Source organism: Streptomyces sp. NPDC046308 (assembly GCF_055588065.1).
Map to the genome: position 1 here is coordinate 65,377 of NZ_JBVJFB010000010.1, position 110,914 is coordinate 176,290.

Consider the following 110,914-nt stretch of genomic DNA (forward strand, 5'->3'; position numbering starts at 1 on the left):
ACGTCACCTCGCCGCCGGAGAACGTCGCGTCGCGGAACGTTACCGGGCCCCTGGTGAACGCCGCACCAAAGAACGTCACCCTGGCGCCGGCGAACGCCGCCTTGCGGAAATTGACATCACCCCCGGAGAACGCGCACGAGAAACTCACCTTTCCGCCGGAGAACGTCGCCTCGTCGAAGGTCACCGAACCGCCGGAGACCTGCGCTTCGCCAAACGTTACCGTGGCCCCAGAGAATTCCGCCCTGCTGAAGGCAACCAGGCTATTGGAGAACGTCGCCTCACTGAAGGCCACCATACCCCCGGTGAATTTTGTGTCGCGGAAGTCGACATCAGCCCCGGAGAACTTTGCGCCGCGGAAGTTAACCACGCCGCGGGAGAACGTCGCGCCGCGGAAGGACACTGTGCCTGCGGAGAAGTCAGCGTCAGAGAAGTCGGCGTCGTCGAAGACGGCGCCCGTGAAGTCGAAGTCGTAGCCCTGCCATGACCCCGCGGTATTCGGCAGCAGATGCGCGCAGATACATCTGATGACGGTTTGACGCACCTCCCAGTGGGCCTTCCAGGTCAGATCTGGAGCAGGTGTTGCGCCAGGCGCGGGGGCGTAAGGGATACGGAGTGTCGCGCACAGGACGCTGATGCACGTCTGACGGTGCTCTTTCCAGTCGTCAGCCAGCCCGGCCATCGCGTATACCCCAGCCAGCCGTACGGCGGCCTCATCATGTCCGAGCTGTCCGGCGGCAGTGGCGAACCGCTCGTTAAGCACCCGGGTTCGTTCTCTCTCCTCCCTGGTGTGTTCCCTTTCCGCCCTGGCGTGTTCCCGCTGCCCGCTCTCCTTCGCCAGCACGTTCTGTGCCTCGGCGACACGCTGCCGGCGGTAGCCCATCACCAACGCCACCAGAGCGCCGGAACCCGCCACTACCGCGAAAACCAGCTTCAATACGTTCAGCAGGGTGTCCACCGGCACAGTGTCCTGGTGTTCGATGCCGGGAAAGCCCAAGATCGCGAATGCTAGCGCTGTCAAGCCACTGAGGAGGACCAGCGCCGCGACGGAGGTGACCCACATCGCCCGCTTGATCGGCCATAGGGCGGACTTCCGTTCAAGATCTGCGAGATCCAGTACCGGTCTCGCTTCGTCGTCACCGCTCGACGTTTCCGTCGCGTTCACAGGTCCACCCAGTGGCCTAGTTCTTGCATCCGTCGCGGCCAGGCTGTCAGACCGGAAGCGATCGGGCATGCCCACATCCGCCACCTGGGCGGCGGGCTTGCGCTGGTCCCGCCCGGCTGGGCTGGATCGTGCACCATCACGTACGGATCCCGTGCTCAGCCGTCTGTTCGCTCCGGCGGGAGTCGGGATGGTGGCCAAGCGGCTGCTGTTCTGCGCCGCGCCAACCGCCGGGTGCATGAGGTTCACGAGGTTCCGGATCAACTTGCACCCGGGAGCATCCCTGCTGGCGTCGGGGCGACCATGAACTGCCTTTGGCAGCTAGGCAGGTTGACCACGCTGGGGCACAGAGCTTGGACAGAATTTCCGCATGTGTGTTCGGATCGATGCATTCGGAGCGGCACTGTGTGAACCCTTGCTGAGGCAGTTGTCGTAGTCCACGCCATGAGCCCTCGGCGCCGCGCCAGCAACGGCGGCGCCCTGCGGAGCACCCAGGGCGATCCACGGCAGTGAACTCACCCCGAACTCGCCCTCATCTCTCTTCTCTTCCCGCGCACAGGGGTAAATCGGCCCAGTCACCACCCGCCTGGCGGATGGTGACCTGCAAGAACGGTCAGTCGCCCGCGGCTGACCTTCCCCCTCAGTCTCCCCTGCAGGTTCCCCCCGAGTTTCCCCCCCAGCTTCCCCGTCAGGATCCCCCGCCACGGTACGAGGCTTCGGCCCCCACGAGATGGCCACTACACCTTGCACTCACCCATACAGCTGGGTCTCGAAGGTCTCCACCATCCCGCCCGAGGGATTCCCCGCACCCGCCGAATGGGGCGACCCCGAAAACCGCCGCCGCCCCAAATGGCGCCGGGCCGACGCCCAGCACTACATCGACACCCGCACCACCAGCATGCCGCCCGCCGGTGCGGGCAAACGGGCCGGCTCCCGCCCCGGCACCGCCTACACCGGCGACTCCCGCCTCACCCTCGCCCGCCAAATCCTCGCCCAGCACCCCCGAGCGCCCCGCCCGGCACATCGAACGCCTCCACCAGCTCATGCCCGGCTCCTCCGCCAGCACCTGGTCCAAAATGCTCCAAGCCGCCCGCCAAACCGAACAGGAATAGCCACCGCCGCCGCGACCGCCACCACCGACTGCCCCCGCTGCGGCCAGCCCTTCGCCACCAGCACCGCCTCGCCCCTGTAGATGGGGCGGCCGGTGCCCCGCATGGGCCGCACGGGCTGACGGGGCACCGACTGCCACGCGTGGTCCCGGCCGGTGCACCGCCCCCTCATCGTCGGGGCGGGGGCTGTGGTGCGGACCGTGTGCCGCCGCAGGGGCGGGCAGTGGACCGCCGCCGCAGGAGGTGCTGAGAGGTGGCTGATGCTGACGCGGACCCGGCCGGGCCCATTTCGCACCCTGTGAGTGATACCGAAGCATGCTGGTGATGTTGCACATCCCGGTGAGCCAAACCCGCACAAGGCTGTGACCTGCGATGGGGAGGTCCTGGGGAGTCACCAACGTGACCTGTTCCCACCCGTGATGCGGCAGGGGTGGCCGTGGTGAGCCAGCCGGTGAGGACACCGCCGTTCCGTGAGGGCAGAACACAACTCCTCACCCAGAAGGGCATCCCATGGCTCCCGCGCCTCCTGTTCCAAGCCGCCGTACGACCCGGCCTATCCCCGATCAGCCGGCCTGGCCCTCCCTGCGCAAGATCCGCCCTGACACCGTTCCGGTGCGGACAGTCCCTCGCGGACCCCGGTTGGTACGCCTCGCGATGTGGAGCGCCCTCGGCGCCGGCCCCCTCGCCTTGGCCGCCACGATCTACGCCCCGCCGACCACCGTGGTCCAGGCCGCACCCGCCCCGAGCCCCACAGAATCTCGGCCTCCGACCGACCCCCGCGGTGTGGCGGAGATGTTCGTGGACCTGTGGCTACGCGCCGACGCCGCCGCCCCCAACAGCAGCATCGCGGCCGCCGTTCGATCACTGGCTCCCCAGGCGGACCTGCCCAAGCGTCCGCGATCCACCGATGCAGCGCCGACCGCCGCACGCGTGGTCGCCGTCCGCACGTCGATCGGACCGAACACATGGACGGTGGTGGCCGCAGCCATCCACGACCAGACCGAGCCGGCCGCAGCCGCAACCGCAGCCAATCCCAACGCCGGGAGCCCACTCGTCCGGTATTACGCCGTCTCCGGGTACGGCGGCACGGACGGTAGTCCGGCCACGGTCAGCGGAGCACCGGCCGAAGTCGCCGCGCCCGACGCCCCGCCGGTACCCGCCTCGCAGTTCATCCACCGGGTCCCTGCCGGCGGCGCGCTGGAGACGTCCGTGGGCGAGTTCGTGCGTGCCTACCTCGGCGGCGGTCAGAACGGAGGCCTGGAGCGCTACCTCTCCCCTGGTCTGCGCGTGTCCGCACCGAAGGTAGCCCCGTACGCGCGGATCGACCTCGAGAACGTCCTCGCGGACGCCGAGATCGCCACCGGCGCGGCAGTGCCGGCGGACGGGTCGAAGGCGCAGGTCCATATCCACGTGACAGGAGAGGACCGGCAGGGGGTGCGCTGGCCCCTGGTCTACCGGGCGGAGGTGACCGCCCGTGCCGGGCGGTGGGAGGTCAGCACCCTGGAGGCCGGCGTCACCGAGCCGCCCGCCAGCACGGTCTCTTCCTCCCCTGCGGCTGTCTCGGGTGGTGCGCGATGAACACGCTGCATTCTGTGGTGCTGGCCGGCCAGCTGGACACGTTGGGCGACTCCCTGATCGGAACCCTGGCCGACTGGGCAGACAAGGGCCTCAAAGCCGCTCTGACGCTGGTCGTCGTGCTTACCGTCGCCCGGAAGTTCTCCCTGAAGGCCGGAATCGGCGCTCTCATCGCGCTGGTCATCGCTCTCGGCATCTACAACTCGCGCGATTCCCTCGCGTCGATCTTCTCCAACGAGATCAGCAACCCTGCCAAGGGCGCTGGACAGGTCACCGTGGTGATCACCCCGGATACCGCTTCGAACGGCGGAGTGTTGTGAGCGGGGCGGGGCGGCCGCGTGTCGCACGGGTCTACACGAGCGCGCGCCGGCATCCATGGGTGCTGGGCAAGCTCGGTGACTGGACGGTGCCGTTCGGCCCGTACACGCCGGCGCAGCTGGTGGTTCTCGGCGGTGGGGCCTTCGCCCTGATCAAGACGTATGCGTTCTGGTCGTGGGCGGGGCCGATTCCGCTGGTGTTGTGGATCGCTTCCGTGTGGGCCGTTCGCGGGGCGCAGATTGCGGGGCAGAACCCGTTCACGGCGCTGGTGGGTGTACTGGTTCTGATGGCCCGCCATCCGGCCGGGCGGATCGGGGGCCGGATCGCCAAGGACCGGCAGCCGTCTCATCTGCGGTGCCGGTTCATCATCTCCTGCGCGTCCGAGCCGGGTGCCACTTCGGCGCCTTCCCAGGCGCGGGCCGTGGTGCCCGTGTCGGTCCTGGCTGCCGGGGCGGCGGGTTCGGGCCTGTCGCGGCTGGTGGCTGGTGCGGGGCGGGGGGCGGTGTGATGAGGACGCCGTTTCGGCACATCCACGGTCATCTGCTGTGGTCGACGTCGGCTCGGGTGTGGGCGGTGTGGCGCGTCGCGCCTCTGCCCGCTGGTTACCTGCCTGCGCGAGTCCACCAGGAGCTGCTGGGCCGGATCACCTCCCTGGTGAGGTCGATGCCCGGCATGGAGCCGCGCCTGTTCGTGCTGGCGGCTGCGACCGACCCGGGCGAGATCGCCGAGCGCATGGTCGCTGGCGTCGATTGGCAGCGCCTGCCCGCGTGGGCGCGGAGGTGCGGCGCGGCGGTGGATCTGCTGACCGGTCAGGAGATGCACGAGCGGACGCTGTGGCTTGCCATCCCCCTCGCGTCCAAGGGGTCGGCGGCCGGCGCCTCGGTACGCGCCCTGTACGCGGAGCTGTCTGCCGCCCTGGAACTGGCGCCGGTCCCGGTGACCGAGCCAGAGGTGCGGGCAGCGCTGGAGGAGGCCGAGCGCCTCCAGTCCTCCCTGGGCGGTGGGCTCGGCCTGCGCCCGGCGGGCCCGGCCGAGATCGTGTGGATGCTCCAGCACGCCGTCCACCGTGGCCTGCCGGACGAGCCCCTGTTGGGCGACGCGGAGCACAGCCCCCTGTTCGGCAGCCGCGTCCGCGACGGAAAGCTGTCCTCCCCCGCATACGCCGACCTGGGGCAGATCCGACTCGCCGAAGGCGGGCGGGACCGCGGCGAGGAACCGAAGGCGGACAAGACGCCGTGGTGGCGGTCGGGTACCTCCTCCCCCATGGGCCGTAAGTGGCTGCAGGTCGAATCGGAGACCGGCATCGGCTACCAGGCACACCTCGTCCTCGCCGAGCTCCCGCCGGCGGTGTCGGTGCAGAGCGCGGATGTCCTGGCTCAGCTGGAGGGACTGCCGTTCCCTGTCGACGTCGCCGTGGACCTGCACGTGGTGCCCGCGAAGAAGGCACGTGCGCAGGTGCAGCGCAAGAAGCGCGAGCTCCTGGACCAGGCCGAGCAGTACGGGGCGCAGCCCACGGGGATGCCGCACTCGCTGCCGGACGCGGCCGGTGACCTCGCCGAGCAGGACGCCCGGATGGCACGTACCTCGGTCGAGGTCGAGGTGCAGTCCGTCACGGTGCTCAGCGTGTGGGGGCCGGATGCGGTGACGTGCGATGCGCGGGCGCGGGAGCTGTCGGCGGCCCTGTCGGGCGGGGACTACCGGGTGGAGCGCCCGTACGGGATGCAGGAGGAGCTGTTCGCCCTGGGGCTCCCCGGTGCGGTGCGGGCTCCGAAGCTGGGGCAGTTCACCCAGCACCAGCTCTCCGAGGACTGGGCCGCCGGCGGTGCGCTGACCTTGTCGCGTGTGGGGGACCCGACGGGAATGATGATCGGGCACGATCTCGACAGTGGCACCATCCGCCCCGTCCTGCTCAACCCGGCCGACGCCCCCCAGGTCAACGCCTCCGCCTCCAGCGCGGTGATCGGGGACCTGGGCAGCGGCAAGAGCGTGCTGGAGAAGCTGGTCACCGCGGCGGTCGCGGACCGCGGCGGTAGGGGCATCGTCATCGACCGGACCCCGATCCGTGAGTGGGCCCGCTTCGCCCGCGCCTCGATGGGAGAGCGCTGCCAGGTCATCGACGCCGCCCAAGCCCGGATCTCCATTGATCCGCTGCGGGTGTTCGGTGGACCTGTCGGCGCCCACTACGCCCTGTCCTACCTGACCCTGCAGTTGGGCGTCGGGGCGATGACCGCCGCCGGCGCCGTCCTGCACCACGCGGTCGAGGAGGTTTCCGGCGGGCCGGAGCCCTCCATGGGCAAGGTCCTGGACGTCCTGACCGCGCTGGCCGCAACCCCGAGCGGCGCCAGCCGTGCGGACGCGGCGGCGACCATGGCCGACCTGCTGCGGATCGTGCGCGGCAACCCGCTCGCCGCGATGGTGTTCGACCCCGGTCTGCCGCCGGTCACCCTGGACGGGGACCTGGGAGCCGACATGGTGGTGGTGACCACCACCGGCCTCACCCTCCCCCCGCGCGAGGCGTTCGCCGACGTCGAGGTCCTGCGCCAGCAGCCGCTGGAGGCGCTGATCGGCCGGGCCGTGCTGTATCTGATCGCGGCCATCGCCCGACAGGCCGCTTTCACCGACCCCGGCAGGTTCTGCCTCGTCGCGCTGGACGAGTGCTACTGGCTGACCTCCTCTGCCGAAGGCGCGGCGCTGGTCCACGAGATCCTCCACGACGGCCGCAAGCACGGCGCCGGGGTGTTCCTCGGCGCCCACGACGAGACGGAACTGGGCAAGGACGCCGGCTTGATCGCCTACCGGTTCCTCGCCCGCACCACCGACAGCGCCCGCGCGGCCAGAGGCCTGCGCTTCCTCGGCCTGGACGCCGAGGACGAGGACCTGATCCGGCTGGTGACCACCGGGCTCTCCCCGGTAGGGCAGCCGGGCCGGGACGGCGAGATGCTGCTGCGCGATCCGCGCATGCAGGTCGGCCGGATCAAGGTCGTCGTCCCACCCGTGCCACGCCTACAGGAAGCCATCTTCACCACCCCCGGCCGCACCCCCGCCTCGAACCGTGAGGGCAAACGATGACGCGCCTGCTGGGCAGATTCGAGGTCGACCGGGGAACCCTGCGCTCCGCAGCGTTCGTCACCCTGCTGACCGTGGTGTTCCTGGTGACCAACACCGCCGTGGCATCAGCCGCCGACGGATCCGCGGCGGGCGGAGGCCTGCTGGGACCCCTGGACATCACCACCCGCGAAGGCGTCCCTCTCAGCGGCTACCAGCTCGACAGCTCCACCGCATCCGTATCCGTCGGGGAACGCGTCGAGAACGCCGTCGTGGGAAACAAGCTGCCGTTCGACGTCATCGGGGAAACCCAGCGACTCCTGCTGAGCGGCCTGTTCACCCTGGTGCGGCTGCTGGTGGGCCTGTGCTGCTGGCTGATTCGCTTCGTATTCGACTTCCCGCTGCTGAACCTTCTCACCGACCCCGCGCAGCGCCTCGCCGACGCCTACCAGCGGCACGTCGTGGGCGCCCTCGGCCTCGAAGGCCTCCTGCTCGCATGGGCATTCGTCTTCGGACTGGTCATGTTCGTGCGCGGCAAAGTCGGTACAGGTCTCGGTGAGATCGCCATGACCCTGGTCATCGCGGGCCTCGCCGCCAGCGCATTCGTCCGGCCCGACTACCTGTTGGGCAAAGACGGGCCGCTGCAGCAGACCCACCAGGCAGCCATCGAGGTCGCCTCCATCACCACCTCCTCCTACTTCGACACCCCGGCCCGCGGCGGCCGGCCCTGCGACACCGCCGTCGGCCCAGCCCACGACGCCTGCATCAGAGAGCAAGCCGACGCCAAGACGGTCACCACCCCGATCCAGGCCGCACTGACCGACGCCCTGGTCGTCAAGCCGTACATGCTCCTGCAGTACGGGCGCGTACTGGACCCCAAGAAGCCCGGCGACGAATCCGCATACAAGGCCCACCTGAAATGGATCAAGGGCAACGTGCCCGCGTCGGCGGCCACACAAATGTCGGGGGACAAGAAAGACCCCTGCGGACTGCTCGACGGCCCCTCCAAGACGTACTGCGAGGACGCGCAGAAGCGGCGGGAACAGGCCAAGAAGTGCGAATACCTCGACGATCTCAGCGAGAAGCGGTGCCGTGAGGCGGTCCTCGGCAAGGCCGGCTTTCCGGGGCTGATCCGGGACTTGGAGGATGCCGGCCCCGTGGGCAAGTCCGCGGCCGCGTACGCGAAGACGCCGACATGGGATCGGGTGTGGTCGGTCCTGGCGCTGCTGGTCGCCGTCCTCGTCGTGGCGCTCATGGTCGTTTCGATGGCAGTGGTGATGCTCGGCGCCCAGGGCGCGGACGCGGCCGCTGCGGCCGGCGGGCCGATCGCATGGGTGTGGGCGATGCTGCCCGGCCCGTCCCGGATGCTGCTGTGGCGGTGGCTGGGCGTGTTCGTCGTCTCCGCCCTGGTGGCGTTCGTGGCCGCGATGGCGCTGCCCCTCTTCGGGATCGCCGTGGACGCGCTGCTCGCCGACAGCGGCCCTGATCAGATGATGGAACGCCTGCTACTGGTGGACGCCCTGGCCGTGGCCTTCCTCATCATGCACCGCAGGGTCTTAAGGGCGACGGCCGGATTCGGGCAGCGCATGGCAACCCGCATGCGCTACTCAAAAATCGGCGGAAGCCACCTGCGCGGCGACACTTCCGAACTGGGCGCGGCCCTCGCCATGAACGGCTCGGCTGGAGGCAACCGCCCCAGCTCGCTGGGAGGTGGATTCTCCGCTGCGCACGGGGCGTTCGGGGCCCGGCTGCGGTCCCTGGGCAGTCTGGCGGCGCTCAGCGACGGGACGGGGATGCCGATGTCTCCCGGCCGGCTCATCGGCGACGCGGTGGCCGAAGGACGGCGCGGGATCGCGCCGCTGGCTGTCGCGCTGCGCGGCGCACACGCCGCGCTGGTGGGACCGAAGCCCGGAGGCCATCCGGCAGCCGCGCGGCTGCGGGCGTACGCCAACGGCACGGCCGCCGGCTGGCCGGGTGCCGGTACCGGCGGCGCGATGGTGGTGGACAAGTGGTCGGGCAAGATCCTGCACGACCCGGCCAGTGACCGGCCACTGCTCGGATCCCGGATCCACGCCCGTGCCAGCAGGCTCCGCGGCTACCGTGTCGCGTCCCGCGCCGCCCGCCTCACCTACGGCGCGACCCTGGGGCTCCCCCGCAACCTGGAAGCGACGGGAGCCGCAGCCTCGGAGTTCACCAACGACGCCCGAACCCAACTGCGGGTCTCGTGGCTTCAGGTCCGCGAGGACGCAGGCCAGTGGGCAGATATCGGCCGCACCATCCGGGACGACGTCGACCACACTGGACAGGTCCTGGCCACCACGTGGCAGGTACACGACCCGGTGGGAGCCGTTCGTGACACCGCGATCGCGGCGGCCATCCATACGGCGCCGCTGGACGGCACACCGCGGTCCGGCCTGAGGACCACGGTCAGCCGCCAGCGTGCGGACACCGCAGTGTCAGCACCGCCCGTCGCAGGCGCGAGCGGCACCTCCCGGCGCCGTAGTCAGGTGGCCCGGAGACGCACAGAGGCGAGCACCGTTCAGCCCCAGCCCCAGGCTCAGGGCCAAGGCCAAGGCCAAGGCCAGGGCCAGGGCCAGGGCCAGGCGGACCCTGCACAGGCTGAGACCGAGGCGAACGCGGTGCGGCTGCGTCGGATCTTCGAGGCCCGCGCGGCAGAGCGCCGTCGCCGCGAGGAGGGGGAGCGGTGAAGCGGTGGAAGAAGCTGGGCTGTCTCGGCGTGCTGCTCCTGGCGGCGGCGGTGTGCTGCACCGGTCCCGTCCTGCTGGCGGCGGCCGCCCGCAGCCAGGACAGTCCCACCGGGGGCGCAGGCATCGACGCGGCGGCGGCCGGGATCCCCCCGAGGATGCTGTCTGCCTACCTCACCGGCGCCTCCCAGATCGGCGCGCACGTGCCCGCGTGCAAGGGGATGCGCTGGCAGATCCTCGCCGGGATCGCCCGGGTGGAGTCCGACCACGCGTCGGGCCGCACCGTCAGCGCGGGCGGCGACATCACCCCGCCCATCACCGGCCCCCGGCTGGACGGTTCCGGAGCCGGCGGCAACACCACCGCCATCCGCGACACCGACGGCGGCCAGTGGGACGGCGACACCGAGTTCGAACGGGCGGTGGGACCCTTCCAGTTCCTCCCCGAAACCTTCCGCGCCTACGGCAAGGACGGCAACGGCGACGGCATCCGCAACCCGCACAACGCCGACGACGCCGCCACCTCCGCCGCGGTCTACCTGTGCGGAGGCGGCCGCAACCTGGACGACCGCGACCAGCTCCGTGCCGCCATCCACACCTACAACCGGTCTTGGGCCTATGTCGACGACGTACTCTCCGGCATCGACCGCTACGACGCCCTGGGCAGCACCCCACAGATCCCCAGCGGGAACGCCGGTGCCATCATCCAGGCCGCCCTCGCCCAGCAGGGCATCCCCTACTCCTGGGGTGGTGGCGACGCCGACGGGCCCTCCACCGGGATCTGCTGCTCACCGGGCGGGCAGGACGGGCGCACCGTGACCGGCTTCGACTGCTCGGGCCTGACGCTCTACGCGTACGCGCAGGCCGGGATCAACCTCCCGCGCACCGCCGCCGCCCAAGCCAGTGCGGGCCGGCGCATCCCTGCCTCGGCCGGCTTCACCGCACTGGTGCCGGGCGACCTCGTTTTCTACGGCTACAGCCCCACCAACGACTCCACCATCCACCACGTCGGGATCTACCTCGGAGACGGGCAGATGATCAACGCACCCCGGCCTGGGAAACCCGTGCGGATCGACCCCGTCACCGCACTGCCCGACTACGCGGGAGGGACACGGCTTCTGTGAAGGGCACCCTCTGGTGGACCGGTGACCGTCTGGTGGCTGCGGCCGTCTTCCTCGCCTGCGCCGGATCCTGGTTGCTGTCCACGGGGATCACTCGTCCCGCGGAGGGCGCGCGACCCGTCGCACCGGCCGCCGTCGCACCCAGGGCTCCAGCCGAGGCCGCATCCGCATCCGGCACGTCCCAGCCCGCACCGTCTGGCGAGGGAGCCGTATCGGCGCCGCCGTCCGCGGTACCGAACGCCTCGCCCCGCCCAAGCGGCACGCGACCGATCGGTGCCGCCGAGCCCGGCGGACCGGCTGCGGCGAGCGTGCTGCCACCGCCCGGATCAGGTCCGGCCGCGGACGCGCTCATCCAGCAGGCACTCGATCAGGCCAGCCACCCAGATCTTCCGCCCGCAACCGAACAGCAGTTGGTTTCCGCAGGCCGTACGGCCTGGCTGGCGGAGACGGCCGGCTACACACAGGTCCGCATCCAGGCCGCGACCGCCCGCCGCGACACCGCGGCGCCCGTCGGCCAGGAGAGCGCGGTGGTGCGCCTGGTATGGGCCGGCGCCAACCCTGCCGGGACGTTCCTGGACGGCCGCACTGCCGCCGTCCGCTTCACCCACAACGGAAAAGGATCATGGGACCGAACGCTGTGACATCGGCCGGAGCACTCGGCACGGCCACAGACGTCATCGACGCCCTCGGTACAGTCGCCGATTGGGTGCTCGCCAACGCCTGGTGGCTCGCCCTTCCCGCCGGCGCACTGGTGCTCGGATGGGAGGCCCTGCAACAGCATCTGGCCGCAAAAGCACTCGCTGAGCGCACCCATGTCGAGCTGGTGCCGAGCACCGAATTCGGCCCGAGCCCGGAGCAGATCTGGCGCCAGGGGATGCAGCTCATCCGCGCCGCCGGTTCCGGCCCATGGTGGGTGCCCCGCCGGGCCCGGACCGTGCGGCTACGGCTGCGCGCCGACGGAACCCGGCCCCTGACCTACCGCCTTGAGGCCCCCGCCACAGCGCACGCCCTGTTGACCACCACCCCCTATGGCGCCCGCGTCCAGTCCAAGCCCGCCGCCCCCATCGCCGACAAGCGCCGTGACCACGTGGTGCGCGCGGTCCTCACCTTGCACGGTGTGCCCGGCTCCCGACTGCGGGACGTCCCCCTGGACCCGGACCCGCTGCAACCGCTGATCGACGCGGTCGCCGGCCTCGACGCCAGCCTTGGGGAACTCGCCGAGGTGTGCGTCGACCTGTCCCCCGCCTCCCGCCGGCACCTCGCGGTGCGCCGCACGCAGAGCATGCGCGCGGCACGGAAGAAGGCGCGCCGCGAGGCCCAGGACGAGGCCCGGTGGCTCACTCAGGATTCCGCCGACAGCGTGCCCGTTGCCCTGGGGCGGCTGCTGGACCCGGCCAAGTGGCGCAGCCACCGCGGTCAGATGGTGATGTCGCCGCAGCCGCGCCGTGTCGAGCGGGACATCGTGCTGGGCAAGTTGGCCCAGGACACCGGCCTGGTCCGCGTTCAGATCCTGGTGCGGTGCGCCTCCAATGCGGCGGGCCGCGCGGAGCAGCGTCTGGCGCGCATCAGCGCCGCCATGGACGTGTACGCGGGGGCCTCCCGCCTCTCGTCCCTCGGCTGGTCCTTGGGGCCGCTGCGGATCGGGCCGGACTGGTGGCCGTGGCGGCGTCGGTTCGATGAGCGGTGGACGCACGCGCTGATGCGGCCGGCTCGCGGCGGGTGGGCCCACCTGGAGGAAATCGCCGGGCTGCTCAAGCCCCCCACTGTCACGGCGCACCTTCCGCTGCTGGAGAGCGACGTGCCGACCTACGCGCCGGGGCAGGATTTGGTACCGCAGGGCTGGCACCGGGGCCCGGACGGCCGGGAGCGGCTGCTGGCCACCCGTGAGGGCGACACCCTGTTCGAAGTGCAGTCGGGCAAGGGCGGCTGGGGCAAGACCATGCGGGCCCAGGTCCAGGCCGTTGCCAGTGCCCACAACGGGCGCGGGCTGGCGTTCGTCGACCCGCACGGCGACTCCTTCACCGACGTCGCCCGCTACCTGGCGCATGACGAGATCATGGAACGGATCGCCCTGTTCGACCTCACCGTCCGAGACGGCGATGATCTGCTGGCCTGCTGGAATCTGCTCGACATGTCCGCCGGACAACGCCCGTACGAAGTGTCCGCCGCCGTGATCGACGCGATCTCCACCGCCCTGGGATGGGGTGACGTGAGCGCGCCTCGCGCGCTCACCATCCTGACCAAGGCCGTCGAGGCCCTGGTCGCGGTCAACGCTCACGCTGTCGCAGCCGGAGCGGCCGAACAGCAGGCCACCGTGTTCCAGATCCGACCGCTGCTGACCGACCCGACATTCCGGTACCTGACCTTGAGCACCCTCGATCCGGAGGCACAGCGCTGGTGGACCGCCAGCTTCCCCGACCTCCCCCGCGACGGTCTGGCCACCGTCCTCAACCCGCTGGAACGCCTCGGTGCCAACCCCGCCATCCGAGCCTTCCTGGGGTGCCCCGTCAGCGGCTACAACATCCGCCGTGCCATGGACGAGGGTCACGTCGTATGGATCTGCCCGCCCGGCACCGGGCCGACCGATCGCCTGCTGATCTCCCTCATCGTCCGCGACTTCCTGCGCGCCAGCCTGTCCCGCCGCGACCTGCCCATGGCCAAACGGCGCCCCTTCCGCTTCTACCTGGACGAGCTGATCTCCCTGGACGGGGGCGCCTCCACCGTCCTGGCCGAGATCACCGAACAGCTGCGTAAGTTCGGCGGGCGCCTCCACGGCATGACCCAGCTCCTGGACCGCCTCAGTGCCACCACCCGCGCGGCCCTGCTGCAGAACGCATCCTGCCTGTCCACCACCGCCGGCTCCGTCGAGGCGATCGCGCCGATCACCCACCAGTGGAACGGCAACGTCACCCCCCAGGACGTGGCCGGCCTGGACCGGTGGTGGCACTACGCCTCGCTCACCGTCGCCGGCAAGCGCATCGGACCCCTGCGAATCCGCGGACCCGAGCTCGAGGAGGTCTTCGGCCCCCTCGCACGCCCGGCCCGGACGGGGGCCCTGCTGCGGGCCGCTCACGAGAACACGGGCGCCCGCACCCTGTCACAGCTGACGGCGCTCGCCCTCGCCCAGGAGCAGCAGGTACGCGAGTTCCTCACCAGCCTCACTCCCCCACCCCCCGACAACCACGTTGAGGAGCACTACGCATGACCAGCCCCACCATGATCCAGCCCGACACAGCCGACACCTACGCCCACCGGGCCCTCGCCCTGATCGCCCAGCACCGCCTGCTGACCACCACACAGCTCCACAAGATGCTCATGCCACACACCCCGCCACGGAAGATCCACAAGATCCTCGGCCCGCTGCGCGCAGAGGGGCTGATCACCCACACCGCGCTGGGTGTCCGAAGTGGCCTGCAGGCGCATTTCCTGACCGCCGCCGGAGCGCAGGCCGTTAGCGACTGGCCGGAGCTCCGCGGCCGCGCGGCCACCCTCATCGCCAGCCCCACCACGGCCCGCATGCGGGCGGCCCACACCCTCGCCGGCGTCCGCGCCCACCTCACGTTCCTCGAGGAAGCCCGCGAACGCGACGACGAGTACCAGCCCCTGGACTGGATCCCCGAGGTCACCCACCGCCTGCCCGACACCGGCGGGGAGGACCGGCTCATCGCCGACGCTGTCCTCCACTACACCGCCGTCCAGCCCCGACGGCGGCAGTACCGGGCGTTCGTGGAAATCGACCGCACGACCATGAGCAGCGAGCGCCTCGCCCGCAAGCTCATCACCTACGCCCGCTTCCACGACTACACCCCCCAGACCGCCGGACGACGCCGGATCGTGGCCGACCGGGCATCGTCACTCGCCTGGCAGCGCTTCTACCCGCGCTTCCCGCGCATCCTGTTCGTCCTGACCGGCGCGCCCCGCGCCACCCTCACCAACCGCATCGCGGACCTGCGGCGCATGACCGCCGACCACGACCTCGTCACCAGATTCGCCGCACACGTCCCGCTCGGGGCCGCCATCCTGGAGGACCTCGAAGCCCTCGGCCCCTCCCGCCCAGTGTGGACACCCCTGGCAGGCGCCGCCGAGCCCCGCGGTTGGACGCGGCTTTGAGCTGCCAGAACGGGGACACCCACGGACCGTCACAGACGCAAAGAACAAGCCATCTGGCTGGTTCACAGCCAAGGTGCGTTTCCCGACGCGACCAAACGGTCCCGCCAGCCGGGACTCCCGGGCACCAAAGAGAGGTGAATCGGCATATGACTGCACGGCATTGAGGGCAAACCGTGGTGATTGGACCCCTGCGCCCCAAGAACCCCATAGGCACTAAGCCGTTGACGTCATAGGGTGCGCTTTACCAACACTGCGCGACGATGCAAACACGTTGCAACAGCGACTATGGGGCCTGCTCGGGCGGTCCGATGTACCCAACCGGCAAGGCGACATTGGGGGTTCCCACGTGACAACGGCACGCCAGCACCACAACCGCAGCACACGGTTGCGCATGCTCCTCGCCGCCGCCATCACCACAGCAGTTGCGGCCGTCACCATCGGCTGCACGAAGGAGAACAAGGCCGCACCACCGCCGCCCAGCCCGACCGCCTCCCCCACCCCGTCGGCCGATCCGCAGGCAGCAGAGAAGACCGCGCTCCTCGGCGTGTACCGCCAGTTCTGGGACGCCCAGCTGAAGGTGTACGCCAGCGGTTCAATGAAGGACACCGGCATCGAGAAGGTCGCCGGCGACAAGGCCTACTCAAAGGTGCAGACGACCCGCGCTTACTACGTGGACCTCGGATACAACGTGCAGGGGGCTCCCACTCACTCGCCCGAGGTCACGGCTCTGAACACGACAGCTACCCCTCCCAGCGCCACGGTTACCGACTGCCTGGATACGACTGACTATTACAAGGTCGAGAAGGCCACCGGTAAGAAGGTGGAGACAGCGGACAGCAACCGTCGGCATGTGGCTACGTACGAGGCCCTACGAATCGCAGGCGCGTGGCAGATCCGCGATTTCGACATCTCTCGGGATCGCCTGTGCTGACCCTCAGACCCCGACTTGGAGCAGCTGCATCGCTGGCGCTCGCCCTCATGCTCGCCGCCGCGCCTCTGGCTATGGCAGATCCTGGCCCGGGCGCTGGCTGCCCCCCGGGCGAGACGGACTGCGAAGTCCACTCCGGCGGAAACAAGCCGCCGACTTCCGGCAAGCCCGGTGACGGTGGAGGAGGCGGGGGCGGCGGCGGCGGGCCCACAACGTGCATGGCGCGCGACGGTTCCGGTGGGCAGTTTGAGGTGCCGTGCTACGACGAACAGTCAGGCTGGTTCGACGCCTCGAGCTCCTGCTACTGGCAACTGCTGGAGCCGCAGCCGCCCGCCGAGGATCCGGTGTGGTCCGGGCATACGCCGGGGGACGGGGCCGTCTATAACGGGCAGTGCCCGAGTCAGCCGCTGGCAGGCGGTTTCCGGTGGTTCCAGAACCCTCCGCCCGGTTACGGAGGCGGTCCGAACCTCGAGGCTCTGGCGCAGGAGGCGGTCACGAAGATGCGGCTGCTCGGCGCTGATGTCGGTATCGCTCCCAAGCAGGGCGGCCTCGGGACGGTCGGGGTGCCGGTATGGGTGTGGAACGGGCCGAGCCCGCAGACGACGGGGCCGACGTCGGCGAGCGCGACCGCCCTCGGGGTGACGGTGACCGCCACGGCGACTGTGGCGGACGTCGTGTGGAACTTCGGCAACGGCTCCACCGTGTCCTGCCCGTTCCCCGGAACCCCCTACAGCCCGTCATTCGGGCTGACACCGCCGAGTGCCGCCAGCGGCCAGTGCGGCATTCCGGGCTACTCCCGTGTCGGCGACTACACGGTGACCGCGACGACGACTTGGGCTGTGCACTGGGTCGGTGGGGGCCAGCAGGGCGATTTGGCCACGACCCGCAGTTCGCAGGTTCCGGTGCGCATCGGAGAACTCCAGGTCGTCGGCCAGTAACTGGCCGGGCGACTGAACTTCCTTTCGTGTCCAGGAGGCAGAGCACGTGAGTACCACCACCACGCCCTCGACACCGGGCCGGGAGACCGTACCCGGCCCCGGCGGCGAGCCGGCGGCCGCACCCCGCGTTGTGCGTCAGCGACGTCGCCGCCCGGGGCTGATCGCCCTGTCCGTCGCACTGATCGCGGCTGGCGGCCTGTCCGGGGCGCTGCTGTTCACTGCGTCCGGGCAGCGTTCTGCCGTGCTGGTGGTGGCCCGCGATGTGCCGGTGGGGGCGGCGATCTCCGATGCGGATCTGGCGCCCGCGTCGCTGGCCCTGGACCCGGCCGTCAAGGCGGTCCCTGTCGCGAAGAAGCACGCCATGGTCGGCCAGCGCGCCGCGGTGGCGCTGAAGGCGGGTTCGCTGTTGTCACCTGGGCAGGTCACCTCTGTGTCCCTGGTCAAGGGCGGTGAGCAGCTGGTGGGTGTGGCGTTGAAGCCGGCGCAGCTGCCCGCGAGCCGTCTCGCGCCTGGTCAGAAGGTGCTGATCGTCTCCACCCCGGACGCTGCCCAGGCGGTCGGTGGCGGGAGCAAGCCTGCCGAGCCTGCCGCACCCCCGAAGACGCTGGCGGCGACGGTGGTGGCGGTTGGGGTGGCTGCGCCGGCCACGGGGGTTGTGGTGGTGGATGTGGCGGTGCCGGCTGCGGATGGGCCGGTGTTGGCCGCGCGGGTGGCCACGGGCGCGATTGCGTTGATCCTCGCACCGCAGGAGGGCAGCTGATGGCGGTCATCGCGCTGGCGGGGGGGCTCGGGGCTCCGGGGGTGACGACGGCCGCGATGGCGCTGCTGATGACGTGGCCGCTCGTGGAGGGTCACCGGGTGGTGCTGGCCGAGGCCGATCCGGACGGTGGGGCGATCCTGCCGGGTGCGCTCCAGGGCACCCTGGGCAATACCCACGGGCTGCGGAATTTGGCGATCGCGGCCCGTCAGGGGCAGCTCGGTGAGGCGTTCTGGCGTCAGCTGGTGGACGTCACCGACGAGGGGACCCGTGACCGTCTGGTGTTGCCCGGTCTCTACGATCCCGCGCACGCCTCGGCGATGGAGCCGGTGTGGAAGCCGCTGGCCCGCCTGTTCGCTGGGATCGAGGAGCACGGGCACGACGTCCTGGTGGACCTGGGCCGGCGCGGTGCGTTCGGGGCGTCCGCCGTGCTGGCGAAGCAGGCGGATGTCGTGCTGATGGTGGCGCGCAACACGCTGCGGAGTCTGCAGAGTGCCCAGGTGCGCCTGGAGGCTCTGCGCGAGCTCTTGGGCGGGAGTGCCGAGCTGGGCATGCTCCTGGTCGAGGAGGGGCCGTTCTCCAAGGAGGAGGTCCGCAAGACCCTGGGGGTCCCGGTCACGGCGGTGATGCCGTGGCAGCCCAAGCAGGCCAAGGTGCTGTCCGACGGGGCGGAGCAGCCCCGCCGGTTCGAGTCCGGTGAGCTGATGCGCTCCGCGCGGTCGACCGCGGTCCGTGTGCAGGAGCTGGTAGCGATCCGCCGCTCCCGGCTTGCCCCGCCTCCGCCCGGATCTGCTGCAGGGCGGGTGGTCGGGAATGCGCGCTAGCCCCTTACACGGTGAACCGCAGGTCACTGCCGGTTCACTGCAGGCACGTCTGGCCTCGCCGCGGTCGGCGCCGGCTGGCGCTGGTTCGGGGCCCGCCGATCCGCGGGCTCTGCCGGTTGCGCCCGCGCTGTCCGCTGCGCGGGTGGTGGACTACGCGGCGGTGCGGCTGATCAAGAAGGAGGTGGGGGAGCGCCTCACCGACCTGCTGCGGGCCCGTCCGGGAATGAGCGTGGCCGCGCAGGAGCAGCAGGGCCGGCACCTGATCAACGAGCAGGTGGCGGTGTGGTCGGATGCCGAGGCCGTCAAGCGCGGCGCGGCCACTCGTCCGGGTGAGGATGCGGCGATCTCTCAGGCCGTGTTCGACCTGCAGTTCCGGGCCGGCCGGCTCCAGCAGCACCTGGACAACACGCTGGTGGAGAACATCTTCATCAACGGCTACCAGGACGTGTGGCTGGACTTCACCGACGGCCGCCGCGTGCGGGTGGCGCCGGTGGCCGACTCCGACGAGGAGTTGCGCGAGCTCCTGCGGGATCTCGCGCGCCGTACAACAGGCCAGGCGGAGCGGAGCCTTTCGACCGCCGACCCGTTCCTTGCGTTGCGGCTGTCGGACGGGTCCCGTCTGCAGGCTGTCATCGACGTCACCCCGGGCACGTACGTCACGATCCGCCGGCACAGCATGCGTCACGCGGACCTACCCGAGCTCGTCAATCGCGGAATGCTCGATTCGACTCTGGAGTCGTTCCTGCGTGCCTGCGTGCGGGCGGAGAAGAACGTCATGGTGGTGGGCGCGCAGGCGGCAGGCAAGACCACCCTGCTGCGCGCCCTGCTGAAGGAGATCGACCCCGACGAGCGGTTCGCCACCCTGGAGACCGAGTACGAGCTGTTCGCCCACGAGAACGGGCACCATCGCCAGGTCGTGCCGATGGAGGCCCGCGAGTCCAACGGCGAGATGGTCGGCGGCCAGGCCGCCGGTGAGATCACGCTCATGGACCTCATGTACCGGGCGCTGCGCATGACGCTGACCCGGATCGTGGTCGGTGAGGTCCGCGGGCCGGAGATCGTGGCGATGCTCCAGGCCATGACGAACGGGGCCGGCGGGAATCTGTGCACCCTGCACGCCATCCATCCGTCGGTGGTGTTCGACCGGATCGCCGAGCTGTACCTCCTGGCCCAGGCCAACATGTCCGAGGCTCTCGCCTACCGGCAGGCCGCGAACGGGCTGCACTTCATCGTGTTCGTCTCCTCCATCGACGAGACGAAGATCGGCGGACACCGCCACCGGTTCGTCTCCCACGTCCTGGAGGTCACCGGGATCGGAGAGGGCGGACGGCCGGAGACGAACGCCGTCTTCGGGCCACGCCCCGAGTGGGGCGAGCACCGGGCGGTGCCGCTCATGCACCCGCGGTGCATCAACGACCTGCGCCGCGCCGGCTTCGACGCCGGCCTGCTGAACGTGCCGAGCGGGGCCTGGAGTACCGCCCTGCCGCTGCTCGTCGACGAGGAGGCAGGCCTGTGACCGCGCTGCTGATGTGGGTACTGGCCGGACTCGCCCTCGCCGGCGGACTGGTGGGGCTGGTGGTCGGAATCGTCGGCACCACCGCCCCAAAGGGTCCGCCCGTCGCTGCCCGCATCCGGGCCGGCCGGCGCCTCGCCGGCCGGGACGAGCGCATGGCCCGCCGCACCCGCCTGGCCGGCGGCGCGCTGGCCGGAGTGGTGCTGTGGCTGGTGACCGGGGTGTTCGTGGCCGGGGCGCTGGTGTTCCTGGCCGTGGTCGGGGTGCCGTGGCTGCTGGCGCCCACAAAGTCGGCCACGACCCGGATCGGGAAGCTCGAGGCACTCGGCGACTGGACCCAGCGCCTGGCCAACGTGCTCCGCCTGGGGCGCGGTCTGGACGAGGCGCTGCAAATCTCCCGCAAGGGCTGCCCCGACGACATCGCCGGCGAGGTCGGGGATCTCGTCGACCGGCTCCAGGTCGGCTGGCGCCCCACGGATGCGCTGCGCCTGTTCGGTGACGCCCTCGACGATGTGACGGCCGACAAGGTCGTGGCCGCCCTCGTGCTGTCCGCCGCCGACAGGGGCCCGGGCCTCGCGCAGGCGTTGGACGACCTGGCGGAGTCGGTACACGAGGAAGTCGCCCGCAGGCGGGCGATCGAGGCGGACCGCGCCAAGCCCCGCACAACGATGCGGTGGATGACCATCATCACCCTCGGCGTCATCGGCACCGGCTTCCTCATCCCCTCCTACACCGCCCCCTACGGCACGCTGCTGGGCCAGCTGGTCCTAGCCGTCCTCGCGGCCGGGTTCGTGGGCGTTCTGGCGTTGATGCGGCAGATCGCCGACACCAAGCCGGTCCCCCGCTTCCTGATCGCCGACCCCCGCAGCGCCGTCACCCCCGCCCCGCTGGCCGAAGGCGGCGCCGAGCACGAGAGCACGGAGGTGACGGCATGATGCCCGTGGCCGCGATTCTGGCCGGCGCGACGATCGGCGCCGGCGCCGCCCTCCTGGTCCGTGAAGTCCTGCGCCCCGCCCCCGCCCTCGGGCCCGCCTTGCGTCGCCTCAACCAGCCCGCACCGCCCCGCACCGACGAGGCTGCCGACCGTGACGAACGGTGGGGGCAGTGGCTGGTGGAGCACCTCACCGACGTGCCGGGTGTGCGCATCCCCCACAAGGACCTCGCGCTGACCGGCACCACCCCGGCCCGGTTCGTACTCACGAAGGTGGCCCTGGCGGCCGGCGGCCTGCTGCTGCCGCCCCTGTCCACAATCCCTCTGCTCATGCTGGGCCTGCCGCTGTATCTGCCCGCCATCGTCGGCATCGTGGCCGGGGCTCTGCTGTGGTTCACGCCCGACCTGGCCCTGCGGGACAAGGCCAAGCGTGCCCGAGGCGAGTTCGCGCACGCCATGGCCGCCTATCTCGACCTGGTCGCACTGCGCCGGGCCGGGAACGTATCGGCCGAACAGGCCATGGAACAGGCCGCGCAGACCGGCCAGGGCTGGGCATTCGTCCGCATCCAGCAGGCGCTGGCCCGCTCCCGGGTGGACAAGGTGCCGCACTGGGAATCGTTGGCCCGCCTCACAGCCGAACTCGACCTGCCCGTCCTGGACGACCTCGCCGCGATCATGCGGCAGTCCGCCGACGACGGCGCATCCGTCTACGCCACCCTGCGCTCCCGCGCGAAGAACCTCCGCACCGAACTCCTCACCGCGCAGGCCACCGAAGCGAACGCCGACAGCGAGAAGATGACCGCCCCCGGCGCCCTCCTCGCCGTCCTGGTGATGCTCCTGATCGCCTTCCCCGCCATCATCCGCATGCTCAACACCTGACCCCCGAAGGAGTCACCGTCATGACGAAGTACGCAATCCGCCTGGCCCAGTGGTACAAGTCCCGCCTCGAGCAGGGCGGCGCATCCGACCGGGGCGACATCTCCATCACCACGATCATCATCTGGGTCGCGGCGGTAGCCGGAGCCATCGCCATCGCCGGGACCATCGCCGTGGTCATCGGCCGCTACAACACCACCCTCTCCGGCATCTGACCACGAGCAGAACGAAGAAACGGGACGGGCAGGGGAGGGAGGAACGTGCCGCACGACCAGGGCCGGCCTGAGCCGGAGCAGGACACGAGCGAAGGCCTGAGCGAGCAGCGCGCGGGGAAGGGAGATCGGGGCGAGTCGTCCATCCAGATGGCGATCGTGTTCCCGTTCGTCATCCTGATCACGGTGGCCGTGGTGCAGGCCTCCATGTGGGTCCACGCCCGCAACGTCGCGCTGACGGCGGCCCGCGAAGGCGTCGCCGCAGCACGCACCTACCAGTCCCCCGAGGGCGCGGGGGCGGCCCGCGCCCGCGAGACGCTCGACCGTATCGCGGGTGACAGCCTGCGCGGGCCCACGGTCAGCACGGCCGGCAGCACAGCCACCGACGTGCGCGTGACCGTGACCGGAAGCGCTCCGTCGATGCTGCCGGGCCTCTCCGGCCTGTCCGTCTCACAGTCCGCGTCAGCGCCCCGCGAACGGTGGACCACACCATGACCACGGCCACGCCCACGACGGCGGGCGGTTGGCGTGCGCGGCTGCGCGAGGACCGGGGCAGCGAGGCGATCGCCACCGCGATCGTCACCCCGCTGCTGCTGATGCTGCTGTGCACGGCGATCGCCGGCGGGCGGATCGTCACCTCCGGCGCGAAAGTCGACGCCGCAGCCGAGGACGCCGCCCGCGCAGCCTCCATCTCCCGCACCTACTCAGGTGCCCAGGCCGAAGCCGGCGAGGCCGCAGCGCGCTCCCTGAACGATCAGGGCATCCGCTGTGCCTCCAGCAGTACCAGCGTCGACACCTCCGGACTGGCCGTACCGCTCGGCGAGGTCGCAACCGTCACCGTGACCATCTCCTGCACGGTGCCGCTGTCCGACCTGCTGCTGCCCGGCGTGCCCGGCTCCAAGACCATGACCAGCACGTTCACCTCCGTCGTGGACGCCTACCGCTCCCGGGAGGGATGACCCGTGCCCCATCCGGTGCCCACCCCGATCCGTCGGCGGTTTCAAGGGGACGACGGCGGAATCGCCGTCTACACCGCGATCGTCACCATCGCCCTGCTGGGCATCATCGGCCTCGCCATCGACGGCGGCGGCAAACTGCGCGCCACCGAGCGCGCCGACGCCGTCGCGATGGAAGCCGCCCGCGCCGCCGGACAGGCCATCGACCCCGCCGCCGCCGTCACCGGTGAGCAGGTACGCGTGGACCCCGAAGCGGCCCAGGCCGCCGCGTACACCTACCTCGCCCGTACTGGCACCCAGGGCACCGTCGGCCTCTCCGCCGACCGCACCCAGCTGACCGTCACGGTGAACGGGTCGTACGCCACCAAGTTCCTTTCCGTCGTCGGGATCGGCTCGATGAGAGTGAACGGACACGGCAGCGCCCGGCTCCTGCACGGCGTGACCCAACCCGAGTAACCGCCGGACCACCAGAAGGACCTCGCTCATGACGAAGCCCACCCCCAAGCTGACGCGTCCGCCGCGCGGCGGCGCGCAGACGGCGGCCGCCGTGGCCCGCGGCCTGCTCAGCCTCACCGTCCTGGCCGGGCTCCTCGCCGGCCTGCCGATCCTGCTGTGGTGGGCCACTACGATCGTCGGGCCTCCCGGAGTGGCAGCCCTCGGCTCGCTGTTCTCCACCAACGACTCCGGCCAGGTCTTCCTCCTCGCCCTCGCCGTCGCCGGATGGGCCGGCTGGTTGCTGTTCGCGTGCGCGGTGCTGCTGGAGATCCCCGCCCAACTCCGCGGCCGCGCCGCCCCGCAGATCCGCGGACTGGTCGGACAGCGGGCCGCCGCCACACTCGTAGGCGCGGTTCTGCTGGCCCTGCCGACCACCACCGCCCTCGCCGCGCCCGCTACCGCAAGCCCCGCAGCCCCGGTGAGCATGAGCGCGTCCGCCGTCCCTGGTGCCACGGCCGAGAGCGGCACCATCACGGGAACCGCGGCGGCCGTCGACCCCGGAACTACGCCTGTGGCGTACACCGTGAGGGACGTGAAGCCGGCCGAGAGCCTGTGGTCGATCGCGGAGCAGACCCTCGGCGACGGCCAGCGATGGGAAGAGATCGCGGCGCTCAACGAGGGGCACAACATGCTGGACGGTGGCGTCTTCCATGCCGAGCACCCCATCCACCCCGGATGGATCCTCGCCCTCCCCGCATCGGCCGAGAACACAGCGGGAACGCGGGCCCAGGGCGCTGCCACGAGCCCAGTCGGCAATGCAGGCGTCGAGTACGGCGTGCGGGAGGGCGAGAATCTGTCCTCGATCGCCGCCGACCAGCTGGGCGACTCCGGCCTGTACACGGAGATCTTCGAACTCAACCAGGGCGAAGCCCTCCCCAACGGAGCAGGAACTTTCACCGACCCGGATCTCATCTACCCCGGCCAGCAGCTCACTCTCCCCCAGGCCGGCGCCCCCGCATCACCCGCGCCCGCCCCCGCCCCGGACAAGGCCGACGGCGGGGCAGCCACGACGCCGTCGGCCGCCACGACGCCAACAGCGACGCCGCCCGCGACCTCCTCCCCCGGCCCCGGCACCTCCACACCCGCGGCCCAGACCCCCGCTCCGGCCACAACCACGCCTGCCGCGCAGCTCCCGCAGCCCACCCCGCAAGCCACCGGCACCTCCGATGCCCCGGCCACACCGACGCTGAAGAGCCAGACTGCCGGCATCAACTGGGTGCTGATCGCGGGTATCGGAACGCTGCTGGCCGCCTCCCTCGCCGGCGCGCTGGGCGTGCGACGCATCCTGCAACAGCGCCGGCGCCGCGCCGGGCAGACCATCGCCCAGGACACCGAGCCCACGAACATGGAGCAGACCCTCGCTGCTACGTCGGAGCCTGCCGGTGTCGAGCTCCTCGACCATGTCCTGCGTACCCTCGCCCACCGGGCGGCCGACAGCGGCCGTGATCTGCCCACGCTGCGCGGGGCCCACCTCACGGAGACCGAAGGCGTCACGCTCCTCCTGGACGAACCGGCCGAACCTCTCCCCCCGTTCGTCTCCGGCCCCGATGCGCGGACCTGGGTCCTGGACCGCCAGGCATCCCCGGCCACCGCCGAGGAGCTCCGGGACATCGAGGCGCCCTATCCCGGACTGGTCACGCTGGGAGCCGACGAAACGGGACTGCTTCTCGCCGACCTCACCACCTGCCGTGTCCTGCTGCTGGACGGCACCCCCGACGAGGTCCTCGAAGTGGCCCGAGCCATCGCCCTGGAACTGGGCACCTGCGCGTGGACCGACTACAGCGAAATCCTCACCACCGGACTCGGGACCCGCCTCGCCGGCCTCCTGCCGCAGGGCCGCATCCGTACGATGCCGCACCTGCCCGCCGTCGCCGCCGACCTCGGGGAACTCCTCCTCGAAGCGCACCAGAGCGGGGAACAGGTCCTGCCGTGGCTGCTCATCGGTGCCGGGGACCACGCCGAGGACAACGTCATGCAGCTCGCGGACGCCCTGTCCGCCGCCCGCGACCTGCAGACCGCCGTGGTCCTGCCCGCCACCGCCACCACCCGCCGCGCGTTCCCCCACGCCGAGACCCTCGACAGCACCCGTGACCACAGGGCGCTCCTGACCCCGCTGGAGACCCCGGTCACCCTGCAACGTGTCACGGACGAGCAGTACCGGGAGTACATCCACGCCCTCCAGGTCTCCACCGAGGAACCGGCGGCCGCGACCGGGCCCTGGGAGTTCGCAGAGGACCACGGCCAGACGGCCGCTGCCGGAGTGCCCTTGACCGTCCGGGTCACCAGTGCCGACGCCGCACAGGACCCCGGCAACCCCTTCCCCGCACTCCTCGCCCAGTCCGCCCCCACCCCGACCCCCACGCCTCAGGAACCGGCTCCCCAGGCCACCGGCACCTCAGGCGACACCGACCAGACCCAGGAAGCCGACCAGGACCCGGCCGAACCGGCCCAGCTGGTGCCCCAGCAGATGACCGCCCCGGCCCCCGATCCCGTCGCACGGCTAGGAAAGGCATCCGCCGACGAGAGCGTCGGCGTGCGCATCGACATGCTCGGGCCGCTCCGCATCACCGGCGGCACCGGATCCACCAACGCCCACACCCCCCGCGCCATCGCCATCGCCGCCCTCATCCACCTCCGCCCCGGACGCACCGCCGAATACCTGTGCCGGGCCATGGACCCGGTCAGCCCTTGGAACACCCGCACCCTGCACTCCCGCCTCTCCGAGCTCCGCAACGAGATCGGCCTCACCGAAGACGGAAGCCCGCGGCTGCCCCGGCCCAAGAACGGCACCGGATACACCTTCCACCGCGACGTCAGCTCCGACTGGGACCTCTTCCAGCACCTGGCCACCCGCGGCCTGGCCGCCGGACCCCAAGAAGGAATCGCCGACCTGGAGCGCGCCATCGCGCTGGTACGGGGCAAGCCGTTCGACGGCCGGAGCCTGCCGTGGGCAGACCCGGTGATCCAGGAAATGCTGTCCCGGATCACCGACACCGCCCACACCCTCGCCCGCTGGCACACCGACGGCGACACCCCCGACCTCGACGCCGCCCGCCGGACCGTCCTTCACGCACTCGACATCGAGGAGACGTCCGAAGTCCTGTACCGGGACCTCCTGCACATTGAGTGGGCCGCCGACAATCCGGCAGCCGTCCGCAGGACAGTCGCCCGCGTCCAGCAGATGGCACGGACCTACGACATCACCCTGGACGCCCTCACCGAGGACACCATCAACCTGGTGTTGTCCGGGCGCACCTCCCCCTCCGCCGCCCGCTGATTCACCGGATGCGGGTGTGGGGCCTGCCCCGTCTGTGAACAGGCACGTCCATGGCAGCCGGCCATCTTCGGGATCGGCGCCCGACGGCAGCGGCTTGCTCACCTCGTGACAGCCACGATCACTACAGCTGGGCAGCGCAAGCAGGGACACCCTCCCGTCCCGGCTGACACCCATCCGGCGCCACCGCCGCGCCCATTCACAGGATTGACGGCCGTTCCGATCTTTACGAGGGGGCTTCCTCCATTTCGTCATCCGCGGGGAATGGGCAGGCGGGCAGGGGCCGAGCACGTCTCGTCGCCGTCTGAGCTTCGGACCGACGCTCGTCGAAGGGCGATATGGCCTGGAATCCGGAAAGTTCCGCCGCCACACCGCCGCCGTACTTCATGCTGTCCGCATGGGTGGGTGGCGATTCAACCAGACGGTCATCATCCTTGGCGTCGGCGCCATGGTTGCGCTCGCCGGCTACTTCGCGTTGCACTCCCTGCAAGAGAACGACCAGATGGCCAGTGTCGTAGCCTCCTTCGTCGGCGTCATCGCGCTCGTACTGGCGCTTCTCCAGTGCCGCCAGCAGGGGGGCCAGCTTCCCTCGGTTCCTGACTCTGCGCAGGTCGCGGACGTTCTGGCCGTCAGGGTGGCGAAGCAGCGGGACGAGGAGTGGCAGGTACGTGAGCTCGAGCACCCCTACCTCCTGCCCGTCGCCTGGCAAGATGTCGAGGCTGACTTGGTTGAGGAGTGGGGCCGGTTGGTTTCCGTCCCCGCAGGGTGGCCGGGCGGGCCTCCCGGGGATCCCTCGCTGTGGCCGACGGCTGCCACGGGCTTGTGCGGCGGGGATGGTGAGATCGGTGAGGTTTTCCTCCGGCGTGTGCCCACCCGCCGTCTTGTGGTGCTCGGGGAACCCGGGGCCGGTAAGAGCGTGTTGTTGACACGGCTCCAGGGGGCGTTGCTGAGCGAACGCGCGAACGGCGGACGTGTGGCGGTCGTCTTTCCGCTCGCGTCATGGGACGTGAGTCGGCAGACGTTTCGGGCGTGGATGACGGAACAGCTGGTGCAAGATCACGGACCTGCCTTGCTCTCCGCCTCGACCTCCGTAGTGAGCCGCCGGGAGATGAATACCCGGGCGAGGGTCATCGCCGAGAAGTTGATCGACGAGAAGCGCGTCTTGCCGCTGCTGGATGGGTTCGATGAGTTGCCTCGATCGTTGCGGCCCCGAGCACTCGCCGGTATCAACGCCTTGTTGCCGTCCCAATGGCCGCTGGTCCTGACGAGCCGGACGGCGGAGTACCGCGAGGCGCTCAGGAGCGAGGGCGAGACAACGGGTCCCCTGCTGGCGGCGGGTGGTATACGACTGCTTCCGATGACCCGGCAGATTGCCCTGGAGTACCTGCGGTCCGACGCTGGCGCGGCCCGTGCACGGTGGGACGAGATCAGCTCGGTGCCTGATGGCTCGCCTGTGGCCGAGGTTTTGGCGACACCGCTGGGTGTGTTCCTGGCGAAGACGGTCTTCAATCCCCGCAGGGGCGAGCCCCTCGACTCGGTGCCCCACCCGAGGAGCATGCTGAACCATGCGAGCAGGGAAGACCTTCTGGCCTTCCTGTTCCGATCGTTCCTACCGGCCGCCTACCGCAGCGATCCCCAGAGACCATGCCGTTGGACGCGAGAGCGCGTGGAACGGACCCTGCGTTTCCTGGCCGGCCACCTCGAACGAACACCGAACGACGACCAGCTGCGCTGGTGGCAACTGCGGCGACTCTATCCGCACGTGGCGATCCGGTCCTTGGTGGGAGCACTCGCCGGTCTCCTCGCTGGCGGCATCGTGTTCGTCGGGTCCCTGCTGCTGATCGGAATCGGGTTCGCGCTGTACTTCTTCGTCACCGCGCTCGCTCTGCCCGGCGAGCAGAAGATCGGCCGCGTCACATGGGCCGCTTTCCGCTACGCCGCGGAGATGTCCGCCCTCCTCGCAGTTCCCAAGGCCACGGCCTGGGGTGTGCTGGCCGCGGTGATCGTCGGTATCGCCGGGTGGATCAGTACTAAACGGTGGGAGGAAGATCTGCCCGCGGTCGGCGTCCGCTGGTCCTGGCAGCAGCTCAGGGTGGATGGCACGGGGCACGTTTTTCTGGCGATGGCAGGGGGTGCAGTCGTGACCAGCGGTGTGATGACCGCGATCTCTGATGAACCCGCCGCCTGGTTTTCCGACGTCGCCTTCATCGCCTTGCTCTTTGTGCCCCTCGTGGCCGCGAGCGCCCTGGCGCCTCGCGTGGCACCGGACCAAGCCGCTGGTCCCGCGCCGCTCGTAAGGCTGCACCGCCGAACGCTGCGTGCCACTGCGCTCCGGATGGGGCTTGCCACAGCCATGGCCACAGGACTCCTGGTCGGGGTCACAGTGGGTGTGACCGAGGGATATCCGCTGTCCCTCCTCTTCGGAGTGTTCACGGCCCTCGCGGTCGGTGCGATTGCGGGGCTCACGACCGGGCTGGCCTCCACGTCATGGGCGCCCTACGCCGCGGCCACCTCACTGCTCGCGCTCAGGGGCCACGTGCCCTGGCATCTGCAGGCATTTTTGGCCGATGCCCACCGCCGGGGAGTGTTGCGCCAGGCCGGTACGGCGTACCAGTTCCGCCACCGTGAACTGCAACGCCATCTGGCGGGGCGCTCCTGAAAGGAGCGACTCTGCCACTGGGCCTACGCACTTCAAAAGAACTGTCATTTGATGGGCCGAGTCGGAGGCGCGGTCCTGGGTGGCGCCCGGCAGGCCGCCACTCGGGGGTGGGTGCTGCGTCAACTGCCGCCTCCGGTGCCGGTGCCGGTGCCGGTGCCGGTGCCGGCCAGGATGCGCGGTGCGTCATCGATGTCGACGGCGATCGCCGTGCCGTCGGTGCCGATGCCCATGAGTGCCGCCGAGGCGGGCAGGGCCTCCAGCTGCTCGCGCAGGCCGGGGTCGATAAAGCGCAGCATCGTCGGGAGTGCGGTGGTGTTCGTCATGGTGCGGTGTTCCTTTTCCGCGCTGTGCCTGGTGGACCGGGTGTTCTCCAGGCGAGGGGGATCGTGTCGGCTGAACCGGACAGGGCCGTTTCACGGCGTCGGCGGCCCCGGGGCGGTCAGTCGAGGTCGGTGGTGCCGGAGGCGGCGCGGGGCCTGTTGCGGGCCCACTTCTTGAGGCGACGCGGTAGAGGAAGGCGGAGCCGCGCTTGGCGACGTACTTCGGGAAGGTGGGGTCGGTGTGGCGGGCGGTGCGCAGGGCGTCGAGGCTGGCGATGCCCGGCAGGTGGTTCTCGAACGCCTCGCGGAGCCCTACCACCTGGTCGTCGTCGACCGGGGTCGGGCGGCGCAGCTGTTCGCCGTCGAGTCGATGTGCCTCCAGCGCCAGAGCGCGAGATCACTTTCGTGGGCAGCCGCTTGCGGATCCTGATCACGTCCGAGCGGACGTCCGACCTGATCGCCGAGATCACCCCGCAGGCCACCGCGGACCCCGCCCTCGCGGACGGCTCCGACATCTGAACCAGCCTCAGGGCCGCCGAGGTCACGCTCGTCGAACTCCGAACGGCCGAAACGGCCCGCCGGATGAACCGACGGGCCGTCACGAAATGCCAACTCGACTTACGGAGTCGTTGTTTCCTTGGTCCGGGTGAACCGGTCGCTGAAGGTGCAAACTTCATCGAAGTCTATCGAGACGCAGAGTTCGCCGCTCTTGAGCACGCTCAGCATGATACTGCAGTCACCTTGGGGGATTTCGGTGAAACTCACTGCGATTGTATCGCCGGCCGTTGCTTCCTTGGACATCACCACGTACCCGGCCGGGGACTCTTTCTCTACATAGAAGCCCCAGCTCCCGCGCCCCGTTCCGGTGGGGCAGCCCTTCACGAGCGAAGGGTCGAACTTCAGCCCCTGCGAGGTGAAGGTGTGGTCCGCCGCAAAATACAGGTGGACGCCGGCTGCCGTTGACCAGTCCCCTTCGATGTCGCCCACCTCCGCCGTGCCTTTGCTCTCTCCTGAACCGCCGCACGCCGAGAGAAGCAGAACGAATGCCAGGAGGAATAGTCGACGGCCGCGCATGTGGTCTCCAGGCTTCTGAGTTGGCGATGTGAGTGAGCTTCTACCTTACGGAGCATCCGCACATGTTGAGCGGGACTCTCTCCTGCCATGAGAAGTCCTGCGTAGTGGCGGCGCCGAAGGTCTTGGTGAAGAAAGGATTCCAGGATCTGGGGATCTGTCTGCGAAGACGTCCGCGTGAGCGCGCCCGCGCCGCTGCTGCGGCGGGCGACGGTCGAGGGGCTGGGGACGGCCGCGCTGGTCGCGGTGGTGGTCGGCTCCGGCATCCAGGCCACCGAACTGATCCACGACGTCGCCACGCAGCTGCTGGCCAACTCCCTCGCCACCGTCTTCGGTCTCGGCGTACTCATCGCCTTCCTGGGCCCGGTGTCCGGAGCGCACTTCAACCCTGCTGTCACCCTCGCGGCCTGGTGCACCGGCCGGCGCACCGGCGAGGGTCCCGGTCTGCGTGACGTCGCCGCTTATCTGCCCGCCCAGGTGGTGGGGGCGGTCGGCGGCGCGGTGCTGGCCGACGCCATGTTCGGCAAGCCGCTGGCCGCCTTCTCCACGCAGGAGCGGTGGGCCGGGCACCTGTGGCCAGCGGAGGTCGTGGCCACCGCGGGGCTGGTCTGGCTCATCTTCGGGCTGGCCCGCGCCGGCCGCGCGCAGCTGACGCCGCTGCTGGTTGCCGCGTACATCGGGGCGGCGTACTGGTTCACCTCCTCCACGTCCTTCGCCAACCCGGCCGTGACCATAGGCCGGGCGTTCACCGACACCTTCGCCGGCATCGCTCCCGCATCCGTACTGCCCTTCCTCGGCGCCCAGCTGCTCGGCGCCGCCGCCGGACTGGCCCTGGTCGTCGTCTGCTTCGGCCGCCCGGCCGCCCCGGGCCAGGACGAGGTCGTCGTACCCCGCGCCGAGCAGCAGCCCGCCGCCCCCGCCCGTTCCAATGAAGAAAGCGCCCTGACCCGATGAGCACCCCTGCCGTTCCGTCCGTGTTGTTCGTCTGCGTGCACAACGCCGGCCGGTCCCAGATGGCTGCCGCCTTCCTCACCCACCTCGGCGGCGACCGGGTCCAGGTCCGCTCGGCCGGCTCCGCCCCCGCTAGCGCCGTGAATCCGGCCGTGGTGGAGGCCTTGTCCGAGGTCGGCATCGACATCTCGACCGAGACCCCGAAGATCCTCACCACCGAGGCGGTGCAGGCCTCGGACGTGGTGATCACCATGGGCTGCGGTGACGCCTGCCCGTACTTCCCCGGCAAGCGCTACCTCGACTGGCAGCTGAAGGACCCCGCCGGGCAGGGCGTCGAGGCGGTCCGGCCGATCCGCGACGAGATCGAACGCCGCATCCGCGGCCTGCTCGCCGAACTCGGCATCGAGGCCGCAGCATGACGGCCGCCGAGACCGGCGTGCGCGTCGCGGCCATGCGGCCCGAGCACGCCGAGCAGGTCCTGGCGATCTACCGGCTCGGCATCGACGAGGGGAATGCCACCTTCGAGACTACCGCCCCGACCTGGGAGGCGTTCGACGCCGCCAAGCTGCCCGACCACCGCCTGGTCGCTCTCGAGGAGGGCGACCGGGTGCTGGGGTGGGCGGCCGTGGTGCCGGTCTCCGACCGGTGCGCGTACGCCGGAGTGGTCGAGCACTCCGGCTACGTCCACCCCGACGCCCGCCGCCGCGGCATCGGCCTGGCCCTGCTGACCGCGCTACTGGACTCGACCGACGCCGCCGGGATCTGGACCGTGCAGTCCGGCATCTTCCCCGAGAACACCGCCAGCCTCACCCTCCACCAACACGCCGGATTCCGCATCATCGGCACCCGCGAACGCATCGGCCGACACCACGGGGCATGGCGCGACGTCACCCTCATAGAACGCCGCAGCCCCCTCATCAACTGACCGTCCTGCTTTCGCGGCCGGCGGCGCTGTCGAGGTAGCGCAGGCGGGCGGTGAGGCCGCGGGCCGCGGCGGGTGGTGACGGGCGAGACGACGGAGGAGTGCACGATCCGGTTCAGCTCGATGATGAGGGCCTCGCCGCCCTTCATGCCGCGGGCGTCGTGCTTGCCCCCAGCGCGTTCCGGGCGTTGTACTGCGCCACCCACTCGGCAAGGACGGGGCAGTCCGTTGGCGGGAAGGCGACATCCGGCACGACCCGCAGCGATCCGGGGACGCTCGCGCCGGGGTGTGCCTCGCGACCGTGGGTCCGTCCCCCCGGCAAGCGCCAGGTCCAGCCGCTCATCCTTGAGGACAAGCTCACCGAGCCCTCGCCCTGGACCTGACGGCCGTCACCTTCATCGACTCTTGCGGGCTCAACGTCCTCTTGGCCCTGCGCCACCGTGTCGGCCTGGCGGGCGGAACGCCGGAACTCATCGGTCTGTGCGAGCAGGCCCTGCACCTGCCGGACCTCACCGGCACCCGCGACCTCTTCACCCTCCGCACCGGACCCTGACCGACTTCCTGGGCTGGGTACCGGGGCGTGAGAGGCATCCATTACCGTCACGGAGTGCCCATCCGCTCGTATCTCCGGGAGGACGCGTGAAGGCGCCCCAGGTGACCGTCAGGACCGAGGCCGACGGTGTGCGCGTGGTCGTATGCTCCGGCGAGTTCGACCTGGATACCGCTGGACTGCTGACGGAGGCCTGCGACACCCCGCCGGTGCCGGCCGGCCTCCTGGTCGTCGACGTGCGGCAGGTGACGTTCGGCGACTCCAGCTTCCTCAACGCCCTCATCCGCCTCCGCAACACCCGCCCCCTCGCACTGCAGGGCCCCCTCCCCTCACAGCTGCGCCGGATGATGGACATGACCGGCGCTCTGGCCCTCTTCGACATCCGGGACACCCCCCACCATGCCGGCTGAACCCCTCACCGCCGGCAGCGGGAATCTCTGGCGGCGCCTGGGGCAGGCGATCCGTATGAGGCCTCGATCCGGCAGAACAGGTCTCCCGGCCACGATGAACTGCGCGCAGGCCCGGGAGACCGCCCGCCACGTCCTCGCCCAACACCATGCTTCGGATGCCCTGGTCGCCGACGTGCTGACCGTGGTCAGCGAACTCGTCTCCAACGCCATCCGCCACGGCGAAGGCCTCACCGGCTTCCACATCACCATCCAGGCCAAGCAGGTCGTCATCGAGGTATCCGACCGCTCGACCCTCCGACCACACCTGCGCCCGCCCTCCCCCAACACCCCCGGCGGCTTCGGATGGCGCGTGGTGAAAACCCTCGCACCCGGCACCTTCATCCGCTACCACCGCACCGGCAAAACCATCACCGCCCCCCTCCCCCTGCGCCCCCACTGACCGGGGCCGGTGACGGTCTACGGGTCTACGGCAGGCGGGGGTGGGGGCTGCCCAGGGGTGCTGCAGCCCTCAGAGCGTCACCCCTGGGCTGCTTCTCGGCCTGTTGAGCAGCGGCTGTGCAGGTCAGCGGCGGCCGATCCACGCGAGGACGTCCTGGAGTCGGCGGACGGCATCCTCCGCCTCCATGTACTCATCAGCGCTCGCGAGGACAGTGCCGAAGCTGCCCCCACGGTCAGCAGGCAGGGCACGCCAGCGCAGGACCGGTTCGAGCGCGTTCAGAGCACCGGAGAGAAACCAGGCCATGCGGCCATGAGTACGCGCGAGGGAGATCGCCAGGACAGCGAGCGTTTCCCGCCGATGTTCGAGCCGCTTGATCGGCGGCAGCACCTCCTGGACATCCGGCGGACCAACAACGTCACGCAGGCCGGCCTCAACCTCACGAGCGAGTGCGCACTCACTCGGCCCCAGCTCCCACACCTGGTCAAGGATCTGCTGCTCAGCTTCCTCGGCCAGCACCGCAACAATCCTTCGCATGTCCATGCGAGGCACTCTAAGCACACCGATCCCACAGCCCGACACCGCCTCGTTCCATGCCCGAGCCGGCCTGACGATCGCCCCGGAACGTCACCAACCTGCGCCCACAGGCACCGCATTGAGCCCTCCTCGGGAACGCACCGGTACCCGAAAGTTGAGCTCGCAGGCCCGCGAGCGGCCTGTCGATCAGCGGGGCAGGATGCGCAGTACTGCCTCGCGTTCGCCGCTGAGCCGCAGGCCTTGCTGTACTGCGGCGTTCAGATCGAGGTCGCCGAGCAAGGTGGCGGCCAGCAGGTGCGGCGGTCCGGTCAGTGACGCGGTGGGGTGGTCAACCCGGCCGGCGTGTGTGTGCACCGAGCCGTCCTTGACCTCGATAACCAGGTCTTCGTTGCCGTCGGCGTGCAGTTGCAGGGCGATTGCCGGCTGGTCGGGGTGGTGGTCGGTCAATGCCCGGGCGGGCACGTCCAGCCAGTGGGTGCGGAAGGTGTCGTTGCCGCCCGGCTCACGCAGCAGCGGCACGCCCCACCGGCTCAGTTCCTGCAGCACCGGCTCGAGCTCGCGGCCACGCTCGGTGAGGGAGAACAGGGTGGTGGCCACCGGCGGCGGGGCGGCCTCGCGGTGGATCAGGCCGGCTTCCTCGAGTTCGCGGAGCCTGTCGACCAGCAGGTTGCTGGCGATCCCGGGCAGCCCGTTGCGCAGGTCGGTGTGCCGGCAAGGACCCAGGGCGAGCAGTTCGCGGACGATCAGCAGGGTCCATCGGTCGCCGACGGTGTCCAGTGCTTTCGCGATGCCGCAGTACTGCCCGTAAGTGCGCATGCCACCACCTTACATCGTGGTGTTGAGATTCAAAACTTCCTTGTTGACTTTCTCAACAAGATCGGTCTAGCGTCCCTGCCCATGACCCCCACCCTTTCCGTGCGTCGGCTGGCCTGGGCCGGCGTCGAGATCCGTCTCGGCGCCACCCGCCTGCTGATCGACCCGCTCGAGAACGTCGCTCCGCTGGCGCCGGTGATGGGACCGCCGCACCGGCCGGTCGACCCGGTCGATACCCCGCCCGGCACCCACGCCCTCATCACCCACCTGCACCCCGACCACTACGACCACGACCTGATCGCCCGGATCGCGGCCACCGGCACGATCGGCTGCCACACCCCCAGCGCGGCGGCGCTGCACGAGGCGGGCATCACCCCCGTCGCCCAGGACCTGGGCCAGTCACGGCGCATCGGAGAGCTGACCGTCACCCCGGTGACCTCGCTGGACTGGCGCGGCAACGACTGTGACCAGGTCGCCTGGGTCGTCGAAGGCGCCGGCCGGCGGGTCATCCACTGCGGCGACACCCAGTGGCACGGCAGCTGGTGGCAGATCGCCCGCGACCACGGCCCGTTCGACGTCGCGTTCGTCCCGGTCAACGGCGTCATCGCCCACTTCGAGGGCTACGCGGCCAACGTCCCGGCGACCATGACCCCCGAGCAGGGCGTCGAGGCCGCCGTCGCACTCGGCGCCGACACCGTCTGCGCCATGCACTACGGCCTGTTCCACAACCCGCCGTTCTACACCGAACAACCCGACATCGAGCAGCGCTTCCAGCACGCCGCCGACGAGCGCGGCATCACCGCGGCCATCGTCGCCGACGGCCAGCCCGTCCTGTGACCATCAGAAACAAGGAGCAACACATGAAGATCGTCCTGTTCGGTGCCAGCGGCAACATCGGCCGGCCCACCACCGAGGAACTACTGCGTCGCGGCCACACCGTCACCGCGGTCACCCGAGCCGGCCACATCGACGGACTGGGGCACAAGGCCCTGACCGTGACCACCGGTGACGTCACCGACGCCGCCGCGGTCGCCGGCCTCGCCGCCTCCCACGACGCCGTACTGTCGGCCGTCGGCCCCCGGATCGGCCAGGAGAACGACCGCGCCACGATCGTCGGTGCCGCCCGTGCGCTGATCGACGGACTCCGCCGAGCCGGTGTCACCCGCCTGGTCACCATCGGCGGTGCCGGTAGCCTACGTACGCCGACCGGCGCCCGGGTCATGGACGACCCGGACTTCCCCGCGCTGTGGAAGGCCAACGCCGAGGCCCAGTCCGAAGCGCTCGACCTCTACCGCGGCGTGCACGACCTCGACTGGACGTACGTCTCGCCCGCCGCAGTCATCGGAGCGGGCGAGCGGACCGGGGCCTACCGCAGCGCCGGGGACACCCTGCTCACCGACGACGACGGCAACAGCCGCATCTCGTACGCCGACTACGCGATCGCCTTGGCCGACACGATCGAGAGCGGCACCGCGATCCGCCGCCGCATCACCGTGGCGTACTGAGCCATGAGCACCGACGCCGCCGGCCGGCACACCCGATTCATCGTCCTGCTCGCAGCGCTCGTGGCCCTGGGACCACTGTCCATCGACAGCTACCTGCCCGCACTGCCGGACCTCGCCGGCGACCTGCGCGCCGGCGCCGCGGCCACCCAGCTCACCATCACCGCCTGCCTGGCCGGGCTGGCCATCGGGCAGCTGATCGCCGGGCCGCTGAGCGACACCTACGGCCGGCGGCGTCCGTTGCTGGCGGGCCTCGCCCTCTACACGATCGCCAGCGCGCTCTGCGCGGTGGCGCCCGACGTCCGGACCTTCGTCGGCCTACGCCTGGTCCAGGGCATCGGCGGGGCGTTCGGCATCGTCATCGCCAACGCCATGGTCCGCGACCGCACCTGCGGAACCCGCACCGCACGTCTCTTCTCCGCACTGACCTTGATCACCGGCCTGGCGCCGGTGTTCGCGCCGGTCCTCGGCGGCCAGCTACTGCGCGTCACGGCCTGGCCGGGGATCTTCGTGGGCCTGGCCCTACTCGGCGCCGTGATGCTGGCGGCCTCCGCCGCGGGACTGCCGGAGACCCGGTCCTCCGCGTCACGCCAGCCGCTGCCGGCTGTCGTCGGGCAGCTGCTCAGCGACCGGGTCTTCACCGGGTACGTCCTGGCCAACGGCCTGGTCTTCGCGGCGATGTTCGCCTACATCTCCGCCTCGCCGTTCGTCCTGCAGGAAATCCACGGCCTGTCACCGCAGCAGTACAGCGCCGTGTTCGCCGTCAACGCCGCCGGACTCATTGCGGCCGCCCAGATCAGCGGCCGGCTGGTGGCCCGGGCCGGCGCCCGCGTGCTGCTGCTCGCCGGTCTGCTGGGCGCGACAGCCGGTGGCACCACGGTCCTGGGCGCGGTGCTGACACGGGCACCCCTGCCCGCGCTCCTGATCGGCCTGTTCGTCCTGGTCTCCAGCGTGGGCCTCGTCATGCCGAACGCCGCGGCCCAGGCCCTGGCCGACCACGGCGGACACGCGGGGTCGGCCGCCGCTCTGCTCGGCTTCAGCCAGTTCATGTTCGGCGGGGCACTCGCTCCGCTGGCCGGCGCGGGCGGCGCCACCGACGCCTTGCCGATGGGAATCATCGTCGCCGTGCTGCCGGCGCTCGCTCTGCTCACACTCGGCGTCCTCACCCGGTCGACGCCCGGTGAGCGCACTCGCAGGCCGGCTCGCCAAGGACCTGCCGGGCACCGGCGACCGCGCCGGCACATCGATCGCAGACGCGGCAAGGTCCACTAGCAGCTGAAGGGTCAGTGGCCCAACCGTCGCGAACCACGCCTACCTGGCACACCCTCCGCCAGGCCGAAGTTTGACGCGCGGTGGATAGAACACCACCGGCATTCGGACTGACACTACTGAAGAACGGTGTCGTCGGCGCTGAAGATCAGATGTCGTTCAACAGAAACGAGCCCCCAGGACCCTCAACAACTCTGCCAAAAAACCCGCCTCTTCAAGAACCTCGCAACACCCTTTGACGAGGAAATCCCGGGACAATCGGGCCGCAAGGCGTGACCGAACGTCACCTCAGTTCCAGAGCGCTGCTTGTCACTTCGCCGTAGCTTCGGGAGGACAGGGCCGAGACCGCAAGAGGAGACGACGAGCGCCTTCGCGTCCTCGACAGCGGGCAGCGTCGTCAAAGCGGTGACAGCCGCTCCCCCGTGACACGGCTGCCACCGGCCTGCCATCACCAACGCCGCCCGGCCCACCGGGACACCGTCAGGCTGACCGGTGTGAGCAGGAGGAGCTTGGGACGGTTCGGACTTCGTCAGTCCTGCTCGGGCAGGCCGCCGGGCCGTGGCGGACACAGCAGAGCCCGGCCGAGTGGGGTCCGGGCGCCGGCCGGGCGCTGCATGCGCGGGCAGCCGTCATAAGCGCACCAGCACTGCATCCCCGGCCCCCCGCGGCGCCGACGCGTCGGACCGCCCAGAGCCGGCCCGGTCCTTCTGCCGCTGCTGCGCCAGCGCACCCGCCGCCGGAATGCCGATCATCACGGCCGCCGCTGCCGCCTTCGCCGGCTCCTCGGCCGCCCACGCCCCCCGTACACCCGCACTCCTCCCGTATCCGGGCACACGTGCCTGCACCGGGTTGCACGAGAGGAGACGGCATGAGAAACCCCCGTACGGGCACGGCGTGCGGGGGTCGGGAGGGGACGCAGGTCAAGCAGCCCTCGCAGCCAAAGATCCGCTTCAGCACAGGACAGTGCCCATCGGTGCCAGCAGCGATCCCCGCGCCGGCCAGGGCCTCGACGTCGTGTAAACCCACCCTCGGCCGCCAGGGCGGGCTCGCTGGGAGCAGGAATTATCCGCGGACGGCGGCTGCGCCTGAGATCTCTACTGGACCTCACCCGCAGCGCCGCGGCGGACACCCCAGGGAAGGGACTACGCGATCAAACCGATCACGGCGGTGACGAGGTTCGCGATCGGGGCGCCTACGTCGCCGACGAAGTCGGCCGCCTTCTGGAGCGAATCGCCGAAGACCTGGAGCACGTTCCTGCGCGGTGTGCCGGACAGCGCTTCGTCTTGGAAGGCGGTGAGGTCCCTGCTCACTTGCTCGGCCTCTTCGGTCGGCAATCTGCTTGCCGTCAGCGCGATGGCTTCCGTGAGCTGCTTCAGCAAGGCCTTGGCTTCGTCGGGCAAGGTCGAACTGTCTATCCGGTTGAAACTGCTCGTCACGATGTTTCCGCTGCCGATGACGCCGTGGATGTCCCCACCTGCGCGTGTGTGGAACTCGTTCACGGTCCCGCCTCTCCCTGCCACCACGATCCGGTCCGCGATGTAGACCGGCTGCGAACCGCCATCTGCGGCGGTGTCGCTGTCCAAGCGGGTCCATCCGTAGGTGGCATTGTCGATCCGTGCTAGCTCGTGCGCCCGTTTCTCGCTCAGAAGGTGCACCGCGGTTTGCCATTCGTCCGCGGTCACGAGCTGCTCTGCCTCGTAAGCGGCAGCCAGGATCGGATCCTGGTCGAACCCGTACTTCCGCGGGCTGGACAGCAGGTCGAGTCCTCGATTCAGGAAACGTGTCACGGCCTCAGTGTTCCTGCCGTCCTGCGCCTGTCTCGTCAGGAAGCGGAGTACGAGCCGCACGCACTCGTACTCCGTGTGGAGACGGAGCAGATGGATCCGGAGCCGGCGCAGGGCGTCCTTGTCCGGTCTCGGGCTCGTCCGCTCGATCAGCCAGACGCCGACCAGCGTCCCCCGGAAGCTGATCCGACAGTGCGCCAGGCGCACCCCGATGTCCTGCCCCAGGTCCACGACCATGGCGTCGAGCGGTAGCTCGGCTTCCTGGGGCGAGTAGTCGACCAGCAGCAGCGGCCGACCGGGCCGGAGCCAGAAGCGGTCGACCGCAGAGGCGGAGTTGGGGCACCTGGTCGTCGCCCGGAGGAGATGCGCCGCGAGGGGCGCTCCTGCTTGTCCGAGGCAACAGCCGTTCCGGCGGTCGCCATCACCGCAGGACGTGACGGTGACAGGAAGATCGAGCCAGTTGATCAGGAGTGCAACGAAATCCTGGCTGCGGAGTCCCGCCCGCCCCCGTCTTCCTGATCTTCCACCCGCGACGGCCAGCTCGAACCGGGTGCTGACGAACCCGTCGGTGACCAGCCGCCGGTAGGCGCACGCGAAACCGGAGGTGCGCTCGTCCCCAGGCAGGAGGGGAAGTGCCGAGAAACTCGGTGGAAACCGGAACACGCTTGCGGCGTCGCAAAAGACACCCTCGCCGAACCAAGGCACCAAGCCGCCCAATTTCCTGGGGCGTACCGGCCCTGTCGATCTGACGAACTCGCCCGACTGCGCCAGCGGCCAGCACGGAACGTCGAGTCGGCGGGTTTCTCGGGCCAGGAGAGGGCGCAGGTCGGCGATCGGGAATTGTGTCACCAGGAACACCCGCGATCACCTCTTGTGAAGGTCGCTGGGCTTCCCTCGTTGCCGAACGCGGAAGGAAGCCCGCCGACGGCGTCCTATCGGATTTGAACCGATGACACCCGCGTTAACAGCACGGTGCTCTGGCCTGCCTGAGCTAAGAACGCTTTCGGCCGGAGGGCGTAACCCTTGCCCGTTGAGGGGAAGGATTCCGATTTCTCCTGTGAATCAACCGTAGCCCCTGAGCAGAGCTCCCGGCGACCTCGCGCCAGGTTTCAACCGCGCCCTCCGCGTCGGCGGGTGGCGGGCCGCCGACCAACCCAAAAGCCCGCCTGCGCCTCGCTGAGCCCTTCAGCTCGGCGACCTTCGCCGGCGCCGCTCGGTCAAGGTCGTGGTCGCCGGATCGTAAGCAGCGTTGTGGCTCACCTGGCCGGGCCCCGGTACGGACTGCTGGTTCCGCCTCCAGCAGGTGCTCCAGCCGTAGCCTGAGCCGCTCACACTCACCCTCGCGCAGGTCCTCCAGCCCGAGACCCCGCCCACTCACCATTGAGCAGTCCGGCAGGGCCCCACGCTGTTCGGTGAGGGGCGGACAACGGTGACCGATAGATCACGCCTCGTTCTTCCTGCGGCACGAGAAGTGTTCGGGCAGCCCTTCGGGGCCTGGAAGGCTTGCCGGCTGGCCGCAGCCGAAGCGGCAGAGCGGGATCGCTTGACCCGACCCTTGGGCCGGAACCCTGGCGGCCTCGGTTTCCTTAGGGCGGGACTCAAGGATCATCGTCCGGCTACCCCGTCTCTGCTTCGGTTCAGCCCGCACCTCCGAAGCCGGACGGTCCTCGGTGCACCTGTCACGCCGGTCCCCGTGTCGTACGGATGGCTGGCGCTCATTGTCGTCCAGGGCGGGCCCGTTCGCCTCGAGGTACTGCTGCCACTGTTGTGCGGGGAGCCAACCGTGGTGGCCGCCCCGCTGGAACGGGATCCGCTCACCGGCCGCAGCTTCCACAATGAACCGGGTGAGGGTCAGGGCGCCTTCCCCTGTGTAGGTGCTCGACTGATGGGCTGGCACGAGGACACGGTGCCAGCCCCCGCAGTACCCGGCGTCGGTGGGGTTCTCCGGGTCGTAGGGCATTTCCGGGCACCGGGTGAGCGCGCCACTTTGGTTGCACTTGCCCTCCTCCAGGACGAAGTTGCCGTCCTGGACCGCGATGGGGTTCTTCTGCACACGGATGACGGAGGCCGGCAGGTTGGGCGTGCGGACGTATGGGACGGTGCCGATGCATGCGTGGTCGGGGTCGGCGAAGTCCCAGACCGACTGGATACCGTCGCGGCGCCGGAACCCCTCCCGTGCACGCATTCCGCGGGCTGTCTGGGGGCTCAGCTGAGGCTCGTAGCCCAGGACGATGCCGTTGGCGCCGCGGATGCGCACATCGAGGCGCGCGTGCCCGTCGGCGGCCGACGACTCGATGTCTGCGTGGAAGCCGTGATCTTCGGAGTCCTTCGCGACGCGTTCCTTGCGGGCGAGATGCTCGTCGGACTCATGGCTGATGGGCTTCTCCCCGGGTTTCCGGTAGTGGGAGGCAAGCAGTACGCCGTCACGCTGGACGAGGTACATGGGGACGCGCCGGCCCCGGAGGTCCCGGCAGTCAGGGCAGATGAGCCCGCGCTTTGCGACGGGGACTCGTCCTCGCATCCGTAGAAGCACGTTCAGGAGGTCTTGGCCTTGCGGGACGCCGAGGTCGGGACGGTCAAGGTCGAGGTTGCGGCCGGCCGGTTCGTAGTAGACGGGGTTACGGAAGAGGTCTTCGTCGCTGTCGATCTGAAGGTCGTCGTCCATTGGTACTCCCCGCAGCCGCCACGAGTAGGACTCACAACGCTACGGGGAGGGTCTGACAATCGGGGCTGAACTGCGGAAACAGGGGGCAGCGGGGCAGCGGGGCAGGCTCAAACGTCCCCGAACGGCATGAGAAACCCCCTGCAGCGGTACGCAGGGGGCCGGATGGTTCGTGTGGGGCTGTGGCGTCACCACCCGTGAATGAAAGCGGCGGCCCCGGCGGCGTTGTCGGCGACTCCGACGGGCAGCCACTCGCCGGACTCGTCGTCGAGCTCGAAGAGGACGCGGGGGGCGTCAGGGGCGAGGTGTGCGGCTCGACCGCGGGCCGCCGGGTCCAGGGGTACGGCTCGGCGGCGGCCGGTGATCTGCCTGTCGGACTCTCGTCGGCGGTCGCGGCGCTCAGCCCACGCGGCGAGCGGTTCCCTGTCGGCGTCCACGTCGCCTCTCCTATCGCCAGCGGGCCCCGGGCAGCAGGTTCCCGGGGGCATCCAGCCATGGTGTCTCACCGTTGTGGCCCACGGTAAGGACGGGGCTGCCTTGGGCCTCCCACCCCGCAGCCCCCCACCCCGAGCTCCGCCCCTGCAGCTGCGGTACCAGGGCAAGCGGAATCCGCGGCTGCGGAATCCGGCCTCTCCTGGCAGGGGCCGGCACTCGGCCTCTTCGTCGCCGTGATCCTCGGCCTTGGCGCCACGGCGATCGTCAAACGCCGTCGCCGTTGCCCCCTCCGCCCCCCGGCCAGTGGTGCGCGCGCTGCACGACGAGCAGGAACCGCGTGTGCCGCTGGTCCGTAAGGTTGCAGCCATGCGCATCGGCGTGCGGGTACGGCGTCGCGTCAGATGTCGAGGAGGCCCAGTTCGCTGTCGGGCCGGCACAGCGGGCACGCCACCACGCCGGAGGCCGTCAGCAGGATCTCCCGGACGTTCTGCGCGGTCGCGGGCCGGCCGCGGCTGCTCATCGGGCAGTCGCCGGTGTGCACCCGCTCCGGGGTGCGGCGGACGCCGATGCCGTACTCGATCCACCACTGCGGCGGCTCCGGCGTCGGCCGGCGCCGGGCCTTCTCTGCGCCGGCCGCGCGGACCGCGGCGATCCTCTCGTCGACCCGGGCCAGGGTCAGCTCCAGCCAGCGGCGTATCACCAGCAGCTGCTCCAGCGCGGGCGGCAGCGGCAGGAGGGGATCGGGGCCGGACACGCGCCTACGCCGCCTCGGGCCCGGCAGGCTCCTCCGCGGGGCGGGCCTGCTTCTTCAGCTCCATGCGCGCGGAGACGACCTCCTCCCGTGCCACGGTCGCCCAGTGGGGGTGGTCGACGACGGAGATCGCCAGCTGCCGGATCTCGGCCCACATCCGGTCGACGGTCTCCTTCTCCTCCTGCGACCAGCCGGGGCTGTTGGGGACGTCCCCGCGGTGGGAGAAGCGCTCCCCGCGCGCCCACCCCGGCATCGGCTCCACGCTCCACGGCAGCCGGGCCAGGAAGGCGCGGTGCTCGGCGTTGGCGCGGTGCAGCTGCTCCTGGAGCTTGAGCAGGTCGTCGGGGAAGGAGCGCGCGTCGGATGAGGTCACCCTTCAATCGTAAACCTGTTCGATTTAAGTTGGGGAACGCGCCGCTCCGCTCCATCCCCCGGACGGCCGCACCCCCGCAGGCCCCGCCCCGTACGGACCCACACTCCACGCGGCCAGACCGGCGCGGTGCCACGCCGGAAGAAGGGCCCGTACGTGGAGGTGCGTATACGTCCCATACGTCCCATCTGGTCCGGTGCGATCTCCAACGGCCTGGGCACCCTCTGCATGCCAGCGCGGAGGGGTGGGTGGAATCCGGTCCTGGTCGCCCATACACGTCGATGAGCCCGGACCGTCACGAGGATCAAGGGCAAGGCCGCGGAGGCCCTGGATCTCGGCGGCTTCAAGCCGGTGACCGAGGCGCAGGGCGTGACCGACGCATGGTGCGCGGCGAGGACACCCTCATCGCCGTGCACCCGCGGCGAGGCCGCAGCGCCTCAACGCCCCGCAGCGCCTCGAAGCCCATGTCTACGGCGGGTCCGAAGAGTGGCGCCTTCACGGCAGCTGACTCGTAGCTCTTGATTCGAGCACCTACATGGCCGGAGGGACCGTGCTCAGCCACAGGTGCCGCATGGCCCGCCGACCGACCATCCACGATGTCGCTGCGTACCCAGACCGCCCCTGGGACGCACTGCGGTCGGCAGGCATCAGATCGATAGATACACGGGGAAACCCGATAGATCCGCGGGGCCTTTCACGCAGCATTTCGAATGTCAAGTCACGTAATGATGTGACGTGTGCCCGACTCCTCCGATCGTGTTTCTTGGTAGCAGGCCTTCCAAAAACGAGGGGGCCGCGCAGACCCAGATCCTGCGAGGCGGACTCGAGAAAGTCCCGCATACCGAAATGGAGAAGACCCATGAAGATTTCCCACAAGGCGCTCCTGGCCGCAGCTTCCGTGGCTCTGGCAGGTGGTGTGGCTCTGCCGGCCACAGCCATTGCTGCTCCAGCCCCCCAGACAACTAAGTCCACAGTGGAGGCGCCTTCCACAATCAAGAAGCACTGCAAGCACAAAAAGGCCGTGTGCAAAAAGGTGATCACCCCGAACACCCCGAACACTCCCAACACGCCCAACACCCCGGGCGGCGCGAGCAACACCCCGAACACGCCCAACACGCCCAACACCCCGGGCGGCGCGAGCAACACCCCGAACACCCCCAACACTCCCAACACCCCGGGCGGCACGAACAACACCCCCAACACTCCCAACACCCCCAACACCCCGGGCGGCACGAACAACACCCCCAACACTCCCAACACCCCCAACACCCCGGGCGGCACGAACAACACCCCCAACACGCCCAACACCCCGGGCGGCACGAACAACACCCCCAACACTCCCAACACCCCCAACACCCCGGGCGGCACGAACAACACCCCCAACACTCCCAACACCCCCAACACCCCGGGCGGCACGAACAACACCCCCAACACGCCCAACACCCCCAACACCCCGGGCTGATCGGAACACATACGAAGGCGCCGCGCAGTGGATTCACTGCGCGGCGTTCCTGCGTACGTTCGCGGTATATCGGCTACGCGCTCGGGGTGTTCGGCGTATTGGGGGTGTTCGGCGTGTTCGGCGTATTGGGGGTGTTCGGCGTGTTCGGCGTATTGGGGGTGTTCGGCGTGTTCGGCGTGTTCGGCGTGTTCGGCGTGTTCGGCGTGTTCGGCGTGTTCGGCGTGTTCGGCGTGTTCGGCGTATTGGGCGTGTTCGGGGTGTTCGGGGTGTTCGGGGTGTTCGGGGTCCCCGAACCAGTGAGGGCGTAGGGCGCGTACGGGGCGTACGGCGCGTAGGGCCCGTACGATGCGGTGGCCGCGCCCGCGCTCATCGCCGCGGAAGTTGCTTGCGTGTACTGGGTGTACGGCGCCTGGGCAAGAGGCGTGAGGTGCGGGAGCCGGGGAAGGCGGGGAAGCGGGGGAAGAGCAGGAAGCGGCGGCATTGCCGCGTACGGCAGGGCGGCCATGGAAGCGTGCGCGGCCACACCGGCCCGGGCTGCTTGGGCGGAACCCGCCCCCAGCGCAACCAGAGCCCCTGCCGCCAGCGCGACGATCGCAGTCTGCTGAAGCTTCCGCACATGCCCTCCAGAATGTACCTAGGCGCACATCCGGTCACTAAAGGCGCCTGTTCGATCACGTAAAGTACAGCTCCGGAAGGTCGAGAGCGGTCCGCCCCGCCGTGGCATCACCCATTCGTTCTGGGTCCCCTGACAGCCGAGGCCGGCATCCCCAAGCCGACGAACCTCCATGCCCAATCTGCGACGTCTGGCTCATCCCGTCACAGCAACGCGGTCAGGAGGTGGGGCCTTCAACGCCACCAGCGGATCCTCGGCGGGCCGAGCCGCCGACAAGCCGAGGTCGGAAGGGGGCGCGCTCCGGCTCGGCGGCCAAGGGCCGGGAGCTGATGGAGCTGACGAAGGCGGAGCTGTACGAGAAGGCGGCCTCGGTCGGCATCCCAGGCTGCTCGTCCATGAACCACGACCAGCCCGCGCGGCCGCTCCCCCACCCAGGCCGCAGGACTTGACCGAGGGCATTCGGAGGACTCCTACCTCAGGTAGCCGGTGACCGCGATCGGCGCCGTCACCGGCTCTACATGCGCGTCACCCGCGCCTGCACGCTCCTTTCCCGTCCTGGGCATTCGGCCCTCGGAGGCGCACCCATGCTCAGGACACTCCCCGCCGTGCGGCTCTCGGCGGTGCTGGTGGCGGCCACCATCACGGCGGCCACTGCAGGGGGCGGCCCCGCGTACGCGGTGGAGCGCTGCAAGGTGTCGTCCAAGACCCTCGACAACCCCGCGCCCTCGGTGATCGAGGCACCCACACCGGCACTCGGCCACGCCCGCCGCATCCCTTCCCACGCACTCACCGACTTCCGCATGGCGCCGGGCCCGCAGCCGGTCGCCGAGCTCGACCGCCGGCGACAGCAGCGTGCGCCGGCAAGGGCCGCCGTCACCATGCGGACGTCGCACAGCTCACGCGGAGAGGTAGCCGGGGCCCACTCCCTCGTTCGCACGAGCCAGGCGATCCCAGGGCGGAGGTCGGGGGCGTGGACAGGGTGCGAAGAGTTGCTGCTTCAGTCGTTTGTGGGGCTGGCTGTAGGGGCCCGATGCAGTTCAGCTACTACCCGCGGGGTCCTACTCCCCGGCTCTGCGCCCGACGAGCACGGCGCAGCAGGAACATCTCGTACGCGATGTCGCGGAGATCCTCGGTGTGTGCGCTCGGGCCGCCGGGCAGCTGGCGGCTTCGGTGGACCTGGGAGCGGTCGGCCCACGCGACACCTCAACATGCGAGCCCACCAGTCCCGAGGCCGTACAGGCGCCGCCATTCACTCGCGAAGCTGGGCGTGACACGCCACCTCGCCCGTCGTTGGACTGGGAGGTCAGCGAAGTGGAGGCCCCGGGACGTCGTGACCCCCGGGGCCTTCGTCCTGGCTTCCAGCACCGGACGGGCGGTGCAACACAGGCTGCGACAGCGGTCCTTGACCGTTTGCCACGCAGCTTGCACTAACGCTGGTTTGTGACAGCGCAGTTGGGCCGGGGGGATTTCGTCAGGTGGGGGACGTGGAGGGTCTTCCCGGGCGCTTGGTGCGGTAGCCGCTGCTGGGCGGTAGGCCGGGCCGCGGCGATGGAGTGGCGTCCGCGCCTACTCGACGGTGTTCACCCGAGGCACCCCGGGGCCGCGCAACGGAAGCGTCCGGCTGAGGACGAGGTTGGTGGTGGTGCTCCCGAACTCGGCCAGCTCGTCGACGATCTCCTCCAGGTGGGCCATCGACGTGGCCGCCACCTTCATGACGTAGCAGTCGTCTCCGGTGGTGCGCAGGCACTCCAGGATCTCCGGACGGTCCTCCAGCAGCCGACGCAGCGGCTCGTGCCGGGTTCCCGGCCCCGGGTACTTGAGCCGGACCACCGCCATCACCGGGTAGCCGGTCCGCTCCGGGTTCACCTCCGCACGGTATCCCGTGATCACCGCGGCCTCTTCGAGCCGGCGCACCCGCTCCTTGGTGGCCGACGCGCTCAGGTTCACCCGCCGTGCCAGCTCGGTGAAGGGGATCCGGCCGTCCCGTTGCACTTCCGTCAGGATCGCCCAGTCCGTCGCGTCGAGACTCTCGGTCATACGCCCATTCTACCGGCGGATCCACGGCTGAACCGCCTCTGAACAGGCGGGAATCCCTTCTGACGACCCATACGTCCTGCCTAGGGTTGGCCCCTATGAAGATCGGAGTGAACGTACCCAATTTCGGCCCGGGCACTGACCCCGGAGTGCTGCGAAGCTGGGCCCGGACCGTGGAGGACCTGGGCTTCGACCTACTGATGATCTCGGACCACATAGCCATCACGCCGGATGTCGCCGAGCGCTATCCGGCACCCTTCTACGAGCCCTTCACCACCTTGTCCTGGCTGGTCGGCCTCACCACCCGTATCCGGCTCGGCACGACGGTCCTCATCGCTCCCTACCGGCACCCGCTGCTCACCGCCCGAATGGCCGCCAATCTCAATGAGCTGAGCGGCGGCCGGCTGGTCCTCGGCGTGGGAGTGGGCTGGGCGCGGCAGGAGTTCGCGGCCCTCGGCATCCCGTTCGCACAGCGCGGACAGCTGACCAACAACCACCTGCGGGACATCCGGAACGCCTGGAAGGACACCGCCTCCTACGGAAAGCGCCGGATCCCGGTGTGGGTCGGCGGCAACAGCGACGCGGGGCTGCGCCGGGCCGTACGACTCGGAGACGCGTGGCATCCGCTGCGCCCCACCGTGCCGTGGCTGCGCGAAGCCGCAGGCAGGCTGGCGACGTACGCGGACGAGCAGCACTTGCCCAGGCCCGCCCTGGCTCCCCGCATCGCCCTGCGCCTCACCGAGAAACCGGTCGACGGAGCGGGACGGCTCGCCGGCGAGGGCACCCTCGACCAGGTCATGGACGACCTCGACCAACTGCGGCTGATGGGGGCCACGTCCGTCGTCCTCGACACCTACCAGGGCGACCCCCGCGCGACATGTGACCCGCAGGCGGCCTGGCAGGCCCTCGCCGTCGTGGCCACGCACCTCCCCCCAACCGGCACCCCAACCGGCACCCCGCCCCGCGCCACGATGGAGCAGTCATGACCACAGCCGACGACCACACCCTCCTGCGACAGGCCATCTCGCTCGCAGCCAAGGCACGCGCGAGCGGCAACCCGCCCTTTGGATCTCTGCTGGCAGGACCGGACGGGACGATCCTGGCCGAGGAGCACAACACCACGCTCACCGACAACGACGTCACCGCACACCCGGAACTGAAATTGGCGAGGTGGGCCGCGAGAGAACTCGACGCGCGGACGGCGGCAAGCACCACGATGTACACCAGCTGCGAGCCGTGCGGGATGTGCGAGGCCGTCATCCAATGGGCGGGGCTGCGGCGAGTGGTGTTCGCCCTGTCCAACGAACAGCTCCTGGACATCAGGCCGGGCAGCGGCCGACCGCCCGTGCCGCAGGACGGCCCCGCGCTGCTCGACGAGGTACGGGCCGCGGTCGAGCCCTACTACCGCTGACCGCCGGCCCCAGGGCGGAACCCGTTGCCGGCGGAACGCACCCGAACTTCGATGGCAGACCGCCCTTCTTCGCTGTCCCAGGTCACTGGTCGATTCGGCCGGCCGTGAGAACGCCTTCCGACGACACCGGCTGTTGGACAGCGTCCCACCGTGTCATGCGGATGGATCCTTTTGAGCGTGGGAGAGACTGCGGGCCAGTCGTTCCGGCCGCCCGGGTAGAGCGAGCAGGGGGGCGCGGGCCAAGACGTACGCCACGGCTTGGAGCAGGCGCAGCAGATGTTCAAGGCCGCCGAGGTGGGGGCCCGCAGACCCGTCCCTTGCTGGTGTTCTACGCCCTGAGTCGGGCTGGTAGAGCGATCGCGGCCGCGGCCGTCGACCTCGAGGGCGAGGACTGGAACCTGACCTCTCACGGCGTCCATGCCTCGGGCTGCCGCCTGGACTTCGCCGATTCGCCGACATCGAGATCCTCACGAATCCTGCCGGCACTGCCGGCAGCCTCGTACGGCTCAGCGAGCTGCTGCGGTCACCGGTCTGGGCAACGACACGGGCGTGCGGCTGGAGGGAGTCCGGGTAACCCTCCCGGTCAAGGCCCGCTGTCCGCCCGGAATCCTGCCGTGACGGCCGTTCACGGGGTCCAGTACTGGGCGAGGGCTCCTTCTCGATAGGCGGCGGGGCTGACGCTGAGGTCACCGGCGAAGGGGCGGTCGAGGACGAAGACCAGGAGCAGGCTGAAACCGACGAGAGCGGCCACGGAGGCGACGAACAGGATCTGGACCTGGAGCTTGCGCAGACCGTAGAGGAATGTGAGTGGGATGAGGACCAGCGCACCGCCGAAGGCCAATGCCTGCAGCAGCGGCGGGAGTTCTCGGTGTGCCATGGTGATGCGGGCGCGGCGTTGTGAGGCGATGTCGTTGAGGTGGTCGGCGGCCTGTTCGTAGAAGACCTGCTCTGCCTGTGTTTGCGGGACGTACGTCTGGAGCGTTCGGAACGCCTCCTGCAGGTGGGTTTCCGTGGCTCCGTAGCTGGGCTTCCCCTCCCTCATGCGGGGCCATTGGTCTTCGACGACGGCATGGACGTAACCGCTCATGGCCGAATCGACACGGGCGCGCACCGGTTGGGGGAACGCTGCGGCGTCGCGGCTGATGAGCGCTGCGCTGGTGGCCTCGTTGGCGACGATGGTCTGGGCTTCCTCCATCTGCGTCCACAAGGTGACGATCACGAAGGCCAGGATGATCCCGTAGATGGCGCCGAACATCCCCAGGGTGACGCCGACCATGTCGTTGTGCTCGCCGCCGGCCAGCGACGGGTGTCTGCGGCGCAGCAGCACACTGCCGGCGACAGCCAGGACAACGGTTCCGCCGACCGCGACCAGGGCCAGTGTGAAGGTGCTGAAGTGGTTGAGCAGCCAGAGCGACATGTGCGTGGATTCTAGGGCTGCCGAATTCCGGGACATGGTGGTTCGCGGCCCGTCTCGGGTATACGCGCAGATCTTCACACCCCCGAGTGAAGCGTGCACCTGCGTACCGGAGCGCTCGCGCCGCCCGGGCCCGGGTCTCACTCATGCACGCCGCCGTATCGGCGCGGGCTGAGCCGGCTCGCTGAGCCGGCTCGCTGACTCGGGGCTTCGTCAGGGGGCCGGGCCGTGCGCACGTCCTGCCGGCACCACAACCCCAGGTCAGCCCGGCCGTGGTCGTTGCGCCCGCCGTGCTCCCGAGCGCTTGGGGGTGCGCCCCGCCGGAGGAGTGAAGGCCGTCCGCGTGCCCGGGATGCCCGTGGCCAAATTGGATCAAGGAAATTCCTTGCACCTGGCCAAAGGAGACTTCGTGGAAAAATCGATGGTTTTCGGCGAGCTGGAGCTGGCCTTCACCGACCAGTACAGCTGGCGATGGGACGACGAGGACACGGGCGGCAAGCACTGGGTGAGCTTCTGGCACCCCAAGCCCCCGCAGGGCTTCCACGCACTCGGGACGGTCGCGCTGCCGGCGTGGGGATCGGAGAACCTGAACCCCAAGACCCCCAACACCAAGGTCAAGGAACACATTGTCTCGCTGTGCGTGAAGAACGGTCCGGCCAAGGCGAGTGAGGGCAAGAAGCCTCCGCTGGCACACCCCGAGGACTACACCGTCGTGTGGAAGGACGTGGGCAGCGGCGGCAAGCACTACGGCGCCTGCTGGCGGCCGGTCGCACCCGGCGGCTACGTCGCGCTGGGGTGCGTCATGTCGGAGAACACCTACGACAAGCCCGCGCTGACGGAGGTGATGTGCGTGCGGGAGGACCTCACGCACACGGCGGACCTGAAGTGGATCTACGAGGACAAGGGCACCGGCGCCAAGGACTACTTCAGCGTGTGGGCGAACCAGGTGCCGCCCGCCTACCAGGACGGACGCGACGGCGGCCACCGGGCGCTGGTCGCGCCGAACACCTTCACCGCGGCATCCAGCTGGGACGAGCCCTCTCGGGGGGCGCCGGAGCGGCGGGTGCTGTGCGTCGAGATGCCGGTGGAGGAGAAGCCGCATCCGGACGGGTTCCCGAAGCTGACCGGCAGGATGCGGCCGGCCGACCGGACGCCGGAGACGACGGTCAACGTGGTGTGGGTGCCGTTCATGGCCGTGAAGGACGACGACAAGTCGGCGTCGTGGAAGCTCGCCAACTCCCCGTTCTACCGGATCGAACGGCGGGCCTCGTGGTACATGCACCGGTTCTCCAACAACACCACCAGCGCCTCGCAGTCCATCTCGGAAACGGTGACGGTCGGCGTGGAGAAGGAGAGGAGCGACACCTTCAGCGCTGAAGTCGGCATCTCCGTCAGCTCACAGGTAGGCGTCAGCTCAGGCGTCGCCAGTGCCTCGGTCACCACCACCTACAGCCTGGCGCTGGGCTACTCCCGCAGCACCGCCACCAAGAACCTCGAACACAAGTCGGTGACCCACAACCTGACGGTGCCCCCGAACAAGGCGGCCGCCATGTGGGTCGGCGACCACACCATCCAGGTCACCCGCCAGGACGGCACCCACGTCGGCACCCCCCTCACCTTCCACGGAGACAGCACCCACTTCGACGAGTTCCCCGACTAACCCGCTCCCTCAGGCCTGTACGACACCGCCGCGGCCGCAGGTCGTCGGCCGCGGCAAGCCGGCGCCGGCGCGCCCCCTCCCGGCCGTGGGAACGGGCATCACGCCGCAGGCCCGCAGGATCCCCGCTGACGGGTGGGCGGGAGGCCGGTCGTCGGATTCGCTCTCCAGCTTCACCGCCCCGCCCGAGACGTTGAACACGAACCGCTTGGCCCGCCGCTCCTCCCACCCCTCGTCGACGCCGTTGACCCGCAGGGTCGTCGTCTGGATGACAGTGGCTCGTACCAGCACGCGGGCGGCCCCACCATCGGCAACCATGGTGTCCGTCAGAGCCGAAGAGGCACCCACCCGGCCCTTCGAGCGGGCCGCCGACGAGCCGTCGCCCACCGCTACGCCGCGATCGGCACCCGCAGCCAGCCCGCAGCCTGACCCTCGTCGAACACATCACGCACCAAACGCCCCAGGCAGTCCGCCACCATCGGGTGGCGGCCTGCGCTGTCCGGGGCCGCCTCCCGGATTCCCCCCAGGGGTGACTTTCACCCGTCCGCAAGGGCGGATCGGCCAGCGAAAGCAGTCCTACCGGTCGGAGGGAACTCCCGGTCCCCGGGCGATCAGGACGTCGGCTTCGTGGCGCCAGCCGAGGGAGGAGTAGAGACGCTGCCCTTCCTCACTGGCGATGAGAAGACCGGTACGGGCGCCCTTGGCCGCGGCGGCCTCCGCCAGAGCGCTCATCAGGGCGCGGCCCAGGCCGCGTCGCCGGTGCGCCGCGGCCGTCTCGATGCGATCGGCGATCGCATCGGCGCCAACCACGGCGATGGTGCCGCGCGCCGCCACCTCTCCGGAGGAGTCATGGAGGGAGACGACCGTGACTGGCCCCTCCGTACGGACCTCGCGCTCGTACGGCGCGGTGGGCGCGTGCTGCGGGTGCTCGGTCAGGTCGGTCGTCATGAACCACTCGGACCGGTGGAGCAACTCGAGTCCGGCGGCGCCGACGACGGCTTCGACGGTGCCTGGACGCAGCGTGGGGACGGTGAGCCAGGTGGTCTGCCTGGCGGCGGCGACGGCTGCCGCCAGCCGTGCCAGGGACGCGGGCTCCTCGTCCGCGCGCAGCGCGAACACTTCGACCTGGCGGCCGGGTTGGTCGCAGTCGGACCGCAGGCCGTCCCCGGCGAACTCGATCGGCTCGGCCTCGGGCAGGTCGCGAGCCACGGTCCAGCCGGTCAGCCAACGTCGTATCAGCTCTGATTCGATCTTCGCCATCCGGCGATTAGAGCATGACCTCAACCGGTGGACGGGCGAATGATCCTCTACCGGCCGCCACGGCTTCCGGGCCCGTCTGCGGGGGCTGCGCCCGCCCGGGCTGGTGCTGGCTCCAGAGCCGGTTCCTATTCCTGATCACAGGGATGGCGGCGGGCGCCGGAACCGGACGGCGGCACCCGGATCGCTCCGATCGACGGAGTAGGGGTCCTTGGCCGTGCGGCGATCGTCCCGTTCGGTGCCTGCCGTGAGCTGGTGCGCCGCCAAAGACCGGGCACCGGCGGGTCATCGGCGACCGGCTCGGCGAACCACGGCGCGGCCCAGCCCTAATTTGTCAGCCGCAGCCGGGCGGCAGGCGAACAGGGTGCGGTGGGCGGGGCGTCGCTTCCGTCGTCGACGGGGCCGGCCGGGGTGGGAGGCCCCCGCGTCGTACAGGGCAAACGCCACCGGCAGCACCCGGGGAGCCGTCACCCGCGCCTTCGGACTGCTCGAACACGGCTGGACGGCAACCCGGCCCGGCGCCTGACGGGGTCGTGCGTGGGACGACGTACTCGACCCTGCGGCAGCGCCGCGGGGTCGAGTACGCGTCACGCACTCAGCAGGTGATGGTGACCTCGTGGACCACTGGGTTGGCCGGGCGGGGGAACGAGGCCGCGCCGAAGGTGCCGCGGATGGTCGAGCCGCACGGGACGGTGGTGACCAGGCCGTGCACCTCGAGGTTCGACGTGGTGAAGATGACCGACTTGGTCTGGGTGCTGGGCGCGGCGCCGCTGCCGACGACCTCTGCGGAGAGGGTCGTGATCAGTTCCTTCGGGGTGGGCGCCGGGCTGCCCTGGGAGGGCGGGCCGGCGAAGCCGACCGTGCCGTAGAACTCGACGGTGTTACCGGTGACCGCGGCGCACACCCGCGTGGACAGGCCTGCCTGGAGACCCGAGTGGCCGCAGGAGGTGACGGTCGCGACGGTGTCGGCCGACTGCGCGGTGGCGCTGGCCGGGGTGACCGCGAAAACGGACAGACCTGCGGTGCCGGCGGCGAGCAGAGCTAAGCGGTTCATGGTGGTCCTCCTGAGGTGAAGCACCGTCCAGGGATTCCCGGATGGCGTGCATGACATGTGATATTTCACATGCCATCAAAACACAAGTTGATCAAAGCCTGAACTCGTCCCCTCCGCCCGTGGCCATCTCGCCCCCTTGCACGGCGACTTGGGCCCTCGCTCCGCTGCGGGAGCTGTTCGACAGGCTCCAGGCCAAGCACGGTCGGGGCCGTCACGGTCCAGGACGGCCCGACCGAGCAGCGGCGGCCCTACGATTTCGGCGAGCGCGGTGGCGGTGCGGCTGCGGGCGGCGGCCCGGCGTTGGAGGGCTTCGAAGGACAACCGGCCGGCTGCGGTGTCCCAGACGACGAGCTCGCCAACGTGACCAGGCTGTCCAGCAGTTGCTCGGCGGCCGCGACCATGTGGGGGAATCGGTCTTGGACCAGAGAGCCGCGCCGGGTCTGCAAGAGCAGCCGGCCGCCCGGGCCGGCGGGGGTGTCCGGTCCCGGAGAACGAGGACCACAAGATGCCCGAACCGCAAGACCGTGGTGCCGGCGGACCCCTGTGGTCACAGCCCGTGGCCCGGGACTGGGCTGAACAGCATCACCGTGTTACGTCGGCCCCCACCAGCCCGGTGCGGGCTCAGCCGCCTGGCTGAGCCCCGCGCACCTGAGAACGTGGGAGGCGGGTGCTTACGAGGCTTGCCTGTTCGGGCGTACGCATTCGAAGAGGTAGTCGCCGGTGCGGGGATCGATGGTGACACCGTGTGCTTCGCTGTGGAAGCCGGGGAAGGCGCGGTCGAATGCCTCCAATGCTCCCAGGTAGCGCAGGACAGGCCCGTCGGGGTTCCGAGTGCTTCCCCAGGCATCAGGACGGGGATCCCCGGCGGGGTCAGGGTGACCATGGCGGCGGCCACCCTGCCTGCGGCTGCGGCGAGGGGAAGGCGTTCGGTCCCTCCGCGGATCAGCTGCTGGTAGCAGGTCTGGGGCGGGACGACAGGTTCGGGCCGCGTGGACACAAAACGTCGGCTCAGTATCAGGGTCGGCAGATCGTGTAACAGCCACCACACGCGTCCATGATGAGGCCGGCACCTGGCCGCGGGTGAACAGCCCTTGGCGAGACCGACGAGCTTTACGCGTACGGGCGGGCAGCGGCGCTGCTGGAACAATTCGCGTTTGTCCGCCCGCGGCCGGCCAAAACGAGTACTTCGGCTACGGCGTGCTGCGCTCGGAGGTGTCCTGGAAGGTCGGCGAGCACCTGGCCGCGGCCGGCCCCGGGCATCCCTTCGTTGTGGCGGATGCAAGCCCGACCGGTGCTTGGGGAGGGCGGTGAGGGGTAGTGCGGGGGCGGGATGATCTGATCTCCGCATGTATTCACAACCAGCATGGGACTGCTGCGGGTTCGGGGCTACGGACACCGATCCTCTGGGGTGCCTGGGCATCCGTTTGACCGGTGGTGACAGCTGCATTCGGCATGAGGAGGGACAGCGACGGGATGCCTATCTCGATGGCCTCGGCCCCGGATCGGATGTGGATCTCCGGGGCACGCTCATCTCCGAAGGCCTTCTGCGTTCCCTGACGGACGCCGTGCGCGACGAGCACGGCCGGGTCCGCTTCGGGGCCGTCCTCTTCGACAGGGCTACCTTCGCCTGTACCGCATCCTTCGACAAGGCGCGCTTCACTGGCGCGGCCCGCTTCGACAAAGCCGTCTTCGAGGGCGAGGCACTCTTCCTCGATGCGGTCTTCGAGGACAGGGCCTGGTTCGCCGAGGCGTCTTTCCACAGCACAGCCATGTTCAGCGACACGAACTTCAATGGACCGGCCTGGTTCGACCACTCCACAGTCCGCGGCCGCGCGTGGTTCGCCCGCTGCACCTTCCGCGATGAAGCCTGGTTCGCGGAGACGTCCTTCACTGCGGGAGCCTGGTTCGACGGCGCCACCTTTTACGAGGACGTCCGTTTCGACTTCGCAACCTTCGACACCGACGTGCAGCTCGGCCCGATGGCCTGCGCCAAAGAGGTGAATCTGTCCAGGGCATCCTTCCTCGTCCCCGCCCTTGTGGAAGCCTCCGCGACGGCCGTGGCCTGCCGCCAGACCCACTGGGCATCCGCGGCGACACTGCGTCTTCGCCACGCCACCCTCGACCTGACCGACGCGGTCACAGGCGGACCCCTGAAGGTTGCCTTCCACCCCAAGCCGTTCGTGGGCCGCCAGCGAGCGATTCCCCTTGCAGAAACGCTGCTCCCCGCCCGGCCTGAAACCCTCCAGGTCACCTCTGTGAGCGGCCTGGATGCCTCTCACCTCGTTCTCATCGACGCGGACCTCACCCGCTGCGCCTTCAGCGCGACCGTCCACCTCGACCAGATCCGCCTGGAAGGCCACTGCACCTTCGCACCCGCGCCATCCGGCCTGCGACCCCACCGAGGACGGCTGATCTGGTGGACCAACCGCCATACTCTTGCCGAGGAGCACCACTGGCGCGCCGCCCAAGGCTTCCCCGGCTGGACCCCACCGGCCGCAGGCATCCGCGCCCTCACCCCGCACGCTCTGGCACCGATCTACCGGCATCTGCGCAAATCCTTCGAAGACGCCAAGAACGAACCCGACGCAGCCGACTTCTACTACGGGGAAATGGAGATGCGCCGCCACGACCGGCTCCGCCCCCGCTCCGAGCGCGTCCTGCTAGCCCTGTACTGGGCCGTCTCCGGCTACGGCCTGCGGGCTTCCCGGGCACTGGCCTGGCTCGTCGCGGCCATGACCGTGACGCTCCTGCTCCTCATGGGCTTCGGATTGCCCGACCAAGCACCGAAACAAGAGATCAAGCACGTCACGATCGCAGGCAAGGAGTCCCTCATCCTCGACAAACCCGACCCACGTCTCAGCTCACCACTAGCCAGCCGTTTCACAGCCAAACGCCTTGACCAAGCGGTCCAAGTCCTCGCAAACTCCGTTGTCTTCCGCTCCAGTGGCCAAAACCTCACTACACGGGGCACCTACATCGAGATGGCCTCCCGCGCCTTCGAGCCGGTGCTGCTGGCCCTGGGCGTCCTGGCTGTCCGGGGCCGCATCAAACGAGGCTGAGAGCCGTCAAGGGCTCGCCCGGGGCCTCGTCGTGCCGGCCGGTGGTCAGCTGCGGAGTGGGGGGTGGGTCGCCGGACCCGCCGGAGGGTCGGCTCGCCCCCGCACTCAGGCCTCCAGCCCGCCCCCGAGGGTGCCCCGGATCGGCCGGGGAGCGCCGCATCAGGTGGTGAAGGGCACCAGTCGCTTCCGTGCACGTGTACACGGCGTGGCACAGGTCTCCGTCGTCGGCCGTCTCGACGGTGCGCACCATGCCCGGGATGCATGCCCTGGACCCAGGGGGCTGTGCCAGCAGGTCAGTTCAAGGTGATCTCGCTCGACTCCGCGTGCCGGCCGACGCCTGTCACGGCGGGACACGTGCCTGGACAGTCAGGGGCCGGTGCACGGCGCGGCTCACAGCGCTAACGCAAGTCGGGGACGACGCCCAGCTGTTGGAGGAAGCCGAGGACGTCCTTGTCCGACCACTTCTCCGCGAGCCTGCCGTTCTCGATGCGGTGGATCACGGTGCCCGTCATCGTCAGCTGCGCGCCGGTGGCCGGGATGCCCGGGAGGTCTCCCCGGTGTACCCCGCGGGCCGTCAGCCGGGTCGCAACCTTGTTGCCCTCCGCGATCTGGTCCTCGACTTCGTGCGTTCCCGGGGTGGCCTCCCAGAACAGCCTGAACGCCTGCTTCAGTCCCTCACGCCCCTGTGCGAGCCCGGGAAACGGCGGGGGCGAGTGGTCGACATACTCCTCGGCCACCAGTTCGTCCATGGCGTCGAGGTTGCCTTCGTCGATCTCGCGGTAGAAACGGCGGACCAGCCTCTTGTTCTCCTCAGTGGACACGAGGACCTCTCTGCGTGTTCCTGGACATCGCCGAAGCGGCTCCGCGCATCGTCACCCGCCTCCTCGCCGGATCACGCTCTCGGCGCGCCGAGCCACCGCGGACCTAGCCCGGACAGACCACGTTCGCGCCCAGGAAGAGAGCCGCGAGGGCAGCGAGCGGTGGCCAACCCGGCCGGTAGACCGCACTTGTCGCCGAACCTCAGCCCTCGGTGTCCGTCAAGAGTGCGCGCCTCTCCTCGTACGGGCGCGTCAGGAGCTCCTGACCGTCCAGACCGGTGCCGGACAGACGGAAGCGGGCGGCGCCGCCACGACCCCCGCCACTCCCCCGGACGGCCTACCGGTAGTCGACCCCGTCCGCCGCGAAGGTTCTCTCCGAACGATCGTCAAAGGTCGTCGGGTCGTCCAGGGGGTAGAAGCTCGCCCCGTCCAACGCACTTCGGCGTTCAGCAGGATCTCCCCGATGAGCCGATGCCGTACTCCACCAGTACGGCTGCTCCAGTGTCGGCCAGCGCCGCGCCCCTCGTGTCGGATGCCTGGGAAGGGCAGGGATGCGGGTCTGACTGTGGCGGATGTGCTGGTGGTCGGTGACGGTGCTGGGGCAGTCGATCGCGTTCGCGCTCGCCACGGCAGACCCGCGCCTTCGCTTGGCGGGGGCGGGCCGGCGTGCGGGCGGGGCCTCGCGTTCGGCAGGGGCGATGCTCGGCGTCCTGGGTGAGGTGACGGCCGCGTCGGTGCGTACCCGGCACGGGCGGCTGCGTCTGATGCGACCTCTTGTACGGCACATCAGCCGGCGGCGGGCCACCGGCGTGCCCGTCCGCTGCGGAAGCCGTCCTGCTGATCCGCGCCGCCGGCCCTGGCCCGTGTGCCGCGCCTGCTACCTCAGTCCGGCCCCGCTGTCGGGGCACGAGACCGCCCCGAGCCCGCAGGGTCCCCGCTGACGAGGCGGGGCGCTGGGGGCGGCTGCGCGGGAGGCCGCCCGCCTCATGCGCCTGTACCGGCCCGGTGGTGCGTCCCCCTACGGTCCGGGGGGCAAGAGCTGCGAGCGGATGCCGGGAGGCAGGGTGAAGGCGCCCAGGGTGACGGTCAGGGCCGAGGCCGACGGCGTGCGCGTGGTCGTCTGCTCCGGCGAGTTCGACCTGGACACCATCGGGTTGCTGATCGAGGCCTGTGACGCCGCGCCGGCCTCGGCAGGTCTGCTGGTCATCGACGTCCGGCGCTGGCGTTCGCCGACTCAGGCTTCCTCAACGCCCTCATCCGCCTGCGCAACACCCGCGCCCTGGTCCTGTTCGACATCCGCGGCCATCGAACACACCGCTCGACCCCGAGGGCGTCGGACCGGAATCTCTTGCGGTGGCTGGGGCAGGCGCCCCACATGGGACCCCAATCGAGCAGTCCGGGACTCCCGGCCGGAATGAGCTGCGGGCAGGCCAGGGAGAAAGCCCGGCGTGTGCTGGCCGACTGCGGCGCACCCGCGGTGCTGGTGACGGACGTGCTGACGGTCGTGAGTGAACTCGTCGCCAACGCGATCCGGCACGCGGGCGGCGTGACCGGCTTCGACATCCAGCGGCGGGCCGGTCAGATCGTCATCGAGGTGTCCGATCGCTCCTTGCGCCAGCCCCACCGGCGGCCGCGGTCACCCGACGGCCCCGGCCACTTCGGATGGCACGTGGTCAAAGCCCTCGCCCCCACCGTGTTCATCCGCTTCCGGCGCAGCGGCAAGACGATCACCGCCGCCCTCTCCGCCTACAGTTCCCGCCCGTGACTTGCGCGCGAGGCGCGCGACGGCGGGAAGGCGACGTCCGGCACGACCCGGAGCGAGTCGGGGACGCTCGCGCCGGGGTGCGTCTCGCGGACGTGGGTCCCGGCACGGGCCGGCGCCAGGTCCAGCCGGCCGCCGTCCAGGACCAGTTCGCCGAGCGCGCCGCACACGGCGCACCGGACGTAGGGCACCGCGACCGGGGCCGCATGCCGTGGGGCAGCCGCTCCATCTGCGTCTCCATGCCCTGCCCCGGCAACACAGCCCCGTCCCGCCGGACACCGCATACCCGAGTCAGCCCTACGCCACCGTGCTCAGCGAAGCGGGTAGCGCGGCCGCATCCAACCCCGGGTCAGCCCGACGAGGGACCGTACGCGTGCAGGTAGGACCTCCTTCTACCGGTCCTCGGCCACGGCCAGACGGACGGGAGCCTGATGGTGTGGCCCGACTTGTGCGCCCTCGGAGCGATGGTCTGCCTCTCGCCCCTTCAAGAACCGGCCGTACCGGTCAGGCGGCCGATCCGCGCAAGGACGTCCTGGAGTCGGCGGACGGCATCCTCCGCCTCCACGTACTCCTCAGCGCTCGCCAGGACAGTGCCGAAGGTGCCACCGCGGTCAGCAGGCAGGGCACGCCAGCGCAGGACCGGTTCGAGCGCGTTCAGGGCACCGGAAAGGAACCAGGCCATGCGGCCGTGAGTACGCGCGAGGGAGATCGCCAGGACAGCGAGCGTTTCCCGCAGATGTTCGAGCCGCTTGATCGCCGGCAGCGCCTCCTGGACGTCCGGCGGACCAACGACGTCACGCAGGCCGGCCTCGACCTCACGAGCCAGTGCGCACTCGCTCGACCCCAGCTCCCACACCTGGTCGACGATCTGCTGCTCAGCTTCCTCGGCCAGCACCGCGACGATTCTCCGCATGTCCATGCGAAGCACTCTAAGCGTACCGATCTCACGGCCTGACACGGCCTCGGTCGATACCCGAGCCGGCCTGACGATCACCCGCCCCGGATCCGGCTCCCCCGCGGGCTGAGGCCCGGGCGCCGGCCTGCCCCGGGACGTCCAGCGCCGCGCGAGCGTGGGAGACAGCCAATGATCTGCGGCAAGCACCCGCCGCGCCGCCGTCCGGGTCGTCGGCTGGGTCCGGACGTGTGACAGACCTCGGCGCGGCCGCGGTGGGGGGCATGAACCGCGGCCCGCACGGTTACCCCTTCCCCGGGTCCCTGCGGCGCAGGAGCGCCAGCAGAGCCTGGCGGCATCGCGCGTCAGGGCTGGCATCACACCACTAGGGCCAGCGGGGGGCTCCACTCGGCTTCACGAAAGGTACGACGATGAGACGGCGCAGCACGCGTCCCCGGGGGCTCAGCTCCCTTGTCATCCTTGCCCTGACCGGCGCGGCGGCCGCGTCCGCCGCGGTTCCCGCGCACGCGGTCGCGGTGCCGTGCGACACGGCGGCCCTGATCACGGCGATCAACAACGCCAACCTGAACGTGGACACCGTCATCGACCTGGAACCGTACTGCCTGTACGAGGTGACGGCTCCCTACACGGTGGGTGCCGACGACGGCCTTCCTCCCATCACCAACAACGCCGGCGTCACGATCAACGGCCACAACGCGACCATCAAGCGGGTCAGCGCCGCCAATTTCCGCCTGTTCGAGGTCGGCACGTCCGCCGCGGTGCCGGGCAACCTGACGCTCAACGACCTGACGGTGATGAACGGTCAGCCCGGCGCGGCCATCGGTGGCGGCGCCGTGCTGGTCAACGGCAACAGCACCTTCGCGGGGACCAACGTCGCCTTCCAGGGTGGTACGGCCAACCTCGGCGGCGGCGCGCGGTTCAGGGCCAACAGCACGGCGACCCTCACCGACAGCCGCATCTCGGACAACCGCACCACCGGCGGCGCGAGCACCGGGGCCGGCCTGTACTCCGAGGGGCGGGTCACCCTCGTCAACACGCACATCACGAGCAACCGGGCCCGTGTCGGCGGCGGCCTCGCGCACTCCTCGGGGGCGCTCACGGTCACCGGGGGCAGCGTCAAGCACAACACCGCCTTCGACGACGGCGGCGGCATCTACACCGACGGGAACGGCACCCTGAGCGTCACGGGCACCGCCATCACCGACAACCGCGTCACCACCGGCGGCCTCGGGAGGGGTCTCGGCGGCGGGGTGTACATCGGTTTCGGCGGTACTCAGACGTTCCGAAACTCCACGATCGAGGGGAACGTCGTCACCGTGCAGGCGGCGGACGACGGCGGGGGCGGCATCCTCATGTTCGGCGGAGCGCTGACGTTGGACAACACCAAGGTGAAGGGGAACAAACTCATCGGGGAAGGCGGTCACGGAGCGGGCATCAGCGCGCTCGGCGGCACGCTGAACCTCCTGAACGCGTCTGACGTCACAGGGAACCTGGCCGCCGGCCGCTACTCGCTGGGAGGCGGGATCTACACGGCCGCTCTGTTCAACACGCCGATGGTGACCGTGAACGGATCTGCGATCGACCGCAACAAGGTCTCGGGAACCGGATCGCGGGGGGCCGGTATCTACAACGCCGGCGGGACCTACGAGCTGACCGACGCCTCGGTGCAGTTCAACGTGGCACCGGACGCCCCCGCGCCCGGCGGCATCTGGACGAGCACGGCGATCACCTCGGTGACGAACACCACGATCGCCGGGAACACTCCGACGAACTGCCTCTACAGCCCGGCGCCCGTGGCGTCCTGCGTCGGCTGACCTCCCCCGTACCGCCCATGACTCGCGGCCCTTCCCCTCTTCGAAGAGGGGAAGGGCCGCGAGGCGTGCCAGGTGCCGCCGTCAGCCGGTGCCGACGAAGGTGGCGTAGACGGCGCCGTTCCCACCGGCGTTGCCGTTGGAGATCACCGGGACGCTCGCGACCGTGTCGGTGTTCGCGGTCGCCCAGCTGCCGCCACCGCCGCCGCCGCCACCGGTGATGGCCTCACCGCCGCCGCCACCGCCACCGCCGCCGCCCCAGCCGCCGCCTCCGCCGCCGCCGCTGCCGTAGTTGGTCCGGTTGGTCCGCCACTCGCCCTCGCCGCCCTGTCCGGCGTTGCCGAAGATGAGCGAGGAGTTGTTGGTCCAGCTGGCTCCGGCGTTGGGGCCGTTGCTGGTGTGGACCGGGCCGCCGAGGCCGCCGATTCCGTCGATGCCGGCCGTGCCGCTCTTCTGGTCCACGCCGGAACCGCCGCGGCCGCCGTCACCGCCGTCGCCGTTGCTGCCGCCCGCGCCACCCGCGCCGGTACGGGTCAGGGTGCCGGTGGCCGCCTTGCCGTTGCTGCCCGCGGAGCCGGCCGAGATGATCTGCCCCGAGACGGCGGTGCCGCCGTTGCCGCCGTCACCACCGTCGCCGTTGGCGTTGCCCTCGCCGCCACCGCCGCCACCGCCGGCGTCCACGAGGAGGTTGGTCGTGGTGCACGTGCCGTAGCCGGCGATGCAGGGGTTCTGCGTGGTCAGGTCCACGCCGGAGACCAGGGTCGAGGCACCGCCGCGGCCGCCGGCGGAGGTCGCCCCGAGCTGGCCGACGTAGTAGTGCAGGGTCTGGCCGAACGCGGCCTGGAAGCTCGCGACCGATGTCACGGTCTGTGCCTTGCCGCCGTAGCCGCCGTCGCCGCCGCGGTAGAGACCGCCGCCGTTGCTGCCGTACCGTCCCGCGCCGCCGTAGGCCGTGACGACCATGGGAGTGGACGAGGTCAGCGTCGTCTGCGTCGCGCCCTGGGCGGCCGTCAGCAGGGCGTCGGTGTCGTACGAGGAGAGGCCGTCCGGCAGGAGGCAGGACACGACACCGGTCTGGATCTCGTCGCACGAGAGGGCGGTCGTCGTGGCCGAGGCGGTCGGTGCGGAGAGTGCCAGGATGGAGGCCAGGCACGCGCCGGTCCCCAGGGCCTTGACGACCCTTTCCGATCTGAGCATGGAGTTCCCTTCGGGGGCGGGCGGACGGGCCGCCCGGCGTGGGGTCACGGCGCGCACTGGGCGACGGCCGCCACGGTGCCGTTCGAGGTCGAGGTGTTCAGGGCGGTGACGGTCCAGGTGTCGGGGGTCGCCGCCCGGGAGGTCAGCAGGACCTGCATGGTGCCGCTCATCAGGTAACCGCCGCTGACGAGGGTGCTGCCGGCCGGGCAGGTGGCGTACACCGTGCCCTCCTCGCCGGGGACCAGGGTGATGGGGTCGCCGACGGTCTCCGAGGTGGACACGGGACCGGCCGGGCCGGGAGAGCCGGAGGGCCCGGGAGGGCCCGACGGGCCGACGGAACCGGAGGGCCCGGGCGGACCGGACGGCCCGGGAGGACCGGACGGGCCTGCGGAGCCGCTGGGCCCGGGCGGACCGGACGGGCCGACGGAACCGGAGGGCCCGGGCGGACCCGACGGTCCGGGAGGACCGGACGGGCCTGCGGAGCCGGAGGGTCCGGGCGGACCGGACGGCCCTGCGGAGCCGGAGGGCCCGGGAGGACCGGACGGTCCGGGCGGACCCGAGGGTCCCGGCGGCCCGGGAGGACCGGGAGGCCCCGGCCGCTTGTGGCCCTCGTGCCGCGGCGGCCCGTCCTCGTCGTGCCGCGGCGGCCCGTCCTCGTCGTGCTGCGGCGGCCCGTCGGGCAAGGGGCCCGACAGGTAGGGGCCGCAGTCCACCCACGGCGGACAGAGCCTGTTGGGCTCCGGGTCCGCCTGCGGCGCGGCCTGCGACCCCGCCGTTCCGGGACTGCGCACCGGGGCCGACACCGCGGGACCCGCCAGCCCGGCCGCCGTCACGGCGAGTACGGCGGCGGCCCCGCACAGACGGGGGATCCGCCGGCCGGACAGCGGCCCCGGCCGGCCTCGCCGGGGAAGTTCAGAGCGCATCAAAGAGCTCCTGCTTTCTAGGGAGGGGAAAGGGGGGAGCCGACCGCGCCATCGATACCCTCTGGGGGCTCTGCCGCGTCCGTACTGCTCCCTTTCGAGTGACTGTCATACGGCGCCCGGCCCAGGGTCATGGTGCCGATCGGGCCGGGCGCCCGTCGCTGCCGGCACCGCCGGGCGGCGGTCAGCCCTCGGGGCGCTGCTCGGGCGGCCCGTCCGGCTCGTCCTCGTGGTGCTTCGGGTCGGGCTCGCCGTGGGGGTCCTTGTCGGGGCCGCGGCCCGGACCGTCGTGCCTGCCGCCTTCGGCCGGGATCACCCGGAAGGGGATGGACTGCCACAGCTGGGAGCTGTGCCCGGCGAGTTCGAGGCGGTACTCGCCCCGCAGGTGGTGCCGGCCGCGCCGCTCGGGGACGGTGACCGTGCCGGAGACCTCGCCCTCGGCGTTGGCGAGGAGGATGGCGAGGGTGACGATGCGCCTGCCTGCGCGCGGGTCGCCACCCCCGTTCCCGTCCGCGTCGTCGCCGTCGAGTCCCGCCGCGGCGCGGGTGTCATCGGCCCGGCCCTCCGGGATCAGCCGTACGTACACCTCCTCGTTCGGCCAGAAGCGGCTCGCGGACACGGTGAAGCTCTCGCCGTGCGCCACGGTGCTGCGGTCGACGGTCACGGTGGAGAACGGGGCCGGATTGACCGCGGCCGGCGGCGCTGCCGACGCCGCGGCCGGGCCCGCGCTCAGTACGGCGGCTCCGGCCGCCAGGGCGACGAGCCATCGCGGGTTTCTGGGCATGGTGGGGAGGTCTCCTTCGGGAGCGGGGGCACGCCGGCGCACTCTTCGAACACCGGCCCGCGATTCGTAGACGCGTACGTCACGAACCAAACGGGCGCGCCCGGCGGCTCCCCGGGACGGTCGCCGCTTGCCACCCGTACGGTCGCCACCGGCGAGGTGCGGCGGTCGCGTAAGGCACCCGGCTGCCGGTCGGAGGCCTTCGACGCCCGACCGGGAAGCGACCGCAACTCGACCCGGGCACCCTCCACTTCGCCCGGACACGGCCGATCCCCGCCTCGAGGGCGGGGATCAGGCGCTCCGGTCGCACAGTCACACGGTCATTCATCGGCCGCCAGGGTGAAGCTGCAGGTGGACCAGCCGGTGCAGTCCCTCTCGGACAGCTCCTGCTCCTGCTCCTGCGGAAGCAGCTCCAGAGCGTCGAGGTCGGTCGTCGTCTCGTTCATCGCTCTGCCTCTCTCTTCGCCTCCCCCGGGCCCTCTGAGCCCGACAGAAGGTCGATACCCCGACAAATCGACACAACACCGAACTTGGCCATTTCTTTGCACTTCAAGTGCAAATAGTTACGCTCCCCTCGCGGCCGGGTCGCCAGGAAGGCAGGACCGGGCGGGCATAGACTGGTGAGCTGCGCATACGGACCGTGGACCTCGGGGATCCGAGAAAGCGCCATCCCACATGACCGCGAATCCGCCCCCCGCCCGGCCGGGCCACGACGCCGTCGACTCGGCCGACTCGCTCCTGCTGCTGGATGTCGCGCGTGCGGTACTGAGCCGCTCCCCCGGAGGCCAGCGGTGGACGCTGCAGCCGACGGAGGTCTGGTGCTTCGCCCGGCCCCCCGAGGTTGCCGTGCGGCGCAGGCACGGATGGAAACTGCACCTGTCGGCGACACCCCTCTCCGCGCCCCTCGTCCTCGCCCGCGCCGCGGAAGTGCTCACGCGTCGCAGGGCCTCCTTCAAGTTCGCCGTCGATCTGGGCCGGGTCGTACGGCTCGGTGACGTCTGGCACGACCGGGGCACGGGCGGGAAGTTCATCACCGTGTACCCGGCCGACGACGAGCAGTTCCGTCTCCTGGCGCAGGAGTTGGACGCTGTGACGGTCGGCCTGAGCGGACCGCGGATCCTCTCCGACCGGCCGGTGCGGCCCGCAAGCATCGTCTTCTTCCGCTACGGGCAGTTCACCGGCGACATGGTACTGACCGACGACGGCGTCCTCGAGCCGTGGATGACCGGCCCGGACGGCAGCCGGGTCAGGGACGAGCGCGCCGCCGGGTTCACCTTCCCTCCCTGGGCCACGTACCCCTTCCCCGAGGCCTCCCCCTCCACTGCGGCCGGCACGGCACCACCGGTCCTGCTGGGGGGCCGCTACAGGGTGCTGCGGGCCGTCCGGCACGCCAACAAGGGCGGTGTCTACCGGGCGTTGGACGAGTCGACGGGCCGGGAGGTCGTCGTCAAGCACGCACGGGCGCACGTCGGCGTCCGCCTGGACGGGACCGATGTGCGCGACCGGCTGCGGGAGGAGTCGCGGATGCTGGAGCAGCTCGCGCCGCTGGGCGTCACGCCCGGGAAGCTGGACCTGTTCGAGGAGCAGGGAGACTTGTTCCTCGCCGAGGAACTCGTCCCCGGACAACCCTTGAACCTGTGGCAGGCGGCGCGCGCCCGGGACGGTGGACCGGGTGAGGACGAGGCCTCGGCGATGGTGTCGCGGCTGGTGACGCTGCTACGGACCGTGCACGACGCGGGCTTCGTCATCCGCGACTTCAAGCCGCACAACGTCATGGTCACCCCGGGCGGGGAGGTCCGGCTGATCGACACGGAGTACGTCACCGAGGCAGGGCGGGAACATGCTCCCGCGTACACGCGGGGTTACGCGGCGCCCGAGGTGAGGGCCCTGGGCCTGCACGCGTCGCCCGCGGCGTCGGGCAAGGTCGCCGGAGCGGAGGCGGACCGGTTCAGCCTCGGGGTGATCCTCTTCTCGCTCCTGACGGACCTCGATCCGCGGTGGGCTGCGGGCTGGTCCGACGGCGTCGGCCGGCCGGAGGAGACCCGGCGGACGCTCGAGCTGATCGCCCTCGCCCATCCCCCGCTGGCGCTGTACCGAGAACTGATCGTCGGTCTGACCCGGGCCGACCCCGACGCCCGGTGGACCCTCCCGCACGCCCAGGCCTGGCTGAAGGACCGTTGCGGTACGGGCGCCCGGCCGCCCGGGGCCGCCTTTGCGGACCCGCCCCCGCCGACAGCGCTGCCCCCGTACCGGCCCGCCTCGATCGACCAGCTGATCGACGACGGTCTCGCCCACCTGCGGCGGACGATGACCCCCTGGCGCGCGGCCCTGTGGCCCGCCCCGGAGCGGAACGTGCCGCACACCGACCCCTGCAACACGTGGAACGGCGCGGCCGGCGTCCTGGCCACCCTCACCCACGCCGCGCGGGCCCGGGGTGACAGCGCCCTGCTCGACACCGTGGCCGAGGTGGCCGGCTGGCTCGACGATCGCCTGTTCGACGCGCCCCGGCTGCTCCCCGGCCTGTGCTTCGGCCGTTCCGGCACCGCCTGGGCGCTGTACGACGCCGCCCGGCTGCTGGGGGACTCGGCCATGGCCGCCCGGGCGGTGACACTCGCCGAACGGCTGCCGAGCCGGTGGCCGAGTCCGGACTTCAGCCACGGGCTGTCGGGGGCCGGCACCGCACGCCTGCACCTGTGGCGTGCCACCGGCGACGATCGCCTCCTCGACGGGGCGTTCGCCTGCGCCGACGCCGTTCTGGAGGGCACCGACCGGGCCGGCGGCGACTGGACCTGGCCGACCTCCCGCGACACGGACTCCGCGCTCGCGGGAGCGCACACCTACGGCTTCGCCCATGGAACGGCGGGCGTCGGCACGTTCCTGCTCGCGGCCGCGGCGGCCGCGGAGGACCGCGGACGCGCCGGGGAAGCGGCCCGGTACACGGCCGCGGCACTCGGCGCCGGCGACACCCTCGTCCGGGTCGCACGGGTGGAGGACGGCCGGGCCGCGTGGCCCGCCGAGGTGGGGGGCAAACCGCAGCTCCGGCCGAGCACGCAGTGGTGCAGCGGCCCGGCCGGCATGGGCACGTTCCTCGTCCGCCTGTGGTCGGCCACCGGTCTGCGGCGCTTCGCGGAGACGGCCGAACGGGCCGCTGCGGCCGTCGTCCACGACCCGTGGCCCGCCATCGCGGGGGCGTGCTGCGGGAACGCGGGAGCCGGGCACTTCCTGCTGGACATGGCCGACTTCACGGGAGAGGCGCGCTACCGCGCACAGGCCGAGGGGATCGCGGCCGTCATCGACGCCCAGCACGGCGAGTCCGACGGGCTGCGCCTGGTCGCCGACGCCGCGAGCGGATCCGAGTACGGCAACGGGGCGGCGGGGATCCTGGACTTCCTCCTGCGCCTGCGGCACGGCGGAACGCGGCCATGGACGGTGCCGCCGGGATCCTGACCTTCGCTGCCGTGGCCCGGCCGGCCGTGCGGTGCCGGGGCCGCCGACGGCCACCAGCGTGCGGGCGCAGCCGCTCCCCGCGCGCCCGTCGCGGAGGTAAGTCCGTCCGCCCGGTGCGCGGCGGGCGCTGCGGCCGGACACCTCTCGCCTATCGTGAAGCGGTCCGCCCCGGTGGCCCAGTCGGGTGGCGCCGCCGCCCCGTCAGCCGCCTCACCGGCGGAAAGTCCTGGTAGAGGTGGGCCATGGCGCCACAGTTGCGGACGTTGGAGGTCCATGAGTGGGACACCTGGTACCGGACCCTGGAACGGGCCTTCGGCGGCCCGCCCACGCCCCCTGAGGCCCGCGGTCTGTGGCAGGACCTGACCGAGCACCACCGGTCCCTCGGTGTCTGGGACGGCGAGGAATGCGTGGGCACCGCCGGAGCCTTCTCGCTGCGCCTGTCGGTGCCGGGCGGCGCCGTCGTCGACACGGCCGGCGTGACGATGGTGAGTGTGGCTGCCACGCACCGCAGACACGGGCTGATGACGGTGATGATGCGCCACCAGCTGGACGACGTCCGCGAGCGCGGTGAACCGCTGGCGGCCCTGGTGGCCTCCGAGCCGGGCATCTACGGCCGTTTCGGCTACGGCATGGCCACGCAGCAGCTGGCGGCGACCATCGACACCTCCCGCGTACGGCTGGAGGTCCCGGCCGGCACCGACGCCGACCCGGTGCGCCTGCGGTACGCCGATCCGCAGTCCGCGCTGGCCGCCTGTGAAGCGGTGTACGCGGACCAGGTGCCGGACCGGCCGGGCATGCCGGCCCGCCGGCCCGGATGGGAGCGCCTGGCCCTCCTGGGCCCCCAGGGCGGCGGCCGGGACGGCGGCTCACCGCTCCAGTGCGTCGTCGCCGAGCGGGACGGGGAGACGGTCGGCTACGCCCGGTTCCAGAACATGCCGCAGTGGGACGTCTCGGGGGCACGCGGCAGGATCGTGCTACGCGACCTGGAGGCCCGGGACCCGGCCGCGTACGCGGCGCTGTGGCGGTTCCTCTTCGAGATCGACCTGACGTCGACGCTCATGGCGCAGAACCGCCCGGTGGACGACGCCTGGCAGTATCTCGTCTCCGACATCCGGCGCTGCGAAAGGCAGCTGCGGGACGGGCTGTTCGTCCGGCTGGTGGACGTCGGCGCCGCCCTGGAAGCCCGCACGTACCGCACTCCGGTCGACGTCGTCCTCGAGGTCGAGGACTCCTTCTGCCCTTGGAACGAGGGCCGCTGGCACCTCGTAGCGGAGCCGGGGGGCGCGTCGTGCACACGCACCCGCGCCAGGCCCGACGTGGCCCTGTCGTCAGCAGCGCTGGCCTCCGCCTACCTGGGCGGCGTCCCCCTGACCGCTCTCGCCCGCGCCGGCCGTGCCGCCGAGCTGAACCGCGGGAGCCTCGCGCACGCCTCCCCGGCCTTCACCCACGACCCCGCCCCCTGGCTGCCGCACTCCTTCTGACCCGGGCCGGCCGGCGCCCGGGCGGCACGTCCTCGACGCCGACGCCCGGGAGCAGCCGCCGGCGGCGGAGCGGGTGCGGTGGGCTCCCCTCTGGTCGATGGCCCGGTCGGCGCTGACCTCCGCGAGGGCAGGCCGGGCGCCCTGCTCCTCCGCGGCGTCAGGCAGAGACGCACAACATGCAGATGACGCTTCGTCAGAATGTTTACACCCAGTCCAGGGTTGTTTTCATTTTTCGACTCTGGAACTGTCACTCACGCAACTCGCCCCCCTCTTGGCGGACTTGGGTGTGGAACGTCCCGGGCTTCACCACCCGGCGCACTGACCCGGCGCGGCAATGCGGGCCACATGCATCCTTTGCGCGCGCCCCTCGTGCTTCGACTGCGGCCGACGCAGGACACCCATCGCTTCGCCAGAACACACTGGGAGACCAGGCAACAGTGAAACGCACGCGCACCCTCGCCCTGACCGCAGCACTGCTCGCTTCATCCGCCCCACTGGGCCTCGCCACCATGGGAACCGGTACGGCACATGCCGCGGCCCGCACGTACTTCGTCAGCCCCAGCGGCAACGACAGCAACGCGGGGACGTCCACCGCAGCTCCCTTCCGGACCCTCCAGAAGGCCGCGGACAGCGTCGGGCCGGGCGACACCGTCTCGATCATGAACGGCACGTACTCCGAGCGTTCTGCGGGGTCGAACGTGCTGACCATCAAACACTCCGGCCTCCCCGGGGCCCCCATCACCTTCACCGCTCATCCCGGCCACCATCCCGTGGTCCACCCGGTGAAGGCGTGGAACGGCATCAGCGTCCACGGCGCCTCCTACATCTCCATCAGGAATCTCGAGGTCAAAGGCAACAACGCAGCCCTCACCCTGGCCGGAGCGGAGCGGGAATCGAAGAAGGGCGACCCCACCTACAACACGAACTGCATCTCCGTGGAACAGGACCGGTCCACGGGTGCGCTGTCGCACCACATCGAGGTGACCGGCAACGAGGTGCACGGCTGCGCGGGCGGCGGCATATCGGCCATCGACTCCGACCACGTGACCATCTCCGGCAACCACGTGCACGGGACCTCTTGGTACGCGGTGTACGCGACCAGCGGCATCTCCGTGCTCACCCCGCGTGACGTGGCCGGCGGCGACGCCGGAACGTACAAGATCCGCATCATCGGCAATCGCGTTCACGACAACGAGACCATGATCAAGTGGGAGAAGTGCGGCTGCTACTCCGACGGCAACGGCATCATCATCGACACCCTCAAGGGCGACGCCGATCACCCCGCCTACAGCGGGCGCGTCCTGGTCGCCAACAACCTCTCGTACGACAACGGCGGCTCCGGCATCCACTCCTACAAGAGCCAGCACGTCGACATCGTCCACAACACGGCCTACGCGAACGGGCGCAGCACCCGCATGGACAGCTACGCCAACATCTTCGCGCATGACAGTACCGACGTGCGGCTGCTCAACAACATCGCGTACGGCCGGCCGGGGCAGGCGACGAACAGCAAGTCCCGCAACGTGGACGTCACCTACGACTACAACGTCTACTTCGGCGGTAAGGCTCCCGAGGTCCAGGGCCCGAACGATGTCATCGCCGATCCGAAGCTCACCAAGGCGGGCACCGGGGCGGACGCGGATTTCCGGCTGGGCGAGGGCTCCCCCGCCGTCGGCTCAGGTCTGCCGTTCGCCGCCGTCACCACGGACTTCACCGGAGCCCGCCGGGCCGGGGGCGCGCCCGACCGGGGGGCCTACGGCTTCGGCGCCAAGAGCAGCGGCGTCCAGGGAGATACCTCCGAGACCGCCTCTCCCGGCCGGCAAAGTGACGCCGCCGCAAGTCCTCCCGTGAGCCCGCCCGGCACGCAAGCGGCCAACGGCGCCGACGGCGGCTCCGGATCGAAGCCTCACAGCGGAAGCGGTCCGCTCGCAGAGACGGGCGGCTCCGACCCGGTGCTCCCGCTCGGCATCGCAGCGGGGGTCCTCGCCCTAGGCGGCGGTCTCCTCTTCGCGGCGCGCCGCAAGCGCTCCTGATCCCCTCGGGTCACTTGGGGACCTCCCACGTGGCGCCGGCCCGGCCCCCTCTGCCCGGGTCGGCACCACCGCGCGCTCGCGGTTCTCAAGCCCGCGCTCTCGGGCCCGGGCCGCCGAACGTGTTGCCCGGGCCGCCGAACGGGCCCGGGGCCCTGACAGACTGGGCGCCATGGCTGTGGCATCGCACCGGACCGAGGCGTCGGCACGCGCGGGTGAGCCGGTACCCGACTCGCCGCGCGTTGCCTGGCGCAAACAGATGAGGCAGCGCGTACTGGACGCCGCTCGCGAGCTCACGTGCGAAGCCGGCTGGGACCAGGTCAGCCTCTCGGCCGTCGCCGCCCGCGCCGAAGTGTCACGCCCTTCGGTGTACAAGGAGTTCGGGAACCGCGCCGGCTTGGGCCGTGCACTGGTAGTTGCCGAAACCCGGCAGTTTCTGGCGGGTGTGGCCGATGCCCTCTATCCCGGCGTACCCGATCCCCATGACTGCCTGCGGGCGGCCATCCTCTACGTCCTCAAGGAGGCCGACGACCAGCCCCTCATCAGGGCCGTCGTCAAAGCCGCCCGAAAGGGCTCCGACAGCCTCCTGCCCTACCTCACCGCCCGGGCAGACCCGATCTTCGATGCCGGTCACGCCCTCGTCCAGGGCTGGCTGGCCACGCGGTACCCGCAACAGCGGGCAGAGTCGGTGGAGTTGGCCGCAGACGTCATCGTCCGCATGACCATCAGCCATCTCATCCTGCCGTCCGACGAGCAACACCTCACCGCCCGAAGAGTCGCGACTGCCGCCCTGAAGCTGTTGCAGTAAGTCAACCTGACGGGGCTCGGCAGCTGCCCGCACGGGGACCGCATGCGCCCACTTCGAAGCCGCCGGGTTTTCCGCCGTCATGGCCGTCATGGGGTCGCGCCGACGCCCTTCCGGGCGGGAACGGGCAGGTTCCGGGAGGCGAGGCAGGTAGGGCGGTACCTCGGCGGGCCCTTTACGGGCTCGCGGCTCGGTTGCCTCCGCGTGGTGCGGAGCCGCGGGCGTACCGGGCGGTGGCGCGAAGCTTTGGTGAGGTGAGTTCCAGGGCCCGGTTGTCGCGTCCGGCGCCCATGTGGTTGAGCCAGCGTTCGTACCAGTCGAGGAAGTCGGTGGCGGAGGAGACGTGGGGGCCCCAGAACCCATCGCCGTTGCCGATGAGGACGCGGCCGGTGAGGGGGCCGGTCACTGCGATGACGCAGACGTCGGTGCAGCCCATCTCGATGATGTGGAGGAAGAGGTCGCGGCCGTGGGTCCTGGGGGCTGTGCCGTCGAAGCCGCGGGGTGTCCCCGGTTCTCCACGCGGATTCATGACCAGCAGGGAACACCGCTCCAGCGGCAGGAGGCCGTAGAACGGCGCCGCACCCGAGCCGCCGAGGTGTGTGAGGAACTGCCGGTAGGCGTCGGGAAGGACGATGTCGTGCTCGGCCTCGAACGCAGCGACGCGTGCTTCTGCCAGCTTCGGACCGAGGAAGAACTTGTGTTGCTCTTCCCCGAAGGAGTGGCTGCGCAGTGGTTGGAAAGGGATCGCGGCCAGCTTGCGGCGCAGGCGGGGTATGCGGGGATCCATGGTGCATCTTCTCTCGTCGCCGTCACCGGGAGAACTCTCCTCCGCAGGAGAGCGAAGCCGGCGCGGCCGACGCCGGAGTTCCAGGGCAGGCTGGGGCCGGCGATGACGGCATCGCGGTCACCTTCGATGCCTGCGGCGAGGGTGTGGCGGCTGGGGAGGTCGTCGCGCCGAGCGGACGTGAGTGGTGAGGGCGTCGGGTTCGGGGCAGTGGACCAGGGCGGCCTTGAGCCGACAGTGGTCGATCCTCGCTTGCGGCCCTGGGGCGGGCACGGTGGCACGGTGTCGTGGTTCTGCGGACCGACCAGTGCGGGGACAAGGCCGGCGTGCCCATGGGGGTGGCCACGCCTCCGGCAGCGGTCCGGTACCTGATCAGGGGCGAACCGGCCCGCGCTGCCCGTCCACGCCGACACCGACGGCGCCGTGTGCGCCGTACTCGCCCTCGTACGGCGCCTAGGCGGCGCAGTCCAGCCTCCTCGGGCTGGTGCAGCCGGTGTCGCTGGGCGGCTGTGAAGAAACGCTGCTGCAGGTCAGAGCGGTGGACGAGGGCTTCTGGCGCTCGGGGTCGGAACGTGACACGCTCGAAGGGTTACCAGCCTGGTCTGGTGGGAGACCCGCGCCACCGAATGATCACCGTGGTGGTCAGCGGCGGGTGCGGGTGGTCTCGCTCGGCTGTGCGCGGTCCGTATGCCGCGCGCTTGACGGCCTTCTCCGCCCCGAGCACGGGGAGCCGACCGTAAAGGGGCTCCGATCCCGAAACGGGGCGGCCAGCACATGTATCCCACCCTCGATCTCGGTGTTGCCATGCATCCCGACCGGACGATCCTGACGGTGAGCGGTGAGCTCGACATGGACACCGCGAGGCACCTCACCGAGGCTGCTGACGCCATCGACCTGCACGGTCAGACTCTCGCTCTGAATCTGTCGGCCGTCACGTTCGTCGACTCCTGCGGGCTCAACGCCCTCCTCGCCCTCCGTCACCGGGTCGGCCTCACGGGTGGAACGCTGGAACTGTGCGGCCTGTGTGACCAGGCCCTGCACCTGCTGGACCTCACCGGCACCCGCCCCCTGTTCACCCTTCGCCCCGGATCCTGACCGCCCCCCGCGTACGGGGTACCGGTGCCGGCGGAACATCCACTACCGTCGCTGCGTGCAAGGTCCGCTCGTGATCGGGGAGGCAGGGTGAAAACGCCCCAGGTGATGGTCCAGTCCGAAGTCGACGGCGTACGGGTGGTCGTCTGCTCCGGCGAGTTCGACCTGGACACCACCGGACTGCTGACGGAGGCGTGCGACACCCCGCCGGTGCCGGCCGGCCTCCTGGTCGTCGACGTGCGGCAGGTGACGTTCGGCGACTCCAGCTTCCTCAACGCCCTCATCCGCCTCCGCAACACCCGCCCCCTCGCCCTCCAGGGCCCGCTCCCCTCCCAGCTGCGCCGCATGATGGAGATGACCGGGGCCCTGGCCCTCTTCGACATCCGCGACACCACCGACCATGGCTGAACCCGTCCGAGCGCGAAGACGGAATCTCTGGCGAACCCTGGGGCAGTCGCTCCGTATGAAGCCCCGATCAGGCAGGACCGGTCTGCCGGCGAAGATGAACTGCACACAGGCCCGGGAGGCCGCCCGCCATGTCCTCGCCGAACACCACGCTTCCGATGCCCTGGTCGCCGACGTGCTGACCGTGGTCAGCGAACTCGTCTCCAACGCGATCCGCCACGCAGGCGGCGTCACCGGCTTCCACATCACGGTCCGGGCCGGGCAGGTCACCATCGAGGTCTCCGACGGCTCGGCCCTCCAACCACACCTGCGCCCGCCCTCCCCGAACACCCCCGGCGGCTTCGGATGGCGGGTCGTGAAAACCCTCGCCCCCAGCACCTTCATCCGCTTCCACCGCACCGGCAAAACCATCGTCGCCACCCTCCCCACCCACCCCGGTTCTCCCCCAGCGCCCTGACGAAACCGGCCAGCCCGACCAGCCCGCTGATGTTGTGCCGTCGCGCCGGTGCGCGCGTCGGCGAACTCGTCCGCACCGTAGGGGCGGCCGGCGCCCGCGGGCCGGGTCGGCCGCCGATCGTTGGAGGCGAGCAGGTCCCCTGCTGCGTCACGACGACCGGCCCGGCTTGACCGGCGCGTACCCCCGCCAGGCGCCTTCACCCCATGCGTTCCCACCAGTGCACCGCCTCGGCCGGGCAGGGCAGAACGGCGCGGGGCGCCCACCGTGTGGTGGGCGCCCCGCGCCGTTTCCGGTGCGCGATGCCGCGCTACCGCTACCAGCGGTACCAGCGGCCGCTGCTGCCCTTCGGGCGGGCAACAAAGCCGATCAGCCACAGGATCAGCACCGCGATCGCGATCCACCAGAGGATCTTCACTGCGAAACCGGCACCGACCAGGATCAGAATGAGCAGAAGAACAAGAAGCAGGGGAACCATAGTTATCAACCTCCGACCCACCGCATGCCCCGCCAACCCCGTCCCATGCGGACGGGTTTTACGGGTTTCTTATCCACGCAGGTGGGCAGCAGGAACAGCCCCCTTTTCCGCCGGCCGACGCCCCGCCCGGTGCGGGAGCACTGCGGCCGCGCGGTGCGGCGGCCCGGCGTCCCGATCGGCCGGCCCCGGCAGAACGACCGGGTTTGCCGGCCGGGATCGTGAGCAGGCGAGTGGTCACGACCAACCCGGTAGAGCACGAGGAGGTCCCGATGTCGGGCACGGAGAAGACCAAGGCCCACGCCGAGCAGGCCAAGGGCAAGGCCAAGGAGGCCATGGGCCGCATGGCCGGCAACGAGCGGATGACCGCCGAAGGCCACGCGGACCAGGCCAAGGGCAACGCCCGCCAGGCCAAGGAAGACATCAAGGACACCCTCCGCGACTAGATGGCCGGACGTACTCCCCCTTGCTGGGCCCCGATCCCTTTCCCCCCGGGTCGGGGCCCGGCCGCGTTCCGGTAGCCCGCACCGGCGGTTGAACAGCACTCGGGCGCGGGAGTCGGCGTACGCGTCCGGGGCCTTGACCGGGGTGAGTGCCGCCCGCGCACTGCGGCGGCGGCGCGGCGGCCGCCACTGATCCGGCCGGAGCCCCGGCCTCTCCCCCGCAAGGGGTCAGTCGGCCGTCTCCAGCCCGGCCCCGATCGGTCTCAGGCCGCGGCATCCGGGCCGGCCGCATCGGCGGCACGGCGGTACTCGGCGTTGAGGCGCTGGGCCTCTTCGAGCTGGTCCTCGAGGATGATGATGCGGCAGGCGGCTTCGATCGGGGTTCCCTGGTCGACGAGTTCCCGGGCGCGGGCGGCGATCCGCAGCTGGTAGCGGGAGTACCGGCGGTGGCCGCCGGCGGAGCGGAGCGGGGTGATGAGGCGGGCCTCGCCGATCGCACGGAGGAAGCCCTGGGTGGTGCCGAGTATCTCGGCGGCCCGACCCATGGTGTAGGCGGGATAGTCGTCGTCGTCCAGGGGGCCGCCGAGCGGGCCGGTCGGATTGTCAGCTGTCATGGAGCCTCTCTCATAAAACGGGTGAACGCGTAGAGGGGCCCTGGCGCCTATAGCGCCAGGGCCCCGAAGGAACAGCTACACCATCTGCCGATCCTGGAACAGCGTCGGCTTTGTGTTTCCGCTCGCCCGACCTGAACGGAGTCGGGACTGCGGGGATCGCGGTTGCTTGACCGGAGACCACCTCACTATCGATGTCCTGCGGTACCCGGGCTCTGCTTGCCGCCCGGGCGATCCTGATGGCGCTCGGCTCCTCCGTTCCTTCCCTCTTGGATCAATCACTACTTCACTCACTACTACTGCGAACCGCTGGTGGCCTCATCAAGTGCCACCTCTCCGGCAGCCAGCCCCGTCGCCCATCCTGCATCTGCTCTGGCTTGGAACCCCACTGCCGAACTTCCCGGTGCGCGCGCCCGCAGCCGACGCCTTCACCGAGGTGCTGCTCACTTGCTTCACTGCTGAGTACTGCAACCACTGCGTCAACTGCTTGCGGCGGCCCCTGATGACTGCGGGCCACCCGGTCCGGTCGCCAGTCCCGTCGCCTTGCAACCACTCCGGCTTCGACACTCCACGACCGCACCGTCCTGCGACTGCGGGTACTGCTGCCCGGCAGTTCATCTCTGCCGGGCCCTTCGTTCTCTGGGCTACGAGAGAAACCATACCCACACCACCCACCAATGTCTACTCCGGCCAACATAGATTTTGGGAGGGCGACACGGGAGGTAATCGGAGTTCCGCACGTGCCCCGCAACCGCGGGTCAGCGATCGGTGGGGGTGTGGGGGTGGGGGCCGTGCCAGTCCAGGCACAGGACGGTGGCATCGTCGCGGGGAGGGCGGCCGTCGTGGGCGTCGGCGACCGCGGCGACCAGGGTGCGTACGACCTCGCGGGGGTGCTCGGCGTAGGTCTTGCGCAGGAGGCCGGGCAGGTCGACCGCGTCGGCCTCGCGTTCCTGCATGCCGTCCGTGTGGAGCAGGAGCCGGTCGCCCGGGCGCAGGTCGAGGTCCTGGACCAGGTAGGTGCCGTGGCGGGGGTGGTCGACGCCGAAGGGCATGTTCACGGCCAGGGGCAGCTCGGTGACGGCGCCGTCGCGCAGCAGGAGCGGTCTGGGGTGGCCGGCGTTGACGATCTGGCTGCGGGTGCCGTCCAGGGCGATGCGCAGGAGCTGACCGGTGGCGAAGGTGCGGTTGCCGTGGTCGAGGAGGGCTTGGTGGGTCTGGCGGGCCTGCTCGGCGAGGTCCTCTCCGGCTCGGCGGGCGCCGCGGGAGGCGTTGACGAGGAGGGTGGCCATGAGGGAGGCCCGGGTGTCGTGGCCCATGGCGTCCGTGATCGACAGGTGCAGGGTGTTCTGGTCGAGGCTGTAGTCGTAGGTGTCGCCGGCGATGTCGGACGCGGGGACCAGAGCGCCCGCGAGGGTGAACTGCGGCGCTTCGCAGGAGGAGGCGGCGGGCAGGAGCTGGCGCTGGATCTCCGCGGCCAGGCTGACCGTGGTGGTGCGGTTGCCCCAGTGGTAGAGGTCGGTGAAGCGCCGGTCGGCGACGATGATGTACGCCAGCGCGCGGGCGGCCTCTTCCACTTGCTCCAGCACCTCCGCCGTGACGCGGGGCAGGAAGAGTTCCAGGATTCCGATGGCGTCGCCGCGGTTCGTGACGGGGGCGAGCACCCGCCGCCCCTTCCCGGTGTCCGGTCCCAGGACCAGGCGCTGGTCGCGCAGTACCTCGTCGTAGACGCCGCTGCCGGCGAGGGGGACCCGCTTGGCGCGGTCCTCCCCCTGCATGGCCGCGGTGTCATGGACCCGCAGAAGGCGCCGGCCGACGACATCGACGAACAGGAACGACACGTACACGGCGCCGAACCGGTCCCGCAGGTTACGCGCCACCACGTCGAGAGAGTCCACCGGAGCGGCGGCCTCCGCAGCCGCCAACACCGGTGCGAGCCCGATCCGATCCACCGCCACATCTCCTCCAAAGGGGTTGGGGACTCTCCTTCCCGTCCGGTCGGCACAATCACAACCCCGGGCATCCGCAACGCGGTCCGCCGGCGACATGCCGAGGCAACGCACCTTCGAAACCACCGCCCCCACCGTGCGGGCTTCGGCACTGCCGAACTCCCCGCCCACCGCGTGGTCGCCCTCGACGAGGACGGCCGGGTCCTGGGGTGGGCCGCCGTCGTGCCGGTGACGTCCAGGAAATCGGAGGCGCCGCGGCCCGCGCGTCTCATACCCTCGGCCCGCACCGGCCCGTCGAACACCACCAAGGACTTTGTGAATCACTCCGATCTCCTCGCCAAGGCTCCCTCGCTCGCGGCCGGCATGGCCGCCGCCGATCACAGCCCGGACATCCAGCTGTCCCAGACTCGCCACCGCGCCGCGCTCGTGGCGAGCTGGCACATCGCACCAGGCTCAACCGTCCTCGAACTGGGCTGCGGCCAGGGCGACATGACCGCCGTCCTCGCAGAGGCGGTGGGGCCCGAGGGGCGCGTGGTGGCCGTTGACGTGGCCGCACCCTCCTACGGGGCACCGGTCACGGTCGGAGAGTCGGCAGCCCGGCTCGCGGCGGGCCCTCTCGGGCCACGCATCGACTTCCGCTTCGGCACCGACGTCCTCGACCCCTCGGTCGATTTCCCCGAAAGCACCTTCGACCATGTGGTGCTCGCGCATTGCTCCTGGTACTTCTCATCGCTCGGGCAACTGCGAGACACGCTGGCCCGGGTACGGCCGTGGGCGCGACGCCTATGGTTCACCGAGTGGGACTTGACGCCTCTCTCCGAGGGCCAGGTGGCGCACCTGCTCGCCGTGCTGATCCAGGGACAGACCGAGGCCGCAGGATCGCACGGCCAGGGCAACGTCCGCACGCCTTTCTCCCGTGAGGGCCTGCTGCGGCTCCTGCCCGAGGCCGGCTGGACGGTCGACGGCAGCAAGCCGGTCGATACCGAAGAACTTCAGGACGGTGACTGGGAAATCGCTGCCTGCCTCGACCTGGTCGCGAGCGATGAGTGTCTGGCCGCGCTGCCCGAGCCGGTGCGACAGCTCGTCCTGAGCCAGGCCGACGTTCTCCGGGCCATCGCCAAGCCGCGCGGCAACCGCGCGCTCGCCGCGTATTCGGTCACCGCGCGTCGGCATGAGACCCCGGCGGCCGGCCCGGTCGGCCCGGTCGGCCCTCGGACGGCTGGGGGCGGGCCCCGTTCGAGTGAGACGCCTGCTCGTGAGGGTGCATCTCACCGGCCACGAAGGTCCGCAGCGCCCGCGAGCCGCCAGGACCCCAGGCGTTCTGCCTGTGCTGCGTGTTCCCATGCCGTGGAGCGGCGGGGGGCCCAGGCGCGGGTGTCGACGTCTTCGGACCGCAAGCCCGTACTCGCGGGCGGGGGTGCGCGAGGCTCCGGTCCGGCGGTGGCATGACAGAGCCCGGCCGGGGTGACTACGGGCGCCTGGCCGGGCTCTGCGTGCGTGGGGTACCGCGTGGGTCAGAAGTCGTCGCGCTCGTCGTGGAGCGGGGCGTCCTCGCGGCGCCGCTCCATCTCGTCGGGGCGCTGGCCTCCGCGAGAGGGGGTGCCGGGCTGGGGGTGGACCGGGTCCTGGCCGGGCCGCTGCGGGCGCTGGGGGCGCTGCTGTTCCTCGCGGCCCTTGCCCGGCTCCTGACGCTTGTCCTGCATACCGCCCATGTCGGCGACTCCTTGATCCGTGAGGTGGTGTGGTGTTTCCTCCCGCAACGCTGACACGCACAGTCATCTTCCGCACTATTTCGGGTACGCACCGTGGCGGCAGGGTGAGCGAAGCGGGGGCCGGTCAGATGTCGCCGGTCCACACGTCGGGGCCGCCTCCCTCCCACCGGACCGGCCCGTCCTCGGACAGATCCACGTCCTCCCACCCGGCCCGGCGCAGGACCTCCGACACGTCCCCGGGCGTGAACGCCCTGCCGAGGTCCGTGTCCACGCCGAGGGCGTGCACGGTGACCTTGCGGCCGCCCTGCGGCGACACGGGATGGATCACGATCTCCGTCTGATCCGCCATACGCTCCAGCGTGCAGCGACCCGGACGACATGGCATCCGCAGCCCGCTTTCGTGCGCTGAGCAGCAGTGAACTGGCTCCGTGCGCGGGCCCGAGAACAGTCGGCATGACGTCCTCTCAGAACCGGTGGGAGGAAAGGTGTTTGAGGTCGCGGGGCCGGGTCACACGCGTGGGTGTCGGAAGCGCACGCCTTGGGGGGTGGGCCTTCCGGAGCGGGCCTCGCCCCTGTGACGCCCTCCCCCCGGCGTCAGGGGGCAGGCCCGCCCGCACGACGGGCTGCCGCCCGGATCCGTACGGCACCCGGACACCCCGCACCCCGGTCTCCTCCCCGGCCGGGGGCCCCGGGGGCTGTCCGGCAGACCCCCGGCGCCGGCGCTCAGACCGCCGCCCCCGGGCAACGGACCCGACGGCAGCAGCCCGCCGCACGATCGACCACCGCACGCCCGCCGCACGATCGCCCGCCCGCCCGCTGCACGACCGGTCACCGAGCCGGACGATGCCCAGGACGGACAGCCGCCGGCCGGGTGAGCCGATCGGCCACGTGGAGGACGGACAGCCGGCCGGCGGGCGCGGCGCGGACGTCCTCGCCCTCGGGATCGCCGGCGTTCCACTGCGGCCGGCTCACGGGGAGCGCACAGCGAACGGTCCCCCGTACGGGCGGCTCGACGGGCACCCGCCTGCGGACGGCCGGAGGATCGGTGCGGGGACACGCGACGGGAGCCGATCAAGGATGCCGAACACCGCCGGTCACTCGAAGAGGGTGCGCTTCCTCCTCTCAGGTGTGCTGCTCCTGGCCGGGGTCGTCTCGACCGGGTGCAGCGGCGAGGTCCGCGACGCCGGGCAGGGGCCTGGAGCAGGGCCCCGCCCCCAGGCGGCGCGCTCCGGGAGGGTCACCGTCGTCTACGAGGCCCAAACGGTCGCCCCGGAGGACCGGGAGGCCGTGGCACTGATCCGGAACTCCCGCGTGCTGGAGCGTACGGCCGACTGGGTGAACAGGTCACTCGCCCTCCCGTACGACATGGTCGTGAAGGTCACCGGCGCCGTGCCGCCCGGCGTCACCGACGCCGTCACCCAGCCCGACGGCAGGACGATCTTCGTCCCGCCACCGTTCCTGACCGAGATCGAGAAGGCCCTCGCCGACGTCGTGAAGACCGTGGAGCGGCCCGCCCCGTTCCCCGCGTCCGAGTACAACACCGACGACCTGACCGTGCTGTCGACCGAATTCATCTTCGGCCACGAGATGGGCCATGCCCTGCAACGCCAGCTCCTGCTGGCCAACCTCGGTCTCGAAGAGGACGCGGCGGACGGCTTCGCGTCGTTCTATACCGTCAACGAGGTCGGGCCGGGCCCGTCGCTGGCCGCCGCGATCCTCTTCGACGAGATCGCCCGCAAGGAAGGCACGCCGACGCTGGAGGGCATGTCGAGCGACCACCCCGTCACCCAGCAACGGGCCTTCAACTTCCTGTGCTACCTGGAGGGCAGCGACCCGAAGAAGTACCAGAAGTCCCTGGTCGACAGCGGCTATCTCCCGAAGACCCGCGCCCCCCTCTGCCCACAGGCGTGGGCCATGCTGGACTACGGCTGGTGGACCCAGCTCCAACCCCACTTCAGCGGGGCGTTCAGAGCCCGGGGTGCCGAGGAGCAGAAGAAGGCCCACGGGCGGCTGGTCGCGGAGACACAGGCTCTGGCGAAGCACATCGACGAGATCCGTAGTGGTCAATGAGGTACATGACCGCGTACTCCCGACGCTTCGCGGGTCCACGGTTCGGTCAGGCTGTGGCGGCGAGGGTGTCGTCGAGCCAGTCGTAGATGCGGGCCGCGGACAGGCGCATGGCGCCGGGGTGGCAGTGGGCGCCGGCGCCTTCCTCCGTGGTGAACACCATGAGCGTCTTGGGGCAGGTCAGGTGGTCGTAGAGCTGCTCGGGCTGGCCCTTGAAGAAGATGTCCTCTTCGGCGTCGCACACGAGGGTGGGGCACTGGATCCGCTCGGCGATGCCCCCGGCGAGGGTGTGGTCGAGGTAGGAGGCGTTGAAGGCGCGGGGGGCGTCCACGCCCATGACGTACATGCCGTGGTTGATCGCCCAGCGGGCGATCGGGTCGCGGGTCATGGCCTGCTCGAAGGCGGCGTCGAGTTCGGGGGCGGACGCGGCACGCAGGAGGCGCTCGGCCTCCTCGCGGGGGCCGGGGATGTTGCGGACGGCGACCTGGCCGAGGTCGTAGAGGCCGTCGACGGCGATCAGCGCGGCCAGACGGTGCTCGAACGCGGCGGCCCGGGGGGCGAGGATGCCTCCCATGCTGACGCCGAGGAGTGCGATGCGGCTGTCATCGACCTCGGGGAGGGTCTCGGCGAAGTCCACGACGGGAGTGATGACGTTCTCCCAGTCCGGGCGGAAGACCAGGCCCTGGTGGTGACGCGGGCCGGGCATGCCGGGGCCGTCGAAGGCCAGCACGTTGTAACCGCGTTCGACACCGGCCATCGCCCCGAAGAAGTGCAGTTCCTCCGCGGTGCCGTCGAACCCGTTGTGCATGATCAGTGTCGGACGCGGTGTCCCCGAGTCGTCGACCCGGTAGAAGTAGCCGGGCAGCGTGGTGTCCTCGTAGGGGATCTCGACCGGCTCGATGACCGGGGTGAACAGTGCCGCCGCCGCCTTGAAGCAGGCCACGGAGCGGTCGTAGGCGTGATCGTGACGCGGGTCGCAGGGGTGACCGTGCAGGAAGAACTCCGCCGACCGGTAGTAGTTCGACGCACGCAGGAACCCGTCCCGGGCGCTGACGCGGTGACCGGCCGCCAGCGCCTTGTGGGCCTCGCCCGACACGCGGTCCGCGGTGGCCGTCCACTCGACGTACCAGCTGTCGTAGTCGCCTTCGGTGACCCGCTCACCGGTGGAGACCACCTCGCCGAAGTCCGCGCCTCCGTAAGCGATGTGGCTCATCGACCGCAGGGTCTCGTACCAGAACTGGACGTTGTTGGGGAACAGCAGCGGCTTCATCTAGATCTCCTATGGCATGTGAAGGTGGGGATCGACGCCTTTTGATCCCTGGCGAGCCTGCTCGCCCGGCCTTTCGCCGCCGCCGCTCTCGCGGTGCGTTCTTCGGCGTGGTCCAAGATTGCGACGGGCCGGTGTCCACTTCCCAGGCCATGCGCAGACGATCCCTGTCCACCCGTGTCCGCTCCTGCCCGGGTGCCTGCTCCGGAGCAGGCACCCGGGCAGCGGGGGTGACGCGGCACGGCGAGGGCGTTGCGTCAACTTCGCTTTCTTCTTTGCGGAGGGTCAAAGGGCTCGCGGCCCCACTCCCGGCACTGGTCCGTAGAAGATGGCCGTATGGCGACTGTCGTGGCGTTCCATGCCCACCCCGATGACGAAGTGCTCGTGACCGGGGGCACCCTGGCGTGCGCCGCGTCCGACGGGCACCGCGTCGTGGTGGTCACCGCCACTGACGGCAACACCGGTGAGGCAACCGACGAGGAGTTCGTGCGGATGCGGGAACTGCGGTCGAGTTGCGCCGCGTTGGGTGTCCATCGGGTGGTGCACCTCGGGTACGCGGACAGCGGCAGGAGCGAGCCGATGCTTCCCGATCCGCCCGGCCGCGTCCGTTTCGCCGGGGTGGACACGGAGGAGGCGGCAGAGCGGCTCGCGGAGATCCTCAGGGCCGAGCGGGCAGATGTCCTGCTGAGCTACGACGCCAACGGCGGCTATGGCCACCGTGACCATGTGAAGGTCCACGAGGTCGGCCGTAGCGCTGTCGCGCGCGCCTCCGTCCCTCTTCTGCTGGAGGCGACGCTGCCCAGAGAGCCCATCGTCCGGGCGCTGCGCCTGGCTTCCTGCCTTGGGCTGTCCCGGCGCGAGACCGCCGAGGCGTTCCGCGGTGCCTACACGCCGCGTGCTGCCATCACGCACCGCGTCGACACACGGCGTGCCGCCCGCCGTAGACGGGCGGCACTGGCAGCGCACCAGTCGCAGGTCCACGGCACGGGCCGGCTGGCCCCGTTGATGCGCCTGGCCTTGCGGCTTCCGGTTGGCGTCTTCGCTCTGCTGCTGGGGCGGGAGTGGTACGTGGAGCCCGGGGCGGCACCCGCGTATGGCCTGCGCTCCTCGATCTTCGCCGAACCGCTCCGTTGATTCGGCCCCGCTCCCGTCCTCGACGTCGACCTCGGGAAGGGTTAGGCGCAGGTGCGGCGAGGGGATTGCCTGTGAAGGACGTCTTGGGGAGGGGACATGCCGCAGCAGCTCTCGCGTGAAGATCTGAAGGAACTCCTGGAGATCGCGCTCAGGGAGTACGAGTGGCTTCGCAACGAGATAGACCAGCGCATCGTCGCGCGTAGCCAACTCATCAACTTCATAGGGGCGATGGCCGTCCTGGCGTCAGCCGTGGGCACGATCCTGCTCAAGGGCGAGAGGCAGGGGCTGTCGAGCATCTTCATCGGAGGCATCGGCGCCTTCTTCGTACTCGCCGTCATCTACTGGCGGACGAGCAACAAGTCCATCATTCGGCTGGGCGCCTACCTCCAGGGCCTGGAGGGGAAGATCAATACTCTGACCGTGGAGCTGTACGGAGAAGTCACGGTCGAATGGGAGACCCGGCGCGAGGCCGTGCGCCAGCAATCCCCGAAATGGCTCATCAAGCTCGGTGGCCGCGTCCTGGCCCTCTACCGCAGGGGACGGCTGGCCCACCCCACGGACTTCAACCGGATCGGAAGGCCCTAGGGGGTGTCGCCGAGTTCTGGAGACCCCCGGATGCCTGCTTCAGAACACGGTTCCGCCTGCGAGACGAAGGCGGGCTGGCAGCGGGCAGGGGCGGACCGGGTGGCCGTCCCGAGCGACCGGGCGACGGCGTGGGAGCAGTGCGGGGTCCGGGAGACCGACCGATGGCCCTGCGGTCCTCATGGACTCCGCCGAGGCCGGCAAGGACCTCGCAATGCCCAGTACGGCTCGTCCCCGGGAGTGCGGACCGGGGGCGTGACGGAGCTGTGCCGTGCCGTACGCGGCGTCACCAGCCTCGCGGTGGTGGTGCCGGAGCGTGGCGCTCGCGGAGTCCCAGGCACGGGCGACCCGGGGCGGCGGTGCGGCTGTTTGGAGACGACCTCGCGCTGCCGGACTCGCTGCACGGGCGCACTGCCTGACGGCCAACGCGGGACGCCGCAGGGCCGGACCCGGCGGGTCCGGCCCTGCGGCCCCGTGTGGGGCGTCAGTTCTTGACGGGCTCCATGCAGAGGACGAACTTGTCCGCCTCGAGCTGCTGCGCGAGAGCGACCTCGGCCACGCCCTCGCACTTGTCGAGGTTGAAGGTGTTGTCGACGACCTTGACGACCTTGTAAAGGTCGGCCACCTTCTCGGTGCAGCCCGTGCTCTCGACCTTGGGGTCGTTCTCCGGGCCGGTGACGACGACGCACTCGCCGGCCTTCGCGTGCACCGGGGCCTCGCCCGTCAGGTAGGGGAGGCCCAGCCGCCAGAAGAGTACGACCGCGATCGCCACGACGGCGCCGAGGATCTTCTTCCCCAGGACGCCCTTCTTCTTCGCGGGTTCGGACGGCGCGACGGGGGCGTCGAACGTGCCGGGGGCGGCGGGCTGCTCGGGGGTCTGCGGCGCGGGAGGCGTGGCCATGGGGGGTTCCTTGGGGACGTGTACATGATCGAACGCGCGTACGCTACCGGCTCCTGAACACGCAAAAGGGACTCTTCCCTTCCGCTTCCGAATCAGATGCAGAGTCGTGATGCCTGCCGTCTCGTCAGGTCGCGCCGCCGGCTCCCCCTAGAGGCCGCATGGTGCGCGCGGGAGGGGCGTCTGAGGTGGGCGCAACGGTTCCCGCCCCGGCAGCCTGGCCCATGCCCTCCAGGACAACCGCTTCCCGGTCCTCGCCGGGGCGGTCATCCGTCGTCTCCCCCGCATGCGGCGGCCCGGGGCGCGCGGCATCCGGGGCGCGCGGCATCCGGGGCTCGCTGTCGCGCGCTGGACGGCAGTGAAGTGGCTCCGTGCGCGGGCCCCTGGGCGGGCTGGAGGTGACCTTCTCTCAGAACTGCTGGGGCGAAGGGCGTTTGGGGAGCGCGAGCCGGGTCAGACGCGTACGTGTCGGAGGCCTCGCCTTGGGGGTTGGGCTTCCGGAGCGGCCTCGCCCCTGTGACGCCCGTCCCCCCGGCGTCATGGGGCAGGCCCGCCCGCACGACGGGCTGCCGCCCGGATCCGTACGGCACCCGGACACCCCGTACCCCGGTCTCCTCCCCGGCCGGGGACCCGGGGACCGTCCGGCGGACCCCCGGCGCCGGCGCTCAGACCGCCGCCCCCGGGCAACGGACCCGACGGCAGCAGCCCGCCGCACGATCGACCACCGCACGCCCGCCGCGGGGATCATCCGGTACATGGGTGACAGGGCCTTCCGAGAGCGGTTCGCCTTCGGCTACCGGCCGTGCGGTGCGGTCGGTTCCTCCCCCGCGTACATCCCGGTGAGTTCGGCGGCGATCCGGGCCAGCCACTGCCGTACCTCCGGTGGCTCCAGTACCTCGATCCGCCCTCCCAGCCCGGCCAGATGCCCCGCCAGGGCCTTGGCGGCCGGGCCGTCGACCCAGACCTCGGTCCAGCCGTCGGGCAGCGGGCCGCCGACGCGCACGCGGCCGCCTAGGAACCGTTGCAACAGGTCCAGCGCGTCGGGGTGGACGCGGGCGCGGGCAGTCACCGCGTACATGCCGTCCTGGAAGGCTCCGGACAGCGTCCGCCACGCCGTGGCGAGGTCGAAGCCGGGCGGCCGGGTCACCGGTTCGCCGGTCGGCTCGACGGAGGTGACCCGGCTGAGCCGGAAGGTGCGCAGACCCTTGTCCGTACCGGCGACCAGGTAGTCCACGCCCGCCTTGGCCACGAGTCCGAGGGGGTCGACGGTACGTTCGCCGGCTGGTTTGCCGACGCCCGCGTACCCGAGGCGGACGCGGATCCCGTCCACGACGGCGCCCTGGAGCGCGGAGCGGTGGGCGGCGTCGGCGGTGACGGCGTTGCGGGACCAGTCCGTGGCGTCGACGACCCCCGCGCGGGTCGCGGCCTCGGCTTGGGCCCGCAGGGTGGGTGGCAGGGCCCGGACCAGCTTGCGCAGCGTGGTGCGCAGTTCGGGGGTGGCCGACAGGGGGCCGGTGACGAGGAAGAGCGCCCGGATCTCGTCGGCGGTCAGCCCGGTGAGGTTGGTGCGGGCCCCGCCGACGAGGGACCAGCCGCCGCCGCGGCCGCGCTGCGAGTAGACGGGGATGCCGGCCGCGGCCAAGGCCTCCAGGTCTCGGCGCGCGGTGCGTTCGGACAGCTCCAGTTCGGCGGCCACTTCGGGCACGGTGACGCGGCCGCGTTCCTGGAGGAAGAGCAGGGTCGCCACTAGCCGGTCGGCTCTCATCTGGCCTTTCTCCTCCTTCGTGGGTGCTGCGTCGTCGTCTTTCATTCTCTTCGGGAAACTGGCCAGAAGGTGGCCACTTTTGCTCACAGGATGAACCCATGAACAAGACCGAGCAGCTCATCGAGACCCCGTCCGACTCCCCCCGTACCGACGGCGCCCCCTTCTCGTTCGATCCGCGGACCGATCTCGCCGCGGCCGTCGAGCTGGCGGGCCGTACGCTGGCCGCCGTCCGGCCCGAGCAGTACGACGCCCCGACCCCCTGCGAGGAGTTCGACGTACGGCGGCTGTCGAGCCACCTCGTCGCGGTCGTGCGCCGGATCTCGGTGATCGGGCGCGGCGAGGACCCGTTCAGCGTCCCGTCCTTCGCCGACGAGATCGCCGACGGCGGGTGGGCGGCGGCCTGGGTGCCGGGGGCGCGTGAGGTCGCGGAGGTGTGGGCGGATCCGGGCATCCTCGGCCGGCAGCTGCGCCTGCCGATGGGCGTCCTGCCGGGCGCGGCCGCCGCGGCCGTCTACACCCACGAACTCACGGTCCACACCTGGGACCTGGCCAGGGCGACCGGACAGGACCCGGACTGGGACCCGGCCCTCATCGAGCGTGTGATCGACGTCGTACGTCGCGCGCTGCCGGCCGAAACCCGCGGCGGGCGGATCCCCTTCGCCGAGGTGGTGGCCGTGGATCCCGGGGCCCCGGCCATCGACCGGCTGGTGGCCTGGGCCGGACGCCGGCCCTGAGTAGCCTGGTGCGGGGGGCCTCCCGGGTCGGCCGGGAGGCCCCGGCGAGCGGGACCAGGTGGCGGGTTTCCGGCGCGCTCGGTCCGATGTGCGACGGGGTGAGGAGCTTCGGCGAGCGGCCGGTGCGTTTCCCGGCCGGGGCCCGCCGGTGGGGCATTCGGCGTAGCCGCCGTGTCATCGAACCCGGCCGGGGATCTTCTTGACCTCGGTGTGTCAGGATGCCGGGGACGCGGTCAGGATGCCGGGGACGCGACCGTCAGCACGTGGTGGACAGGGGCTGGTCATGATCAGCGGTGCGCACGTCATCCTTTACAGCCAGGACGCCGAGGCGGACCGTGCTTTCATCCGTGACGTCCTCGGCTTCCCCGGGGTCGACGCGGGCGGCGGCTGGCTCGTCTTCCAGTTGCCCCCGGCCGAAGTCGCCGTACATCCTGCCGAGGGCCCACCCCGGCACGAGCTCTACCTGATGTGCGACGACCTTGATTCCCAGCTCCGCGAATTCCGCGCCAGGGGCGTCGAGATCACCCGCCCGGTCAGCGCGCAGCGCTGGGGCAAACTGACTGCTGTCCGCCTGCCGAGCGGGGCCGAACTTCCGCTGTACGAGCCGTCGCACCCCCTCGCCCACGGCTTGTGACCTGCCCAGTGCGGAGGATTCTGCCGTTCGGCCGTGCCGTCGGCACGCCTTGAACGCCGCAACCGGCCCTGGGGCGCAGAGGCCGGGCCGGGGGCGGGCGCGGGTTCCGCGGCAGCGGTCAGGCGCGAAAGGAATCAGAGGGGGCGGACCTGCTGCGCCTGGGGACCCTTGGGGCCCTGGCCCGTGGTGAACTCCACCCGCTGGTTCTCCTCGAGCGACCGGAACCCGGGCGCGTCGATCTCGGAGAAATGAACGAACACGTCCGGAGTACCGTCATCCGGCGCAATGAACCCGAACCCCTTCTCCGCGTTGAACCACTTCACAGTGCCTTGAGCCATGACACGCCTTCCCGATCCACCCCGGCCCGCGAACACCGCGGCCGGCAGCAACCCGATACTCCCCCACGCGGTACAGGCGAAACACCACCCAGGAGTGAACGAGACGAGCCCAGCCCGCCGCCGCCGAACGGCGGACGAAGCGGCGGCTTGTTCTCACGGCAGCGGGGGGGAAACGCGCGTGAGCGCGGCCGGCCGGGGAGGAAGCCGGGGCCGCGCTCACGTGCCGCACGGGAAACGGCAAGGCTTCCCGGTGCGCTGCTGGGGCCGGATCAGGCGTTGACGCAGGTGTTGCCGAAGGCGGGGTTGAGCAGCGCGATGACGTTGACGGTGTTGCCGCAGACGTTGACGGGAACGTGGACCGGGACCTGGAGGAGGTTCCCGGACAGAACACCCGGCGAGCCGACGGCCGCGCCGTGGGCACCGGCGTCGGCGGAGGCCATGCCTGCCGCGCCGAGGATGATGGCGCCGGTAGCGGTGATGACGGCCGTGGTCTTCTTCACTGGGTCTCCTTCAGGATGTGCGTATGAACGGTGAGCGAAAGCGGGCGCCGGCTGTGGGCCGGGCAGGCAGCCCCATGCCGGGCGCTTGTCCTCTCCAACGCCTCCACCGGGCATATGGACACTGTGGTCGACCCGTTCGGGTGCCGCGCGTACGCCGACCTGCACGCGGGCGGGGCCGTTCGTCGCGTGGTCCGGGCAGTGCGAGCCGGGTGGGAACCGCAAGTTTCCGCGCACACGACGGGACGGGCCCGCTCTTTAAGGGCTGCCGGGCGCCGAGCTTGGTGTGTGAGACTCCTTCTGAATGATCACTCGGGGGGAGTTTCGCGTTGAACGCACTGTTGAAGAGGGTGTGGATCGGGCTGGCCGCGACCTTGATCGTGAGTCTGGCCGCCGCGGCCCTGCCGGACCGCATACAGATAGACGACGAGGGGCGCGTGCACCTGGGCGCGCCCGCGGCCGCGCCGTCCCCGTCCACGGCGTCGCCCACACCGGAGTCCACGTCCCCGCCCCTCACGCGGGACGCCGTTGACGAGGTGATCCGGACCGCGGTCGGCGCGGCGGGTCTCGACCTCGCGCAGGGCCGCCCGATCGGCCCGGCCGGCGCCAACTCGAACAGGACGGGCTGGACGGCCGTCCGCGAGAAGAGCGCCGCACAGTCGGAGATGAACGCGGTCTGCGCCGACCTGGAGCGCCAGGGCTGGACGCTGAACCCGAACGGCGACAGCGCCGACGCCTCGCGCAGCTACAAGCGCGGGGGCTGGCACCTGCTGGTGAGCACGCGCGGGAAGACCCAGGCGCCGTCCACCACCTCCGCCTTGACCGACTCGCAGACCTACCTGACCCTGGCCGGGCTCCAGTTGAACCTGTCCGACATACCCCTCCCCGAGATCACCGTTCGCATCGGCTGATCCCTTCGTGCGGCGCCGAGGCTGGACGCCGCCGCTACCCGGAGCCCGGACCTTGCTCGGTTACACCGCTGCGGCGGTGGGCCGCTGCGCGGCCCTGGTGTGCTGCATGGTCGTGAGCCTGCGTACGAAGAGCACCGCGAGGACGGCCGCCACGATGTCGAGGACGTCACCGGCCAGCATCGTCGTGGCCGCGTCGCGCACCGCGCCGGTGCTCTGGGCGCGGCCGTAGGCCATGCCTCCGAACCACCCCAGGACCCGGGACAGGACGAAGGTGCCCCACCAGAGGTTGACCAGGGTCAGCGGGAAGCGCCGGTAACCGCCGTCGGCCCCGAGGGGCGTGCTCGAGCCCCACGTGGTCACGGCGATCCGGTACGGCAGCCAGAGGTTGGCGAACGGTACGAACCAGGCGCCGATCGCCCAGCCCGGCGCGAGCTTGTCGGCGCCCGGTGCGAAGGCTTCGGCGTTGGTGCGCACCCGGTGGAACCAGACGATGAAGACGATGCCGGTCACGAACAGGGCGTTGCCCTGGATCGTGCCGACCAGGCCGGTCAGTCTCTGGCCCCGGTCGAGCTCGGCGTCGGTGACCGTGGCGGGATCCGCGAGCAGGCGCTCCATGAGCGTGCGCATGTTCCAGTCGGCGTACGCGGCGTACGCGGCGATCCCGATGACCAGCGGAAACAGCGCGGCCAGGGCGATGGCCAGGCCTACGGGCGCGCGGAGCCGTGCGCCCGGTACGCCGGGCGCAGCGTACGGGGACGAGGTCGAGGTCGGGGTCGGGGTCGGGGTCGGGGTCGGCGGGCCGACCGGAGCTGCGGACATGCGGAGGAACCCCCAGGGTGCGCGTACAGGAGAAGGCGCGCCGAGCAGGCGGGCCACGCTGGAACCTACGTCAGCCGGTCCGTCCGCGTCATGCCCGTTTCCCCAGGTCAGGGTGGTAGGCCGGGGTTTCGCGCCGCCGGGGCCGTGGCTGCCGCTTTCCGTGCCGCAGCCGACCACCTGGTCGCGGCCGCCGCGTCTGTTGCACGGCCGGTTAGTCTCGGGGCATGCGGATCTGCGTTTCCTCGGACATGGACGAACCCGTGGCTCGCGCACTCCTCGGGCACCTGCGCGACCGCGGTCACGACGTGGTGACGTACGGGGCGCTGAGCCCGGGCGACGATCCGCAGTGGGCAGTCTGCTCGGAGGCGGCGGCCCGCGAGGTCGCCGCCGGGAACGCGGACCAGGCCGTCGTGTGCTGCTGGACCGGTACGGGCGCGTCGATCGCCGCGAACAAGGTTCCCGGCGTGCGCGCAGCCCTGTGCACGGACGCGTACACGGCGGACGGTGCGCGCCGCTGGAATGACGCCAACGTGCTCGCGCTCAGCCTGCGCCTCACCTCGGAACCGCTGCTCAAGGAGATCCTCGACGCCTGGTTCGCCGCCGAGGTGAGCGCGGACGAGGAGGACCGGGAGAACGTGGCGCGCGTCAAACGGCTCGACGACCCCGGAGCCGCACCCTGAAGGAAGGCGGTGACGCCGGCGGGGGGTGACGGTGCGCGGCTCTGCGGCGCGGCGGTGGCGGGGTCGGTGGTACCGGTTCGGGATCGTCGGCAACAGGCCGGGCCGGATTGCGACTGGACAGCCGGCACGGGCCGCCGGAGCATGGCGCGCAGGTGCCAGTGCCGCCCATGGGGAGGGCTGTCAGGATGAGCACGGACGACGGGGATTCCCGCGACCAGCGGCCTTGGCAGCGGTCGCGGGCAAGCGGTAACCGAGGGGTGGGCGGGTCCGGAGGCTCGGGTGGCCCGGGTGGAGGGGGCCATGGGCCGATCCCCTCAGGCGCGCAGATGCCTCAGCCGGTGAAGAGCCTTCGCGTGTTGATGATGATCCTCGGAGGCATGCAGACCGTCCTCGGGCTCGCTCTGGTGACCAACAGCGTGGCCATCGCCACCGCCGTCTGGGGCGAGGGCGACGCCTCGGCCACGTGCTGCTCCACGCCCGGCGAGGCCCACTCCGGGATCGTCGTATTCGTCGGGCTGCTCGTCCTCGCTGTTGCCGCGTGGGGTGTCACGACCGCCCTCAAGTTCCCCACGCGCCGTCCCCATCTGCGCGTCTTCGCCTTCGCCTACGGCTGGACCGCGCTGCCCTTCACGTTTGCGTTCTTCCGGGTGGCACCGGTGCTGGGAGTGGTGTGGCTCGTGCCGGCCATCCTGGCGATCGTCCGCCCCAACCAGCCGGAAAGCCGGGCTTGGTTCGGTTCCCGGCCCGAGTAGAACCCCACCTCGTCCGCCGCCCCGTCAGGTCAGGCTCCACGACCACGTGCCGTCGGTGGTGACGAGGCAGGCGAGGACCACGAGGTCGGCCACGCCCAGGGCTATGCCCAGGCGGGCGCGGCCGGGCCGTGCGGTCTTCCGCCACAGGGCGAGGGAGCCGAGGACGACGGCGATCGGTCCGAGCAGCAGGTTCATCAGCAGGAGCCCGACCAGACCGAGGACGAACGCGGTGACGGCCATCAGGTCGGCGTCGCGGTAGCGGCCGCGGGTACGGGAGCGGGCGCCGGCCGGGGCCTTGACGTCGGTGGGCGCCTTCATCACAGACCTCCGCGGCGGTGGTCGGGGCGCCCGGAACGGTGGCCGGAGAGGCGCTCGCGTGCGGCGAAGAGGGCGAGCCAGAGGGCGATCGCGAGGCCGGCGGCCACGCTGACCGGCACCGGCACATGGGCCACGGTGCCGAGGATGACGCCCAGGACGAGGAGTGCACCTACGAGGAAGAGCACGGGAGTTCCTCCTACTTTCAGGTAACGGTTGTTCACCGACTACCCGGTCCGGTTCGTCTCATGCTGGCGGCCGTCGACTGTGACGCGGTTGACTGCCTTCATGGGTGCGAACACCGGTGTCCGCGAGGCGCAGCGCCGCCGTACCCGGCGGGCGCTGCTCGACGCGGCCCTGGGCCAGTTGGAGGAGCGGAGTCTGGGCGCTCTCGGTCTGCGGGAGGTCGCCCGGCATGCCGGGGTCACTCCCACCGCCTTCTACCGGCACTTCCGTGGCATGGACGAGCTGGGGACCGTACTGGTCGAGGAGGCCCTGGCCAGCCTGCACGCGACCGTACGGGGCGTCCTCGCGTCGAGTGGCGACGCCGGGCAGCGCTCCGACGACGCGGTGCGGCTCGTCGCCGAACTCGTCCGCAGCCGTCCGGCGCACGTCCGCTTCCTCGTCCGGGAGCGGCACGGCGGCATCGCGGCGGTGCGCGAGGCCATCGCCGGACAACTCGACGCCTTCGCGGCCGAGATCGGCTCCGTCCTCGGGGCGGAGCCGCTCAGTGCGGGCTGGGGGGCCGCCGACGTGACGATGCTGTCCCGGCTCCTGGTCGACCACATGTTCATGACGGCCTCCGCGTGCCTGACCGCCTCCCTGCGCGGCGAGGACTGGTCCCCCGTCCTCGCGACGGCCCGCGACCAGCTCCGCCTGATCCACCTCGGACGCGAGCACTGGCAGGGGTAGGAGCGCAGGGCGCAGGCGGGGATCAGGAAGTGCGCTTCAGCGTCCAGGTGTTGGGGTTGAAGCTGGGGACGGCGGAGTAGCGGCAGCCGCTGGAGTAGTAGGTGCTGGTGATGGTCCAGCCGGCGGGCGGCCAGGTGGAGGCGCAGGCGTTGACCTGGGTGCCGACGGGGTAGCCTCTGAGGTCCTTGATCTGCTTGGTGTTGGGCGTGAAGCCGGAGCCGCACCCGCCGCTGTTCCACCACTGGGCGTCCACCCAGCCGTCGGGGGTGAGCGTGCTGGAACACATGGTGAGCGTGTCGCCGGGGGCCGCCGAGGCGGGGCTCGCGGTGATCGCGAGGGCGGTGACGGCCATGGTGGACAGAGCGACGGCGAAACGGGTGCGGATCACGGGACGTTCCTTTCTCGGCGCGCTGTGATCTCCGCCGACCGTCGGCGGGCCGTGCCAGGCGCCTCGTCATTGCTATCCGATCAGTGCAGGCTGCAGACAGTCACCTTTGGGGCATAACCGGGCGGTGTTTTAACGCCGTTGCCGCCGGCGCGGGATCGGTGTCCGTCACGCTCTCGCCGTACCGCTCAGGTCGCAGCGGCGACGGCCGGAAATCATCATCGGGGCGCACGGGTCGCCCGGGGGGACGCCGCGATGATGTCCGTCATGGCACAAGAAGCACAAGAACTCGCACCCCTCGCCCAGCGGACCGCGGACCGGCTGGCGGAGCGGCACGTCGGCGTGGTGGTGGCCGCGGTGGCGGACGACGTCGTGGAGATACGGGGTGCCGGAAGCACCGGCGCGGGCCACGGGCGTGTCCCCGGCCCCGGCACGCTGTTCGAGATCGGCTCGGTGACCAAGGCGTTCACCGCCCTGGCGCTGACGCGCATGGCGTCCGCCGCCGCGGTGGGCCTGGACGAGCCGCTCGGCGATCTGCTGCCCGCCGGGACGGCCGTTCCGTCACGGGACGGCCGGCCGATCTCCCTGCGGCATCTGGCTACCCACACCTCGGGCCTGCCGCGCCTGCCGAAGGGCATGCTGCTCCAGGCTCTGCTGCGGCCGTCGAAGCCGGATCCGTACGCCGGCTGCACGGCCGACGTCCTGCTGGCCGGGCTGGCCGGGACCCGGCTGGGGGCCGCTCCGGGGAAGCGGTTCCGCTACTCCAACCTCGGAGCCGGGCTGCTGGGGCTGGCCCTCGCCCGCCGGGCGGGCACGGACTACGAGAGCCTCATCACCCGGGAGATCTGTGCCCCGTTGGGCATGACCGACACCGTGGTGACAGTGGACGGCAGCCGCTCGGAACGCTCCGCGCGGGGTCACGTGCGCCGGGGGCGGCCGGCCGCGCCGTGGCACCTCGCCGACCTGGTGGGAGCGGGCGGCCTGCGGTCGACCGCGAGCGACCTGGTGGCCTTCGTACGGGCCCAGCTGGACGGCGGCCCCGCGGAGCTCGCCGAGGCGATCCGCCTGAGCCGTGCGTTCGAGCACCGCAGGAACTCCTTCACCTGGGTGCACCTCGGCTGGATGGCCCACCGTCTGCACCCCCGGCAGGGCGGCCACCTCCAGATCTGGCACAACGGAGGAACGGGGGGCTTCTCCTCCTTCGTGGGGTTCGACCCGGAGACACGGGTCGCCGTCGTCGCCCTCGGCAACACCCGGCGCCCGGTGGACGGGCCGGCCTTCGACCTCCTGCGCACCCTGCAGGCGGAGCGCACGGCCCGATTTCCCTGACGAACCACCGGGCATGCCTTCTGTCGGGGGCGCGACTCACCAGGGGGGCGAGCTGATGACGGTCACGGGCGGGCGCGGACACGGACACAGGCACGGGCGCGGACACGGGCACGGACACGGGCGCGGGCGTACGGGAAGGAGCGCCGGCGTCTTGCTGCGGCCGGCTTCGGTGGCTGCCGGCGTGGCGGTGGCCGCACTGTTGGTCGTCGACTTCCGGCTGACCGGTTCAGCCGGCCGGCAGGTGCTCGCGGTGGGGGTGGTGGCCGCCTTCGTGAGCGCGGGCGTATGGGCGGCGTCGAGCCTGACGGGTCTGCTGATGCGGCCGTCCCTGCGACGGGCCCGGGGGCTGCTCGCGCAGGAGCCGGACCTCGGGGCCTCGGACCGGGAGTTCTTCGCTCCGATGCGTCGGCTGATGTTCCTCGGCGTGCTGCAGAGCCTGGTCGGCCTGCTGATCCCGTTCACCGTGTATCCGCTCGCCCTCTGGGCCGGCGTACGGATCTGCGGCGCCGCGGGCCTGCCGGTGCGCCTGACGGGACTGGGGCCGGTCTTCGTTTCGGGGCTGCTGGTGGCTGCCGTCGCCACCACCGCCGGGACCTTCTTCGCCCTGTTCCGCCGCCGCAGCGCCCGCGCGGCCGCGCGGGCGCTGGCCGCCGTACTGCTCAATGCCGCCGGACTGGCGCTCGCCGTGCTCGTGCTGGACGGCGTACGGCTCGACTCCGCGCCGGGGTGGCGGCAGGCGCTCGCCCTGTGTGCCGTGGCGTCCCTCTTCGTGCTGCCGCGCATCACGCTGTCCCTGCCCGTGCCGGGAATCGCCTCGATCGTCCTGGTCGCCTACCACTGCCTGCTGTTGTGGCTGATCTGTGCGGCCTTCGCGTTCGTGGACCCGCGTCTTCACGCTGCCGGTTTCGGGCCGTTGGCGGGGGCCGCCGCGATCATGTGGGCGGTGGAGTGGCCCGCGCGCCTGGCCGCCGGGCGGGCGGGGGCGGCCGCCGCCCGGCCGGCTCCCGTCCTGCCCGATCCGTTGCCGCCGGATCACGGGTTTCCCTCCGGCCCGCTGTACTGAGGGCGGCTGCCGTCACCCGCCGGTCCCCGCCGGTCCCGGCCTTCGGGTGGAGAGGGAGAATGCCACGGTATGAACTCTCAGTCCCCGTGGGGCCTTCCGGGCAGGACGCTGCGCGCCGTGCGGGGGTACCCGCGTCGTGCGCCGCTGACCCTCGCCTACGTCTGCCTGCTCCTGGCCGGCCATGCCTGGCTGGGCTACGGGCTGTCCGCCGACCGGGCGGCCGGCGTGCTGGGCTATCTGAGCACCAATGTGGACAACCTGCGGGACCATCCGGTGTCCGCGCTGCTCGGCAGCGCGCTGTTCGTCGACGGCACGCTCACGGATGTCACCTCGACCGACTTCGTGGGCACTTTCATCACCCTGGGTCTCGGCGTGTGCTGCTTCCTGGCCTGGGTGGAGCACCGGTGGGGGAAGCGGCGCGCCGTGGCGGTGTTCCTCGGCGGGCATGTCGCGGCCACCCTGCTCACCGCGGCCGTCATCACCGTCGCGCTGCGGCACGGCTGGTATCCGGCGGCCGTGCGCCAAGCCCTGGACTACGGGGTCAGTTACGGCGCACAGACCGTGCTGGCGTTCGGCACGCTCGCCCTGCCGCGCCGGGGCCGCCTGCCGTGGGCCGTGTTCGTTCTCGCGTGGCCTGTGGGCGGTGCCGAATGGGCCGGTCCGTTGCCGGACTTCACCACCGTCGGCCATCTCACGGCGGCGGCCCTCGGCTTCGGGCTGCTGGGCGTCCCGGCTTTCAGGCGCCGACGGGGCCGCACTGCCGGCCGGCCCTCCCCCGCGGGCGGCTCGGGGCCGCACCGGGGCTCCGTAGCGCAGCCGTCGTCACCGGCAGCCGGAACCACGGCTGACCCGTCGGCCTGAGCTGCGGCGAGACGACGCGGGTGGGCGGGGTGCGGCAGCGGCGCGGGTCCGTGGGACGGGTGCGGCAGGGGCGCAGGTGGGACGGGTGCGGCAGCGGTGTCCCACCGCCTTCAACCGGCGGGGGCGACGGGCCGTTTGTAGTACCGCCACGGGAACCATCCCGCCCCGACCGGAATCCATCCCTCTGCTTCCAGTCGCCGGTGGCGCGCACCGGAGGGGAGGGTGACCCGGCAGTGTTCCCAGGGGTGGCCGGAGGCCTCCACCTCGTGGAAGAAGGGGCCGTAGCCGACCATGTGCCAGCCGTCGCGGCCGGCCTCCTCCAGCGCGGCCATCTCGTCGAACGCGGTCAGCCCGCTGAGGGTGCGGCGCTTCGGGGCGTTCGGGCCCTCGGCGAGCGGTGCCGACGGATGCGCGCCCGCGCCCTTGTCCGCGAAGCGCTGCTGGGCGGCCTGGCGGCTCACTCCCAGGACGCGGCCCACCGTGTCCCAGCTGTGGCCGGCGGACCTGGCGCCCTGGACGGCCTCGCGCAGCAGGCGGCCGGCCTCCTCGGCGCCGACGCGCGAGGCGTCCAGCAGGCGCAGGTATCCGTGGGCGTCGTGTTCGAGCGAGTCGGCCAGTCCGTCGGGGGCGCCGAGGACGGCTGCGGCGATCCCTTCCCGGATCCGGTCCCTCTCCGCCGGGTGCAGCAGTGGTTGGTCGCTCATCGGCGCAGTCCGGCGAGGGGTTCGAGGGCGTCGAGGACCGCCTCGTCGCGGCGTGCCCGCTCGGCGCTGTCGCGGGCCGCCCGGGCGGCGAGGGCGGCCGTGCCGGCGATGAGTACGAGGCTGACAACGGTCAGGGCGACGGTGGCGAAGGTGCCGAGCCGGCCGCCGACCATCGTCGTCAAGGCGGGCAGGGTCACGGTGAGCGGCAGTACGGCGGCCATGGACGGGGTGGCGGGAAAGAGGTTCCGGTGCCGGGCCCTCGTCGACTCCATGATCAACATGCGTCAAGGAAACCTTGACACGGCCGACTTGTCAAGAATTCCTTGACGCCGCCTGCGGGCACTGCCTGCGTCCCGTATCCGGGTGAGCGGCGGCGGGGAGGGCGCCGCCCGCGCGGGCGGGCGCGGGAAAACCGTTGGGCGCACCCCGGTGGCCGCTGCTACGTTTCCCGCGGCCGTGCGAGAGGACGAGGAGGTGGTACCCGTGAACGCAGTATCGACATGGGTGCTCCCCTCCGGGGTCACGGTCGGACGCTAGGCAGGTCGTCCGGGAGCGCCGTTCCAGAGCACTCCCGAAAGGCACGACCATGCGATTCACTTCCGAGCGACGCCTCGACGGCGGCGTCCTCGTACGCGAGTTCACCCTCGGCGAGATCCCCGGCACCCTGTGGACGCCGGAATCCGCGGCACCGGCCCCGCTGGTCCTGATGGCCCACAACAACGGCCTGCCCAAGTCGGCAGCCCGGCTGGTGGCCCGGGCCCGGCAGACCGCGGCGCACGGCTACGCGGTGGCCGCCATCGACGCCCCCGGGTGCGGTGAGCGGCCCCGTCGCGCCGCCGACGAGCAGGCCCGCGCCGACCTCCGCCGGGCGATGCAGGGCGGCGAGCCGGTCGACGAGATCCTCGAGTCCTTCATCGGCCCGCTGGTCGAAGAGGCGGTACCGGAATGGCGGACCACCCTGGACGCCCTCCTCGCGCTGCCCGGGATCGACGGCCCGGTCGGGTACTCGGGGTGGACCGCCGTCGGCATCCACCTCGCGGCAGTCGAACCGCGCATCTCGGCCGCCGGCTTCTTCGCCGGGGGCTACGTGCCCCGCGCCCAGCGCGAGGAGGCCCGGCAGGTCACCGTTCCGCTGCTGTTCCTGCTGCAGTGGGACGACGAGGGCAACCCCCGGCAGCGGGCCCTGGACCTGTTCGACTCCTTCGCCGCCAAGGAGAAGACGCTGCACGCCAACCTGGGCGGCCACACCGGCACCCCGTGGTTCGAGGTGGAGGACGGGGCCCGCTTCTTCGACCGGCACCTGAAGTAAGGCCGGGCCACCGCCGGGCGCCGGCAGGCGGTAGGCGGTAACGGCGCCGGCCGCCCCGCGGGTCCCTGCCCACCAGGCGGGGACCCGCGGGGCCCAGCGACTACCTCCGGGGTATTCGCACCGTCCGACCGCCCTCGGCTGCGTTCGCGGTCATTACCCACCTGCGAAGCCGCAAGCGGGCACCACGTACTCCTTCGGTGCGGGGACGTCATCGAGTACCTACAGCGCGTCCAGGCGGCCGTCGCCCCCTTCGTGGGCCGCTTCGTCATCCACGGTCCTTACCGGCGTCCGGCGCGTCGGCGTGCGGTGTGGAGCGCGCTGCGCTCGGTGAAGGCGCCGTCTCCAACCCGTGGCAGGGAGGCGTAGCGATCGGTGGCGATCTGATCGATCCGGGCGCTGTAGCGGGCGGCCGCCGCTTTGAACGCCTCGGCCGGTATCAGGAGTTCCTCTGCCGCGCGAAGGGACCGCAGGAGCTCCTGAGTCAGTTGCAGGAGCCGGCAGAGTTCGTCCTCGGCGGTGACGCTGCCGGCTTCCGCGTGGCCCTGTTCGGCCGCGGCCCGTCGAGCCTGCTGCTCCATGGCGAGGATCACGGCCTGACGTCGACGCTCCAGGATGCGGAAGGTGACGCTTGCCGGATCCGCCACCACCGCTTCGGCGGCCTCGACGGCCCGGGTCAGCTGCGGGGAGAACCGGGTGGCCGCGAGGGCGGCGGCTTCCCGCTCCTTGCGCTCGGCCTCTGCCCGCTGCCGCTGCAGGCCGGGCCAGGCGGGGAACTCCTCCGTGCCCGCCCGTTGGCCCCGGGTGCGGGGGGCGGCCTTCTCCGCCTTCGTCAGACGGCTGTCCCACTCGCCCCGCAGGGTGAAGCTGTAGGCGCTGCAGCCCCCATGCCCCCAACCGCCGAATCCGAAGCCGAAGCCGGGGCTACCGTGTGACCAGCGACCGTCGTTCTTGACGACGGGCTCCCCGCAGTTCCTGCACCAATCCGTCTGCTGATCCGTCAACGCCCCGACCCGCCCCACCCCGTGCTGTTCACCCCGGCCCGATCACTGAGCGGATCGGCAACACCATCCTGGCATCCGGCGCTGACATCCGGTCCGGGTACCGATGGGGTCCTCAGCGGCCGGGGCGGTCGGTGCGGTCCAGCACGCCGAGCTCGAAGTCCGAGAAGGGCACGCGCCGGGTGCGGGGCAGCGACACCTCCACGAGCCGGACCTCGCGGGCACTGCTCGGTGGCGGCGCCGGCCTGCGGGCGGCTGGAGACGTTGTCATGGCGCTCCCCTCACGGCCCGCCGAGCGCGGACCGGGCTCATCTTCGGTCGCCCGGGGGGGCAGCCGTCCACCGGTTCGGGCGCATGGGGAAGGGCGGAGACGGCGGGCACCGCAAGGGCTGCCGCTACCGCCCCGTACGCCCCAGCCGACACGTTAGGTGACGGCGTGTCAGGCATGTCGCGCGCCGGGAAAACCGCGGGCCGCGCCGGTGGGGCGGCCGCTACGATCGGCCCCTCACCCGATCATGGCGGTCCGACGGAGGCACCGATGACCCTGGCCCCGGCGCGGACGCCCGCCCATCCCGAGCGGCTGGAGCGAGGACACCCGTTCCGCCAGTGGAAGACCTGGCGCATACCGGGGACCGAGCTCACCCTGACCGGTTACTCGCGCGCCAACGACAAGACGTTCTTCCACGTCCCGGAGTTGCGCTGCGCGCTCGACGCGGGCCTGGCGGAAGGGCGCCGGCCGGAGACCGTCTTCCTCACCCACACCCATCACGACCACTCCAAGGACCTCGACTACCTCGCCGCGCGGGCCGACGGTGTCGACATCCACCTGCCCGCCGCGTCGGCGCCCTACGTGGAGGCCTACCTGCGGGCCTCCGCCGAGCTGAACCACGGCCCCGCCTACGACCCCTCGCTCGCGGCGGGCTGCCGGCTGCACGGGGTGCGCGGCGGCGACGAGTTCACGTTCGGGCGCCGCGGCCACCGTGTGCGGGTGGTGGAGTGCGTCCACAAGGTGCCGTGCGTGGGGTACGCGTTCTCGCAGCCGCGCAAGGCGCTGCTGCCCGAGTACGAGGAACTGCGGCGCGACCTCGCGGCCCAGGGCCGGGGGGCGGAGTTCGGCCGGGTCCTCGCGCAGCGCCGCACGGAGGGCGCCGAGGTCGAACGAGAGGTCCTCAGCCCGTTGTTCGCCTTCCTCGGGGACACCCACGTGAGCGTCTTCGAGGCCAACCCGTGGCTGTTCGAGTACCCGGTGATCATCACTGAGTGCACGTTCCTCGACGACGCCGAGCTGGCCCGGGCCGAGCGGGTCGGGCACACCGTGTGGAGCGGGCTGAAGCCCGTCGTCGAGGCGCATCCGGACACCCTCTTCGTCCTCACCCACTTCAGCCTGCGCCACTCGGACCAGGACGTGCTCGACTTCTTCCGCGACGAGCGGCCCGAGAACGTACTGCTGTGGGCGCACCCGGAGAGCCGACTGCCCGAGCAGCACCAGCACGGGCGGGGCTGACGGACACGGCGCCGCACCGTCAACGTCGTGTAACGGCGGCCGTACGGATGGGGTCAGCCGCTCCAGGCCCTTCGTACTCTGCCGTCCTCGACCTCGAAGTTCAGCCGGCCTTCGAGGTACTCCATGGTCAGCATCGTGCCGGGCGGGACCGTGCGCACCGTCGTCCAGCCGCGCGCTCGCGCCCGGCGCTCGGCCTCGGCGGCGTCGAGGCCCACGTAGCGCGCCGGATCATCGGCGGAGGGTGAGGAAGCGGAAGGGGAAGCGGTCATGGCTCTCACCTGCCCGGGAGGCTGACACCGAACCACCGCGATCCACCGCGCGTGGCCCTCTCCAGGCCGAAGCCCCTGCGGCCCGGAGGGCCTGACAGGGGCTTGGTCAGCCGTATCGCTTCACCGGGTGGACCGGTACGGGTACGGGGAGCTACGTCGGGGCCTCACCGCGTGAACCGAACCGGCACGGGGAGCTAGGAGGTCTCCGTCGTCAGGATGAAGGGGGCGGTGTCCGCGGCCTCCGTCTCGGCGGCCGGCGTCTCCGTGTCCGGCGTCTCCGCGGCCGGGGTCTGCTCCGCGGCGGGAGCCTCCTCGGTGGTCGGGGTCTCCGGGGTGGGCGTCTCCGTGCCCGGGGTCTCCGTGCCCGGGGTCTCCGTGCCCGGGGTCTCCGGGGTGGGGGTCTCCGTGCTCGGGGTCTCGGGGGTGGGGGCGGGCTTTTCGGGCTTGTGCTCGCAGTAGACGGTGCCCTGGTAGAACTTGCAGCCCGGCATGTTCTCGACGTCCTTGATCTTGCCGTGCTTCTTGCCCTTGCCCTGGTTCTTCTTGCCGTGCTTCTTGCCCTTGTGGTTTCGGTTGTCCTTCTTGCCCTTGCTCTCGTGGCCGCTCTTGGCGTGCTCGGCGACCAGCGTGACCGACTCGCCGACCTGCGGCTTGGCCGGCGCGGCGAATGCACTGGTGGGCAGCAGCACGCCTCCCCCGACGATCGCGGCCGAGACGGCGAACATCGAGAAACGCTGCTTCCGAGAAGTGCGAGCCATGAGAATTACTCCAATAAGAGGGGGTGGGGGTAAGAATCGAAGGACAGTGGTGAAATGTCTGTTTTGTCCGTCTGGTTAAAAGACTGACCGCCGCACTTCACGACGCTGTCCGCCGACTGTCACAGGCGCGTGACAGGCCCCCGTGCCCGCCCCACCCCCCGGCCCCACCCCCCGGCCCCGCCGCCCGTCACGGCGGGCGGCGGGCCCCCGGCCGGTTGCGGTCACGCCTGGGCGGGCGGGGACGGGAGCGTGGCGAGTTCCCCCAGGACTCGGGCCGCCGGCGCCGGGTCGGCCAGCCACTTCAGGTGGCTGCCCTCCAGCGTGTGGACGTCGTACGGGTTGTCCGGCGTCAGCTCGTCACCCTCGCGGATCAGCCGGTCCTGGAGGGCGAGGGGCAGGCTCGCGTCGTCGGCCAGGCGGATGTAGGTCTTCGGGATGCGGCCCCAGGTCGCGGCCTGCGCCCGGTCGGCGGGGCCGCCGGCGTCCAGGTTCTCGTCGGGCTGGAAGGTGTTCAGGAAGGCGAGGAACTGCTCGTCGGTGCCGTCGGCGAAGAAGGCCGCCTTGAACGCCGCGAGCGCGTCCGGGTGCGCGGTGCGGAAGTTGACCCGGAGCAGCCCGAGGTCGGCGGGGTTCCCGGCCAGCGCCGAGGCGAAGGCGGCGGGGTCGACCCCGGCCATCTCCGGCTCGGCGTAGTAGTCGCCGACGTCGAGACGGACCGGGCACCAGGCCGAGACGTAGACGATGCGGTCGATCAGGTCCGGGCGCGCGTTGGCCGCGGCCGTGGCCGTGATGCCGCCGCGGCTGTGGGAGACGAGGATCACGGGGCCGTTGCGCTTGGCCCGTTCCACGATCCCGATCAGGTGCGCGGCGTTGTCGGCGAGCGTGACGCCCTTGATCGAGCCGGGTGCGCAGGCGAGGCCTGCGGGGTCCTGCGGGCTCTGGTAGGCGGGGGTGAAGGTCGCCTGGAAGCCGTGGCCGGGCAGGTCGACGGCGACCGAACGGTGCCCCAGGAGGCCGAGCTCGGCCTGGAGGGGCGCGAAGGAGAAGGAGTTCGCGAAGGCGCCGTGGACCAGTACGTACGTGGGGTGCATCCGGGTGCTCGCTTTCCGGCCGGCGCGGTTCGGCGTCGGCCCTGGCGGGAGATCGTTCGTGCTCTGTTCGACGGAGGGGCCGGTCGGCGGCCCCATACGGTCAGTCCGCTGTCCGGCGCAGGACCAGGCAGAGGAAGCCGAAGCTGTCCCGGTACCCGTGCAGCCATTCCGAACGCGCCGTGTTGGCCGTCTCCAGTACCTGTGCGGCGGCCGGGTCGTCGGGGTGGTCCAGGGCCCATGCGGCCAGCGAGCCCCAGCAGGCCCACTCGTAGGCGTCCAGCTCGCTGCGGGTGCTGACGTGGCCGTGGACGGGGGTCCAGCCGTCGGCGACGACGAGGTCCACCGTGGTCGCCAGGTCGGCGAGGTCACCGAACATCTCGACGGCCTCGGGTGAGGGGGTGCGGTCCCAGAACGACTCGCCGATCAGTACGCGGCCTCCGGGGGCCAGGTGCCGGCGGGCGGCCGCGAGGGTGGGCAGGAGGCCGTCGAAGGCGTGGGTGGCGCCGATGCTGATCACCAGGTCGAACGGCTGGGTGGAGGTGAAGTCCGCGGCTTCCCGGTGGTGGAGGACCAGGCGCTCCTCGACTCCGAGGCCGCTGGCCGTCCGGCGGGCCTGGGTGAGGGCGACCTCGGAGACGTCGACGCCCTCGGCGTGCAGGAGCGGGCGGGTGGCCAGGGCGCGCAGGAGCCATTCCGCCGTACCGCATCCGAGGTCGAGCACGCGCTCGTCGCCCCGCGGCAGGCCGCGTTCGAGCAGCAGGGCGACCGATTCGTCGTCGAGCGGGGACTTGATCGGGTGTTCGGCATGGGCGATCTGGGAGATCTGTTCGCGGCTCATCGGTGCGGCGGGTCCCGTGTCGAGGAGCAGCCGCGCGGCCACCTCCGCCCCGTCGGTGCGGATGGTGTCGGCGACGGCCTTCGCCCGTGCCCGCGTCTCGGGGGTCAGGGCCGTTTCGAGGGCGGCGGACAGGGACGCGAGGGTGGGGGTGGGGCCGTCGTGTGCCGCGCCGATGCCCAGGTCGGCCACGCGGGCGGCCCAGTAGGGCTGGTCCACGAACTGGGGCACCACCACCTGGGGTGCGCCGGCCCGGGCGGCGGTGGTCGTGGTGCCGGCGCCGCCGTGGTGGACGACGGCCGCGACCCGACGGAACAGCGACTGGTGGTTGACGTCGCCGACGGCGAAACAGTCGTCCGAGTCGTCCACCAGGCCCAGGTCGGCCCAGCCGCGGGAGACGAGCACGCGGCGGCCCTGCGCGCGGGCCGCCTCGACGGTGGTGCGGGCGATGTCGGTGGCCGTGCTCATGGGCATGCTGCCGAATCCGACGTACACCGGTGGGGTACCGGCGTCCAGGAAGGCCTCCAGGTCGGCGGGCAGGGGGCGCTCGTCGGGCAGGATCCACGCGCCGGTCTGTACGACGTCGAGGTCCGGGAGTTCCTGCCACGGGCCGAGGACGGGGTCCACCGCCAGCCACGGCCGTTCGGTGAAGACGTGCGCGCGGACGTCGTCGACGGGGGCGAGGCCGAGCGCCGTGCGGTGGGCGTTGAGGGGCCGGCGGTAGAGGGCGTTGACCTTCTGGGTGTCCAGGTCCCACAGGGCCCGGCGGTCGGTCATGTCGGGCGGGGCCGGCGGGCCGGGCCGCGGCGGCGGCGGGTAGTGCGGGGAGGGCATCTCGAACGGGTGGAAGCCGGCGTAGACGTAGCGGATGCCCAGCTTCTCGGCCACCGAGCGGGCGCCGGCCGGCATCAGACCGCTCGCCACCAGCACGTCACAGCCCTCGGCCGCCCCGGCGACCGTGTCGAAGTGCGCGGCGACGAGTTCGGCCGCGAACGCGGCCGCGTCCGAGGGCGGTGCTCCCGTGCGCAGCGCGCGTACGTCCCGTCCGAAGGGCACCAGTTCGGCGCCGACGCCGGCCAGCAGTTCCGCGAACTCCTCGTCCGGTGGTGCGCACACGCGCACCTCCGCGCCGCGTTCTCGCAGCTGGGCCGCCAGTGCCGCCAGCGGGGCGATGTCGCCGCGTGATCCGTACGCCATCAACAGCACGCGCATGTCGTGATTCTCGTTTCTGTGGTGGGGGGGAGGAACGGGGGGTCTGTGGGTGAGGTCAGGTCGCGGGCACGTCGAGCTGGAACTCGTGGGTGCGCCGGTAGGAGCGGTATCCCAGCCGGTGGTTGACGGCCAGCATGTGGACGTTGTCGTCGGCGTTGTCCGTCTCGATCTCGACGACGTCGGGATGCTCGGCGCGCAGGCGCCGCACCATGGCGGACTTGACCCACAGCCCGAGGCCGTGGCCGCGGTGCGCGGGCACGACCGCCGTGTCGTACTGCTGGGCCCTCGGCCCGGACCCCTGGGGAAGGAGGATCTCGGTGTAGCCGGCGATGGTGCCGTCGTCGTGGACCGCCGCGAGGGTCAGCAGTGTGTCGCCGCGGTCGGCGACCACCTTGGCCATGGCGCGGACGCGGTCGGCGTCCCACGCGATGCTGCCGTAGTCCATGTCGCCGACGGGCATGTCGTTCATCGCGTTCTTCGCCGCGGCGAAGGCGTCGGCGAGCTCGTCGGGAACCGTGCCGCTCCAGTGGGCCGGCCGGTAGCCGGGGGGCGGGGTGTCGGCGGTTTGGGGCAGGTCGGTATCGAGGAGGCCGGTCGGGGGGAGGCCGGTCGCGGGCTTCTCGTCGAGGCGCAGGATGAGGTGATCCAGCGTCAGGACCCGGCGGAAGCCGCGCCGTTCGCCGAAGGCCTCGCCCGGGCTGTCGGCCGCGGCTGCCGCGATGAGGCTGCGCCGGTTCTCGGTGCGGCAGGCCGCCACGACCGCCGACAGCAGGAGGGAGCCGGTTCCCAGGCGCCGGTGTGCGGGGTCGACGTGCAGTTCCAGTTCGGACAGGTGCTCCTGGCCCGGGGAGGTGAACACCCGCAGGCCGGCGACCGCGACGGGGACGCCGTCGTCCGCCCCGATGGCCAGCCAGGTCAGCCGGCGGCTGCCCAGAGCGGGCTGGGTGAGCCGGGCGTGGATCTCTGCGGGGTCGGGGGCCGGTACGCCGGGCAGGTCGTGGGCCGTCGAGGCGGCGACGATCCGGTGCCACGCGGCGGCTTCGGCGACCGAGACGTGCTGGAGCTCGATGACATGTACGGGTTCGGTCAAGGTGATGGCTTTCGTGGTCGGGCCGGGTCGGGGCATCGGTGTCAGGGCGTGGTGTCCGGACTCCAGCGGTCGAGAGCGGCGTACGCCGGGATCCACCGGGTGGTGCAGGCGGCGTACGCGGGTGCGGGCAGGCGGGCGAGGAGTCCGGCCGCCGTCGATTCGTCGGCGCCGTCGAGCAGCCACGGCAGCAGCAGCGGTGCGTCCCGGTCGATGTGCCGGGCCTGGACCCGGCAGAAGTGGCCCCACTGTTGGGCCGTCAGCTCCCGTCGGACCAGCGGGAGCGCCGCTTCCTCCTCGTGTTGGAGGTGGCCGGCCAGGCCGCGGGTCAGGGCGTCGGCGAGCTGGCCCAGCCGCAGCGGGCCGGCGCCGGGGTCGGTCAGTGCGGCGTCGATGGCCTGGATCACCGGGGCGATGGCGGCGTGTTCGGCCTCCATGACCTCCAGGAGCGCCAGGTCCTTCGGCCGGCCGGCCAGGTTCTGCCGCAGCGGCGGCCACAGCGCCTCGTCCTCGGCCGTGTGGTGGGCGTGGAGGGCCTTCTTGAACAGCGTCCAGCCGGCGGCGGTGGCCAGCACCTGCCGCGGGTCACGGTCCGCGGCGGTGGTGACCCGGTCCAGGTGGGCCAGTTCCCGGCGCAGGGCGTCGTGCATCGCGTACGTCACGGTCAGGTCGAGGGCGTCGGCGTCGCTCATGGGCATGGTGTCGGGGGGGCTTGCGCGCGTGACTGCATGCTCCAAACGATCTTGCGGTTCGCACGTAAGATCAAGGAACATCTGTGCGCGGTTCGATAACCGCTGGGTTATCGACGAAGGGCCGGGCCGGTGGAACTGCGGGACATCGAGATCTTCCTGGTGCTGGCCGAGGAGCTGCACTTCGGCCGGGCCGCGCAGCGGCTGCACGTCTCCCAGGCACGCGTCAGCCAGGCCATCAAGAAGCAGGAACGGCGCATCGGTGCCGAGCTGTTCGCCCGTACCAGCCGTACGGTGCGGCTGACGGAGGTCGGCCGCCAGTTCCGCGACGATCTGCAGCCGGTCTACGCGGGTCTGCACGAGTCCCTGGAGCGGGCCCAGT

The 110,914-nt window shown here is 71.0% G+C and carries 111 protein-coding genes, 1 tRNA gene and 3 pseudogenes (1 of these 115 cut by a window edge); 64 read left to right on the forward strand and 51 right to left on the reverse strand.

Annotated elements, in window-relative coordinates; genetic code table 11:
* Nucleotides 1-1,162 (reverse strand): pentapeptide repeat-containing protein (locus ACZ6JT_RS31815; RefSeq protein WP_469215142.1); only part of this gene is annotated, 1,162 nt, incomplete at its 3' end.
* A 727-nt stretch (nt 1,163-1,889) separates the two neighbouring features.
* On the opposite strand from ACZ6JT_RS31815, the gene ACZ6JT_RS31820 reads away from it, so the two are divergent.
* From ACZ6JT_RS31820 to ACZ6JT_RS31930, 23 genes are all read left to right on the forward strand, one after another.
* On the forward strand, nt 1,890-2,351 hold the full coding sequence (locus ACZ6JT_RS31820) for a hypothetical protein (protein WP_469215143.1): 462 nt from the start codon (nt 1,890-1,892) through the stop codon (nt 2,349-2,351).
* A 529-nt stretch (nt 2,352-2,880) separates the two neighbouring features.
* Entirely contained in the window at nt 2,881-3,846 is a 966-nt protein-coding gene (locus ACZ6JT_RS31825) for a hypothetical protein (protein ID WP_469215144.1), read from the forward strand.
* Complete coding sequence (locus tag ACZ6JT_RS31830) at nt 3,843-4,163, forward strand: hypothetical protein (RefSeq protein WP_469215146.1); 321 nt, start codon at nt 3,843-3,845, stop codon at nt 4,161-4,163. The genes ACZ6JT_RS31825 and ACZ6JT_RS31830 overlap by 4 nt, the downstream gene beginning before the upstream one ends.
* Nucleotides 4,164-4,222: 59 nt before the next feature.
* Nucleotides 4,223-4,669 (forward strand): hypothetical protein, encoded by a 447-nt coding sequence (locus ACZ6JT_RS31835; protein WP_469215148.1) that lies wholly within the window; start codon nt 4,223-4,225, stop codon nt 4,667-4,669.
* Nucleotides 4,669-7,230, forward strand: coding sequence for an ATP-binding protein (locus ACZ6JT_RS31840; protein WP_469215150.1), 2,562 nt, complete (start codon nt 4,669-4,671; stop codon nt 7,228-7,230). The genes ACZ6JT_RS31835 and ACZ6JT_RS31840 overlap by 1 nt, the downstream gene beginning before the upstream one ends.
* Nucleotides 7,227-9,914, forward strand: coding sequence for a hypothetical protein (locus ACZ6JT_RS31845; protein WP_469215152.1), 2,688 nt, complete (start codon nt 7,227-7,229; stop codon nt 9,912-9,914). Before ACZ6JT_RS31840 ends, ACZ6JT_RS31845 begins: the two co-directional genes overlap by 4 nt.
* Nucleotides 9,911-11,032, forward strand: coding sequence for a C40 family peptidase (locus tag ACZ6JT_RS31850; protein WP_469215154.1), 1,122 nt, complete (start codon nt 9,911-9,913; stop codon nt 11,030-11,032). The genes ACZ6JT_RS31845 and ACZ6JT_RS31850 overlap by 4 nt, the downstream gene beginning before the upstream one ends.
* Nucleotides 11,029-11,670 (forward strand): hypothetical protein, encoded by a 642-nt coding sequence (locus ACZ6JT_RS31855; protein WP_469215156.1) that lies wholly within the window; start codon nt 11,029-11,031, stop codon nt 11,668-11,670. The genes ACZ6JT_RS31850 and ACZ6JT_RS31855 overlap by 4 nt, the downstream gene beginning before the upstream one ends.
* A complete protein-coding gene (locus ACZ6JT_RS31860; protein WP_469215158.1) occupies nt 11,652-14,234 on the forward strand; it encodes an ATP/GTP-binding protein in 2,583 nt (860 codons plus the stop codon). The genes ACZ6JT_RS31855 and ACZ6JT_RS31860 overlap by 19 nt, the downstream gene beginning before the upstream one ends.
* Nucleotides 14,231-15,139, forward strand: coding sequence for a replication-relaxation family protein (locus ACZ6JT_RS31865; protein ID WP_469215160.1), 909 nt, complete (start codon nt 14,231-14,233; stop codon nt 15,137-15,139). Before ACZ6JT_RS31860 ends, ACZ6JT_RS31865 begins: the two co-directional genes overlap by 4 nt.
* 391 nt (nt 15,140-15,530) lie before the next feature.
* Nucleotides 15,531-16,070 (forward strand): hypothetical protein, encoded by a 540-nt coding sequence (locus ACZ6JT_RS31870; RefSeq protein ID WP_469215162.1) that lies wholly within the window; start codon nt 15,531-15,533, stop codon nt 16,068-16,070.
* A 215-nt stretch (nt 16,071-16,285) separates the two neighbouring features.
* Nucleotides 16,286-17,005: an ATP/GTP-binding protein gene (locus ACZ6JT_RS31875; protein WP_469215163.1), complete on the forward strand. Its 720-nt coding sequence runs from the start codon at nt 16,286-16,288 to the stop codon at nt 17,003-17,005.
* Nucleotides 17,006-17,051: 46 nt separating this feature from the next.
* Nucleotides 17,052-17,765: an SAF domain-containing protein gene (locus ACZ6JT_RS31880; RefSeq protein WP_469215165.1), complete on the forward strand. Its 714-nt coding sequence runs from the start codon at nt 17,052-17,054 to the stop codon at nt 17,763-17,765.
* The gene (locus ACZ6JT_RS31885) at nt 17,765-18,586 is read left to right on the forward strand and encodes a hypothetical protein (protein ID WP_469215167.1); all 822 of its coding nucleotides are present in this window, start codon (nt 17,765-17,767) and stop codon (nt 18,584-18,586) included. Before ACZ6JT_RS31880 ends, ACZ6JT_RS31885 begins: the two co-directional genes overlap by 1 nt.
* Nucleotides 18,576-20,102 carry a CpaF family protein gene (locus ACZ6JT_RS31890; RefSeq protein ID WP_469215168.1) on the forward strand — a complete coding sequence of 509 codons (1,527 nt, stop codon included), beginning with the start codon at nt 18,576-18,578 and terminating at the stop codon, nt 20,100-20,102. Before ACZ6JT_RS31885 ends, ACZ6JT_RS31890 begins: the two co-directional genes overlap by 11 nt.
* Nucleotides 20,103-20,113: 11 nt before the next feature.
* Nucleotides 20,114-21,034 carry a type II secretion system F family protein gene (locus tag ACZ6JT_RS31895; protein WP_469215509.1) on the forward strand — a complete coding sequence of 307 codons (921 nt, stop codon included), beginning with the start codon at nt 20,114-20,116 and terminating at the stop codon, nt 21,032-21,034.
* Complete coding sequence (locus ACZ6JT_RS31900) at nt 21,031-21,909, forward strand: type II secretion system F family protein (protein WP_469215169.1); 879 nt, start codon at nt 21,031-21,033, stop codon at nt 21,907-21,909. The genes ACZ6JT_RS31895 and ACZ6JT_RS31900 overlap by 4 nt, the downstream gene beginning before the upstream one ends.
* A 20-nt stretch (nt 21,910-21,929) precedes the next feature.
* A complete protein-coding gene (locus tag ACZ6JT_RS31905; protein WP_376610920.1) occupies nt 21,930-22,121 on the forward strand; it encodes a hypothetical protein in 192 nt (63 codons plus the stop codon).
* A 45-nt stretch (nt 22,122-22,166) separates the two neighbouring features.
* Nucleotides 22,167-22,613, forward strand: coding sequence for a TadE/TadG family type IV pilus assembly protein (locus ACZ6JT_RS31910; protein ID WP_469215170.1), 447 nt, complete (start codon nt 22,167-22,169; stop codon nt 22,611-22,613).
* On the forward strand, nt 22,610-23,077 hold the full coding sequence (locus ACZ6JT_RS31915; protein WP_469215172.1) for a TadE/TadG family type IV pilus assembly protein: 468 nt from the start codon (nt 22,610-22,612) through the stop codon (nt 23,075-23,077). The genes ACZ6JT_RS31910 and ACZ6JT_RS31915 overlap by 4 nt, the downstream gene beginning before the upstream one ends.
* A 3-nt stretch (nt 23,078-23,080) precedes the next feature.
* On the forward strand, nt 23,081-23,530 hold the full coding sequence (locus ACZ6JT_RS31920) for a pilus assembly protein TadG-related protein (protein ID WP_469215173.1): 450 nt from the start codon (nt 23,081-23,083) through the stop codon (nt 23,528-23,530).
* Between the two features lie 28 nt (nt 23,531-23,558).
* Nucleotides 23,559-26,846 (forward strand): LysM peptidoglycan-binding domain-containing protein, encoded by a 3,288-nt coding sequence (locus ACZ6JT_RS31925; RefSeq protein WP_469215175.1) that lies wholly within the window; start codon nt 23,559-23,561, stop codon nt 26,844-26,846.
* A gap of 394 nt (nt 26,847-27,240) precedes the next feature.
* Nucleotides 27,241-29,502, forward strand: coding sequence for an NACHT domain-containing protein (locus ACZ6JT_RS31930; protein ID WP_469215177.1), 2,262 nt, complete (start codon nt 27,241-27,243; stop codon nt 29,500-29,502).
* 119 nt (nt 29,503-29,621) lie between these two features.
* On the opposite strand, the gene ACZ6JT_RS31935 is transcribed toward ACZ6JT_RS31930, so the two are convergent.
* Together ACZ6JT_RS31935 and ACZ6JT_RS31940 are read right to left on the reverse strand one after the other, a co-directional pair.
* Complete coding sequence (locus tag ACZ6JT_RS31935) at nt 29,622-29,825, reverse strand: hypothetical protein (RefSeq protein ID WP_469215179.1); 204 nt, start codon at nt 29,823-29,825, stop codon at nt 29,622-29,624.
* A gap of 615 nt (nt 29,826-30,440) precedes the next feature.
* Complete coding sequence (locus tag ACZ6JT_RS31940; protein WP_469215180.1) at nt 30,441-30,809, reverse strand: hypothetical protein; 369 nt, start codon at nt 30,807-30,809, stop codon at nt 30,441-30,443.
* A gap of 261 nt (nt 30,810-31,070) precedes the next feature.
* Between ACZ6JT_RS31940 and ACZ6JT_RS31945 the strand changes: the two genes are divergently transcribed.
* The 6 genes from ACZ6JT_RS31945 to ACZ6JT_RS31970 all read left to right on the forward strand — a co-directional run bounded on the left by ACZ6JT_RS31945 (nt 31,071) and on the right by ACZ6JT_RS31970 (nt 34,165).
* The gene (locus ACZ6JT_RS31945; protein WP_469215182.1) at nt 31,071-31,847 is read left to right on the forward strand and encodes an aquaporin; all 777 of its coding nucleotides are present in this window, start codon (nt 31,071-31,073) and stop codon (nt 31,845-31,847) included.
* Nucleotides 31,844-32,263, forward strand: coding sequence for an arsenate reductase ArsC (locus ACZ6JT_RS31950; protein WP_469215184.1), 420 nt, complete (start codon nt 31,844-31,846; stop codon nt 32,261-32,263). Before ACZ6JT_RS31945 ends, ACZ6JT_RS31950 begins: the two co-directional genes overlap by 4 nt.
* Nucleotides 32,260-32,769: a GNAT family N-acetyltransferase gene (locus ACZ6JT_RS31955; RefSeq protein WP_469215186.1), complete on the forward strand. Its 510-nt coding sequence runs from the start codon at nt 32,260-32,262 to the stop codon at nt 32,767-32,769. Before ACZ6JT_RS31950 ends, ACZ6JT_RS31955 begins: the two co-directional genes overlap by 4 nt.
* A gap of 370 nt (nt 32,770-33,139) precedes the next feature.
* Complete coding sequence (locus ACZ6JT_RS31960; protein ID WP_469215511.1) at nt 33,140-33,319, forward strand: STAS domain-containing protein; 180 nt, start codon at nt 33,140-33,142, stop codon at nt 33,317-33,319.
* A gap of 101 nt (nt 33,320-33,420) precedes the next feature.
* Nucleotides 33,421-33,726, forward strand: coding sequence for an STAS domain-containing protein (locus ACZ6JT_RS31965; protein WP_469215187.1), 306 nt, complete (start codon nt 33,421-33,423; stop codon nt 33,724-33,726).
* 55 nt (nt 33,727-33,781) lie between these two features.
* Nucleotides 33,782-34,165 carry an ATP-binding protein gene (locus tag ACZ6JT_RS31970; protein WP_469215189.1) on the forward strand — a complete coding sequence of 128 codons (384 nt, stop codon included), beginning with the start codon at nt 33,782-33,784 and terminating at the stop codon, nt 34,163-34,165.
* A 123-nt stretch (nt 34,166-34,288) separates the two neighbouring features.
* Here the strand turns inward: ACZ6JT_RS31970 and ACZ6JT_RS31975 are convergent, their stop codons facing one another.
* Nucleotides 34,289-34,705, reverse strand: a complete 417-nt coding sequence (locus ACZ6JT_RS31975; protein ID WP_469215191.1) for a hypothetical protein — start codon at nt 34,703-34,705, stop codon at nt 34,289-34,291.
* A 180-nt stretch (nt 34,706-34,885) separates the two neighbouring features.
* Nucleotides 34,886-35,515, reverse strand: coding sequence for a winged helix-turn-helix transcriptional regulator (locus tag ACZ6JT_RS31980; RefSeq protein WP_469215193.1), 630 nt, complete (start codon nt 35,513-35,515; stop codon nt 34,886-34,888).
* An 81-nt stretch (nt 35,516-35,596) separates the two neighbouring features.
* Here ACZ6JT_RS31980 and ACZ6JT_RS31985 point away from each other — a divergent pair, with 81 nt between their 5' ends.
* Genes ACZ6JT_RS31985 through ACZ6JT_RS31995 form a run of 3 tightly spaced genes read left to right on the forward strand, consistent with a single transcriptional unit; the run spans nt 35,597 to nt 38,286 of the window.
* Nucleotides 35,597-36,349, forward strand: coding sequence for an MBL fold metallo-hydrolase (locus ACZ6JT_RS31985; RefSeq protein WP_469215195.1), 753 nt, complete (start codon nt 35,597-35,599; stop codon nt 36,347-36,349).
* A 23-nt stretch (nt 36,350-36,372) separates the two neighbouring features.
* The gene (locus ACZ6JT_RS31990; RefSeq protein WP_469215196.1) at nt 36,373-37,017 is read left to right on the forward strand and encodes an NAD(P)-dependent oxidoreductase; all 645 of its coding nucleotides are present in this window, start codon (nt 36,373-36,375) and stop codon (nt 37,015-37,017) included.
* Between the two features lie 3 nt (nt 37,018-37,020).
* On the forward strand, nt 37,021-38,286 hold the full coding sequence (locus ACZ6JT_RS31995; RefSeq protein WP_469215198.1) for a multidrug effflux MFS transporter: 1,266 nt from the start codon (nt 37,021-37,023) through the stop codon (nt 38,284-38,286).
* 1,139 nt (nt 38,287-39,425) lie between these two features.
* On the opposite strand, the gene ACZ6JT_RS32000 is transcribed toward ACZ6JT_RS31995, so the two are convergent.
* The 6 genes from ACZ6JT_RS32000 to ACZ6JT_RS32025 form a co-directional block, all read right to left on the reverse strand.
* The gene (locus ACZ6JT_RS32000; RefSeq protein ID WP_469215200.1) at nt 39,426-40,925 is read right to left on the reverse strand and encodes a hypothetical protein; all 1,500 of its coding nucleotides are present in this window, start codon (nt 40,923-40,925) and stop codon (nt 39,426-39,428) included.
* A gap of 68 nt (nt 40,926-40,993) precedes the next feature.
* Nucleotides 40,994-41,068: transfer RNA gene (locus ACZ6JT_RS32005), tRNA-Asn, on the reverse strand.
* A 440-nt stretch (nt 41,069-41,508) separates the two neighbouring features.
* Nucleotides 41,509-42,732, reverse strand: a complete 1,224-nt coding sequence (locus tag ACZ6JT_RS32010) for a hypothetical protein (RefSeq protein WP_469215202.1) — start codon at nt 42,730-42,732, stop codon at nt 41,509-41,511.
* Between the two features lie 185 nt (nt 42,733-42,917).
* Complete coding sequence (locus ACZ6JT_RS32015; RefSeq protein ID WP_469215204.1) at nt 42,918-43,166, reverse strand: DUF6087 family protein; 249 nt, start codon at nt 43,164-43,166, stop codon at nt 42,918-42,920.
* A gap of 395 nt (nt 43,167-43,561) precedes the next feature.
* On the reverse strand, nt 43,562-43,918 hold the full coding sequence (locus ACZ6JT_RS32020) for a DUF6233 domain-containing protein (protein WP_469215206.1): 357 nt from the start codon (nt 43,916-43,918) through the stop codon (nt 43,562-43,564).
* Between the two features lie 4 nt (nt 43,919-43,922).
* Nucleotides 43,923-44,288, reverse strand: coding sequence for a hypothetical protein (locus ACZ6JT_RS32025; protein ID WP_469215208.1), 366 nt, complete (start codon nt 44,286-44,288; stop codon nt 43,923-43,925).
* Between the two features lie 1,018 nt (nt 44,289-45,306).
* Between ACZ6JT_RS32025 and ACZ6JT_RS32030 the strand changes: the two genes are divergently transcribed.
* Both ACZ6JT_RS32030 and ACZ6JT_RS32035 read left to right on the forward strand, forming a co-directional pair.
* Nucleotides 45,307-45,747, forward strand: coding sequence for a hypothetical protein (locus ACZ6JT_RS32030; protein ID WP_469215210.1), 441 nt, complete (start codon nt 45,307-45,309; stop codon nt 45,745-45,747).
* A gap of 86 nt (nt 45,748-45,833) precedes the next feature.
* Nucleotides 45,834-46,055 carry a hypothetical protein gene (locus tag ACZ6JT_RS32035; RefSeq protein WP_469215212.1) on the forward strand — a complete coding sequence of 74 codons (222 nt, stop codon included), beginning with the start codon at nt 45,834-45,836 and terminating at the stop codon, nt 46,053-46,055.
* Nucleotides 46,056-47,926: 1,871 nt separating this feature from the next.
* Here ACZ6JT_RS32035 and ACZ6JT_RS32040 read toward each other — a convergent pair.
* Nucleotides 47,927-48,397: an Lrp/AsnC family transcriptional regulator gene (locus ACZ6JT_RS32040; RefSeq protein WP_469215215.1), complete on the reverse strand. Its 471-nt coding sequence runs from the start codon at nt 48,395-48,397 to the stop codon at nt 47,927-47,929.
* Nucleotides 48,398-48,492: 95 nt separating this feature from the next.
* Between ACZ6JT_RS32040 and ACZ6JT_RS32045 the strand changes: the two genes are divergently transcribed.
* Nucleotides 48,493-49,380: a TIGR03619 family F420-dependent LLM class oxidoreductase gene (locus ACZ6JT_RS32045; protein ID WP_469215217.1), complete on the forward strand. Its 888-nt coding sequence runs from the start codon at nt 48,493-48,495 to the stop codon at nt 49,378-49,380.
* The gene (locus tag ACZ6JT_RS32050; protein ID WP_469215219.1) at nt 49,377-49,805 is read left to right on the forward strand and encodes a nucleoside deaminase; all 429 of its coding nucleotides are present in this window, start codon (nt 49,377-49,379) and stop codon (nt 49,803-49,805) included. Before ACZ6JT_RS32045 ends, ACZ6JT_RS32050 begins: the two co-directional genes overlap by 4 nt.
* A gap of 625 nt (nt 49,806-50,430) precedes the next feature.
* Here ACZ6JT_RS32050 and ACZ6JT_RS32055 read toward each other — a convergent pair.
* Nucleotides 50,431-51,222: a bestrophin-like domain gene (locus ACZ6JT_RS32055; RefSeq protein ID WP_469215221.1), complete on the reverse strand. Its 792-nt coding sequence runs from the start codon at nt 51,220-51,222 to the stop codon at nt 50,431-50,433.
* Between the two features lie 406 nt (nt 51,223-51,628).
* On the opposite strand from ACZ6JT_RS32055, the gene ACZ6JT_RS32060 reads away from it, so the two are divergent.
* On the forward strand, nt 51,629-52,879 hold the full coding sequence (locus tag ACZ6JT_RS32060) for a Vps62-related protein (RefSeq protein WP_469215224.1): 1,251 nt from the start codon (nt 51,629-51,631) through the stop codon (nt 52,877-52,879).
* A gap of 9 nt (nt 52,880-52,888) precedes the next feature.
* Here the strand turns inward: ACZ6JT_RS32060 and ACZ6JT_RS32065 are convergent, their stop codons facing one another.
* The 4 genes and pseudogenes from ACZ6JT_RS32065 to ACZ6JT_RS32080 all read right to left on the reverse strand — a co-directional run bounded on the left by ACZ6JT_RS32065 (nt 52,889) and on the right by ACZ6JT_RS32080 (nt 56,634).
* Nucleotides 52,889-53,167 carry a hypothetical protein gene (locus tag ACZ6JT_RS32065; protein ID WP_469215226.1) on the reverse strand — a complete coding sequence of 93 codons (279 nt, stop codon included), beginning with the start codon at nt 53,165-53,167 and terminating at the stop codon, nt 52,889-52,891.
* A 285-nt stretch (nt 53,168-53,452) separates the two neighbouring features.
* Nucleotides 53,453-54,136, reverse strand: coding sequence for a GNAT family N-acetyltransferase (locus tag ACZ6JT_RS32070; RefSeq protein ID WP_469215227.1), 684 nt, complete (start codon nt 54,134-54,136; stop codon nt 53,453-53,455).
* Nucleotides 54,137-54,728: 592 nt separating this feature from the next.
* Nucleotides 54,729-55,187, reverse strand: a complete 459-nt coding sequence (locus tag ACZ6JT_RS32075; protein ID WP_469215230.1) for a hypothetical protein — start codon at nt 55,185-55,187, stop codon at nt 54,729-54,731.
* A gap of 671 nt (nt 55,188-55,858) precedes the next feature.
* Nucleotides 55,859-56,634, reverse strand: a pseudogene (locus ACZ6JT_RS32080) (Orn/Lys/Arg family decarboxylase).
* Nucleotides 56,635-56,752: 118 nt separating this feature from the next.
* Between ACZ6JT_RS32080 and ACZ6JT_RS32085 the strand changes: the two are divergent.
* The gene (locus ACZ6JT_RS32085) at nt 56,753-58,246 is read left to right on the forward strand and encodes a pentapeptide repeat-containing protein (protein WP_469215231.1); all 1,494 of its coding nucleotides are present in this window, start codon (nt 56,753-56,755) and stop codon (nt 58,244-58,246) included.
* 398 nt (nt 58,247-58,644) lie between these two features.
* On the opposite strand, the gene ACZ6JT_RS32090 is transcribed toward ACZ6JT_RS32085, so the two are convergent.
* Complete coding sequence (locus tag ACZ6JT_RS32090) at nt 58,645-59,067, reverse strand: ester cyclase (protein WP_469215233.1); 423 nt, start codon at nt 59,065-59,067, stop codon at nt 58,645-58,647.
* A gap of 1,015 nt (nt 59,068-60,082) precedes the next feature.
* The gene (locus ACZ6JT_RS32095; protein WP_469215235.1) at nt 60,083-60,271 is read right to left on the reverse strand and encodes a hypothetical protein; all 189 of its coding nucleotides are present in this window, start codon (nt 60,269-60,271) and stop codon (nt 60,083-60,085) included.
* Nucleotides 60,272-60,478: 207 nt separating this feature from the next.
* Here ACZ6JT_RS32095 and ACZ6JT_RS32100 point away from each other — a divergent pair, with 207 nt between their 5' ends.
* The gene (locus ACZ6JT_RS32100) at nt 60,479-60,829 is read left to right on the forward strand and encodes an ATP-binding protein (protein WP_469215512.1); all 351 of its coding nucleotides are present in this window, start codon (nt 60,479-60,481) and stop codon (nt 60,827-60,829) included.
* Here the strand turns inward: ACZ6JT_RS32100 and ACZ6JT_RS32105 are convergent.
* Together ACZ6JT_RS32105 and ACZ6JT_RS32110 are read right to left on the reverse strand one after the other, a co-directional pair.
* Nucleotides 60,811-61,017, reverse strand: a complete 207-nt coding sequence (locus ACZ6JT_RS32105) for a hypothetical protein (RefSeq protein WP_469215237.1) — start codon at nt 61,015-61,017, stop codon at nt 60,811-60,813. The two genes, ACZ6JT_RS32100 and ACZ6JT_RS32105, sit on opposite strands and share 19 nt — an antisense overlap.
* A gap of 293 nt (nt 61,018-61,310) precedes the next feature.
* On the reverse strand, nt 61,311-61,745 hold the full coding sequence (locus ACZ6JT_RS32110; RefSeq protein ID WP_469215239.1) for a hypothetical protein: 435 nt from the start codon (nt 61,743-61,745) through the stop codon (nt 61,311-61,313).
* Between the two features lie 404 nt (nt 61,746-62,149).
* On the opposite strand from ACZ6JT_RS32110, the gene ACZ6JT_RS32115 reads away from it, so the two are divergent.
* Nucleotides 62,150-63,553, forward strand: coding sequence for a right-handed parallel beta-helix repeat-containing protein (locus ACZ6JT_RS32115; protein WP_469215241.1), 1,404 nt, complete (start codon nt 62,150-62,152; stop codon nt 63,551-63,553).
* Between the two features lie 81 nt (nt 63,554-63,634).
* Here ACZ6JT_RS32115 and ACZ6JT_RS32120 read toward each other — a convergent pair whose 3' ends face one another.
* From ACZ6JT_RS32120 to ACZ6JT_RS32135, 4 genes are all read right to left on the reverse strand, one after another.
* The gene (locus ACZ6JT_RS32120; protein ID WP_469215242.1) at nt 63,635-64,747 is read right to left on the reverse strand and encodes a hypothetical protein; all 1,113 of its coding nucleotides are present in this window, start codon (nt 64,745-64,747) and stop codon (nt 63,635-63,637) included.
* Between the two features lie 44 nt (nt 64,748-64,791).
* Complete coding sequence (locus tag ACZ6JT_RS32125; RefSeq protein ID WP_469215244.1) at nt 64,792-65,028, reverse strand: hypothetical protein; 237 nt, start codon at nt 65,026-65,028, stop codon at nt 64,792-64,794.
* Nucleotides 65,029-65,851: 823 nt separating this feature from the next.
* Entirely contained in the window at nt 65,852-66,451 is a 600-nt protein-coding gene (locus ACZ6JT_RS32130) for a hypothetical protein (protein WP_469215246.1), read from the reverse strand.
* Nucleotides 66,452-66,768: 317 nt separating this feature from the next.
* Entirely contained in the window at nt 66,769-66,894 is a 126-nt protein-coding gene (locus ACZ6JT_RS32135) for a hypothetical protein (RefSeq protein ID WP_365482838.1), read from the reverse strand.
* A gap of 229 nt (nt 66,895-67,123) precedes the next feature.
* On the opposite strand from ACZ6JT_RS32135, the gene lanL reads away from it, so the two are divergent.
* The 4 genes from lanL to ACZ6JT_RS32155 all read left to right on the forward strand — a co-directional run bounded on the left by lanL (nt 67,124) and on the right by ACZ6JT_RS32155 (nt 74,214).
* Nucleotides 67,124-69,895, forward strand: a complete 2,772-nt coding sequence (gene lanL, locus ACZ6JT_RS32140) for a class IV lanthionine synthetase LanL (protein ID WP_469215248.1) — start codon at nt 67,124-67,126, stop codon at nt 69,893-69,895.
* 242 nt (nt 69,896-70,137) lie between these two features.
* On the forward strand, nt 70,138-71,376 hold the full coding sequence (locus tag ACZ6JT_RS32145; RefSeq protein WP_469215250.1) for a GNAT family N-acetyltransferase: 1,239 nt from the start codon (nt 70,138-70,140) through the stop codon (nt 71,374-71,376).
* Between the two features lie 437 nt (nt 71,377-71,813).
* A complete protein-coding gene (locus tag ACZ6JT_RS32150) occupies nt 71,814-73,409 on the forward strand; it encodes a right-handed parallel beta-helix repeat-containing protein (RefSeq protein WP_469215252.1) in 1,596 nt (531 codons plus the stop codon).
* Nucleotides 73,410-73,578: 169 nt separating this feature from the next.
* Nucleotides 73,579-74,214, forward strand: a complete 636-nt coding sequence (locus ACZ6JT_RS32155; protein WP_469215254.1) for a TetR/AcrR family transcriptional regulator — start codon at nt 73,579-73,581, stop codon at nt 74,212-74,214.
* A gap of 172 nt (nt 74,215-74,386) precedes the next feature.
* Here the strand turns inward: ACZ6JT_RS32155 and ACZ6JT_RS32160 are convergent, their stop codons facing one another.
* On the reverse strand, nt 74,387-74,998 hold the full coding sequence (locus ACZ6JT_RS32160) for an SMI1/KNR4 family protein (RefSeq protein WP_469215256.1): 612 nt from the start codon (nt 74,996-74,998) through the stop codon (nt 74,387-74,389).
* Nucleotides 74,999-75,769: 771 nt separating this feature from the next.
* On the opposite strand from ACZ6JT_RS32160, the gene ACZ6JT_RS32165 reads away from it, so the two are divergent.
* From ACZ6JT_RS32165 to ACZ6JT_RS32175, 3 genes are all read left to right on the forward strand, one after another.
* Nucleotides 75,770-76,090: an STAS domain-containing protein gene (locus ACZ6JT_RS32165; RefSeq protein WP_469215258.1), complete on the forward strand. Its 321-nt coding sequence runs from the start codon at nt 75,770-75,772 to the stop codon at nt 76,088-76,090.
* A gap of 87 nt (nt 76,091-76,177) precedes the next feature.
* Complete coding sequence (locus tag ACZ6JT_RS32170) at nt 76,178-76,495, forward strand: STAS domain-containing protein (RefSeq protein ID WP_469215260.1); 318 nt, start codon at nt 76,178-76,180, stop codon at nt 76,493-76,495.
* A gap of 55 nt (nt 76,496-76,550) precedes the next feature.
* Nucleotides 76,551-76,949, forward strand: coding sequence for an ATP-binding protein (locus ACZ6JT_RS32175; RefSeq protein WP_469215262.1), 399 nt, complete (start codon nt 76,551-76,553; stop codon nt 76,947-76,949).
* Between the two features lie 313 nt (nt 76,950-77,262).
* Here ACZ6JT_RS32175 and ACZ6JT_RS32180 read toward each other — a convergent pair whose 3' ends face one another.
* A complete protein-coding gene (locus tag ACZ6JT_RS32180; protein ID WP_469215264.1) occupies nt 77,263-77,424 on the reverse strand; it encodes a hydrophobic protein in 162 nt (53 codons plus the stop codon).
* 269 nt (nt 77,425-77,693) lie between these two features.
* Here ACZ6JT_RS32180 and ACZ6JT_RS32185 point away from each other — a divergent pair, with 269 nt between their 5' ends.
* On the forward strand, nt 77,694-77,867 hold the full coding sequence (locus tag ACZ6JT_RS32185; protein ID WP_469215266.1) for a CsbD family protein: 174 nt from the start codon (nt 77,694-77,696) through the stop codon (nt 77,865-77,867).
* A gap of 260 nt (nt 77,868-78,127) precedes the next feature.
* Here ACZ6JT_RS32185 and ACZ6JT_RS32190 read toward each other — a convergent pair whose 3' ends face one another.
* Together ACZ6JT_RS32190 and ACZ6JT_RS32195 are read right to left on the reverse strand one after the other, a co-directional pair.
* Nucleotides 78,128-78,478, reverse strand: coding sequence for a MerR family transcriptional regulator (locus tag ACZ6JT_RS32190; RefSeq protein WP_469215267.1), 351 nt, complete (start codon nt 78,476-78,478; stop codon nt 78,128-78,130).
* Nucleotides 78,479-79,233: 755 nt separating this feature from the next.
* A complete protein-coding gene (locus tag ACZ6JT_RS32195) occupies nt 79,234-80,430 on the reverse strand; it encodes a PP2C family protein-serine/threonine phosphatase (RefSeq protein WP_469215269.1) in 1,197 nt (398 codons plus the stop codon).
* A 306-nt stretch (nt 80,431-80,736) separates the two neighbouring features.
* Between ACZ6JT_RS32195 and ACZ6JT_RS32200 the strand changes: the two are divergent.
* A pseudogene (locus ACZ6JT_RS32200) lies at nt 80,737-81,585 on the forward strand (class I SAM-dependent methyltransferase); the annotation flags it as partial.
* A gap of 350 nt (nt 81,586-81,935) precedes the next feature.
* Here the strand turns inward: ACZ6JT_RS32200 and ACZ6JT_RS32205 are convergent.
* The gene (locus tag ACZ6JT_RS32205) at nt 81,936-82,133 is read right to left on the reverse strand and encodes a hypothetical protein (protein WP_469215271.1); all 198 of its coding nucleotides are present in this window, start codon (nt 82,131-82,133) and stop codon (nt 81,936-81,938) included.
* 124 nt (nt 82,134-82,257) lie between these two features.
* The gene (locus ACZ6JT_RS32210) at nt 82,258-82,482 is read right to left on the reverse strand and encodes a hypothetical protein (protein ID WP_469215273.1); all 225 of its coding nucleotides are present in this window, start codon (nt 82,480-82,482) and stop codon (nt 82,258-82,260) included.
* Between the two features lie 728 nt (nt 82,483-83,210).
* Between ACZ6JT_RS32210 and ACZ6JT_RS32215 the strand changes: the two genes are divergently transcribed.
* Nucleotides 83,211-84,203 carry a DUF4344 domain-containing metallopeptidase gene (locus tag ACZ6JT_RS32215; protein WP_469215275.1) on the forward strand — a complete coding sequence of 331 codons (993 nt, stop codon included), beginning with the start codon at nt 83,211-83,213 and terminating at the stop codon, nt 84,201-84,203.
* A gap of 46 nt (nt 84,204-84,249) precedes the next feature.
* Here the strand turns inward: ACZ6JT_RS32215 and ACZ6JT_RS32220 are convergent, their stop codons facing one another.
* On the reverse strand, nt 84,250-85,470 hold the full coding sequence (locus ACZ6JT_RS32220) for an alpha/beta hydrolase family protein (protein WP_469215277.1): 1,221 nt from the start codon (nt 85,468-85,470) through the stop codon (nt 84,250-84,252).
* Nucleotides 85,471-85,803: 333 nt separating this feature from the next.
* Between ACZ6JT_RS32220 and ACZ6JT_RS32225 the strand changes: the two genes are divergently transcribed.
* Nucleotides 85,804-86,601: a PIG-L deacetylase family protein gene (locus tag ACZ6JT_RS32225; RefSeq protein ID WP_469215279.1), complete on the forward strand. Its 798-nt coding sequence runs from the start codon at nt 85,804-85,806 to the stop codon at nt 86,599-86,601.
* Between the two features lie 96 nt (nt 86,602-86,697).
* Nucleotides 86,698-87,186 (forward strand): hypothetical protein, encoded by a 489-nt coding sequence (locus ACZ6JT_RS32230; RefSeq protein WP_469215281.1) that lies wholly within the window; start codon nt 86,698-86,700, stop codon nt 87,184-87,186.
* 481 nt (nt 87,187-87,667) lie between these two features.
* Here the strand turns inward: ACZ6JT_RS32230 and ACZ6JT_RS32235 are convergent, their stop codons facing one another.
* Nucleotides 87,668-88,084, reverse strand: a complete 417-nt coding sequence (locus ACZ6JT_RS32235) for an LppU/SCO3897 family protein (RefSeq protein ID WP_469215283.1) — start codon at nt 88,082-88,084, stop codon at nt 87,668-87,670.
* Between the two features lie 790 nt (nt 88,085-88,874).
* Complete coding sequence (locus ACZ6JT_RS32240; RefSeq protein ID WP_469215284.1) at nt 88,875-89,846, reverse strand: helix-turn-helix transcriptional regulator; 972 nt, start codon at nt 89,844-89,846, stop codon at nt 88,875-88,877.
* 98 nt (nt 89,847-89,944) lie between these two features.
* On the opposite strand from ACZ6JT_RS32240, the gene ACZ6JT_RS32245 reads away from it, so the two are divergent.
* Together ACZ6JT_RS32245 and ACZ6JT_RS32250 are read left to right on the forward strand one after the other, a co-directional pair.
* The gene (locus ACZ6JT_RS32245; protein WP_469215287.1) at nt 89,945-90,580 is read left to right on the forward strand and encodes a TIGR03086 family metal-binding protein; all 636 of its coding nucleotides are present in this window, start codon (nt 89,945-89,947) and stop codon (nt 90,578-90,580) included.
* A gap of 283 nt (nt 90,581-90,863) precedes the next feature.
* Entirely contained in the window at nt 90,864-91,214 is a 351-nt protein-coding gene (locus tag ACZ6JT_RS32250; protein ID WP_469215289.1) for a VOC family protein, read from the forward strand.
* Between the two features lie 134 nt (nt 91,215-91,348).
* On the opposite strand, the gene ACZ6JT_RS32255 is transcribed toward ACZ6JT_RS32250, so the two are convergent.
* Together ACZ6JT_RS32255 and ACZ6JT_RS32260 are read right to left on the reverse strand one after the other, a co-directional pair.
* Nucleotides 91,349-91,552 carry a cold-shock protein gene (locus ACZ6JT_RS32255; RefSeq protein WP_469215291.1) on the reverse strand — a complete coding sequence of 68 codons (204 nt, stop codon included), beginning with the start codon at nt 91,550-91,552 and terminating at the stop codon, nt 91,349-91,351.
* Nucleotides 91,553-91,821: 269 nt separating this feature from the next.
* Entirely contained in the window at nt 91,822-91,992 is a 171-nt protein-coding gene (locus tag ACZ6JT_RS32260; RefSeq protein WP_469215514.1) for a chaplin, read from the reverse strand.
* Nucleotides 91,993-92,378: 386 nt separating this feature from the next.
* Between ACZ6JT_RS32260 and ACZ6JT_RS32265 the strand changes: the two genes are divergently transcribed.
* The gene (locus tag ACZ6JT_RS32265) at nt 92,379-92,960 is read left to right on the forward strand and encodes a hypothetical protein (protein WP_469215293.1); all 582 of its coding nucleotides are present in this window, start codon (nt 92,379-92,381) and stop codon (nt 92,958-92,960) included.
* A gap of 60 nt (nt 92,961-93,020) precedes the next feature.
* On the opposite strand, the gene ACZ6JT_RS32270 is transcribed toward ACZ6JT_RS32265, so the two are convergent.
* On the reverse strand, nt 93,021-93,779 hold the full coding sequence (locus ACZ6JT_RS32270) for a DUF4328 domain-containing protein (protein WP_469215295.1): 759 nt from the start codon (nt 93,777-93,779) through the stop codon (nt 93,021-93,023).
* Between the two features lie 224 nt (nt 93,780-94,003).
* Between ACZ6JT_RS32270 and ACZ6JT_RS32275 the strand changes: the two genes are divergently transcribed.
* Entirely contained in the window at nt 94,004-94,459 is a 456-nt protein-coding gene (locus ACZ6JT_RS32275) for an RpiB/LacA/LacB family sugar-phosphate isomerase (protein WP_469215297.1), read from the forward strand.
* 353 nt (nt 94,460-94,812) lie between these two features.
* Nucleotides 94,813-95,211 (forward strand): hypothetical protein, encoded by a 399-nt coding sequence (locus ACZ6JT_RS32280; RefSeq protein WP_469215299.1) that lies wholly within the window; start codon nt 94,813-94,815, stop codon nt 95,209-95,211.
* A 24-nt stretch (nt 95,212-95,235) separates the two neighbouring features.
* Here ACZ6JT_RS32280 and ACZ6JT_RS32285 read toward each other — a convergent pair whose 3' ends face one another.
* Together ACZ6JT_RS32285 and ACZ6JT_RS32290 are read right to left on the reverse strand one after the other, a co-directional pair.
* The gene (locus ACZ6JT_RS32285; RefSeq protein ID WP_469215300.1) at nt 95,236-95,529 is read right to left on the reverse strand and encodes a DUF4190 domain-containing protein; all 294 of its coding nucleotides are present in this window, start codon (nt 95,527-95,529) and stop codon (nt 95,236-95,238) included.
* Complete coding sequence (locus ACZ6JT_RS32290) at nt 95,529-95,714, reverse strand: hypothetical protein (RefSeq protein WP_469215302.1); 186 nt, start codon at nt 95,712-95,714, stop codon at nt 95,529-95,531. The genes ACZ6JT_RS32285 and ACZ6JT_RS32290 overlap by 1 nt, the downstream gene beginning before the upstream one ends.
* Before the next feature lie 100 nt (nt 95,715-95,814).
* Between ACZ6JT_RS32290 and ACZ6JT_RS32295 the strand changes: the two genes are divergently transcribed.
* On the forward strand, nt 95,815-96,438 hold the full coding sequence (locus tag ACZ6JT_RS32295; RefSeq protein ID WP_469215304.1) for a TetR family transcriptional regulator: 624 nt from the start codon (nt 95,815-95,817) through the stop codon (nt 96,436-96,438).
* Nucleotides 96,439-96,460: 22 nt separating this feature from the next.
* Here ACZ6JT_RS32295 and ACZ6JT_RS32300 read toward each other — a convergent pair whose 3' ends face one another.
* Nucleotides 96,461-96,826, reverse strand: a complete 366-nt coding sequence (locus ACZ6JT_RS32300) for a hypothetical protein (RefSeq protein ID WP_469215305.1) — start codon at nt 96,824-96,826, stop codon at nt 96,461-96,463.
* A gap of 264 nt (nt 96,827-97,090) precedes the next feature.
* Here ACZ6JT_RS32300 and ACZ6JT_RS32305 point away from each other — a divergent pair, with 264 nt between their 5' ends.
* The 3 genes from ACZ6JT_RS32305 to ACZ6JT_RS32315 all read left to right on the forward strand — a co-directional run bounded on the left by ACZ6JT_RS32305 (nt 97,091) and on the right by ACZ6JT_RS32315 (nt 100,076).
* The gene (locus ACZ6JT_RS32305) at nt 97,091-98,152 is read left to right on the forward strand and encodes a serine hydrolase domain-containing protein (protein WP_469215306.1); all 1,062 of its coding nucleotides are present in this window, start codon (nt 97,091-97,093) and stop codon (nt 98,150-98,152) included.
* Nucleotides 98,153-98,303: 151 nt separating this feature from the next.
* Nucleotides 98,304-99,215 (forward strand): hypothetical protein, encoded by a 912-nt coding sequence (locus ACZ6JT_RS32310; RefSeq protein ID WP_469215308.1) that lies wholly within the window; start codon nt 98,304-98,306, stop codon nt 99,213-99,215.
* A gap of 69 nt (nt 99,216-99,284) precedes the next feature.
* Nucleotides 99,285-100,076, forward strand: a complete 792-nt coding sequence (locus ACZ6JT_RS32315; protein WP_469215310.1) for a rhomboid-like protein — start codon at nt 99,285-99,287, stop codon at nt 100,074-100,076.
* Nucleotides 100,077-100,186: 110 nt separating this feature from the next.
* On the opposite strand, the gene ACZ6JT_RS32320 is transcribed toward ACZ6JT_RS32315, so the two are convergent.
* The gene (locus ACZ6JT_RS32320; protein ID WP_469215312.1) at nt 100,187-100,780 is read right to left on the reverse strand and encodes a hypothetical protein; all 594 of its coding nucleotides are present in this window, start codon (nt 100,778-100,780) and stop codon (nt 100,187-100,189) included.
* Nucleotides 100,777-101,061 (reverse strand): hypothetical protein, encoded by a 285-nt coding sequence (locus ACZ6JT_RS32325; protein ID WP_469215314.1) that lies wholly within the window; start codon nt 101,059-101,061, stop codon nt 100,777-100,779. The genes ACZ6JT_RS32320 and ACZ6JT_RS32325 overlap by 4 nt, the downstream gene beginning before the upstream one ends.
* 305 nt (nt 101,062-101,366) lie before the next feature.
* On the opposite strand from ACZ6JT_RS32325, the gene ACZ6JT_RS32330 reads away from it, so the two are divergent.
* A complete protein-coding gene (locus ACZ6JT_RS32330) occupies nt 101,367-102,089 on the forward strand; it encodes a dienelactone hydrolase family protein (protein ID WP_469215316.1) in 723 nt (240 codons plus the stop codon).
* Between the two features lie 278 nt (nt 102,090-102,367).
* On the opposite strand, the gene ACZ6JT_RS32335 is transcribed toward ACZ6JT_RS32330, so the two are convergent.
* Both ACZ6JT_RS32335 and ACZ6JT_RS32340 read right to left on the reverse strand, forming a co-directional pair.
* Nucleotides 102,368-103,090 (reverse strand): hypothetical protein, encoded by a 723-nt coding sequence (locus tag ACZ6JT_RS32335; RefSeq protein WP_469215318.1) that lies wholly within the window; start codon nt 103,088-103,090, stop codon nt 102,368-102,370.
* 112 nt (nt 103,091-103,202) lie between these two features.
* The gene (locus tag ACZ6JT_RS32340; protein ID WP_469215320.1) at nt 103,203-103,358 is read right to left on the reverse strand and encodes a hypothetical protein; all 156 of its coding nucleotides are present in this window, start codon (nt 103,356-103,358) and stop codon (nt 103,203-103,205) included.
* A gap of 267 nt (nt 103,359-103,625) precedes the next feature.
* Between ACZ6JT_RS32340 and ACZ6JT_RS32345 the strand changes: the two genes are divergently transcribed.
* Nucleotides 103,626-104,591 carry an MBL fold metallo-hydrolase gene (locus ACZ6JT_RS32345; protein WP_469215321.1) on the forward strand — a complete coding sequence of 322 codons (966 nt, stop codon included), beginning with the start codon at nt 103,626-103,628 and terminating at the stop codon, nt 104,589-104,591.
* A 53-nt stretch (nt 104,592-104,644) separates the two neighbouring features.
* On the opposite strand, the gene ACZ6JT_RS32350 is transcribed toward ACZ6JT_RS32345, so the two are convergent.
* The 7 genes and pseudogenes from ACZ6JT_RS32350 to ACZ6JT_RS32380 form a co-directional block, all read right to left on the reverse strand.
* A complete protein-coding gene (locus ACZ6JT_RS32350; protein ID WP_469215323.1) occupies nt 104,645-104,860 on the reverse strand; it encodes an I78 family peptidase inhibitor in 216 nt (71 codons plus the stop codon).
* A 194-nt stretch (nt 104,861-105,054) separates the two neighbouring features.
* Complete coding sequence (locus ACZ6JT_RS32355) at nt 105,055-105,618, reverse strand: hypothetical protein (protein WP_469215325.1); 564 nt, start codon at nt 105,616-105,618, stop codon at nt 105,055-105,057.
* A 221-nt stretch (nt 105,619-105,839) separates the two neighbouring features.
* Nucleotides 105,840-106,709: an alpha/beta fold hydrolase gene (locus ACZ6JT_RS32360; RefSeq protein ID WP_469215327.1), complete on the reverse strand. Its 870-nt coding sequence runs from the start codon at nt 106,707-106,709 to the stop codon at nt 105,840-105,842.
* Between the two features lie 100 nt (nt 106,710-106,809).
* Nucleotides 106,810-107,547, reverse strand: a complete 738-nt coding sequence (locus tag ACZ6JT_RS32365) for an SAM-dependent methyltransferase (RefSeq protein WP_469215515.1) — start codon at nt 107,545-107,547, stop codon at nt 106,810-106,812.
* An 18-nt stretch (nt 107,548-107,565) separates the two neighbouring features.
* Nucleotides 107,566-108,756 (reverse strand): annotated as a pseudogene (locus tag ACZ6JT_RS32370) (glycosyltransferase); the annotation flags it as partial.
* Nucleotides 108,757-108,811: 55 nt separating this feature from the next.
* On the reverse strand, nt 108,812-109,846 hold the full coding sequence (locus tag ACZ6JT_RS32375; protein WP_469215328.1) for a GNAT family N-acetyltransferase: 1,035 nt from the start codon (nt 109,844-109,846) through the stop codon (nt 108,812-108,814).
* 41 nt (nt 109,847-109,887) lie between these two features.
* Nucleotides 109,888-110,535 carry a hemerythrin domain-containing protein gene (locus ACZ6JT_RS32380; RefSeq protein ID WP_469215330.1) on the reverse strand — a complete coding sequence of 216 codons (648 nt, stop codon included), beginning with the start codon at nt 110,533-110,535 and terminating at the stop codon, nt 109,888-109,890.
* A 129-nt stretch (nt 110,536-110,664) separates the two neighbouring features.
* On the opposite strand from ACZ6JT_RS32380, the gene ACZ6JT_RS32385 reads away from it, so the two are divergent.
* A protein-coding gene (locus ACZ6JT_RS32385) for a LysR family transcriptional regulator (RefSeq protein WP_469215333.1) crosses the window boundary here: on the forward strand, nt 110,665-110,914 show its beginning. The gene runs 644 nt beyond the window's last position; 250 of the gene's 894 nt are visible here — the first part of the coding sequence; the start codon lies at nt 110,665-110,667; its stop codon lies off the right edge, out of view.

Coding starts and splice junctions, on each gene's coding strand:
- ACZ6JT_RS32220 (WP_469215277.1), bottom strand. CDS start 85,470: ATGAAGCCGCTGCTGTTCCCCAACAACGTCCAGTTCTGGTACGAGACC.
- ACZ6JT_RS32130 (WP_469215246.1), bottom strand. CDS start 66,451: ATGCCCAGAAACCCGCGATGGCTCGTCGCCCTGGCGGCCGGAGCCGCC.
- ACZ6JT_RS32135 (WP_365482838.1), bottom strand. CDS start 66,894: ATGAACGAGACGACGACCGACCTCGACGCTCTGGAGCTGCTTCCGCAG.
- ACZ6JT_RS31840 (WP_469215150.1), top strand. CDS start 4,669: ATGAGGACGCCGTTTCGGCACATCCACGGTCATCTGCTGTGGTCGACG.
- ACZ6JT_RS32330 (WP_469215316.1), top strand. CDS start 101,367: ATGCGATTCACTTCCGAGCGACGCCTCGACGGCGGCGTCCTCGTACGC.
- ACZ6JT_RS31930 (WP_469215177.1), top strand. CDS start 27,241: ATGGGTGGGTGGCGATTCAACCAGACGGTCATCATCCTTGGCGTCGGC.
- ACZ6JT_RS32100 (WP_469215512.1), top strand. CDS start 60,479: ATGAGCTGCGGGCAGGCCAGGGAGAAAGCCCGGCGTGTGCTGGCCGAC.
- ACZ6JT_RS32165 (WP_469215258.1), top strand. CDS start 75,770: ATGTATCCCACCCTCGATCTCGGTGTTGCCATGCATCCCGACCGGACG.
- ACZ6JT_RS31860 (WP_469215158.1), top strand. CDS start 11,652: ATGGGACCGAACGCTGTGACATCGGCCGGAGCACTCGGCACGGCCACA.
- ACZ6JT_RS31870 (WP_469215162.1), top strand. CDS start 15,531: ATGCTCCTCGCCGCCGCCATCACCACAGCAGTTGCGGCCGTCACCATC.
- ACZ6JT_RS32325 (WP_469215314.1), bottom strand. CDS start 101,061: ATGTTGATCATGGAGTCGACGAGGGCCCGGCACCGGAACCTCTTTCCC.
- ACZ6JT_RS32115 (WP_469215241.1), top strand. CDS start 62,150: ATGAGACGGCGCAGCACGCGTCCCCGGGGGCTCAGCTCCCTTGTCATC.
- ACZ6JT_RS31905 (WP_376610920.1), top strand. CDS start 21,930: ATGACGAAGTACGCAATCCGCCTGGCCCAGTGGTACAAGTCCCGCCTC.
- ACZ6JT_RS32145 (WP_469215250.1), top strand. CDS start 70,138: ATGGCGCCACAGTTGCGGACGTTGGAGGTCCATGAGTGGGACACCTGG.
- ACZ6JT_RS31950 (WP_469215184.1), top strand. CDS start 31,844: ATGAGCACCCCTGCCGTTCCGTCCGTGTTGTTCGTCTGCGTGCACAAC.
- ACZ6JT_RS32315 (WP_469215310.1), top strand. CDS start 99,285: ATGAACTCTCAGTCCCCGTGGGGCCTTCCGGGCAGGACGCTGCGCGCC.
- ACZ6JT_RS32285 (WP_469215300.1), bottom strand. CDS start 95,529: ATGAAGGCGCCCACCGACGTCAAGGCCCCGGCCGGCGCCCGCTCCCGT.
- ACZ6JT_RS31865 (WP_469215160.1), top strand. CDS start 14,231: ATGACCAGCCCCACCATGATCCAGCCCGACACAGCCGACACCTACGCC.
- ACZ6JT_RS32010 (WP_469215202.1), bottom strand. CDS start 42,732: ATGGACGACGACCTTCAGATCGACAGCGACGAAGACCTCTTCCGTAAC.
- ACZ6JT_RS32180 (WP_469215264.1), bottom strand. CDS start 77,424: ATGGTTCCCCTGCTTCTTGTTCTTCTGCTCATTCTGATCCTGGTCGGT.
- ACZ6JT_RS32155 (WP_469215254.1), top strand. CDS start 73,579: ATGGCTGTGGCATCGCACCGGACCGAGGCGTCGGCACGCGCGGGTGAG.
- ACZ6JT_RS32305 (WP_469215306.1), top strand. CDS start 97,091: ATGGCACAAGAAGCACAAGAACTCGCACCCCTCGCCCAGCGGACCGCG.
- ACZ6JT_RS32360 (WP_469215327.1), bottom strand. CDS start 106,709: ATGCACCCCACGTACGTACTGGTCCACGGCGCCTTCGCGAACTCCTTC.
- ACZ6JT_RS31970 (WP_469215189.1), top strand. CDS start 33,782: ATGAGGCCTCGATCCGGCAGAACAGGTCTCCCGGCCACGATGAACTGC.
- ACZ6JT_RS32175 (WP_469215262.1), top strand. CDS start 76,551: ATGAAGCCCCGATCAGGCAGGACCGGTCTGCCGGCGAAGATGAACTGC.
- ACZ6JT_RS32040 (WP_469215215.1), bottom strand. CDS start 48,397: ATGACCGAGAGTCTCGACGCGACGGACTGGGCGATCCTGACGGAAGTG.
- ACZ6JT_RS31845 (WP_469215152.1), top strand. CDS start 7,227: ATGACGCGCCTGCTGGGCAGATTCGAGGTCGACCGGGGAACCCTGCGC.
- ACZ6JT_RS32110 (WP_469215239.1), bottom strand. CDS start 61,745: ATGGACATGCGGAGAATCGTCGCGGTGCTGGCCGAGGAAGCTGAGCAG.
- ACZ6JT_RS31915 (WP_469215172.1), top strand. CDS start 22,610: ATGACCACGGCCACGCCCACGACGGCGGGCGGTTGGCGTGCGCGGCTG.
- ACZ6JT_RS32275 (WP_469215297.1), top strand. CDS start 94,004: ATGCGGATCTGCGTTTCCTCGGACATGGACGAACCCGTGGCTCGCGCA.
- ACZ6JT_RS32095 (WP_469215235.1), bottom strand. CDS start 60,271: ATGACCAGCAGACCTGCCGAGGCCGGCGCGGCGTCACAGGCCTCGATC.
- ACZ6JT_RS31925 (WP_469215175.1), top strand. CDS start 23,559: ATGACGAAGCCCACCCCCAAGCTGACGCGTCCGCCGCGCGGCGGCGCG.
- ACZ6JT_RS31885 (WP_469215167.1), top strand. CDS start 17,765: ATGGCGGTCATCGCGCTGGCGGGGGGGCTCGGGGCTCCGGGGGTGACG.
- ACZ6JT_RS32210 (WP_469215273.1), bottom strand. CDS start 82,482: ATGGCGGATCAGACGGAGATCGTGATCCATCCCGTGTCGCCGCAGGGC.
- ACZ6JT_RS32320 (WP_469215312.1), bottom strand. CDS start 100,780: ATGAGCGACCAACCACTGCTGCACCCGGCGGAGAGGGACCGGATCCGG.
- ACZ6JT_RS32050 (WP_469215219.1), top strand. CDS start 49,377: ATGACCACAGCCGACGACCACACCCTCCTGCGACAGGCCATCTCGCTC.
- ACZ6JT_RS32070 (WP_469215227.1), bottom strand. CDS start 54,136: ATGGCGAAGATCGAATCAGAGCTGATACGACGTTGGCTGACCGGCTGG.
- ACZ6JT_RS32345 (WP_469215321.1), top strand. CDS start 103,626: ATGACCCTGGCCCCGGCGCGGACGCCCGCCCATCCCGAGCGGCTGGAG.
- ACZ6JT_RS31975 (WP_469215191.1), bottom strand. CDS start 34,705: ATGGACATGCGAAGGATTGTTGCGGTGCTGGCCGAGGAAGCTGAGCAG.
- ACZ6JT_RS31995 (WP_469215198.1), top strand. CDS start 37,021: ATGAGCACCGACGCCGCCGGCCGGCACACCCGATTCATCGTCCTGCTC.
- ACZ6JT_RS32355 (WP_469215325.1), bottom strand. CDS start 105,618: ATGGCTCGCACTTCTCGGAAGCAGCGTTTCTCGATGTTCGCCGTCTCG.
- ACZ6JT_RS32190 (WP_469215267.1), bottom strand. CDS start 78,478: ATGACAGCTGACAATCCGACCGGCCCGCTCGGCGGCCCCCTGGACGAC.
- ACZ6JT_RS32260 (WP_469215514.1), bottom strand. CDS start 91,992: ATGGCCTCCGCCGACGCCGGTGCCCACGGCGCGGCCGTCGGCTCGCCG.
- ACZ6JT_RS32340 (WP_469215320.1), bottom strand. CDS start 103,358: ATGACAACGTCTCCAGCCGCCCGCAGGCCGGCGCCGCCACCGAGCAGT.
- ACZ6JT_RS31875 (WP_469215163.1), top strand. CDS start 16,286: ATGGCGCGCGACGGTTCCGGTGGGCAGTTTGAGGTGCCGTGCTACGAC.
- ACZ6JT_RS32055 (WP_469215221.1), bottom strand. CDS start 51,222: ATGTCGCTCTGGCTGCTCAACCACTTCAGCACCTTCACACTGGCCCTG.
- ACZ6JT_RS32380 (WP_469215330.1), bottom strand. CDS start 110,535: ATGAGCGACGCCGACGCCCTCGACCTGACCGTGACGTACGCGATGCAC.
- ACZ6JT_RS31990 (WP_469215196.1), top strand. CDS start 36,373: ATGAAGATCGTCCTGTTCGGTGCCAGCGGCAACATCGGCCGGCCCACC.
- ACZ6JT_RS32270 (WP_469215295.1), bottom strand. CDS start 93,779: ATGTCCGCAGCTCCGGTCGGCCCGCCGACCCCGACCCCGACCCCGACC.
- lanL (WP_469215248.1), top strand. CDS start 67,124: ATGACCGCGAATCCGCCCCCCGCCCGGCCGGGCCACGACGCCGTCGAC.
- ACZ6JT_RS32295 (WP_469215304.1), top strand. CDS start 95,815: ATGGGTGCGAACACCGGTGTCCGCGAGGCGCAGCGCCGCCGTACCCGG.
- ACZ6JT_RS31830 (WP_469215146.1), top strand. CDS start 3,843: ATGAACACGCTGCATTCTGTGGTGCTGGCCGGCCAGCTGGACACGTTG.
- ACZ6JT_RS32075 (WP_469215230.1), bottom strand. CDS start 55,187: ATGAACCGCTTAGCTCTGCTCGCCGCCGGCACCGCAGGTCTGTCCGTT.
- ACZ6JT_RS32185 (WP_469215266.1), top strand. CDS start 77,694: ATGTCGGGCACGGAGAAGACCAAGGCCCACGCCGAGCAGGCCAAGGGC.
- ACZ6JT_RS31900 (WP_469215169.1), top strand. CDS start 21,031: ATGATGCCCGTGGCCGCGATTCTGGCCGGCGCGACGATCGGCGCCGGC.
- ACZ6JT_RS32045 (WP_469215217.1), top strand. CDS start 48,493: ATGAAGATCGGAGTGAACGTACCCAATTTCGGCCCGGGCACTGACCCC.
- ACZ6JT_RS32255 (WP_469215291.1), bottom strand. CDS start 91,552: ATGGCTCAAGGCACTGTGAAGTGGTTCAACGCGGAGAAGGGGTTCGGG.
- ACZ6JT_RS32215 (WP_469215275.1), top strand. CDS start 83,211: ATGCCGAACACCGCCGGTCACTCGAAGAGGGTGCGCTTCCTCCTCTCA.
- ACZ6JT_RS32250 (WP_469215289.1), top strand. CDS start 90,864: ATGATCAGCGGTGCGCACGTCATCCTTTACAGCCAGGACGCCGAGGCG.
- ACZ6JT_RS31820 (WP_469215143.1), top strand. CDS start 1,890: ATGGCCACTACACCTTGCACTCACCCATACAGCTGGGTCTCGAAGGTC.
- ACZ6JT_RS31985 (WP_469215195.1), top strand. CDS start 35,597: ATGACCCCCACCCTTTCCGTGCGTCGGCTGGCCTGGGCCGGCGTCGAG.
- ACZ6JT_RS31980 (WP_469215193.1), bottom strand. CDS start 35,515: ATGCGCACTTACGGGCAGTACTGCGGCATCGCGAAAGCACTGGACACC.
- ACZ6JT_RS31955 (WP_469215186.1), top strand. CDS start 32,260: ATGACGGCCGCCGAGACCGGCGTGCGCGTCGCGGCCATGCGGCCCGAG.
- ACZ6JT_RS32245 (WP_469215287.1), top strand. CDS start 89,945: ATGAACAAGACCGAGCAGCTCATCGAGACCCCGTCCGACTCCCCCCGT.
- ACZ6JT_RS32240 (WP_469215284.1), bottom strand. CDS start 89,846: ATGAGAGCCGACCGGCTAGTGGCGACCCTGCTCTTCCTCCAGGAACGC.
- ACZ6JT_RS32225 (WP_469215279.1), top strand. CDS start 85,804: ATGGCGACTGTCGTGGCGTTCCATGCCCACCCCGATGACGAAGTGCTC.
- ACZ6JT_RS32160 (WP_469215256.1), bottom strand. CDS start 74,998: ATGGATCCCCGCATACCCCGCCTGCGCCGCAAGCTGGCCGCGATCCCT.
- ACZ6JT_RS32205 (WP_469215271.1), bottom strand. CDS start 82,133: ATGGGCGGTATGCAGGACAAGCGTCAGGAGCCGGGCAAGGGCCGCGAG.
- ACZ6JT_RS31935 (WP_469215179.1), bottom strand. CDS start 29,825: ATGACGAACACCACCGCACTCCCGACGATGCTGCGCTTTATCGACCCC.
- ACZ6JT_RS32365 (WP_469215515.1), bottom strand. CDS start 107,547: ATGAGCCGCGAACAGATCTCCCAGATCGCCCATGCCGAACACCCGATC.
- ACZ6JT_RS31895 (WP_469215509.1), top strand. CDS start 20,114: ATGTGGGTACTGGCCGGACTCGCCCTCGCCGGCGGACTGGTGGGGCTG.
- ACZ6JT_RS31890 (WP_469215168.1), top strand. CDS start 18,576: ATGCGCGCTAGCCCCTTACACGGTGAACCGCAGGTCACTGCCGGTTCA.
- ACZ6JT_RS32235 (WP_469215283.1), bottom strand. CDS start 88,084: ATGGCCACGCCTCCCGCGCCGCAGACCCCCGAGCAGCCCGCCGCCCCC.
- ACZ6JT_RS32230 (WP_469215281.1), top strand. CDS start 86,698: ATGCCGCAGCAGCTCTCGCGTGAAGATCTGAAGGAACTCCTGGAGATC.
- ACZ6JT_RS32120 (WP_469215242.1), bottom strand. CDS start 64,747: ATGCTCAGATCGGAAAGGGTCGTCAAGGCCCTGGGGACCGGCGCGTGC.
- ACZ6JT_RS32350 (WP_469215323.1), bottom strand. CDS start 104,860: ATGACCGCTTCCCCTTCCGCTTCCTCACCCTCCGCCGATGATCCGGCG.